At 56.4% G+C, this 115343-nt stretch carries 103 protein-coding genes, 1 tRNA gene, 1 other RNA gene, 2 pseudogenes and 2 riboswitches (1 of these 109 running past the window's edge); of the genes and pseudogenes, 70 read left to right on the forward strand and 37 right to left on the reverse strand.

Going from position 1 to position 115343, the window contains the following annotated elements:
- Positions 1–633: 633 nt before the first annotated feature.
- A complete protein-coding gene (locus G5229_RS00005; protein WP_421207938.1) occupies positions 634–2490 on the reverse strand; it encodes a metallophosphoesterase in 1857 nt (618 codons plus the stop codon).
- A gap of 358 nt (positions 2491–2848) precedes the next feature.
- Positions 2849–3394 (reverse strand): annotated as a pseudogene (locus G5229_RS00010) (transposase); the annotation flags it as partial.
- A 186-nt stretch (positions 3395–3580) separates the two neighbouring features.
- On the opposite strand from G5229_RS00010, the gene G5229_RS00015 reads away from it, so the two are divergent.
- Entirely contained in the window at positions 3581–4711 is a 1131-nt protein-coding gene (locus G5229_RS00015; RefSeq protein WP_421207940.1) for a hypothetical protein, read from the forward strand.
- 131 nt (positions 4712–4842) lie between these two features.
- On the opposite strand, the gene G5229_RS00020 is transcribed toward G5229_RS00015, so the two are convergent.
- Positions 4843–5295 carry an antitoxin Xre/MbcA/ParS toxin-binding domain-containing protein gene (locus tag G5229_RS00020; protein WP_082034781.1) on the reverse strand — a complete coding sequence of 151 codons (453 nt, stop codon included), beginning with the start codon at positions 5293–5295 and terminating at the stop codon, positions 4843–4845.
- A gap of 68 nt (positions 5296–5363) precedes the next feature.
- Positions 5364–6719, reverse strand: a complete 1356-nt coding sequence (locus tag G5229_RS00025) for a tyrosine-type recombinase/integrase (RefSeq protein ID WP_080768666.1) — start codon at positions 6717–6719, stop codon at positions 5364–5366.
- A 563-nt stretch (positions 6720–7282) separates the two neighbouring features.
- On the opposite strand from G5229_RS00025, the pseudogene G5229_RS00030 reads away from it, so the two are divergent.
- Positions 7283–8440: pseudogene (locus G5229_RS00030) on the forward strand (IS3 family transposase).
- Between the two features lie 260 nt (positions 8441–8700).
- On the opposite strand, the gene ssrA reads toward G5229_RS00030, so the two are convergent.
- Positions 8701–9060, reverse strand: a transfer-messenger RNA (tmRNA) gene (gene ssrA / locus G5229_RS00035).
- Between the two features lie 166 nt (positions 9061–9226).
- Positions 9227–9715, reverse strand: coding sequence for an SsrA-binding protein SmpB (gene smpB / locus G5229_RS00040; RefSeq protein ID WP_005334498.1), 489 nt, complete (start codon positions 9713–9715; stop codon positions 9227–9229).
- Between the two features lie 169 nt (positions 9716–9884).
- Here smpB and G5229_RS00045 point away from each other — a divergent pair, with 169 nt between their 5' ends.
- Positions 9885–10319, forward strand: a complete 435-nt coding sequence (locus G5229_RS00045; protein WP_005334496.1) for an SRPBCC family protein — start codon at positions 9885–9887, stop codon at positions 10317–10319.
- On the forward strand, positions 10312–10659 hold the full coding sequence (locus tag G5229_RS00050; protein WP_058059898.1) for an RnfH family protein: 348 nt from the start codon (positions 10312–10314) through the stop codon (positions 10657–10659). The genes G5229_RS00045 and G5229_RS00050 overlap by 8 nt, the downstream gene beginning before the upstream one ends.
- 81 nt (positions 10660–10740) lie before the next feature.
- On the opposite strand, the gene G5229_RS00055 is transcribed toward G5229_RS00050, so the two are convergent.
- On the reverse strand, positions 10741–12015 hold the full coding sequence (locus G5229_RS00055; RefSeq protein WP_266134521.1) for an amidohydrolase: 1275 nt from the start codon (positions 12013–12015) through the stop codon (positions 10741–10743).
- A gap of 179 nt (positions 12016–12194) precedes the next feature.
- On the reverse strand, positions 12195–14651 hold the full coding sequence (fadE, locus tag G5229_RS00060; RefSeq protein WP_421207942.1) for an acyl-CoA dehydrogenase FadE: 2457 nt from the start codon (positions 14649–14651) through the stop codon (positions 12195–12197).
- Positions 14652–14906: 255 nt separating this feature from the next.
- Between fadE and lpcA the strand changes: the two genes are divergently transcribed.
- From lpcA to G5229_RS00075, 3 genes are all read left to right on the forward strand, one after another.
- Positions 14907–15485 (forward strand): D-sedoheptulose 7-phosphate isomerase, encoded by a 579-nt coding sequence (gene lpcA, locus G5229_RS00065; RefSeq protein ID WP_005334485.1) that lies wholly within the window; start codon positions 14907–14909, stop codon positions 15483–15485.
- A 164-nt stretch (positions 15486–15649) separates the two neighbouring features.
- Positions 15650–16459, forward strand: coding sequence for a class II glutamine amidotransferase (locus G5229_RS00070; protein ID WP_421207944.1), 810 nt, complete (start codon positions 15650–15652; stop codon positions 16457–16459).
- Positions 16460–16750: 291 nt separating this feature from the next.
- Entirely contained in the window at positions 16751–17086 is a 336-nt protein-coding gene (locus tag G5229_RS00075) for an Hpt domain-containing protein (protein ID WP_204481248.1), read from the forward strand.
- 39 nt (positions 17087–17125) lie between these two features.
- Here G5229_RS00075 and G5229_RS00080 read toward each other — a convergent pair whose 3' ends face one another.
- Positions 17126–18040 carry a gluconeogenesis factor YvcK family protein gene (locus tag G5229_RS00080; RefSeq protein WP_005334480.1) on the reverse strand — a complete coding sequence of 305 codons (915 nt, stop codon included), beginning with the start codon at positions 18038–18040 and terminating at the stop codon, positions 17126–17128.
- A 113-nt stretch (positions 18041–18153) separates the two neighbouring features.
- Here G5229_RS00080 and G5229_RS00085 point away from each other — a divergent pair, with 113 nt between their 5' ends.
- Both G5229_RS00085 and G5229_RS00090 read left to right on the forward strand, forming a co-directional pair.
- Positions 18154–19338 (forward strand): FIST signal transduction protein, encoded by a 1185-nt coding sequence (locus G5229_RS00085; RefSeq protein ID WP_421207946.1) that lies wholly within the window; start codon positions 18154–18156, stop codon positions 19336–19338.
- A 17-nt stretch (positions 19339–19355) separates the two neighbouring features.
- Positions 19356–21452: an ATP-binding protein gene (locus G5229_RS00090; protein ID WP_421207948.1), complete on the forward strand. Its 2097-nt coding sequence runs from the start codon at positions 19356–19358 to the stop codon at positions 21450–21452.
- Positions 21453–21701: 249 nt separating this feature from the next.
- Here the strand turns inward: G5229_RS00090 and G5229_RS00095 are convergent, their stop codons facing one another.
- From G5229_RS00095 to narQ, 3 genes are all read right to left on the reverse strand, one after another.
- Positions 21702–22277, reverse strand: a complete 576-nt coding sequence (locus G5229_RS00095) for an LON peptidase substrate-binding domain-containing protein (RefSeq protein WP_201937094.1) — start codon at positions 22275–22277, stop codon at positions 21702–21704.
- A 103-nt stretch (positions 22278–22380) separates the two neighbouring features.
- Positions 22381–23019: a two-component system response regulator NarL gene (narL, locus tag G5229_RS00100; RefSeq protein ID WP_005334471.1), complete on the reverse strand. Its 639-nt coding sequence runs from the start codon at positions 23017–23019 to the stop codon at positions 22381–22383.
- Positions 23019–24731, reverse strand: coding sequence for a nitrate/nitrite two-component system sensor histidine kinase NarQ (gene narQ / locus G5229_RS00105; protein WP_201937096.1), 1713 nt, complete (start codon positions 24729–24731; stop codon positions 23019–23021). Before narQ ends, narL begins: the two co-directional genes overlap by 1 nt.
- Before the next feature lie 78 nt (positions 24732–24809).
- Positions 24810–24950, forward strand: a riboswitch (molybdenum cofactor riboswitch).
- Between narQ and moaA the strand changes: the two genes are divergently transcribed.
- From moaA to G5229_RS00185, 16 genes are all read left to right on the forward strand, one after another.
- Positions 24938–25933 carry a GTP 3',8-cyclase MoaA gene (moaA, locus tag G5229_RS00110; RefSeq protein ID WP_342401453.1) on the forward strand — a complete coding sequence of 332 codons (996 nt, stop codon included), beginning with the start codon at positions 24938–24940 and terminating at the stop codon, positions 25931–25933. (Overlaps the previous riboswitch by 13 nt.)
- Before the next feature lie 238 nt (positions 25934–26171).
- Complete coding sequence (gene napF / locus G5229_RS00115) at positions 26172–26714, forward strand: ferredoxin-type protein NapF (protein WP_421207950.1); 543 nt, start codon at positions 26172–26174, stop codon at positions 26712–26714.
- Positions 26715–26743: 29 nt separating this feature from the next.
- On the forward strand, positions 26744–26998 hold the full coding sequence (locus tag G5229_RS00120) for a chaperone NapD (RefSeq protein WP_031227438.1): 255 nt from the start codon (positions 26744–26746) through the stop codon (positions 26996–26998).
- A gap of 101 nt (positions 26999–27099) precedes the next feature.
- Positions 27100–29589, forward strand: coding sequence for a nitrate reductase catalytic subunit NapA (gene napA, locus G5229_RS00125; protein WP_421207952.1), 2490 nt, complete (start codon positions 27100–27102; stop codon positions 29587–29589).
- 16 nt (positions 29590–29605) lie between these two features.
- Entirely contained in the window at positions 29606–30343 is a 738-nt protein-coding gene (gene napG / locus G5229_RS00130; protein ID WP_139410605.1) for a ferredoxin-type protein NapG, read from the forward strand.
- Positions 30340–31215, forward strand: coding sequence for a quinol dehydrogenase ferredoxin subunit NapH (gene napH / locus G5229_RS00135; RefSeq protein ID WP_257687424.1), 876 nt, complete (start codon positions 30340–30342; stop codon positions 31213–31215). Before napG ends, napH begins: the two co-directional genes overlap by 4 nt.
- A complete protein-coding gene (locus tag G5229_RS00140) occupies positions 31215–31670 on the forward strand; it encodes a nitrate reductase cytochrome c-type subunit (protein WP_005334452.1) in 456 nt (151 codons plus the stop codon). Before napH ends, G5229_RS00140 begins: the two co-directional genes overlap by 1 nt.
- An 11-nt stretch (positions 31671–31681) precedes the next feature.
- Positions 31682–32272, forward strand: a complete 591-nt coding sequence (locus G5229_RS00145; RefSeq protein ID WP_005353459.1) for a cytochrome c3 family protein — start codon at positions 31682–31684, stop codon at positions 32270–32272.
- Between the two features lie 241 nt (positions 32273–32513).
- Positions 32514–33020: a molybdenum cofactor biosynthesis protein B gene (gene moaB / locus G5229_RS00150; protein WP_064340970.1), complete on the forward strand. Its 507-nt coding sequence runs from the start codon at positions 32514–32516 to the stop codon at positions 33018–33020.
- 9 nt (positions 33021–33029) lie between these two features.
- Positions 33030–33554, forward strand: coding sequence for a cyclic pyranopterin monophosphate synthase MoaC (gene moaC / locus G5229_RS00155; protein WP_421207955.1), 525 nt, complete (start codon positions 33030–33032; stop codon positions 33552–33554).
- On the forward strand, positions 33551–33796 hold the full coding sequence (gene moaD, locus G5229_RS00160) for a molybdopterin synthase sulfur carrier subunit (protein ID WP_323913156.1): 246 nt from the start codon (positions 33551–33553) through the stop codon (positions 33794–33796). Before moaC ends, moaD begins: the two co-directional genes overlap by 4 nt.
- Before the next feature lie 2 nt (positions 33797–33798).
- Complete coding sequence (gene moaE / locus G5229_RS00165) at positions 33799–34272, forward strand: molybdopterin synthase catalytic subunit MoaE (protein ID WP_076495514.1); 474 nt, start codon at positions 33799–33801, stop codon at positions 34270–34272.
- An 87-nt stretch (positions 34273–34359) separates the two neighbouring features.
- On the forward strand, positions 34360–35088 hold the full coding sequence (gene modA, locus G5229_RS00170; protein WP_421207956.1) for a molybdate ABC transporter substrate-binding protein: 729 nt from the start codon (positions 34360–34362) through the stop codon (positions 35086–35088).
- A 111-nt stretch (positions 35089–35199) separates the two neighbouring features.
- Positions 35200–35880, forward strand: coding sequence for a molybdate ABC transporter permease subunit (modB, locus tag G5229_RS00175; RefSeq protein ID WP_005334429.1), 681 nt, complete (start codon positions 35200–35202; stop codon positions 35878–35880).
- Positions 35877–36977: a molybdenum ABC transporter ATP-binding protein gene (gene modC / locus G5229_RS00180; protein WP_421207958.1), complete on the forward strand. Its 1101-nt coding sequence runs from the start codon at positions 35877–35879 to the stop codon at positions 36975–36977. The genes modB and modC overlap by 4 nt, the downstream gene beginning before the upstream one ends.
- A gap of 85 nt (positions 36978–37062) precedes the next feature.
- Positions 37063–37839 carry an alpha/beta fold hydrolase gene (locus G5229_RS00185; protein ID WP_421207960.1) on the forward strand — a complete coding sequence of 259 codons (777 nt, stop codon included), beginning with the start codon at positions 37063–37065 and terminating at the stop codon, positions 37837–37839.
- A gap of 70 nt (positions 37840–37909) precedes the next feature.
- On the opposite strand, the gene moeB is transcribed toward G5229_RS00185, so the two are convergent.
- A complete protein-coding gene (gene moeB, locus G5229_RS00190) occupies positions 37910–38665 on the reverse strand; it encodes a molybdopterin-synthase adenylyltransferase MoeB (protein WP_213386462.1) in 756 nt (251 codons plus the stop codon).
- Positions 38662–39888, reverse strand: coding sequence for a molybdopterin molybdotransferase MoeA (gene moeA, locus G5229_RS00195; protein WP_421207962.1), 1227 nt, complete (start codon positions 39886–39888; stop codon positions 38662–38664). The genes moeB and moeA overlap by 4 nt, the downstream gene beginning before the upstream one ends.
- Before the next feature lie 309 nt (positions 39889–40197).
- On the opposite strand from moeA, the gene folE reads away from it, so the two are divergent.
- A complete protein-coding gene (gene folE, locus G5229_RS00200; RefSeq protein ID WP_005344140.1) occupies positions 40198–40854 on the forward strand; it encodes a GTP cyclohydrolase I FolE in 657 nt (218 codons plus the stop codon).
- A 412-nt stretch (positions 40855–41266) separates the two neighbouring features.
- Complete coding sequence (locus G5229_RS00205; RefSeq protein ID WP_421207964.1) at positions 41267–42922, forward strand: methyl-accepting chemotaxis protein; 1656 nt, start codon at positions 41267–41269, stop codon at positions 42920–42922.
- A gap of 72 nt (positions 42923–42994) precedes the next feature.
- Here G5229_RS00205 and G5229_RS00210 read toward each other — a convergent pair whose 3' ends face one another.
- A complete protein-coding gene (locus tag G5229_RS00210; protein ID WP_421207965.1) occupies positions 42995–44725 on the reverse strand; it encodes a formate--tetrahydrofolate ligase in 1731 nt (576 codons plus the stop codon).
- A gap of 67 nt (positions 44726–44792) precedes the next feature.
- Between G5229_RS00210 and G5229_RS00215 the strand changes: the two genes are divergently transcribed.
- A complete protein-coding gene (locus G5229_RS00215) occupies positions 44793–45221 on the forward strand; it encodes a hypothetical protein (RefSeq protein WP_421207967.1) in 429 nt (142 codons plus the stop codon).
- Positions 45222–45263: 42 nt separating this feature from the next.
- Here G5229_RS00215 and G5229_RS00220 read toward each other — a convergent pair whose 3' ends face one another.
- Positions 45264–46166 (reverse strand): LysR family transcriptional regulator, encoded by a 903-nt coding sequence (locus G5229_RS00220; protein ID WP_058059914.1) that lies wholly within the window; start codon positions 46164–46166, stop codon positions 45264–45266.
- A gap of 109 nt (positions 46167–46275) precedes the next feature.
- Here G5229_RS00220 and G5229_RS00225 point away from each other — a divergent pair, with 109 nt between their 5' ends.
- From G5229_RS00225 to G5229_RS00240, 4 genes are all read left to right on the forward strand, one after another.
- Entirely contained in the window at positions 46276–46836 is a 561-nt protein-coding gene (locus G5229_RS00225; protein WP_005334411.1) for a YceI family protein, read from the forward strand.
- Positions 46836–47573 carry a hypothetical protein gene (locus tag G5229_RS00230; RefSeq protein WP_216979197.1) on the forward strand — a complete coding sequence of 246 codons (738 nt, stop codon included), beginning with the start codon at positions 46836–46838 and terminating at the stop codon, positions 47571–47573. Before G5229_RS00225 ends, G5229_RS00230 begins: the two co-directional genes overlap by 1 nt.
- 182 nt (positions 47574–47755) lie before the next feature.
- On the forward strand, positions 47756–48880 hold the full coding sequence (locus G5229_RS00235) for an adenosylhomocysteinase (RefSeq protein WP_216951723.1): 1125 nt from the start codon (positions 47756–47758) through the stop codon (positions 48878–48880).
- Between the two features lie 77 nt (positions 48881–48957).
- Positions 48958–49266: a SelT/SelW/SelH family protein gene (locus tag G5229_RS00240; protein ID WP_005344153.1), complete on the forward strand. Its 309-nt coding sequence runs from the start codon at positions 48958–48960 to the stop codon at positions 49264–49266.
- 114 nt (positions 49267–49380) lie between these two features.
- Here the strand turns inward: G5229_RS00240 and G5229_RS00245 are convergent, their stop codons facing one another.
- The gene (locus G5229_RS00245; RefSeq protein ID WP_421207969.1) at positions 49381–51090 is read right to left on the reverse strand and encodes a lysophospholipid acyltransferase family protein; all 1710 of its coding nucleotides are present in this window, start codon (positions 51088–51090) and stop codon (positions 49381–49383) included.
- A 212-nt stretch (positions 51091–51302) separates the two neighbouring features.
- Positions 51303–52526, reverse strand: coding sequence for a peptidase T (pepT, locus tag G5229_RS00250; RefSeq protein ID WP_421207970.1), 1224 nt, complete (start codon positions 52524–52526; stop codon positions 51303–51305).
- A 1014-nt stretch (positions 52527–53540) separates the two neighbouring features.
- Here pepT and speA point away from each other — a divergent pair.
- Together speA and G5229_RS00260 are read left to right on the forward strand one after the other, a co-directional pair.
- Positions 53541–55442, forward strand: coding sequence for a biosynthetic arginine decarboxylase (speA, locus tag G5229_RS00255; protein WP_421207972.1), 1902 nt, complete (start codon positions 53541–53543; stop codon positions 55440–55442).
- Positions 55443–55715: 273 nt separating this feature from the next.
- Positions 55716–55904, forward strand: a complete 189-nt coding sequence (locus G5229_RS00260; RefSeq protein ID WP_421207974.1) for a hypothetical protein — start codon at positions 55716–55718, stop codon at positions 55902–55904.
- Positions 55905–55984: 80 nt separating this feature from the next.
- On the opposite strand, the gene G5229_RS00265 is transcribed toward G5229_RS00260, so the two are convergent.
- From G5229_RS00265 to G5229_RS00275, 3 genes are all read right to left on the reverse strand, one after another.
- Positions 55985–56272, reverse strand: coding sequence for a hypothetical protein (locus G5229_RS00265; RefSeq protein ID WP_047438534.1), 288 nt, complete (start codon positions 56270–56272; stop codon positions 55985–55987).
- Positions 56273–56539: 267 nt separating this feature from the next.
- Positions 56540–58546: a methyl-accepting chemotaxis protein gene (locus G5229_RS00270; RefSeq protein ID WP_421207976.1), complete on the reverse strand. Its 2007-nt coding sequence runs from the start codon at positions 58544–58546 to the stop codon at positions 56540–56542.
- 192 nt (positions 58547–58738) lie between these two features.
- Positions 58739–60034: a hypothetical protein gene (locus G5229_RS00275; RefSeq protein ID WP_421207978.1), complete on the reverse strand. Its 1296-nt coding sequence runs from the start codon at positions 60032–60034 to the stop codon at positions 58739–58741.
- A 251-nt stretch (positions 60035–60285) separates the two neighbouring features.
- Between G5229_RS00275 and G5229_RS00280 the strand changes: the two genes are divergently transcribed.
- The 6 genes from G5229_RS00280 (at position 60286) to G5229_RS00305 (ending at position 66425) form a co-directional block, all read left to right on the forward strand.
- Complete coding sequence (locus tag G5229_RS00280) at positions 60286–60669, forward strand: Rid family detoxifying hydrolase (RefSeq protein WP_005344164.1); 384 nt, start codon at positions 60286–60288, stop codon at positions 60667–60669.
- Between the two features lie 22 nt (positions 60670–60691).
- The gene (locus tag G5229_RS00285; RefSeq protein WP_421207979.1) at positions 60692–61981 is read left to right on the forward strand and encodes a serine dehydratase subunit alpha family protein; all 1290 of its coding nucleotides are present in this window, start codon (positions 60692–60694) and stop codon (positions 61979–61981) included.
- A 64-nt stretch (positions 61982–62045) separates the two neighbouring features.
- Entirely contained in the window at positions 62046–62699 is a 654-nt protein-coding gene (locus tag G5229_RS00290) for a helix-turn-helix transcriptional regulator (protein WP_005334376.1), read from the forward strand.
- 156 nt (positions 62700–62855) lie between these two features.
- Complete coding sequence (locus tag G5229_RS00295) at positions 62856–63443, forward strand: histidine phosphatase family protein (RefSeq protein WP_421207981.1); 588 nt, start codon at positions 62856–62858, stop codon at positions 63441–63443.
- 150 nt (positions 63444–63593) lie between these two features.
- Entirely contained in the window at positions 63594–64787 is a 1194-nt protein-coding gene (gene fabV, locus G5229_RS00300; RefSeq protein ID WP_005353312.1) for an enoyl-ACP reductase FabV, read from the forward strand.
- Positions 64788–64949: 162 nt separating this feature from the next.
- The gene (locus G5229_RS00305) at positions 64950–66425 is read left to right on the forward strand and encodes a YfcC family protein (RefSeq protein WP_421207982.1); all 1476 of its coding nucleotides are present in this window, start codon (positions 64950–64952) and stop codon (positions 66423–66425) included.
- Between the two features lie 63 nt (positions 66426–66488).
- On the opposite strand, the gene G5229_RS00310 is transcribed toward G5229_RS00305, so the two are convergent.
- Entirely contained in the window at positions 66489–67703 is a 1215-nt protein-coding gene (locus G5229_RS00310; protein WP_005334367.1) for a pyridoxal phosphate-dependent aminotransferase, read from the reverse strand.
- 387 nt (positions 67704–68090) lie between these two features.
- Between G5229_RS00310 and G5229_RS00315 the strand changes: the two genes are divergently transcribed.
- Positions 68091–68300 (forward strand): DUF1653 domain-containing protein, encoded by a 210-nt coding sequence (locus G5229_RS00315; protein WP_043851261.1) that lies wholly within the window; start codon positions 68091–68093, stop codon positions 68298–68300.
- A gap of 274 nt (positions 68301–68574) precedes the next feature.
- On the forward strand, positions 68575–69264 hold the full coding sequence (gene aqpZ, locus G5229_RS00320) for an aquaporin Z (RefSeq protein ID WP_421207983.1): 690 nt from the start codon (positions 68575–68577) through the stop codon (positions 69262–69264).
- 92 nt (positions 69265–69356) lie between these two features.
- Here the strand turns inward: aqpZ and G5229_RS00325 are convergent, their stop codons facing one another.
- The gene (locus G5229_RS00325) at positions 69357–70106 is read right to left on the reverse strand and encodes a lytic transglycosylase domain-containing protein (RefSeq protein WP_410489651.1); all 750 of its coding nucleotides are present in this window, start codon (positions 70104–70106) and stop codon (positions 69357–69359) included.
- Between the two features lie 325 nt (positions 70107–70431).
- On the opposite strand from G5229_RS00325, the gene G5229_RS00330 reads away from it, so the two are divergent.
- Positions 70432–70872, forward strand: coding sequence for a GNAT family N-acetyltransferase (locus tag G5229_RS00330; protein WP_216954417.1), 441 nt, complete (start codon positions 70432–70434; stop codon positions 70870–70872).
- Between the two features lie 5 nt (positions 70873–70877).
- Here G5229_RS00330 and G5229_RS00335 read toward each other — a convergent pair whose 3' ends face one another.
- Positions 70878–71420 carry a DUF1439 domain-containing protein gene (locus tag G5229_RS00335; RefSeq protein ID WP_005344183.1) on the reverse strand — a complete coding sequence of 181 codons (543 nt, stop codon included), beginning with the start codon at positions 71418–71420 and terminating at the stop codon, positions 70878–70880.
- A 95-nt stretch (positions 71421–71515) separates the two neighbouring features.
- Here G5229_RS00335 and cls point away from each other — a divergent pair, with 95 nt between their 5' ends.
- On the forward strand, positions 71516–72997 hold the full coding sequence (gene cls / locus G5229_RS00340) for a cardiolipin synthase (RefSeq protein WP_421207985.1): 1482 nt from the start codon (positions 71516–71518) through the stop codon (positions 72995–72997).
- Positions 72998–73104: 107 nt separating this feature from the next.
- Positions 73105–74367 carry a DUF945 family protein gene (locus G5229_RS00345; RefSeq protein ID WP_421207986.1) on the forward strand — a complete coding sequence of 421 codons (1263 nt, stop codon included), beginning with the start codon at positions 73105–73107 and terminating at the stop codon, positions 74365–74367.
- A gap of 79 nt (positions 74368–74446) precedes the next feature.
- Here G5229_RS00345 and purU read toward each other — a convergent pair whose 3' ends face one another.
- Positions 74447–75283: a formyltetrahydrofolate deformylase gene (gene purU, locus G5229_RS00350; protein ID WP_005361738.1), complete on the reverse strand. Its 837-nt coding sequence runs from the start codon at positions 75281–75283 to the stop codon at positions 74447–74449.
- 258 nt (positions 75284–75541) lie between these two features.
- Positions 75542–75698: riboswitch (FMN riboswitch) on the forward strand.
- A 104-nt stretch (positions 75699–75802) separates the two neighbouring features.
- Between purU and ribB the strand changes: the two genes are divergently transcribed.
- Entirely contained in the window at positions 75803–76456 is a 654-nt protein-coding gene (gene ribB / locus G5229_RS00355) for a 3,4-dihydroxy-2-butanone-4-phosphate synthase (protein ID WP_421207989.1), read from the forward strand.
- A 225-nt stretch (positions 76457–76681) separates the two neighbouring features.
- Positions 76682–76924, forward strand: coding sequence for an Lpp/OprI family alanine-zipper lipoprotein (locus tag G5229_RS00360; protein ID WP_005334342.1), 243 nt, complete (start codon positions 76682–76684; stop codon positions 76922–76924).
- Positions 76925–77095: 171 nt separating this feature from the next.
- Here the strand turns inward: G5229_RS00360 and G5229_RS00365 are convergent, their stop codons facing one another.
- Both G5229_RS00365 and G5229_RS00370 read right to left on the reverse strand, forming a co-directional pair.
- Positions 77096–77944, reverse strand: coding sequence for a tetratricopeptide repeat protein (locus G5229_RS00365; RefSeq protein ID WP_421207990.1), 849 nt, complete (start codon positions 77942–77944; stop codon positions 77096–77098).
- Positions 77941–78663: a 4'-phosphopantetheinyl transferase family protein gene (locus G5229_RS00370; protein ID WP_421207992.1), complete on the reverse strand. Its 723-nt coding sequence runs from the start codon at positions 78661–78663 to the stop codon at positions 77941–77943. The genes G5229_RS00365 and G5229_RS00370 overlap by 4 nt, the downstream gene beginning before the upstream one ends.
- 275 nt (positions 78664–78938) lie before the next feature.
- Here G5229_RS00370 and G5229_RS00375 point away from each other — a divergent pair, with 275 nt between their 5' ends.
- From G5229_RS00375 to G5229_RS00390, 4 genes are all read left to right on the forward strand, one after another.
- Positions 78939–79427, forward strand: a complete 489-nt coding sequence (locus G5229_RS00375) for a C40 family peptidase (protein WP_421172010.1) — start codon at positions 78939–78941, stop codon at positions 79425–79427.
- A 148-nt stretch (positions 79428–79575) separates the two neighbouring features.
- Positions 79576–80547 carry a 23S rRNA (adenine(1618)-N(6))-methyltransferase RlmF gene (rlmF, locus tag G5229_RS00380; protein WP_266134491.1) on the forward strand — a complete coding sequence of 324 codons (972 nt, stop codon included), beginning with the start codon at positions 79576–79578 and terminating at the stop codon, positions 80545–80547.
- Positions 80548–80792: 245 nt separating this feature from the next.
- The gene (locus G5229_RS00385) at positions 80793–81518 is read left to right on the forward strand and encodes a MaoC family dehydratase (protein WP_204483864.1); all 726 of its coding nucleotides are present in this window, start codon (positions 80793–80795) and stop codon (positions 81516–81518) included.
- 244 nt (positions 81519–81762) lie between these two features.
- The gene (locus tag G5229_RS00390; protein WP_335865835.1) at positions 81763–83178 is read left to right on the forward strand and encodes a DASS family sodium-coupled anion symporter; all 1416 of its coding nucleotides are present in this window, start codon (positions 81763–81765) and stop codon (positions 83176–83178) included.
- 66 nt (positions 83179–83244) lie between these two features.
- Here G5229_RS00390 and G5229_RS00395 read toward each other — a convergent pair whose 3' ends face one another.
- Both G5229_RS00395 and G5229_RS00400 read right to left on the reverse strand, forming a co-directional pair.
- Positions 83245–84234 (reverse strand): DUF481 domain-containing protein, encoded by a 990-nt coding sequence (locus tag G5229_RS00395; RefSeq protein WP_323913161.1) that lies wholly within the window; start codon positions 84232–84234, stop codon positions 83245–83247.
- Between the two features lie 39 nt (positions 84235–84273).
- Entirely contained in the window at positions 84274–85230 is a 957-nt protein-coding gene (locus G5229_RS00400; RefSeq protein ID WP_216979181.1) for a L,D-transpeptidase family protein, read from the reverse strand.
- Between the two features lie 391 nt (positions 85231–85621).
- Between G5229_RS00400 and G5229_RS00405 the strand changes: the two genes are divergently transcribed.
- From G5229_RS00405 to tsgA, 4 genes are all read left to right on the forward strand, one after another.
- Positions 85622–85711 (forward strand) — tRNA-Ser (locus G5229_RS00405).
- Positions 85712–86076: 365 nt separating this feature from the next.
- A complete protein-coding gene (locus G5229_RS00410; RefSeq protein WP_421207995.1) occupies positions 86077–86658 on the forward strand; it encodes a DUF1349 domain-containing protein in 582 nt (193 codons plus the stop codon).
- Positions 86659–86985: 327 nt separating this feature from the next.
- Positions 86986–87687, forward strand: coding sequence for a purine-nucleoside phosphorylase (deoD, locus tag G5229_RS00415; protein WP_005303072.1), 702 nt, complete (start codon positions 86986–86988; stop codon positions 87685–87687).
- Positions 87688–87740: 53 nt separating this feature from the next.
- Positions 87741–88904 (forward strand): MFS transporter TsgA, encoded by a 1164-nt coding sequence (gene tsgA / locus G5229_RS00420; protein ID WP_227340955.1) that lies wholly within the window; start codon positions 87741–87743, stop codon positions 88902–88904.
- A gap of 97 nt (positions 88905–89001) precedes the next feature.
- Here the strand turns inward: tsgA and G5229_RS00425 are convergent, their stop codons facing one another.
- Together G5229_RS00425 and rimO are read right to left on the reverse strand one after the other, a co-directional pair.
- On the reverse strand, positions 89002–89679 hold the full coding sequence (locus G5229_RS00425) for a Crp/Fnr family transcriptional regulator (protein ID WP_216951704.1): 678 nt from the start codon (positions 89677–89679) through the stop codon (positions 89002–89004).
- Positions 89680–89842: 163 nt separating this feature from the next.
- A complete protein-coding gene (rimO, locus tag G5229_RS00430; protein ID WP_421207997.1) occupies positions 89843–91171 on the reverse strand; it encodes a 30S ribosomal protein S12 methylthiotransferase RimO in 1329 nt (442 codons plus the stop codon).
- Between the two features lie 293 nt (positions 91172–91464).
- On the opposite strand from rimO, the gene G5229_RS00435 reads away from it, so the two are divergent.
- Positions 91465–92589 (forward strand): HD domain-containing phosphohydrolase, encoded by a 1125-nt coding sequence (locus tag G5229_RS00435; RefSeq protein ID WP_216951702.1) that lies wholly within the window; start codon positions 91465–91467, stop codon positions 92587–92589.
- A 163-nt stretch (positions 92590–92752) separates the two neighbouring features.
- Here the strand turns inward: G5229_RS00435 and G5229_RS00440 are convergent, their stop codons facing one another.
- The 6 genes from G5229_RS00440 to G5229_RS00465 form a co-directional block, all read right to left on the reverse strand.
- A complete protein-coding gene (locus tag G5229_RS00440) occupies positions 92753–92938 on the reverse strand; it encodes a hypothetical protein (RefSeq protein WP_421207999.1) in 186 nt (61 codons plus the stop codon).
- A gap of 42 nt (positions 92939–92980) precedes the next feature.
- Entirely contained in the window at positions 92981–93367 is a 387-nt protein-coding gene (locus G5229_RS00445) for a hypothetical protein (RefSeq protein ID WP_421208000.1), read from the reverse strand.
- Positions 93364–93678 carry a DUF134 domain-containing protein gene (locus G5229_RS00450; protein WP_005344221.1) on the reverse strand — a complete coding sequence of 105 codons (315 nt, stop codon included), beginning with the start codon at positions 93676–93678 and terminating at the stop codon, positions 93364–93366. The genes G5229_RS00445 and G5229_RS00450 overlap by 4 nt, the downstream gene beginning before the upstream one ends.
- 223 nt (positions 93679–93901) lie before the next feature.
- A complete protein-coding gene (locus G5229_RS00455; protein WP_337072711.1) occupies positions 93902–95083 on the reverse strand; it encodes a dicarboxylate/amino acid:cation symporter in 1182 nt (393 codons plus the stop codon).
- Positions 95084–95275: 192 nt separating this feature from the next.
- Positions 95276–95827: a hypothetical protein gene (locus tag G5229_RS00460; RefSeq protein WP_421208002.1), complete on the reverse strand. Its 552-nt coding sequence runs from the start codon at positions 95825–95827 to the stop codon at positions 95276–95278.
- 105 nt (positions 95828–95932) lie between these two features.
- Complete coding sequence (locus G5229_RS00465) at positions 95933–96571, reverse strand: TetR family transcriptional regulator (RefSeq protein WP_421208003.1); 639 nt, start codon at positions 96569–96571, stop codon at positions 95933–95935.
- A 140-nt stretch (positions 96572–96711) separates the two neighbouring features.
- Here G5229_RS00465 and G5229_RS00470 point away from each other — a divergent pair, with 140 nt between their 5' ends.
- The 14 genes from G5229_RS00470 to G5229_RS00535 all read left to right on the forward strand — a co-directional run.
- Complete coding sequence (locus tag G5229_RS00470; protein ID WP_421208004.1) at positions 96712–97905, forward strand: efflux RND transporter periplasmic adaptor subunit; 1194 nt, start codon at positions 96712–96714, stop codon at positions 97903–97905.
- A 17-nt stretch (positions 97906–97922) separates the two neighbouring features.
- Positions 97923–101072 (forward strand): efflux RND transporter permease subunit, encoded by a 3150-nt coding sequence (locus G5229_RS00475; protein WP_181222115.1) that lies wholly within the window; start codon positions 97923–97925, stop codon positions 101070–101072.
- 589 nt (positions 101073–101661) lie between these two features.
- Entirely contained in the window at positions 101662–102768 is a 1107-nt protein-coding gene (rfbB, locus tag G5229_RS00480; RefSeq protein WP_421208005.1) for a dTDP-glucose 4,6-dehydratase, read from the forward strand.
- A complete protein-coding gene (rfbD, locus tag G5229_RS00485; RefSeq protein ID WP_421208006.1) occupies positions 102768–103655 on the forward strand; it encodes a dTDP-4-dehydrorhamnose reductase in 888 nt (295 codons plus the stop codon). The genes rfbB and rfbD overlap by 1 nt, the downstream gene beginning before the upstream one ends.
- 99 nt (positions 103656–103754) lie before the next feature.
- The gene (gene rfbA / locus G5229_RS00490) at positions 103755–104633 is read left to right on the forward strand and encodes a glucose-1-phosphate thymidylyltransferase RfbA (protein WP_216954298.1); all 879 of its coding nucleotides are present in this window, start codon (positions 103755–103757) and stop codon (positions 104631–104633) included.
- 62 nt (positions 104634–104695) lie between these two features.
- Positions 104696–105241, forward strand: coding sequence for a dTDP-4-dehydrorhamnose 3,5-epimerase (rfbC, locus tag G5229_RS00495; RefSeq protein ID WP_421208007.1), 546 nt, complete (start codon positions 104696–104698; stop codon positions 105239–105241).
- A gap of 38 nt (positions 105242–105279) precedes the next feature.
- Positions 105280–106677, forward strand: a complete 1398-nt coding sequence (locus tag G5229_RS00500; RefSeq protein ID WP_108540002.1) for a mannose-1-phosphate guanylyltransferase/mannose-6-phosphate isomerase — start codon at positions 105280–105282, stop codon at positions 106675–106677.
- The gene (locus G5229_RS00505) at positions 106658–108067 is read left to right on the forward strand and encodes a phosphomannomutase CpsG (protein WP_302055988.1); all 1410 of its coding nucleotides are present in this window, start codon (positions 106658–106660) and stop codon (positions 108065–108067) included. Before G5229_RS00500 ends, G5229_RS00505 begins: the two co-directional genes overlap by 20 nt.
- A gap of 14 nt (positions 108068–108081) precedes the next feature.
- Positions 108082–109203: a GDP-mannose 4,6-dehydratase gene (gmd, locus tag G5229_RS00510; RefSeq protein ID WP_108540000.1), complete on the forward strand. Its 1122-nt coding sequence runs from the start codon at positions 108082–108084 to the stop codon at positions 109201–109203.
- Positions 109204–109205: 2 nt separating this feature from the next.
- Positions 109206–110294: a DegT/DnrJ/EryC1/StrS family aminotransferase gene (locus G5229_RS00515; protein WP_421208008.1), complete on the forward strand. Its 1089-nt coding sequence runs from the start codon at positions 109206–109208 to the stop codon at positions 110292–110294.
- Positions 110295–110357: 63 nt separating this feature from the next.
- A complete protein-coding gene (locus G5229_RS00520) occupies positions 110358–111143 on the forward strand; it encodes an ABC transporter permease (protein WP_213386863.1) in 786 nt (261 codons plus the stop codon).
- Positions 111140–111898, forward strand: a complete 759-nt coding sequence (locus tag G5229_RS00525; protein ID WP_108539993.1) for an ABC transporter ATP-binding protein — start codon at positions 111140–111142, stop codon at positions 111896–111898. Before G5229_RS00520 ends, G5229_RS00525 begins: the two co-directional genes overlap by 4 nt.
- Positions 111895–114180: a glycosyltransferase gene (locus G5229_RS00530; RefSeq protein WP_421208009.1), complete on the forward strand. Its 2286-nt coding sequence runs from the start codon at positions 111895–111897 to the stop codon at positions 114178–114180. The genes G5229_RS00525 and G5229_RS00530 overlap by 4 nt, the downstream gene beginning before the upstream one ends.
- Positions 114171–115343, forward strand: the 5' portion of a protein-coding gene (locus G5229_RS00535; RefSeq protein ID WP_421208010.1) for a glycosyltransferase. Its footprint extends 468 nt past the window's final position; only the first 1173 of its 1641 coding nucleotides appear in the window; it begins with the start codon at positions 114171–114173; its stop codon lies beyond the right edge, outside the window. Before G5229_RS00530 ends, G5229_RS00535 begins: the two co-directional genes overlap by 10 nt.

Genomic DNA, 115343 nt, shown 5'->3' on the forward strand with positions numbered 1-115343 from the left:
AACCAACCAACCAACCAACCAACCAACCAACCAACCAACCAACCAACCAACCAACCAACCAACCAACCAACCAACCATTCATTGACTGAAATTATATATAGTAAGTTATTGTGTAACCTGTTTTTAGGTTGTTGGAATTTGTAAAGTAATCACCAATGTTTCAATGGAGTAACATTATCTAAATGTAATAATCAGTTCAACCAGAGGTCGACCCAATAATAATCATTGCAAAAATATATAATGCTGTATGATATATGGTTATAGCTTTAGCGAATTTATTTGATACATGCGGATTTTTGTTCAAGTCTGTAGTTCTCACTGAGCTAACTATGTGGTACATCTAGGGAAGGTGCTAACAAGTCACTTGGCACAACAAAAACACACCATTCTAAATTATTGATATTAAATGGCTAAACTTTTTAGTTTTGGCACATAGGGTACTTATTCGCACCTTCCCAAGACAAATAGTAGGAAGAGTAGTTCGGCATAAATAGGTAGTATGGACATCAGTGTTGTGTCCAAATAGCAGATTAATAATGAGTATTACACTTATGCATTGTGTTTGATGGCCACAGTTAATAAAAAAACCGCTCACCATAAGGGGGAGCGGTTCGGCTGGTACGATAGGCCTAATTATTTTAGGTTTTCAAATTGGCCGTTTGTCATGTCAATCTGGATATTCAGGTCTGGTACCGGATCATAGATAATCCCTTCACCGACGGTACCTAGTAGGCCATAAATTGGCGCCAGCATTTTATCGCCAAGGAGGTTGCTGAGATCCTTGCTAGGGTCCCACTCTTGGGAAAGCGTCAAAGTCTTAAGTTTGGTGACTTCGTCTGCCAATTCCTGTTTGCTAACATTATGTTTTTGGCCATATTCACGAGCCCAGTTTAAAACAAAGCGCATTTTATCATCGATTTGTTCTGAGTTCTCTTCATCACCATGGTAATGGGCTTTGAGCACCGCACCGATCAACTGGCTGAGGGTTGTCTTATACAGCTCATTCCAGGTAAGCCCTGAATCAGCTAACACATCTGCTTCAAACAGGGGTTGCCATTCCGAATCTTGACAGATAAATTTTTGGCAATTCTCACGCTTATAGACATCCAGCATGGTTTTGGCCACAGGTTTTTTTGTTAGTGAATTGTCAAGGATCTCCAGCAATGGTCCATCAATATCAACACCGAGTGCCGCGAAAATATTTTGGCTCAAACCATCGACCAAACCAACTAAATTTGCATCAGGAACTGATTCCATAACCGTTGTGTTGTCAACATCTGTGGTTATCAATTTGTTTTTAATATCGACCAATACCGAGCGATAAGGTGCGGGATAGCTCACTGAGGCACCTGTTTGAATATCATAGATCCAACTACCATCCTCATATTGACGTTTGGTAATATCATTAGCGTGGAAGTGACCAGTAAACACAATGTTCACACCTGCTTGCGCCAAGATTTTTGATATATACTCACTGGTGCTGATATAGAGGGTTTTGCTCTTCTTACCAGTGTATGTGTTGGTAAATTCTTCTATATAGGTGGGTACATCGATACTATCATGAAATGAGGTTTTTTCACCATCGATGACATAACCAGGGATTAAAGCACTCTTGCTAGGGAAATGTTCAATAACACCAGCATGGTTCATTGCCAGCAATATCTTTCCTTGATCTTTGGCTTCCTGTGCCTGCTGTTTAATCCACTCCAGAGTGCTCAAACGCTCAGGCGTCAGCAGAGATCCGCCAGTTTTACTATAATCCGGACTATTAGCTTGCCAGTGCTGTTGCACATCTTTGATGGAGGAGGTAATGGAGTCTATTGCGAGGATTCGCACGCCCTCTGTTGGTTCGGCAACAAAGGAGAAAGAGTTAGGGTCTCGGGCAATGGCTTCATTAAAACCAAAATCTTGGTAGAAATTATCCCAGTTCTCCATAAACATAGGTTCGCCAGTGGTGTTAGTCATATGCGGCGCCATGCTGCCAGGGACAACATTCTGCTCATTTCCTTCCAGATAGACAGCTCCTTTGGCGGTCAGGGTTTGGGTCAGGGATTCTTTATAACCATAGGGGTTATTCATATCGTGGTTACCCGGCACCACATAGACTTTGATTCCTTGTTCTCTAGCACGCTGCAAGCTTGTACGTACTTTTTTATGGTTAATTCGTTCCCCATCCTTGGTCAAATCACCTGGTACTAAAATAACGTTGGTACCGTTTTTAATCATTTCTTGAATTGCATGATCAAGTAATTCTTGACTTTGCAAAAACGCCTTGCGGTCGCTACTAATAGCGGCTTGAAACATCTCGCCATTAATATCATCCCCCATACTACCATCATATAGATGTGTATCGGTAACAATCGAAATCTTTAATGTTTGAACATTTTCGCTGTCAATATATTGGTCAGTTTGACTGTGATTGTCATTACAGCCTGCTAATAAAATGGAGCTAACTACAACACTCAATGCTAGTTTTTTAAAATGCAACATAATTACTCATTGATGATTAATTTTGGTTTGGTGAGTGCGAGAATAAGACTGCAATCTTAAGTTTTTATTACACAGTGGAGTAGCGTGTTTATAACTGCCGATAAATATGAGTTACATTCAGCTCACAGTCAGCTTTGTAATTAGCGACGATGGAAAAAGTAACAATATTGGGAAGGCGGCGTATTCTGCTTGCAGATGGTCCCTCCCGTATTGCTTTCTGGCATGACCATAAAGCATCCGACACAGGCAGTTAACTCTCTGGCCCTCGAGCAGACCGACGAGTTCATAAATAAGCTGCCAGGCCGTATTACTGAGTTGGAGGATCGCTTCAACCAGCACAGCGGCAATTCTTCCGAGCCCCCTCCAGTGTCAGGACTGAAACTGCTCCGCCTGTTCGTGGTTTCTTACTATCCGCCTGTTGATTGCCCCTGCTGGGGTTGCAAGGAGTTGTCTCATGGTAAGCTTTAGCGGAGTGCATTAGGTGTTTGATACGCCCCAGCTTGCGCCGCCGCAGAGGGTTGAGCAAGGTGGGCAACACCTCGGCATCATGGACATTTTCCAACGAGACTTCCGCCGTCACGATATCGTGGGTCACCGGCTCTACTGCCAGATGCAACTTGCGCCAGACTCGCCACCATGTTTTCTGATCTTCTACTCGCCTTCAGCAAACACCTTCAACCCGGTTGAGTCGATAACCAAGACGGTAATGCGGGTTGTCGATAAGTCACCGTCACCGTGCGTGCTAACCTGCTGACATAGCTATACCCGTTGTGAGCAGTGGCACATTCATCAGCTCTAACATGGAGTCGTATAGTCCCTGAGTAGCCCGCATAGTGAGGTTGAAAATCCCCTTAACAATCAGGAAAGTGACGATGATCTGATCGGTGTAGAACTGGCTACGCCCGTAGTCCATGATTCTCTTGGACTGTTCTGTCAATTCGGATATGATTTGTCTCGGCTGACCAGCCAGACTTTCGCACGAGTCAAAATGGTTACTACTCTCAAGCCACATGATCTCAACCTCAAATCCTCACCTTGGATGGATTAAACGTGCGATGTATACCCCGGGGTAGGACTAGGAGATTGGATCATGACCATCAAAGCGTTCGTCCACACAACCCAGCTTGAGCTCAAAGATGTACTAGGCATCTCCCTCAAACGTAGTCATATCTACGAGATGATTGCTGCGGCCTATGGCTACAGTACTTACGCGTCATTGCAAGCTGATGCGATTCTGCTCAGTAATACGAAATGGCAGGTTGCGTTGGATGTAAGTGCAATTGAGGCTAGAGCTATTATTCTGGGTATTAGTATTCCTGAGCTTGTTGCTCAGAAGTTGGCCACTTCGTTAGTGCAGGCGGGTATTATAAGCCTACGCGTAAAAGAGATTTTTAGGAATCGCCTAAACGACGATTACATTACTCAGCTTTATATTAAGAGTAATCAACTTCCTCCTAATTCGACTACTGCGAGCCGCTTTAGCTCCTCAGACCATTATGCTGGGGAATTAATGAATATGTTTAAACAGAATGAATTTAACTCGCCATTAGTACACCAGGGGTTGGTCCAGCTAAGTGCATTTGCAGACCGAAATGCCTCGTCATTTACCGATTTTGAACTTCATCAAAAATTGTACAGAATAGCCAGTGGCTTTAATAGTGCTGATATTAATGCATTAGTTGACACAGATAAAGAACGATACATTTATTGGTATCATCACTTGAAAAAAGCTGCAATGTCATTTGATATGGATGCTGTGTTCGAGTTGGCATCACATGGACTTGATTCCTCTTTATACATTGGCTATATGGGCGGCAGTAAACGTAGTGAATCTATTGCAATAGAATGTGAAACTCGTGGCATGGTGGTGAATGCTTATTATTGGTGGATTGTTAGTGCAATCAATGGTTCTGTTGACGCAATATATAAGCTGGTTAGTGATTATGATAAGGAAGACTCATTCCGGTGTTGGGTATGGATATTTCTTGCTAAAGAGTTAGGGTTTGATTTAATGACGTCGACAGATACAACTACAAGTTATGATATGCACAGTGGCGATGAAAGTTATACTTTCTCATTACCAGGTAAAATTCTTCCTGCATTGACTCCCCCCGACGTGGATACAAGTATATCCAATATGGCTCAACAGTTAGCATATAAGTTGTATGCTCAATATTTAGAAGATGACATTTTTTTTGAAGAGTATACTCATAATGAGTAACAATGATTTTTATAGATGTTTTTACGGAATGCAAGGGGGGACACCCCCCCCTTTAATTATAATAAATCTGGATCTTTTCTCGCTACGCGAGGAAAAACTAAAATTATGGCAGCCAGATGTGTTGTCTTATATTAGTAGACACCATGTTCAATTCGTCCTACTAAGTCTACCACTGCTTGAACTCCTACTGATGTACTCAACAGTTCAGCTGGCATTTTCCCGCCAAGTCCCTTAGCTGGTTGATGTAGCCATGCTATGGATTTGGTATTATCATTTTCATTTAGGGAGCGAGCCGCATCCAGAGCCAATATAACACCATAAACCCTAGAACCTTGTTGAATAGTCAGAGGTGTATTTGTTCTGAGTTTACGTGAAATAGTATTCTTGCTAATGCCGGTGAGGTGGCATATCGTGCCAACATCTGTCATAACCATTTTAGCGAGCTGAGGGATAGTTTCTGGTTTTACGCCAGAAACTATCCATAAATGAACCATCAATGGATGATGTGGAATATTAAGGTTCTCAATTAGTGAGTCAGTTATAGCTAATCTAGGCTTCAAGTCATGAGCTAAATCGACTCTCATGGTGCTCTCCGATTTGTTTGATGATAACTGATGGTAGGTCTACATGTTAGTGTAGTGTCTGAACCTCATCATTTACGGAAGTTAATTTTAATGACGTTATCATGTCTGATATCTTGGTCCATATGTTCAGGATTATTTGCAATGTACTGGCTAACGAAATTCCCCCAACCCAAGAATAACTTTTTAAGCTTGTCTTTGTCACGCATAGACTCACCTTGATAAATTCTAGATAATCTATCACTGATTGTGTGATTAAGTAGGTGTTCTACTTCAAAAGGCGTTGCATTAAGTTCACGCCCACAACCATTTGAAACGCTACGTCTGAGGTCATGTAATGTGAAGTGTTCAATATCTATCATCTTTGCTTCTTGTAGTCTGCTAAGTGCGCGAGTTATTGCATCACCAGTTATCGGGAATTCAGGTCTGACACATGATTCGAAAACAAATTTACATGTCTTTGATGTGATTTTTCTTTGCTCAGAAATGATTTGTTTTGCTAGCGGACATAGAGTTACTACGTGTGGAATTTTATTTTTAGTATCCGGAATGAGCCATTCCTCATCATTTAGGTGTGACCACTCCATAGAAGCAACCTCTCCTCTGCGAACAGCAGTGAGAATAATTATTTTAATAGCATTGGCTACACTCGTAGACATGGTCATTGAAGTGGTTTTATTTTTACCATTGGTACTGTGTTCTCTCCATTTTACCGAGTTTTCATCTATTGTTTTCCACAATCTAGCCAATTCAATAGTAGATAAAGATCGTTGCCTTGGGTCGTTAGGGGTAGCATTATAAATTTTTGGTTTTAGAGCTAATGTCGGATTTGAATCAATAAGTTGTTTTCTGACTGATTCATCCATCATTTGATTCATCAACCCCATTGATTTACGTAAGCCCTCCAAGCTCCCTTTTTGGAGCTTTTGATAATGTTGATGCAATACAGCCATTGATATGTCACATACTCGGAGTTTACCTAGAGCATTCGCTAGATGCGTTTTGTAGATGCTTCGATAGTCAGAGACAGTTCTTGCACCGATTTCCATATACTTCCGATTACTACGTTTGGCATTGGCTTTATGTTGAATCCATTGCTCGAAAAATTCGTTCAATGTAGGCATTTGTTCATTTTTTTGCTTGGAACTTAACACTGCCTCTCGGGGATCAATGCCTTGTTTAACGAATACAACCATTCGAGCATGGGTTTCTCGGGCCAGTGCCAGACTCATTGCAGGATAGTTCCCAAGAGTCATCTTCGTTTGCTTTTGAGCTATGTAATATCTATAGAGCCAGCTTTTGGTTTGTGCTCCAGCTCTAGCTTCAAGACATAAGCCCTTGTTTCCTCCACTATAGACTGCCTTGACAATCCGTTGTTTTCCTTCTTCAGGTACTAAGGCTCTACATTCTCGGTCAGTTTTTATCATGGCGTCTCGCGTACTTGTCGGCGTACTTTATTGTCATTGTATATGTGAGTATCTCTTTGGACAAACACGGACGATCATTATTTAAATTGTGTTATAAATCAGTGTGATATGGTTTATTGTTAAGACTTTCTTGGATGTGTTTAGACGATGGGTGTTATAATTCGTAATGCGAAGGTCAGGAGTTCGATCCCCCTTATCGGCACCATATAAAACAAAGGGTTAGCTTCTCATCGAAGCTAACCCTTTGTTTTATATGTTTAATTGGCCCAGCACTGGGCCCAACAGATTGCAACCTATAGCCTGTTAGGGCATATCTCCCAAGGCACAGGATTTGTCAGGATCGCCCCCGTAACCTACCCGTAATCTTGCCGTTCAGATGCCTCGATGTTTGGTGTTACGTTGAGATTGCGACCACTCTGCATTGAGAGACTGGTAGCTAATCGTTTAAACTTCGCACTTTGCAAGGTTCAATGAAATTTTAATGTAGGGTAATAATGTAGTGGTCTAATCATCCCGGACACCATTTTAGGTGGTACAGTCGCCACCATGACTTGAGGTGTTCAATGACAAGATTACGTCGCTCATTTACTGCCGAATTCAAACTCGAAGCCGCATCCCTGGTGCTCGACCAGGGATATTCAGTCCCCGAAGCCAGCCGTTCACTGGACGTCGGTGAAACCGTACTTCGTCGCTGGGTTCAGCAACTGCAATCCGAACGCAGTGGCACAACCCCAATCAGCAAAGCGCTAACTCCTGAGCAGCAGAAAATCCAGGAGCTGGAAGCCCGTATCAACCGACTCGAACGTGAAAAGGTCATTCTAAAAAAGGCTACTGCTCTCTTGATGTCGGACGACTTCACACGTACGCGCTGATAGACCGATTAAGGGAGCAAGCCCCCATCACCTTGGTCTGCTGCGCTTTCGATGTTCCAACATCCTGTTTTTACGACTATCTGGCTCGCAGGCGGACGATTAACCGTGAGCGCATGCAGCATCGCTGTGAGTTGCGCCGTTTGTTCAAAGTGAGCCGGAACTCGGCAGGCAGCCGTGCCTTGATGTCGATGATGCGGGAGTTGGGGTATCAGATTGGTCGATTCAAAGTACGTAACCTGATGAAGGAAGCCGGTCTGGTATCCAAGCAACCGGGCGCTCATCGCTATCAGGTCGCTCGGTCTGAACGACCGGGCACTCCCAATCTGCTGGCCCGCGAATTTGATGTCCAGCAACCCAATCAGGTGTGGTGATATCACCTACGTCTGGGCAGGTGGTCGTTGGTATTACCTGGCAGCGGTGCTTGACCTGTACACCCGGCGGGTCGTGGGCTGGGCGATGTCTGATAAACCTGATGCAGAATTGGCAATCAAAGCACTGGAGATGGCCTATCAGTAGCGGGGTTGCCCATCCGGTGTGCTATTTCACTCCGACCAGGGCAGCCAATATGGCAGCCGGGCATTTCGGCAACGACTGTGGCGTTATCGCATAACCCAGAGCATGAGTCGTCGTGGAAACTGCTGGGATAACGCCCCGATGGAGCGACTGTTCAGAAGCCTGAAGTCAGAGTGGCTCCCGGCTATGGGATATATGAGCTTGCGAGAGGCGAAACGAGATATCAGTTATTACCTGATGGATTACTACAACTGGCGGCGTCCACATCACCACAATAATGGGATACCGCCAGCAAAAGCCGAAGATCGGCCTAACCAAGTGTCCGGATTTAGTTGACCACTACAAGTAGGAGCCTGCCAATTTTGAAAGCATGGATCCACAATTCTCCCGTTTTAGCGCGATTTTTTGTGCCGAGTGAGAAACGGGTCTCACGAGGAGCTCCGTACTGGCGGAGGGCCGGGGGGAAGATCAGGCGGTAGCAGTAGACACCACAGTGGTTTTTGATGAGACCGGGATAGAGCATATGTGACACCTCAGTGTGTCACTCCCTGACCAGCCATAAAGAAAAAGCCCTGACGAATCAGGGCTTTAGCAGGTGGTGGAGCTGGGGGGATTTGAACCCCCGTCCAAAATTACTACATCCTTGGCACTACATGCTTAGTCACTCTTTACATTCGCCAACCCGCTGCGGAGAGACACGCCACGAATTGACTAGCTCGATTGGTTTTAATGCTTCCGCCCCGAGCAGGACTTCCACACGATCCTGTGAAGGATGACCTTCCGATTCCCTAGGACACAGGCAAGCTAGGGTAGAAGGGCTCTATGCAGGTTATTAAGCTGCTAGTGCGTAGTTTTCGTCGTTTGCGACTATTTTTTTGCGGTTTATTAACGAGGCCTACCGCACCTCGGCATGCACCTTGGGTTTCGTGAATCTTGTCGAATCCAGAATCAGCCCCAAGTTGTTAATTGCGATTGTACGCAAAAATGCTGTCATAGCAAGGCGTTGATACCCATTCCCTCTGGCAGCCAGTCTGTTTGCCGATTTATTGTACGCAGCTGAACCTGAAGAGCCAGCTGCGCTGGGGGAAGGTGAACTGACGTCCTGATCCTGCCAGTAGCAGGTTAGCCGCGATGCTTGTTCTTCATGATGCGGGCTTTTTCCCGATCCCACTCGCGGGCCTTGGTATCTTCGCGCTTGTCGTGCTCTTTCTTGCCCTTCACCAGGCCGATCTCGACCTTGACCCAGCACTGTTTCCAGTAGAGGGCGAGGGGAACTATGGTGTAGCCCTGACGGGCAATCAGGCTTTCGAGCTTGTCGAGTTCACGACGGCTCAGCAGCAGTTTGCGGGTGCGGGTCGGGTCACATACCACGTGGCTGGAGGCCGCTTGCAGTGGCAGGAAGCTGGAGCCGAACAGATAGGCCTCGCCATCGCGGAAGATGACATAGGCTTCGCTGATGTTGGCCTTGCCCGCCCGCAGGGATTTGACTTCCCACCCTTGCAGGGACAGACCCGCTTCGATCTTCTCTTCGATGAAGTATTCGTGGCGCGCGGTTCTGTTGAGTGCAATGGTGCTGGACCCGGCTTTGTTTTTACTGTTTTTTTTGCTCATGACGGGCGATTTCCGGCAATGACTAGGAGGCTCGTATTATACGTAGGCAGGGGCGGCTGTAAAACGCGCAGCAGGTCAAGTGGTGGCTTTCTGAGCGGTTTGGCTGAGGTTTTACCTCCACAACCCCAAACATGGTGATAAAATCGCGCCGATTGGATGAGGAAAAGCCATGCCCCGAATTACGCGCAGTGCCCTGGTGATGTTCAGTGCAGAACAGATGTTCAAGTTGGTTAACGATGTGGATGCCTATCCGCAGTTTTTGCCCGGCTGTGTTGGCAGCCGTGTCCACGAGGCTGGCGATGACTACATGATGGCGTCGGTCGATGTGGCCAAGGCGGGGATTGCCAAGACCTTTACCACCCGCAATCAGCTGGATGTGAACCGCCAGATCAGGATGGAGCTGGTGGATGGCCCGTTCCGCAAGCTGGCGGGCTGGTGGACCTTTACCCCGCTCGATGTCGACGCCTGCAAGGTGGAGTTTGATCTCGATTTCGAGTTTACCTCCAAGCTTATCGAGGTGGCATTTGGTCAAGTATTCCGCGATCTGGTGAGCTCCATGGTCTCCGCCTTCTCCAACCGGGCGAAGGAGGTCTACGGTGTCTGACCAGCTCAATATCGAGGTTGTCTATGCCTTGCCGCAGCAGCAGACGGTGATTGCCCTGCGGGTGGCGCCCGAGACTTGCGTGCTGGCGGCCATCGAGCAGTCCGGCATCGTGCAAAAGCACCCCGAGATTGACTTGTCGGTCAACAAGTTCGGTATCTACAGCCGCCCGGTGAAAGGGAGCGAGCCGCTGCACGACGGCGATCGCATCGAGATCTACCGTCCACTCATCGCCGATCCCCGCGAGATGCGCAAAAAGCGGGCCGAGAAGGCCAAAGAGGAGGGGCGAGCCGATAGCGTGACCGGCGGCCGCCCCGATGTGCATCGCAAGCTCCGTGAGTAGCGCTCAGGTTTTTCTTACAGAAAGAAGGCGCCGAGGCGCCTTTTTTTGATCCCGTTAGCCGGTGAGCTGGCCGAAGGGATATCAAGAGAGGGCTGCTTCTATCACACCCAGCCGGGCGCGGGCCCAGGCGGCCAGCAGCTCGACCCCGCTTTGCATCACCCGCTCATCGAAATCGAATTCGTTGTGATGGTGCGGCGCCGCCAGATCGGCCCCCAGGATGAGGTAAGCCGCTTCGCCCCCCTGCTTTTGCACCCGCTCCATCAGAAAACCGGCATCTTCGCTGGCGCCAAAGCGGCGAGTCTGGATGGTGGCGAGCCCCTGCTTGCGGGCCAGCGCCGCCAGCTCGGCCTGCAGTGCCGGGCTGTTGTCGAGGGCAATGGCCTCGCCCTGTTTGATGATGCGGTAGGTGACGCCGTGGGCGAGGGCAGTCCCTTCGACGATGCGCTGTACCTGACTGAACATGTAGTCGTTGAGCGTGCTATCGGCGCCGCGGGTTTCACCGCGCAGCTCGGCATGATCGGGGATGACGTTGCGGCCGCTGCCAGCGTGAAGCTGGCCGACGTTGATGCGGGTCATGCCGTCTCGGTGGCGGGGAATGCCGAGCATGGCGGAGGTGGCCATGCAGGCGGCTGCCAGCGCATTGCTGCCTGCGTTGGGCTCGAGCCCTGCATGGGCGGCAGTGCCCATAAAGTGGACGTCGAACTTGGTGGAGCAGAGAAACTCGGTGGGGTTGATCACCAGCTCGCCGCTGCCAGCGTGAATACCGATATGGAGCGAAAGTAGGGCATCCACGTCATCGAGTGCGCCACCGGCAGCCAGCGCCTTGCCACCGCGGCACCCCTCTTCGGCGGGTTGAAAGAAGAGCTTGATGCGACCGCATAGCTGCTCCTTCATCGCCATCAGCTGGCTGGCCAGCCCCATGCCTATGGCGGTGTGGCCATCGTGGGCGCAGGCATGCATCCACCCCTTGTTGTGGGAGGCAAAACCCTCCTGCTGCGGCTGGTGCTGTTCGGCGTCGGACTCTTCCACCTCCACCGCATCTATGTCGAAGCGAAAGGCCAGGGTCGGGCCGGGACGGCCGGTATCCAGCTCTCCCATCAGTCCGGTGACATCGCCGATCCGCTCCAGCCAGTCGGGATGGGCTCCCTGACGGCGGGCGCGAGCCTTCTCGGCCGCCACATCCACATCACGGCCCATCATCAGATTGCTTGCCAGCAGTTTGTCGCCGAGCACGATGCGATAACCAAGCTCGCTCAGGTGGTGGGCAATCAGGCTGGTGGTGCGAAACTCTTTCCAGGCGGCTTCCGGCAGGCGGTGCAGGTCGCGGCGCCACAGGATCAGGTGCTCAAGGGTCATCTTGGCTTCCTTGGTGATTCGATTTGTCGGCTATTGTGCCTTTTTTCCCGGCTGACCACACGGGGCCCGCAGCTGGTCGGGGGAGCTGTGAGTGCAAGTGGTGGCTGTTCGGGCCGTGAATAGTGGTGAGCGCCCATAAAAAACGCCTCCACAAGGGAGGCGTTGTCGAGGCGTGGTTATCAGGCCGCGTGATGGTAAGCGGAGGCTTCAAACAGCTTCTTGTTGGCCACCAGATCGATGGGGTCAAAATCATCGACGTTGATGGTGCGCAGGCGACTTACCTCGGCGCGGCGCAGCAGCTCGGCTTCGCTCTGGGTCAGTACGCCAGCGGCCAGACCCATGTCGGCCACCTTGTCCAGCGCCATGAAGGGACGCTTGATACCATCGCTCTTGCAGACTTTCTCGAACAGCGGCTCGGCGGCCAGCACGTCATCGAGCGCTTGCTCCAGCAGACCGAAGGGGTTGCCCTCTTCGCGAGTCAGGTATTGGCCCTTGGCCAGGCGGCTGCGGGTCTCGCTCGGGGTTTGCAGCAGACGGGCCACTTGCTGGTCCAGCTTGTCGCACGGACGGTTCAGGTCACGACCCAGCGGCAATACCACGGCGCGCAGGGCAAGGCCAATCCAGCGGTTCGGGAAGTTGCGCAGCAGCTCGTCGATCGCTTCTTGTGCCTTGAACATGGCATCTTGCAGTGCCCAGTGCAGCAGCGGCAGGTCGGCCTGCTGGCGTCCCTCGTCCTGATAGCGCTTGAGGGCGCTGGAGGCCAGATAAAGCTGGCTCAATACGTCGCCAAGGCGGGCGGAGACCCGCTCCTTGCGCTTGAGCTCGCCACCCAGGGTGCCCATCGCCATGTCTGACAGGAACGCCAGGTTGGCCGAGAGGCGGGAGATCTGCTGGTAGTAGCCCTTGGTCTGATCCTTGTAAGGGGCCGCGGCAAAGCGGGCGCCGGTGATACCGAGCCAGAAGCTGCGTACCAGGTTGCTGATGGCAAAGCCGACGTGGCTGAATACCGCCTTGTCGAAATCTTTCAGCGCCTGCTCCTTGTCGGGATGGCTGGCGGCCAGCATCTCCGGCAGTACATACGGGTGGCAGCGGATAGCGCCCTGACCGTAGATGATCATGCTGCGGGTCAGGATGTTGGCCCCTTCCACCGTCACGGCGATGGGGGCACCCTGATAGCCGCGGGCCAGATAGTTGTTGGGGCCCATGCAGATGGCCTTGCCGCCGTGGATGTCCATGGCATCGATGATGCACTTCTGGGCACGGTCGGTGAGGTGGTATTTGACGATGGCGGAGATGACCGAGGGCTTCTCGCCAAGGTCGATACCGGTCACGGTCAGGTTGGCTGCGGCGCCCATGATGTAGGCGTTGCCGCCGATGCGGGCCAGCGGCTCTTCAATCCCTTCCATCTTGCCGATGGGCAGCTTGAACTGGCGACGGATGCGGCTATATGCGCCGCTCGCCAGGGCCAGCATCTTGACGCCACCTGTGCTGTTGGAGGGCAAGGTGATGCCGCGACCGACCGACAGACACTCGACCAGCATGCGCCAGCCCTGACCGGCCATGGCCGGGCCACCGATGATGAAATCGAGCGGGACGAACACATCCTTGCCCCGGGTCGGGCCGTTCTGGAACGGCACGTTGAGCGGGAAGTGGCGACGGCCGATGCCGACACCCTTGATGTCAGTGGGAATGAGGGCGCAGGTGATACCGAGCTCTTCCTCTTCACCCAGCAGGTGCTCGGGGTCACGCAGTTTGAAGGCCAGACCCAGCACGGTAGCAATGGGGGCGAGCGTGATGTAGCGCTTGTTCCAGGTGAGGCGCATACCGAGCACCTCTTTGCCTTCCCACTCGCCCTTGCAGACGATACCGAAGTCGGGGATGGAACCGGCATCAGAACCCGCTTCCGGGCTGGTCAGGGCGAAGCAGGGGATCTCTTTGCCTACCGCCAGGCGGGGCAGGTAGTAATCCTTCTGCTCGTCAGTGCCATAGTGTTGCAGCAGTTCGCCCGGGCCCAGCGAGTTGGGTACGCCAACGGTGGAGGCGAGCACGGCGCTGGCACCGCACAGCTTTTGCAGGACACAGGACTGGGCGTAGGCCGAGAACTCCAGACCGCCATATTTCTTCTTGATGATCATGGCGAAGAACTTGTTGTCCTTCAGGTATTGCCACACCTCGGGGGAGAGATCCGCGCGCTCGTGGGTCACTTCCCAGTCGCTCACCATGCGGCACACTTCCTCGACCGGACCATCCATAAAGGCCTGCTCTTCGGCAGAGAGGGCGCTTACAGGGATGGCGTGCAGCTTTTTCCAGTCCGGGTTGCCCGCGAACAGATCGGCTTCCCACCAGGTGGTGCCCGCTTCAATCGCCTCTTTCTCGGTGCGGGACATCTCCGGCATGATCGATTTGTAGATCTTGAACAGCGGCTTGGTTATTTGATTGCGGCGAAATTCCACCAGATTGAGCGGGATGGCGATCACCGCAAACAGCGCCCATACCAGCAAGGGCACATGACCATAGATGGCGCCAAGCACCAGGGCGGCGCCGGTGACCAGGGTGGAGATGAACAGGGATGCCCGGCGATAGGCCAGGGCTCCGATAACCAGGATCACCCCGAGCAGAGTGAGGGTCGTCGTCATTGCTTGCTCCTTGCGTGGTTAGGTTGCCAACGTGGCGTAACTGATCCAGAGGTCTGACCTGTTGGATATGGCCCCTGTTGTAATTCATACGCACAAAGTTATCAAGCTGTTTACATCTTCATTACCTTCTCTCTGTGATCCCCATAACGCTCACGCGCCGCCAGCGCTGTGGCTCGCAGGGGGGCGACTGTGCGATTCGCTTGTGCGAGAATAGCCGGGATCTACACGCACACTAAAAACAGTGGAAGAGACATCATGTACCAAGAATTGATCCGCAATGAACTGACCGAAGCTGCCAGCGTGCTGCAGGCCTTCCTGGCTGATGAGCAGAACCTGAAAAACATCGAAGCGGCCGCCAAACTGCTGGCCGACTCTTTCAAGGAAGAGGGCAAGGTGCTCTCTTGTGGCAACGGTGGCTCCCACTGTGACGCCATGCACTTCGCCGAAGAGCTGACCGGTCGTTACCGCGAGAACCGCCCGGGTTATGCCGGTATCGCCATCTCCGATCCGAGCCACCTCTCCTGCGTCTCCAACGACTTTGGCTATGACTATGTATTCTCCCGCTACGTAGAAGCGGTCGGCCGCCGTGGCGACGTGCTGCTTGGCATCTCCACCAGCGGCAACTCCGGCAATATCCTGAAAGCCATCGAGGCTGCCCGCGCCAAAGGGATGAAAGTGATCGCCCTGACCGGCAAGGATGGCGGCAAGATGGCGGGTCTGGCGGATGTCGAGATCCGCGTGCCGCACTTTGGCTATGCCGACCGTATTCAGGAAGTGCACATCAAGGTGATCCACATCCTGATCCAGCTGGTCGAAAAAGAGATGGCCAAGTAATCAGGCCATAGCTACCAGACAAGGGCTGCGCCGGTAGCATGGTTCGCCATCTGTCGGTTGTTGCCAGTCACAGGGGAAGGGATTGCGCCTTCCCCTGCTGTCTGTCGAACCAGCGTGCTGGTCGAACATGACACAAGCCAAATCATGAAAGGAGTCTGCCGGATATGTGCGAACTGCTCGGCATGAGTGCCAATGTGCCGACCGATATCTGCTTCAGCTTTACCGGGTTGATGCTGCGCGGCGGCAAGACCGGGCCCCACAAGGATGGCTGGGGGATCACCTTCTACGAGGGGAAGGGCTTTCGCACCTTCAAGGATCCCGAGCCCAGTGCCCAATCTCCTATCGCCAGACTGGTACAGGCGCTGCCCATCAAAAGCTGCGCCGTGGTCAGCCACATTCGGCAGGCCAACCGTGGCTGCGTGTCACTGGAAAATACCCACCCCTTTACCCGTGAGCTGTGGGGTCGTTACTGGACCTTCGCCCACAACGGTCAGCTCACCGGCTACAAGAAGCTGCCCACCGGCCGCCACCGGCCGGTGGGGGATACCGACAGCGAGCACGCCTTCTGCTGGCTGCTCGATCGGCTGGAGCAAAAATATCCCAAGCGTCCAGCCAACTTTCCCGCCATGTTTCGCTATCTCGCCACCCTGTGTGACGAGCTCAGAGCATTCGGGGTGTTCAACATGCTGCTCTCGGACGGGGAGTATGTGATGAGCTACTGCAGCAACAACCTGCACTGGCTGACTCGCTGTGCGCCATTTGGCGAGGCGAGTTTGCTGGATGAGGAGGTGGTGATCGATTTCCAGAGCGAGACCACACCCAACGATGTGGTGACGCTGGTCACGACGCGGCCGCTGACCGGCAATGAGAACTGGATCAAGATGGCCCCCGGCGAATTCAATCTGTTCCGGCTTGGGGAGCGGGTGGCGACCAATCGGGTTGCGCTTGGGCAAGATAAAAAAATACCAGGGTAGATACCTACCCTGGTTCTTCGCAGCAGCCATAAAAGGCAAAAGGGATGAGAGGTGTTGCTGAGCATCATCACTCTGACGGCATTAAGTGTTGATCAATTGTTAATTTGTGGCAATCAAGTTGTTGTCTTGATGGGCGTTTCAGCATCGCTATTTCGATACTGATCACATTTTTTGCCACTTTATTCCCTGAGCCATCCAATCGGGTGCTTCATCACTGCCTGGTCGTGAGCCACGACATCGAAAACTATCTATAGTATGGTCTGTTTGAATACCGTTCTGGAGGAGCCTCGCATGGAGTGGGTGGATCGCAAGGTGTTGCAGCAGCTGGCAGAGGATATCGGTCCGGATATGCTGCCCGTGGTCATCGCAGTCTTTATTGAAGAGGTGGGCGAGCAGCTGAGTCAGCTCAGACCCCTCTACGAGCAGGGGGAGTGGGAGGCGTTGGCTCGGGTGGCGCACAGCATGAAATCATCCTGTGGCAGCTACGGCGCCATGCCGAGCTATCAGCAGGTGATGGCGCTGGAGATGGCCAGCAAGCAGGCCGATGTGGCCGAGGTAGAGCGCCAGTTGCAACTGCTGGAGGCATCCTTGCCGAAGGTGCTCGCGTTTCTTGCCGATTATCAGTAACGGCGCCATGCAGGGATGCCGGGGCGCCGTGACCGTTGCCTAACGCTGGTTGAGCAGTTGCTGGATGATCCGGTCCAGCGCCAGTTTCAGCTTCAACCGATCATGCCGATGGGGCAACTCAAGCTCGCCCAGCTCGGCTTCGATCACACGCCCTTGCCAATCCCCCGCATCACCCGCGCCTTGTGGGGCCAGGATGGCATCCAGCCGACCTTGGCCGACCCGGGACTCCAGCCAGCGACACTGACTCATCAGATCCAGCTGACTGGCAGGACCGTTTTCCGCCACCAGATTGCAGACGAAAACCAGCATGGCGCTGCTCTCGTTGATGGCCTGGGCGATCTCGGCCAGCAGCAGTGGCGGCATGATGGAGGTGAGAAAACTGCCCGGCCCAAGAATGATCATGTCCGCCTGCTGCAATGCCAGCACCGCTTCCCGGGTCGCTTGCACTTCCGGCATCAGGCCGAGGGAGAGGGGAGGGGTTGCCAGTTGATCGATGGATACCTCTCCCAGGATCTGGGTGCCACACTCCATATGGGCGCAGAGATCGGTGGGAAATTCAGACATGGGTAGCAATTGTGACTCGATTTTGAGCATGTCACTGATCAGCTTGATAGCATCAAGAGGACGGACACAGAGATTATCGAGCGCCAGCAGCATCAGGTTGCCAAGGTTGTGGCCCGCCAGCTCGCCTTTGCCGGCGAAGCGGTACTCGAACAACAGGCTGCCGATGCTGGGGTCGGTGACCAGCTGGTTCAGGCAGTTGCGCAGATCGCCCCAGGCGATGCACTCCTGACTCTTGCGCAGGCGTCCGGTCGAGCCACCATCATCGGTAGTGGTGACGATGCCGGTGAGCCGTTGACCGAGAAACGAGAGGGACGAAAGCACTCGTCCCATGCCGTGGCCACCACCGATGGCAACGACCCGATCGAAGTCATTGATGTTTTTTTGCCACATATGGGCGTCCTGTCATTGGTCTCAGTTGACCGCTATGTTAGCAAGCGAAGCGAGATAATTGTTTGATAAAGGTATGATTTTTGCTTGAGGCTGCCATTCGATAAAACAAGGAGATGGTGTTGAAATTTCTGACCGTTCACTCCCTCGCCCAGAATTCATCGCTGGCGGCCCAAGATATCTGCGCGCAGCTGCGCCACCATGCCGATCAGGCCCCCTCCCTGCTGTTGCTCTATTTTACCCAAGCCCATGAGGGGGCGATACTGCGCGACGCGCTCAAATGCCAGTTCCCGACGACCCGCCTGCTTGGGTGCAGCTCTTGCGGTGGTGTCATGACCGATATGGGACACCACGCCCGAGACGGATATGGGCTGGCGGTTGCTGCTCTGTACGATGAGAAAGGGGCATTCGGGGTAGCCGGTGCCAGCGGTGACGGGGTGGATGTGCGGCAGTTGCTGCGCCGAGCCATGAGCGACTGTGGTCGACCGGGCGAGCTGCCCCAGCTGATCCTGTTTCATGCCAGTCCCGGCAAGGAGGAGGGGCTGCTGGCCGGAATCGAGGCAGAACTCGGTGCCTCGGTGCCGGTGGTCGGTGGATCCGCGGCTGATAGCTGCGTCAGCGGTGACTGGCAGCTCTGCTGGGATGAGGCGGTGGCTCAGGATGGCATCGGTCTGGCGGTGCTCTATCCCGATTGCCAGCTGGCTTTTCAGTTTCACTCCGGTTATGTGCCTGCCGAATTCAGTGGTGAGATCACCGCCTGCAACGGGCGGGAGGTACTCACCATCGATCACCAGCCTGCTGCCGAGGTCTATGCCCGCTGGTGCGGTCGCGAGCAGCCCTGGCCGGTGGGGGCGATTTTGCGGGAGACCACGCTCACCCCGCTGGCCCGTCAGGTGGGAGCGCTGGATGGCATTCCTTACTACAAACTCTCCCACCCCGAAGCTGTGACCGAACAGGGCGGGCTGCGGCTCTTTACCGATGTGGTGCAAGGGGAGCGTCTGCTGTTGATGTACAGCAGTCAGGAAGGGTTGTTGCAGCGCAGCCTCAATGCCATGCGTATCGAGCCAGGGTATGGGGTCGACGTGGAATTGCAGCCTATCGGCGCTCTCATCATCTTTTGTGCTGGTTGTCGTTTGGCGCTAGGTGATATGTTGTGCCAATTTGTCGAGCAGAGCCAGGCTCGCCTCGGCAAGATCCCTTTTATCACCCCCTTTACCTTCGGCGAGCAGGGGCGGCTGCCCAATGGCGAGCTGGCCCACGGCAACCTGATGGTATCGAGTGTGATCTTTCTGACCGCTTGAGCAGAGCAGGATACAAGATGATTGGCAACAGTGAATTGGAAGCCCTTGGCGACAAACTGCAGGCGACCCTGGTCGATCTTATGCGCTGTCGTGAGCGCGAGGCCAAGTATCGTCATGAATCCCATACCCTGCTGAAAGGGGTGGCTACACTGGCTGATGCCAAAACGCTGGAGCAGGTGCTGGAGAGCCTAATTCAAGTGCTCAAGCCCTTTATTGGATTTGAACATGCGGATGTGGTGGCCTGGAGTGGGGAACAGGGCATCACCCACCTCAGTACCGAGCCGGAACAGTGCGGTCGCAGCTGGTTGATGACCCCGGCCTTTGCTCGTGCCATTGCCGGAGAGACGTTGGTGATCTATGACCCGTTCCAGTTGCCTGAGCTGGCACCGCTGGCGAGCGAGCCGGGCTGGGCCAGCCTGATGCTGACCGGGCTGCAGGCCCCCGGCTTTACCGCCGTTATCCTCTGTCGGCACTCGCTGGCCGGCTCCTTCGATCTGACCAGCAAGGCGGCCATGCAGCGCTGCCGTCCGTTGATTTCACAAGCGCTGGTCAACATTGCCTATCGGGCCCGCTTGCAGGAGCAGGTAGATTTAAAAACTCAGGCCCTGCAGGCCAGTGAACGCCGTTTTCGCAGTTTTGCCGCCATGGCCTCCGACTGGTTCTGGGAGACCGATGCCGAACACCGGCTCAGCTATGCTTCCGAGCCCGGTTACCTTGACGAGATGACCCCGCTGGCAACCCGGCCGACCCTCTATGACTATGTCTGCAACAAGCAGAGTACTGAGTCACAGGCATATCTCGACCTATTGGAGCAGCGTAAACCGGTTCGGGCTGTACGCATGCAGGTTGCGATGCTCGACGGCCCCCGCTGGATGGAGGTGAGTGCCGAACCCTGTTTTGATCATGGGGGGGCTTTTACGGGATATCGCGGTACCGCACGCGATATCAGCCACCAGATCCATCGTGAAGAGGAGCTGGCGCGGGCACGGGACGATGCGGAGGCGGCCAACCGTGCCAAATCCCAGTTTCTTGCCATGATGACCCACGAGATCCGCTCCCCCATGAATGCGGTGCTGGGGATGCTCGACCTGGTGCTACACGCCGAGCTGGCACCCGAGCAGAAGCAGTTGCTACGTCATGCCACCCACTCTGCCAGATTGCTGCAGACCATCATCGACGATGTGCTCGATTTCTCTAAAATCGAGTCCCAGACCCTGGTGTTCCATTGCGAGACCTTGCAACCGATCCAGTTGTGTCAATCCGTGATCGAACCGTTGCAGAACCGTGCCGACGGCAAGGGCATAACACTGAGCTATGGGGTAGATGAAGCTGTCCCTGCCGAGCTGCAGGGAGATCCGGTGCGTCTTACCCAGGTGATGGGCAATCTGCTGGACAACGCCCTCAAATTTACCGAACAGGGAGAGGTCACTCTCCATCTGGGTTGGCAGGATGAGAAGCTGCTGATCTCGGTCTCCGACACCGGGATCGGGATCGCTGATGCGGATCAGGCGCTGCTGTTTGAACCCTTCTCCCAGGTCGACAACTCGGCCACCCGGCGTTTTTCCGGTACCGGCCTCGGTCTTGCCATCAGCAAGCGTCTGGTGACGCTTATGGGGGGAGAGATCCACCTGAAGAGCGAGCCGGGCAAGGGAAGCTGTTTCTGGTTCGAACTGCCCGGCATGGCGCTACCCTGCCATAGCCAGCCGCAGCGGGAGGAGGGGGCTTCGGCACTGTTGCCACTGGATGTGCTGGTGGTGGAGGACAGCCCGGTGAATCAGCTGGTGGTGTCGCTGATGCTGCAAAAACTGGTGGGCAAGGTTCGGCTGGCTGCCAATGGTCTGGAAGCGCTGGCGCAGGTGGATGAGCAGCTCCCGGATCTGATCCTGATGGATATGCGGATGCCCCTGATGGACGGACTGGAAGCGACCCGACGCTTGCGTGAGTTGGGATGCACCATGCCTATCGTCGCCCTGACGGCCAATGCGATGGCGGAGGACAAGGCGTGCTGTCTGGCGCAGGGGATGGATGACTTTCTCGCCAAGCCTATCACCTTGTCACGGTTGAGAGAGTGTTTGCAGCGTCACTTTGGTCAGCGGTTGCCGACGCGCGGATAAAAAAAATGGTCAACTTTGTGGGTTGACCAGTTCTTCAGCAAATACTGAAGAGAGCACGGGATAAATCGGGTTGTATCAATCTATATGAAAAATCTGTGCCAACTTTTTTAGGACTCTTTTGTGTTCAATTTTGGCCGTTTAGCGCAGCGGCTCTCTCTTGTTATGGCGTTTTGCGTTCCTACTTACTCGCAAAATGCGAATTTCACATTTTCATTGTTGGAATAATTGCATTTTGCAACGCTGTTTTTGTCATTGTGAAATCAGGCGATGCAGAAATTTACGGGCCGCTTCGCTGTTTTGTTTGGCAATCAGCATCTGCTTTTCATAAATCGGCATCGGCAATATCTCGAGCCAGCGCTGGCAGAGCCAGGCGGCATCTTCAAAGCGCTTGTCCGGATAGAGCTCATCAAGCTCCGGATACTGCTCGAACACTTCCCGCAGGCGATTGACCAGCAGCTTGTCGTTGAAATCTGAGTGGGTGCTCGGCCAGTTGGGCAGCATCTCCACCTTGGCCCGGCGCAGGCCCATCTCGTCTGTTTCCATCTCGTGGATGCAGAAGCGCTCCAGTCCCAGCACCGTCACTCCCAGCAGGCCATCATTAAGGCTGTAGAAGTCAGTCACCTTGACCCGGGTGCCCACCGGCAGAATGCGGCCGGATTGTCCCGAGGTGGTCGACTCTTCCATCACGATGCCAAAGCCCTGATCGTTGATGAATGACTCCTTGAGCATCTGCAGGTGGCGTGGCTCGAACAGACGCAGAGGAAGCTTGCCGCCCGGCAGTATGTGGGAAGGCAAGGGGAACAGTGCCAAAGGTTGTAGTTTCATGTTCCATCCTCCATTGAGTAGTTGCTGAATATGACAATGCAGCGACTGTGCCAGAGAATGAAAAAAGCCACCGGAGGGTGGCTTTTCGGGCGGTTGAGGGCGCTTAGTTGCGCTGCTCCAGATACATGACAGCCGCTTCCACGCGGCTTTGCGCCTCGAGTTTCTTCAGCAGGCTCTTCACGTGAACCTTGACCGTTCCCTCGGAGATATGGAGTACCGAGGCGACCTGTTTGTTGGAGAGGCCTTTTGCAATTTCGCGCAGGATTTGCATTTCGCGACGCGTTAAGCTTTCCAGCTTCTGCTGCAGGTGATCCAGCTCGTAGATGTTTTCGAGATAGGGGCGCAGCGGTTCGCTCAGGATCTGCTTGCCGGTCATCACGTCGGCCAGCTGGGCCAGCAGCAGATCAGGCTCGGTATCCTTGAGCAGGTAGCCGTCGGCACCGGCCTTGAGCAAAGCCACCACATCCTGACGGGCATCGGAGACGGTGAGGATCACTACCCGGGAGGTGATCTCCTCGGCGCGCAGCGCCTTGAGGGTATCGAGGCCGGAGAGCCCCTTCATGTTGAGATCGAGCAGGATCAGATCCGGCTCTGACTCTTTGGCCAGCGCCACGGCATCTGTGCCGTTGGAGGCTTCACCGGTCACCTCCATGTTCTCTTCCAGAGCCAGCAGCTGCACAATCCCTTTGCGCATGAGGGGATGGTCATCTACGACCAGAACTGTGTATTTCATCTCGTCCATCAGGCGTCTCTCGTTAGACTGGTGGGAAAGGTCAGATGCACGCAGGTGCCTTGTGGTTGCTGCTCGTTGATGGTCAGCAGACCGTGCAGTTTGCTGGCGCGCTCGTTCATGATGCTCAACCCGTAATGGTTGATCGCCGAGCTGGCGAGTCCGATCCCGACACCGTCATCTGAAATCTGAACCTCAATGTTACCACTGGCGAGGGTCTCACAGCTAACATCAATCACTTGCGCGTTGGCATGTTTGATGGCATTGAGCACTGCCTCACGGATCAACTGCAAAATGTGGATATGCTGGCCCGCCTCCAGATCGTTGTCGGCCAGTCCGTAATGGAACCGGATCTCGGCCTGGGTCTGGGGTTGCAGCTGATCAAGCATGACGCGGATCGCTTCCCCCAGATTGGCATCGCCAATGGTGAGACGGAAGGTGCCGAGCAGTTCGCGCAACTGGGTATAGGCATTGCTAAGCCCCTCGTCGATCTGCTGCATCGCCTCCTGCGCCTTGTCATGTTGCCCCTTGGCGTAAGAGCGCTTGAGCAGGGTGGACTGGATCTTGAGATAGGAGAGGGCCTGCGCCAGCGAGTCGTGCAGCTCGCGGGCGATCACCGCCCGCTCCTCCATCAGCAGCAGTCGCTGCTGTTGCAGCAGGGTCTGGTCTTTGTGCAGCACCTGAGCCAGCAGCATGGTGAAGTTTTTAATCAACCGCTCATCGATGGGGTGTTGGCTGATGATGTCGAGGCGGCCGAACTCCTGCTCATCCATCTGCAGATAAAAGCTGGCCACCGCATCGAGATCGCCGGGCCAGCCGGTGCGCCCCGAGATGTAGACCGGCATGGCGTTGTGCTCGAAGCGGGTCAGCCGGATGTGGTCGATATGCTGGTGGGCGGCGGCGCGGTCCAGCAGTTTGATAAGGGTACGGGTGCTGAGCGGGGCAGCGTGCAGCTTTTGGGCGGTCGAGTAGAGAAACGAGAGGGTGTCGTTGGCCTGTTGCAGCTTGGCGGTTTTCTCTTCCACCTTGTTCTCCAGCTCCCGATAGAGCTTGCCCAGCTCGTCGGCCATGGTGACGAAGGCTCGCGACAGCTCCCCCAGCTCGTTTTCGCCGTGGGCGGGCAGCTTAAGATCGAAATCCTGCCGCTGGATCTGGCGGGCGCAGTAGACCAGCTGGTTGAGGGGGGCGACCACCTGCTGGCGGGTGAAGCGCACCGTGAACCAGGCGATGGTGATGATGGCCAGCAGGCCGAGCCCCTCCGCCAGTGCCAGCATCCGCACCTTGAATTCCACGTGGTACTGCATCTGATTGACGAAATTGTCGATGGCCGCCACAAACTGCTCGGTGTTATCGGTGTACCGTCTGGGGGTGCGATCCTCGATGTGCTGGCGCATCACCTGCCACTGGCCGAGCACCTCGCCATAGGTGCGACGCAGGGAGGCAGGAGTGATCCAGCGCTGGGTCTCTTGCAGCTCTTCGGCGTGCAGGGTCTCTTCAAACTGGGAGAGGCGCCCCAACACGCTGTCGCCCCGCTCGATTTCATAGGCCATCCGGTAGGCCTGCATCCGCAGCGAACCGGAGAGGTTGATCGCCTTGGCATCGGGTACCGAGTAGAAGAGGGTGACCATGGCGACCAGCGCGATCAGGCTGGCCATGAAGAGGATCAACACCATGGCACGGCCAATGGCACTGCTGACCGAATGGACCCTGAACCGTTTTCCCATACTGATGCGCACCTCTGAATAGTGATAAGGACCCCGCAAGATGCGTGGGAGTGTACTCCAACTTGTGTTAGCATCGAAAAACTAGATGAACTCCGAGCGGTTTTGCCTAAGTCCTAGCGATAGGGGGAAACCAGCCGTCAGCCGACGTTCGAGCTGTAAGGGTCAGGAAAGAAATGCCCTGGCCTCCCGTATTTGGAAAGGTGTTTATGTTGCCACTTGAAGATGGTTTTTCCCGTCGTTTTTACTATTTGCGTCTGTCGGTGACCGATGTGTGCAATTTCCGTTGCACCTATTGTTTGCCTGACGGTTATCGCCCCCCGGAAGGCCACAAAGCGGGGCGTCAACCCTTTCTCTCGATTGACGAGATCCGCCGCGTGGTCAGCGGTTTTGCCGCCATGGGCACCCGCAAGGTGCGCATCACGGGGGGCGAGCCCTCCCTGCGTCGCGATTTCACCGAGATCGTCAAGGTGATTGCCACCACCCCGGGTATCGAGAAGGTCGCCATGACCACCAACGGCTATCGCCTCAAGGAGCGGGCCCAGGAGTGGTTTGATGCCGGACTCAACGCGCTGAATGTCAGTGTCGACAGTCTCGACCCGCGCCAGTTTCACCAGATCACCGGTGAGAACAAGCTGGCCGAAGTGATGGAGGGGATCGAAGCAGCACTGGCCGCCGGTTTCAAATCGGTGAAGATCAATGCTGTGCTGCTCAAGGGGCTCAACGACTACCAGCTCGATGCCTTTCTGGGCTGGATCAGACACAAGCCCATCGAGCTGCGCTTTATCGAGCTGATGCAGACCGGCGAGATGGATACCCTGTTTCGTGACCACCATGTCAGCGGCGAACAGATCAAACAGCGCTTGCTGGCGAGCGGCTGGGTGCAGCAGTTGCGGGGCACGGATGACGGTCCGGCGCAGGTCTTTATGCACCCCGATTCGCAAGGTGGGGTGGGGCTTATCATGCCCTACAGCAAGGATTTCTGTGCCGGTTGCAACCGGCTGCGGGTCTCCTCGCTGGGGAAGCTGCATCTGTGCCTGTTTGGCGACAACGGCATCGACTTGCGGGATCTGCTCGGCGCAGATGGGCAATCTGATGAGCTGCAACAGCGCATTCGCGCGGCACTGGCGGGCAAGAGTGCCACCCATCGTCTCCATGAGGGCAATGCCGGAATCACCCCTCATCTCGCCTCGATCGGCGGATAACCGCAAAAATCGCCAACGATTAAATAGCAATCCTCACATGGAGGTATTTTAACCGATACCTCCTTTTTTATTGCGCTGCAACGCTTTGATCTGGCGCAAGAATCCCCCCTGTTTATCTCCCTGGTGGTATATCCCTTACCTTGTCAGGGCCGCAATATACACCCACTCTTATAATTGGTATCAAGAATGCCAATCATGGACTCGCACTGTCCCCTTTTTCACCAGAACAGGAGTCAACATGCCGGATGAGATCGATCTTGCCCGCCGCGGCCTGTTCCGGGGGCGGCTGAGAACCGCCGAACCGCCGGTGCAGTTGCCCTGGTCAGTCAACTGGTCGGCATTTGTCGCCGACTGTACCCGCTGCGGGGACTGTCTGGCCGCCTGTCCGGAGCAGATCCTGGTGAATGGCGAGGGCGGTTTTCCGGTGGTCGATTTCCAGCGTGGCGAATGCACCTTCTGCACCGAGTGCGTCACGGTCTGCAAGGTGCCGCTGTTTCGCCCGACCAGCGAGTCCCCCTGGCACTACAAGGCCCATATCGAGGCCAACTGTCTGGCCAATGGTCAGGTGTTTTGCCAGCGCTGTCAGGACAGCTGCGAGCCCAATGCCATTTGCTTTATTCCGGTGCTGGGGCGTGTGCCCACCCCGACGGTCGAGCCGGATCGCTGTAATGGCTGCGGCGCCTGCGTGCAGGATTGTCCGGTTGGCAGCATCAAGGTCGATGGGCGAGCCGCCCCATCCGGTGTTACGAGCCAGTCCACCCTCAAGCAGGAGTCAGAATGAGTCAGAAGCCGTGTGACACAGAAGCCACAATGGATCAGGAGTTCCATGTATCGAGTCTGGTGGTGCTGACCCAGCCCCCCTTGCGCCATCAGCTCGCCGAGCAGATTGGCGCCCTTGAAGGGGCCGAGATCCACGCCGTCAGTGACGAGGGCAAGCTGGTCGTGACCCTGGAAGGTCCGAGCCAGCGGCCGATCATGGCGGCCATTGATGCGATACAGGCGATGCCGGGTGTGCTCTCTGCCGCCCTGATTTACCACCAGTTCGATGAACTGGGCGGTCACTGAAAAGAGTGATGGGATGCCGGGCGTGCCCTCTGCCGCTGATGGCTGGCTCCCGTTCGACAGATTCGACAACTATTACGCGATAAGCAATGTGAGGATATGCCATGAAGCTGAGTCGACGCGACTTTATGAAGGCCAACGCGGTGGCAGCTGCCGCTGCCGTGGCCGGTGTCAGTGCCCCCACGCTGGCAGCCAATCTCATCACCAGTACCGACAAGACGGCCATCCATTGGGATAAGGCTCCCTGCCGCTTCTGCGGTACCGGCTGCTCCGTGCTGGTGGGCTCTCAGGATGGTCGGGTCGTGGCGACTCAGGGCGACCCCGATGCACCGGTCAACCGTGGCCTCAACTGCATCAAGGGCTACTTCCTCTCCAAGATCATGTACGGCCAGGATCGCCTGACCCAGCCGATGCTGCGGATGAAGAACGGCCAGTTCGATAAGGATGGCGACTTTGCCCCCATCAGCTGGGATCTGGCGTTCGACATCATGGCCGAGAAGTTCAAGGCAACCCTGAAAGAGAAGGGGCCGACCGCTGTCGGCATGTTCGGCTCCGGCCAGTGGACCGTCTGGGAAGGCTATGCCGCCGCCAAGCTGATGAAGGCCGGTTTCCGCTCCAACAACATTGACCCCAATGCCCGTCACTGCATGGCCTCTGCGGTCGTTGGCTTCATGCGTACCTTCGGCATGGACGAGCCGATGGGCTGCTACGACGATATCGAGCAGGCCGATGCGTTCGTGCTGTGGGGCTCCAACATGGCCGAGATGCACCCCATCCTCTGGTCGCGGATGTCTGATCGTCGCCTCTCCAACCCGGATGTGCAGGTGCACGTGCTCTCGACCTTCGAGCACCGCAGCTTCGAGCTGGCGGACAACGGCATGGTGTTCACTCCGCAGACCGACCTGGCGATCCTCAACTATGTCGCCAACTACATCATCCAGAACGACAAGGTGAACTGGGACTTCGTCAACAAGCACACCGTGTTCAAGAAGGGGGTCACCGACATCGGTTACGGCCTGCGCCCGACCGATCCGCTGCAGCAGAAAGCGAAGAACCCGGACAGCGGCGATGCCACTCCGATGACCTTTGAGGAGTTTGCCAAGTTCGTGGCGGATTACGATGTGGAGTCGGTCTCCAAGCTCTCCGGCGTCTCCAAAGAGAAGCTGGAAAAGCTGGCCAAGCTCTATGCCGACCCGGGCAAGAAGGTGGTCTCCTACTGGACCATGGGTTTCAACCAGCATACCCGTGGCGTCTGGGCCAACAACCTCTGCTACAACATCCACCTGCTGACCGGCAAGATCTCCGAGCCGGGTAATGGTCCTTTCTCACTGACCGGCCAGCCCTCTGCCTGTGGCACCGCCCGTGAAGTGGGTACCTTTGCCCACCGTCTGCCTGCCGACATGGTGGTGACCGAGCCCAAGCACCGCGCCATTGCCGAGCAGATCTGGAAACTGCCGGAGGGGACCATTCCCGACAAGGTGGGTTTCCACGCCGTGCTGCAGGATCGCATGCTCAAGGACGGCAAGCTCAATGCCTACTGGGTGATGTGCAACAACAACATGCAGGCCGGCCCCAACATGAATACCGATCGCCTGCCTGGCTATCGCGATCCGCGCAACTTCATCGTGGTCTCCGACCCGTACCCGACCGTCACTGCCCAGGCCGCTGACCTCATCCTGCCCACCGCCATGTGGGTGGAGAAAGAGGGGGCCTACGGCAATGCCGAGCGCCGCACCCAGTTCTGGCACCAGCAGGTGAAAGCGCCGGAAGGGGCCAAGTCCGACTTGTGGCAGCTGATGGAGTTCTCCAAGCGCTTCAAGGTTGAGGAAGTGTGGCCGGCTGAGCTGATTGCCAAGATGCCGGAAGTGAAGGGCAAAACCCTGTTCGATGTGCTCTATGCCAACGGTCAGGTCAACCAGTTCCCGAAAGAGCAGAGTAAGGGGATGCTGAACGACGAAGCCGAACACTTCGGGTTCTACGTTCAGAAGGGCTTGTTCGAGGAGTACGCCACCTTCGGTCGTGGCCACGGTCACGATCTGGCACCGTTCGATCAGTACCACGAAGCCCGTGGTCTGCGCTGGCCTGTGGTAGATGGCAAAGAGACCCTGTGGCGCTATCGCGAAGGGTTCGACCCCTATGTGAAAGCGGGCGAGGGGGTACGTTTTTATGGCAAGCCCGATGGCAAGGCGGTCATCTTCGCCCTGCCGTTCGAGCCCGCCGCCGAGTCGCCCGATAAAGAGTACGATCTGTGGCTCTCCACCGGCCGCGTGCTGGAACACTGGCACACCGGCACCATGACCCGTCGGGTGCCCGAGCTCTATCGCGCCTTCCCGGATGCGGTGCTCTTCATGCACCCGGACGATGCCAAGGCTCGCGGCGTGCGTCGTGGTGAAGAGGTGATCGTCTCCTCCCGCCGTGGCGAGGTGAAGACCCGGGTCGAGACCCGTGGTCGCAACCGTCCGCCGAAAGGACTGGTCTTCATGCCCTTCTTTGATGCGAGCCAGCTGGTCAACAAGCTGACCCTGGACGCCACCGATCCGCTCTCGAAAGAGACCGATTACAAGAAGTGCGCCGTCAAGGTGATGAAGGCTTAAGGCGGGGGAGTGCGAGATGAGTCGTAGTCGTCGCCAGTTTCTGGCCGACATGGCCAAGGGGGCCTGCGGTGTGGGCCTGCTTGGCGTGGGGCTCGGTGGCGTGGCCCGCCAGCAGGCACAAGCTGTGCCTGCCCAGGCGCTGCGTCCGCCCGCCGCCCTCGATGAAGCAGAGTTTCTCGGCGCCTGCGTGCGTTGCGGGCTCTGCGTCGAGGCGTGCCCCTACGACACTCTCAAGCTCGCCCGGCTGTTTGACCCTGTGACCACTGGCACCCCCTATTTCAAGGCGCGTGCCGTGCCCTGCGAGATGTGTGATGACATCCCTTGCGTGGTGGCCTGTCCGAGCGGGGCGCTGGATCAGCAGATGACCGACATCGATCAGGCCCGGATGGGGGTAGCAGTGCTCATCGATCACGAGACCTGCCTCAACTATCTGGGTTTGCGTTGCGATGTCTGTTATCGGGTCTGCCCGCTGATTGACAAGGCGATCACTCTTGAGCTGCAGCATAACCAGCGTACCGGCAAGCACGCCATGTTCCTGCCCACGGTACACAGCGATATCTGTACCGGCTGTGGCAAGTGTGAGCATGCCTGCGTGCTGGAGGAAGCGGCCATCAAGGTGGTGCCACGCCAGCTTGCCAAAGGTGAGCTGGGTCATCACTACCGGCTCGGCTGGGAAGAGAAGGCCAAGGCGGGGAACAAGTCGCTCATCGGCGACAGGCTCACCCTGCCCACCCGAAAACCGGAGGGGTTATGAGTCGTTATCCGGGGGAAGAGGCTCGCATCAAGCTGGGGTGGTGGCGTTCCCACCGCTTCCTGATGCTTCGTCGGCTGAGTCAGTTCAGCGTGCTCGGGCTGTTTTTGCTGGGGCCGCTGGCGGGCATCTGGATCCTCAAGGGCAACCTCTCCAGCTCGCTGTTGCTGGAAACAATGCCGCTGACCGATCCCCTTACGCTGTTGCAGTCGCTGGCGGCGGGCCACTGGCCCATCACCACCCTCTGGCTGGGGGCTGCCATTGTGCTGGCCGGTTACTGGCTGGTGGGGGGGCGGGTGTTCTGCTCCTGGGTCTGTCCGGTCAACCTTATCACGGATGCAGCAGCCTGGCTCAGGGGGCGCCTTGGCCTCAAGGGCAATGGCCAGTTCAGCCGTGCGACCCGCTACTGGCTGCTGGCCATGGTGCTGGTGGTGCCAGCGGTGGTCGGGGTGATGGCGTGGGAGTTGGTCAATCCGGTGTCGCTGGCCATGCGCGGTCTGCTGTTTGGCATGGGGGCTGGCTGGGCCCTGCTGGCGGCGCTGTTCCTGTTCGATCTTTTCGTGGTTGAGCGGGGCTGGTGCGGTCATCTCTGTCCGGTGGGGGCCTTCTATGCCCTGGTCAACCGGGTCGGATTTATCAAGATTTCTGCCAAGGGGCGCGAGCGGTGCAACAACTGCATGGATTGTTATGCGGTCTGCCCGGAACGTCCCATCCTGCGCGGACCTGTTCATGGTGCCAAGCGCGGTCACGGGCCCTTGATTGCGGCTCAGGAGTGTACCAACTGTGGCCGCTGCATCGATGTCTGCGCGGAACAAGTTTTTGAAATCACTGTAGGTTTTGCCGTCAAGGCAGAAAAAACGTCGGAGAACAAATAATGAAAAAGCTGATTGGAGCAATGCTGGCCTGCCTGATGGCGGGATCCTTGATGGCAGCGGCCCCCGAGATCACCAACAGTACCGGTGGCCTCAAGTCCGAGCGTGGCGCCACCGATCTGGTGACCGATGCCACTGCCGCTCCCCTGAAAAACTTCCGTAAGGATGGCGCGCCCTACGATCGCCAGTACATGCATCAGCCGCCGCTGATCCCCCACGACATTCGCAACTATGAGGTGGATACCAAGGTCAACAAGTGCCTGGCTTGCCACAGCTTCAAGAATGCCAGTGCCATGAAGGCCCCCAAGATCAGTCCGACTCACTTCGAGACCCGCGACGGCCTGACCCTGGGTGAAGTGTCGCCGCGTCGCTACTTCTGCCTGCAGTGCCATGTACCGCAAGCAGATGCCAAGCCGCTGGTGGAAAATACCTTTAAACCGGTTGAAGCGCTGAACTGAGGAATCCATAGATGAAATTACCCGGCTTTATCCAGCGTCTGTGGACCACCTTCAAGTCACCATCAAAGGCGGCTCTCTGGGTCATCCTGCTGATGGGCTTCTTCGGTGGCGTGATTTTCTGGGGTGGCTTCAACACTGCCATGGAAGCATCCAACACAGAGGCCTTCTGCACCAGCTGTCACGAGATGAAGGACAACGTGTTCGAGGAGTACCGCGACACCATCCACTACGCCAACCGCTCCGGCGTGCGGGCCAGCTGCCCGGATTGCCACGTGCCCCATGAGTGGACCTACAAGATCATCCGCAAAGTGCAGGCTTCCAAGGAGCTGTGGGGCATGATCACCGGCAAGGTGGATACCCGTGAGAAGTTCGAGTCGCACCGGCGCGAGATGGCGGAGCGGGAGTGGCAACGAATGAAAGAGACCGATTCGCGCGAGTGCCGCAACTGCCACAACTTCGAGTACATGGACTTCTCCCTGCAGGGGCAGCGTGCCGCCAAGATGCACTCTACCAATCTGGCCAGTGGTGAAAGTACCTGCATCGACTGTCACAAGGGGATTGCGCACCAGCTGCCCGACATGACCGGGGTGAAAGGGTTCTGATCCTGCGACGACAGGCCGGGTTTACCCGGCCTGCGTTTTGTTCATATATGGGACAAGCATCAGATTTGTGTGTCTTTTAAATCCCATATCTCGTGAAACCTTTGATAGAATCAGCCCGCCGTCACACGCTTGAGCAAGTTGGTCCCCCTGTCTGCGTCCGTTTTTGCGTCCTGACAGCCGGCCTCTCATACCCCTTCTCTTCCTGCCTCGTTGACGGCCCATAGCCACAAGGAGCTGCCCGATGGGACAGAAACACAACGCATTTATTCCCCTCAAGATCGCCGTGCTGACGGTTTCCGACAGCCGCACCGCCGCCGATGACAGCTCGGGCGACTATCTGGTCTCGGCCCTTACCGACGCGGGCCATCAGCTGGCCGATCGGGCACTCTGCCCCGACAACCTGTTTCGCATTCGAGCCCAGGTGAGCGAGTGGATCGCCGATGAAGGGGTGCAGGTGGTGCTGATTAACGGCGGTACCGGCTTCAATGAACAGAACCGGGTACCGGAAGCGGTCGGTGTGCTGTTCGAGCGCACCGTACAGGGTTTTGGCGAGATGTTCCGTCAACTCTCTTTTGCCGAGATTAAAGGCTCCGCCATGCAGAGCCGTGCGCTGGCGGGACTCGCCAATCGCACCCTGATCTGCTGTCTGCCGGGCTCCACCGGCGCCTGTCAGCTGGGTTGGGAGCAACTGATCCGCGATCAGCTCGATGCCCGCACCAAGCCGTGCAACTTTGTCTCCCACCTCTGAGAGCAAACGATGAACCAGACAGATACCAAGCAGACCCAGCCCAACCTGACGCATCTGAACCAGAGCGGTGAAGCCCATATGGTGGATGTGACCGACAAGCAGGTGACCGAGCGCGAAGCCCGTGCCGAGGCGTTTGTTGCCATGACCCCCGAGACGCTGGCGCTGATCCTGAGCGGCCAGCACCACAAGGGTGACGTGTTCGCTACCGCCCGCATCGCAGGCATCATGGCCGCCAAGAAGACCTCCGATCTTATCCCACTCTGCCATCCGCTGGCCTTGACCAAAGTCGAGGTGGAGATAGTGCCGCTGGCCGAGCAGAATCGGGTGCATATCCGCACCCTCTGCAAGCTCTCCGGCAAGACCGGGGTGGAAATGGAGGCGCTGACGGCGGCATCTGTTGCGGCGCTGACCATCTACGACATGTGCAAGGCGGTGCAAAAAGACATGGTGATCGAACAGGTGCGGCTGGTAGAGAAAAAGGGCGGCAAGTCCGGCCATTTTCAGCTGGGGTCAAATAGCGGGGAGCAAGCATGATCAAGGTACTATTTTTTGCGCAAGTAAGAGAGCTGGTGGCGTGTGACGAGCTGAACCTGCCGTGCGACTACGCCACCGCCGAACAACTGCGCGCAGCGCTCTGTGAGCGCGGCGACAAGTGGGCGCTGGCGCTGGAAGTAGGCAAGCTCTTGGTCGCGGTCAACCAGACCTTGGTGCCCCTCGATACCTCCATCAACGATGGCGATGAGGTGGCCTTCTTCCCACCGGTGACCGGAGGTTAAGGATGAGCGAGGCAACCATGACCGATCGCATTCTGGTGCAGCGGGAAGATTTCTCGCTGGCGGACGAATATGCCCGCCTCGCCACCCGCGCCGACAGTGGCGCCATCGTCACTTTTGTTGGCAAGGTGCGCGACTTCAATCAGGGGGAAGAGGTGAAGGGGCTGGCCCTCGAGCACTACCCTGGTATGACCGAGAAGGCGCTGGCCGATATCGTGCAGGAGGCCCGCCGCCGCTGGCCGCTGCAGGAGTGTACCCTCATTCATCGTATCGGCGAGCTGTGGCTTGGCGATCAAATCGTGCTGGTGGCGGTGAGCAGTGCCCACCGCGACGCAGCCTTTGATGCCTGCCATTTCATCATGGATTTCTTGAAAACCCGGGCGCCGTTCTGGAAAAAAGAGCTGACCGCCGAGGGTGTGCAACGCTGGGTCGAGGCCAAGGAGAGCGACAACGCCGCCGCTGCCCGCTGGCAAGCCTGACCTGTTCATCACGAGGGGCGCAGGTTCAACGGGAACCACGGCCCCACCAAGGGGCGCGGATGTGCGGGCCCCATCAGGAGAAAGGGAATGAAACCGTTGTTATCTGTTGTCATCGCCGGTGTCTGCGCCGCCACCTTGTATACCGGTGCCGTGCAGGCCGATGAAGTGAAAGTGGCCGTGGCGGCCAACTTCAAGGGCACCATAGAGCGTATCGGCAAGGAGTTCACCGCCAAGACAGGCCACTCCCTGGCCATCTCGTCTGCCGCCACCGGAGTGCTCTACACCCAGATCAGTCACGGCGCACCGTTCGATCTCTTCCTCTCCGCCGATGCGGCGACCCCCGAGAAGCTGGAAAAAGAGGGCAAGGGGATCGATCGCTTCACCTACGCCATCGGCCAGCTGGGGCTGTGGAAGAAGGGGGGGCCGGCCCCTGACGAGGCGACCCTGCGTAGCTGGAAAGGCAACCTCGCCATCGCCAATGCCCGCACAGCCCCCTATGGTGCTGCCGCCATGGCGACCCTCACCCATCTCAAGATCGATCCCAAGCAGTACCGGCTGCTGACCGGCGCCAACATCGGCCAGACCTGGCAATTTGTCGACACCGGCAATGCCGAGCTGGGCTTTGTCGCTTGGGCCAATCTGGTTGAGGCGGGCAAGACTGGTGAAGCCTGGGCAGTGCCTGCGAGCTTCTATCCCCCCATCGAGCAGCAGGGGCTGGTATTGAAGAAAGGCGCCGCGGTCGAGGCGCTGGTGGCCTGGCTCAAGGGGCCGGGTCAGGCGCAGATCAAGGCAGCTGGTTATGCCTTGCCCCAATAAGGGGATGGGCCTGATGCGATACCCTGAGTGGTCGGCCTTCGGGTCGGCCACTCTTTGCAATAAGGATGGATACCATGCTGTTGGGGGCATTTATCAACCGGGAGGTCGGCAATGAGTGAAGGGGATCTGCTGGCGGTCTGGCTCACCCTGAAGCTTGCGGCCTGCACCACAGCGATTTTGCTGTTGCTGGCACCGCCGCTGGCCTGGTGGCTGTCGCGCAGTCAGAACCGGCTGCGGCCGCTGGTTGAGGCGCTGGTGGCGCTGCCGCTGGTGCTGCCTCCCACGGTACTGGGTTTTTATCTGCTGCTCGCCTTCTCCCCCGAATATGGTTTCGGCGCCTGGTGGCGCGACACCTTTGGCGCCCCGCTCGCCTTCAGCTTTCTCGGCCTGCTGTTTGCCTCCATCCTCTATTCGCTGCCGTTTGTGGTGCAGCCGCTCACCTCCGCCTTCGTCAACATGGGCAACAAGGAGCTGGAAGCTGCTGCGACCCTGGGGCTTGGCCCACTGGAGCGCTTCTTCCACATCATCTTGCCGATGACCCTGCCCAGCTTTGTGATGGCGGCGGCCCTCGGCTTTGCCCACACCCTGGGGGAGTTTGGCGTAGTGCTGATGATTGGCGGCAATATCCCCGGCGAGACCCAGGTGCTCTCCATCGCCTTGTTTGATCATGTGGAGGCGATGGATTACCGACAAGCCCACTATCTGGCGGGCGGCTTGATGGCCTTCTCGCTGGTGATGCTGGTGCTGGTCTATGGTGTGCTGCAGCGTAGACAGCGGAGAGTGTTTGGATGAACCAGCCCGCCACTATGCCGCCAGTGAACGAGCCGCACCGCCATGCCCTGAACCTCTATGTTCGGCGCGAGTTTGACCCCTTTACCCTTGATTGCGCACTGACCCTCGAGCTGGGGGGGATCCTCGCCCTGTTCGGCCCCTCGGGCTGCGGCAAGAGCACACTGCTGCGCATCATCGCCGGACTCGATCGCCAAAGCGGGGATCGCTTGCGGTGGCGCGATCGGGAGTATGCTCAACTGCTGCCCGAAGCGCGCCGGATCGGACTGGTGTTTCAGGACGCGCGCCTCTTCCCCCATCTGACGGTAATCGGCAATCTGCAACTGGCGGCCCGCAAGGGGCGAGGGCGCTGGCAACCCGAAACGCTGGCGGCTCGGCTCGGTTTTGCCGATCTGCTGGGGCTGCCTGCCCATGCCCTCTCTGGCGGTCAACGCCAGCGGGTAGCGCTGGGGCGGGCGCTGCTGGCCGAGCCTGATTTGCTGTTGCTCGATGAGCCTTTTTCTGCGCTCGATCGGCGCAGCCGCATCCATCAGGCCCATGTGCTAAAGGGCTTGCAGCAGGAGAGCGGCATCCCGATGATCTTCGTCAGCCACGCCATGGAGGAGGTGAGCCTGCTCTGCGATCAGCTGGTGTTGCTGGAAAGTGGCAGGGTGGAGGCGCAAGGTCGGCCGAGCGAGATCTTCGCCCGAACCGATCTCTCGCTCGCCAGTCGCGACGATGCCGGGGTGATGCTGGATGCAACCCTCTCTCACTACGATGATGACGAGCAGATGGCGACCCTGCAACTCGGCGAGCAGCAGCTGCGGGTCACCATGACCCATGTGCCGGATGAGAGCGGCCCCTTGCAGATCAAGGTGGCGGGGCGCGATGTGGTGATCGCCACCGCCCCCATCGAGCACTCCAGCCTTTCCAACTGTCTCGTCACCCGTCTGCTGGCGGTGCGCGAGGTGCGCCCCGGCCAGACCCTGTTGCAGTTGGCGCTGGGTGAGCAGATACTGCTGGCCCGGATCACCAGCCGCTCCGCCAGGCGGCTGGCGCTGGCGCCGGAGCAGCAGATCTACGCTTATATCAAGGCGGTGAGTCTGGTCAGCGAAGGCTGATTGGGCGCCGTGCCGTGGCAGGATAACCACGGGCAACATAACAACAAGAGATGGTTCAGGTGATGAGTCGAGAGGCAATACACTGATGCGCCGCAATCAGGTGATGAAATTCAACGGTCTTGCCCTGCGCAGTGCGGGGGAGGGCCCCTTGCTGTTGCTGCTGCACGGGCTGGGCTCCTCCAGCCTCGACTGGCAGGCGCAGATCGAACGGTTTTCCGAACAGTACCGAGTGGTGGCGCTGGACTTGCGCGGCCACGGCCAGAGCATGCAGGAGGGGCCGTTCGATGTGGCGACCTTGGCAGCCGATGTGGTGAACTGGCTCGACGCACAGCCAGAACCCGCCTGGGTCGTGGGATTGTCGCTGGGGGCCATGGTCGCGCTGGAGCTGGCGCTGCAACTGCCCCACAAGGTGCAGGGGCTGGTGCTGGTCAACGGTTTTAGCGAGTTTCTGCTGGAGAGCCCCAAAGAGCAGGAGCGTTACGCCCAGCGCCTCAAGTGGCTGCGCTGGTTCGGCATGCGCCCCCTCGCCTGGTGGCTGGGACGCGAGCTCTTCCCGGGCCCGGATCTGGCGCAGGTGCGCCATACCTTCCGGCTGCGTTTCGTGCGCAATAAAAAGAAAACCTACAAGGCGCTGCTGGAGGCGTTACCCGGCTGGTCGGTACGGGCCCGGCTCGGCGCTATCTGGCAGCCGGTGGCCATCATTTCCACCAGTCATGACTACCTGCCGCTGGCCAAACGAGTAGAGCAGTTTGCCGCCTTGCCCAACGCCACCATCCACACCCCCAACGGCCACCACGCCTGGCCTGCGGAAGACCCCTCGGGCTTTAATCACCTGTTGCAACGGATCCTCACGACCCATTGAGGAAGGGGTTGTTAGGTGCAGGTACCAAAAAGCCGAACCACAGGGTTCGGCTTTTTTGATCCCGTTTGCGTCAAGGATGGGAGCAGACGGGGCAGTCGGGGCGCTTGGGCAGCTTCATCTCGCGGAAGGTGCCGCTCAGGCCGTCGATCATCAGCAGGCGGCCGCTGTAGCTTTTGCCCATGCCTGCCAAGAGCTTGATAGCTTCCAGTGCTTGCAGGCTGCCCACCAATCCCACTACGGGGGCGAGTACACCGGCTTCGACGCAGGTGAGGGCCTGCTCGCCAAACAGGGCGCTGAGGCAGGCGTAGCAGGGTTCATCTTCCTGCCAGGTGAAGCTGCATAGCTGTCCCTCCAGCCGGATTGCGGCGCCACTGACCAGCGGCACCTTGTGCTGGCGTGCCTTTTGATTCAGCAGGTTGCGAATGGCCAGGTTGTCGGTGCAATCGAGCACCAACTGATGTCGGGGCAGCTGGGTATCGAGCAGCGCCTCATCGGCCACGGCAGCGTGGGTCTCCACCTTGAGCCAGGGGTTGAGGGCACGAAGCGACTGCGCTGCTGAGTCCACCTTGTAGTGACCGATGCGCTCATCGTTGTGCAGCACCTGACGCTGCAGGTTGGAGAGCTCCACCTTGTCGAAATCGACCAGGGTGAGCTGGCCAACCCCGGCCACCGCCAGATACTGGCTGGCGGCGCAACCAAGGCCACCGGCGCCGATCACCAGCACACGGGCCTGCTTGAGCGCCTCCTGTCCCTCGAAGTCGAAGGATTTGAGGATGATCTGGCGGTTGTAGCGCAGCAGTTCGGCGTCGCTCAGGATCTCGCTCACAGCAGCAATCCCCCGAATGGCTCCACGGTCACCGTCTCGCCCGCGGCGACGCGGCCCCGTTCCCGTTCAAGAACGATGTAGCAGTTGGCTCGCGACAGGGAGCTGAACACGGCGGAGTCCTGCGAGCCGGTGCTGCGCACCTCGATGCCGTTCGGTCCCTGACTCAGGATGCCGCGCTGGAAGTCGAGTCGGCCCGGGCTCTTTTTGAGTGGCTCGGCCGCAATGGCTTGCAGCTGGAGCGGGCGCTCGAAGTGCTGGCCCGCCAGCTTGGCCAGCGCCGGTTGCACCAGCTGATCGAAGGTGACCATGGCGGAGACGGGGTTGCCCGGCAGGCCGAAGAACCAGGCGCGGGGCAGACGGCCGAAGGCAAACGGCTTGCCCGGCTTGATGGCCAGCTTCCAGAAGCCAATCTCGCCGAGCTCGTCCAGTAGTTGTTTGGTGAAGTCCGCTTCCCCCACCGAGACGCCGCCGGTGGTGATGAGTACATCGGCCTCTTCGTCGGCGCGGATAAAGGCGGCGCGCAGCTGGGCGGGATCGTCGGGGATGATGCCAAGGTCGAGGCAGTCGCAGCCCATGCGCGCCAGCATGGCCCGTACGCCATAGCGGTTGGAGTCATAGATATCGCCGTGGGCGAGCGGGGTACCAACCGGTTTGAGCTCATCACCGGTGCTGAAGATGGCCACTTTCAGCGGGCGACGCACCGTGACGGTAGCCACGCCGAGGGAGGCCAGCAGTGGCATTTCGCGCGGGGTGAGGCGAGTACCGGCTGGCAGCACGCAGGCGTCCTTGCCGATATCGCTGCCGGCGCGGCGGATATTCTGGCCCGGTTCGGGTTGTGCCAGAAAAGTGATCCGATCGCCGTCGGCCTGCGTTTCTTCCTGCATCACCACTGCATCCGTACCAGCCGGTACCGGAGCACCTGTCATGATACGCACGCAGTGGCCAGCGGGCCATTCACCCTGATAGGGCTGACCGGCAAACGCTTTGCCCGCCATGATGAGCGGGGTGCCGCTGGCGAGATCCGCAAGGCGTACGGCATAACCGTCCATGGCAGAGTTGTCGAAGGGGGGCACGGCGAGGGGAGAGGCGATGTCGCTGGCAAGAACCCGGCCAAGGGCCTCTGGCAGGGGCAGTTGCTCGCTGTCGCAGCAGCAGGCAAGTTGTTCCAGCATCCCTTGCAGGGCATCGCTTAAGGGGAGTAGTCCGCTGGTATCAAATCCCATCGTCATGACCTCTTTCTATGATTGAAGGCGGGATTATCACAAAATTCCCCGGGGATGGGCAGGTTATCTCGAGGGAATCTCGGGGTAATCGGCGCAAAAACGGGGGTAGATGGCCATAAAGTATGAGGTGACGCACAAGTTGACTTGAATCTTGGCGGCAATGGCCGTTTACTATGCCGCCATAACAGATGGCCGTCACATCCTGTGTGGCTACCATTACAGCGATATCGTCGGCCTTGTGCGCCGCCATTACATAATGGGTTGCTCCTTGAGCTGCCCTCACAGTCCCTGAGCGTGGGAGAAAAGACAATGACAACCTTAAGTCCGGAAGCCTTGCTGGTCAGGGCTGCCCTCGAAGCCCAGGGACTGGAAACCCCCCTGGTTGCCAACGAGCTGAACAGTCAGCAGAAGCGGGAGAAGATCGAAGGCCATATGCGCTCCATCATGGAGACACTGGGGCTGGATTTGGCCGATGACAGTCTGGCCGAGACACCGCACCGCATCGCCAAGATGTACGTCAACGAGATCTTCTCCGGCCTCGATTATTCCACCTTCCCCAAGGTGACGGTGATCGAGAACAAGATGCAGGTGGACGAGATGATCATGGTGCGGGACATCAGCCTCACCAGCACCTGCGAACACCACTTCGTCACCATCGACGGGATGGCACATGTGGCCTATATCCCTCGCGGCAAGGTGATTGGCCTGTCGAAAATCAACCGCATCGTGCAGTTCTTCGCCCGCCGTCCCCAGGTGCAGGAGCGGCTGACCCAGCAGATCCTGCTGGCGCTGCAGACCCTGCTCGGTACCAAGGATGTGGCCATCAGCATCAAGGCGACCCACTACTGCGTCAAGGCGCGCGGAGTGATGGATTCGACTTCTTACACCACCACCACCTCCCTCGGCGGGGTGTTCAAGACCCAGCCCGATACCCGGGCCGAATTTCTGGGCGGCCTGCGCGGATAAGATGGCGGTTGTTTTGTAACCGCCTTGCTGAATAAACGAGACGCCAGCAGCCATTGCTGGCGTTTTTCATTGGTCCCGGATGAGAGTGGCGGCCTGTAACGGCTTGACCCGCGCTGCTTGCCTTATGCAAACGTTATGCATTTTTCCGATTTATTCATCTGAGCGGTATATTTAATCGAAAACGAAAAAAAACCTCGTTTTCACCTTACAAAAAGTAACCGGTCAGACTCTTTCCGAACCGTCACAATCCGGTTACTCTAGCGCCCCCTCACGGCTCTCGCTGCCCCTCATGGAATTCAGAGATATTCATCAAGGTTGGATGGTGCACCACTGAACAGGTGGCCAGATAGTTCATGTCAGGAGGGCGTGAACCGGACGAGTGCTACGAATTTAACGACCACCAGGATATCCCATGAATACCAGTACCATGACCATAGGTAAAAAACTCACCGCCGGCTTTGCCGTGCTCGGTTTGATGGTCGCCTTTATCGGCGGTTTTGCCCTTGTCCAGTTTGGCAACATGAATGATGTTGCCATCCGGTTTACCGACAGCATCTTGCCAGCGGTCAATCGCACCAGCGCGATCGGGGATTCTCTCGGTGAGTTGCGTCGTTATGAGCTGGGTTATTTCGTGGTGGCCGCCGAGCCGCTGAAAAGGGCTGAATATCGGAATATTGCCAGTCAACAGCTTAACTCGATCGCGCAGCAGCTGATTGCCCATGACAAGACGATCTGGCCTGAGGATGTGGCGGAGCGCCGTACCTTCGATACGGTGAAATCTGATTGGGATCGTTACGTCGCCCTGCACCAGCGAGTCACACAGCTGCAAGACAGCGATCAGCTTGCCGAAGCCCAACGCATCTTCCTTGAGGAGGGGGTTCCCCTTTACACCGCGCTGAGCAAGTCAGTGGCCTCCCTGATCCAGATTAACCATGGTTATGCGTCTGAATCCCGCAGTGACATTGTCGACTCTTATCAATCCGCCAATCTGAGTGTCACAATCGCGCTGGTGATTGGTCTGATCCTTGTGGTGGTGCTCTCAGTGGTACTGACTCGCCAGATCCGCGACCCGCTGATCATGCTGGCCCGTCAGGCCCAGCGTATTGCCAATGGCGATCTGGGTCAGGGCGAACTGCAGCAGTGGATCCGCGACAGCCGCTTCAACCGCGACGAACTGGGCCAGCTGGGTTCCGACATCAACCGGATGCAGGGCTCCCTCTCCGATCTGGTGAGCGAGATCGCCGGCTCCGTGAGCCAACTCAGCAGTGCGGTGGAGGAGGTGAGCGCCATCTCCAGCCAGTCTGCCAGCGGCATGGCCATCCAGCAGAACGAAGTCTCCCAGGTGGCGACTGCCATGAATGAGATGCAGTCCACCGTCAACGAAGTAGCCCGCAACACCACGGATGCCATGAGCGCCGCCAAGGATGCCTCCCGCACCTCCGCTGCTGGCAGCGAAGTGGTGCGCAGCTCGATTACCAGCATCGAAGAGGTGTCGGTCAAGATTGAACAGGCGGGCATAGTGGTGCAGCAGCTGGAGGCCGACAGCGCCAACATCAGCGTGGTGCTGGATGTGATCCGCGATATCGCCGGTCAGACCAATCTGCTGGCCCTTAACGCCGCCATCGAAGCGGCCCGTGCCGGTGAGCAGGGTCGTGGTTTTGCGGTCGTTGCGGATGAAGTGCGTTCATTGGCCCAGCGTACCCAGGACTCCACCGCCGAGATCAGCAAGATGATCGAGCTCTTGCAGAGCCGCGCCGCCGAGGCGGGCAACGCCATGCAGCTGAGTCGTCACCAGATGCAGGAGAGTGTCGGTCTGGCACGGGATGCCGGTACCAGTATCGAGACCATCAACGGTGCCGTGGTGCGCATCACCGACATGAACACCCTGATCGCCACCGCCACCGAAGAGCAGAACGCGGTGACCGAAGAGCTCAACCGCAGCATCGTCAACATTCACAATGCCGCTGACGAGAATGCCCAGGGCGCTCATCAGATCGCCCAGGCTTGCGTCGAGCTGAGCAAGCTGGCCAACACCCTGCACCATATGACCCAGCGCTTCACCCTCTAAGGGTTGATGCATGGATAACAGAAGGCCCCGCCAATTGGCGGGGCCTTGTTGTTTCTGGCGTTGCGGAAGGGCTCAGCTCAGGCCGACTATCTCGCCGTTCTCATCGATATCGATATGGCGATAGGCAGGCAGACTGCCCAGCCCCGGCATGGTCATGATGGGGCCCGCCAGCGCATAGACGAACCCGGCACCGGCGCAGAGCTTCACCTCGTCGATGGGCACCTCGAAATCGGTCGGTACCCCTTTGAGGGCTGGGTCGTGGCTGATGGAGAGCGGCGTCTTGGCTACGCAGATGGGCAAGTGATCCCACCCTTCGGCGGAGAGTTGCGCCAGCTGCTGGCGCGCTCTGTCGGAGAGCTGCACTCCGCGGCCGCCGTAGCCGCACTCCACCAGGGTCGCAAGCTTGCCGTCGAGGCTCATCTCATCGGGGTAGAGCAGTTTCACCTTGCCGGGTTGCTCGCAGGCGGCCACCACGGCGCGGGCCAGCTCGCTGGCACCGGCACCACCCTGAGTGAAGGCGTTGGAGATGGCCGCGCCACAGGCACCGGCTTGCTGCGCTTCATGGGCCAGCAGCGCCAGTTCGGCCTCGCTGTCGGTGGGGAAGCGGTTGATGGCGACCACCACCGGCACCCCGTAGCGGCGGGCGTTCCGGATATGCCAGGCGAGGTTGGCGCAGCCCTGCTTGAGGGTCGGCAGATCTTCCCCTTGCAGGCTGGCTGGCAGCGGCTGGCCCGGGCGGATATCGAGCAGGCCGCTGTTGGCCTTGAGGCCGCGCACCGTGGCCACCAGCACCACGCAGGCGGGGGTAATACCGGATTGGCGGCTCTTGATGTTGAAGAACTTCTCCAGCCCCATGTCGGAGCCAAAACCTGCTTCGGTCACCACATAGTCGGTCAGGCCAAGGGCGATGCGATCGGCGATCACCGAGGAGTTGCCGTGGGCGATGTTGGCAAAGGGGCCGGCGTGCACCAGCACCGGCGTCTGCTCGGTGGTCTGCATCAGGGTCGGTTGCAGCGCATCTTTGAGCAGCACCGTCATGGCGCCCGCCACTTCCAACTGTTCGGCGGTGATGGGCTTGCCGTGGATATCGCGGGCCAGCTGGATGCGGCCGATACGAGCGCGCAGCTCCTTGAGATCGCTTGCCAGCGCCAGAATGGCCATCAGTTCGGAGGCGGCGGTGATGACGAAGCGATCGCTGCGCTCCACACCATCGGCAGCGCCCCCCTGTCCAATCGTGAGGTGGCGCAGGGCGCGGTCATTCATGTCGAGGGTGCGTGGCCAGAGAATGTTGTCAGCATCGATATCGAGCCGCGGCAGGCCGGTTTTGGCGGTGAACTGGTCGCCGAGTTTGCGCTCATGGAGCAGCCGGGCATCGAGGGCTGCTGCCGCCAGATTGTGAGCCGCAGTCAGAGCGTGAAAATCGCCGGTGAGGTGGAGGTTCATCTCCTCCATCGGCACCACCTGAGCGTGGCCGCCACCGGCAGCGCCCCCCTTGACCCCGAATACCGGCCCGAGGCTCGGCTGGCGGATAGTGGCGATGCTGGGCTGGCCGATATGGTTGAGCCCCATGGAGAGGCCAAGGGTGGTCACCGTTTTCCCTTCTCCGAGCGGGGTCGGGGTGATAGCGCTCACCAGTACCAGCTTGCCGCGCTGTGTGGGTTGAGACGTGAGCAGGTCGATGCTGAGTTTGCCTTTGTAGTGGCCATGAGGGCTGAGCAGGTGTTGGGGGATGGCGAGGCGTTCGGCCAGCGCGTGGATTGAGAGACGGGGGGACTGGCGGGAGATCTCGATATCGCTTAGCATCAGCACCTCGTTGGCATATCGGGGTAAAATATGCGGCGCAGTCTAGTGGAATATAACGGGTAATCCAATGACGAAAACGATTTTATTTGGTGGTGGTGAGGTTCGTCAGAATCCTGTTCTGCTGGATCTCAACGCACTCTATCATCCCCCCAGGCAGCCGATGACGGCGCTGGGGATTGTCAGCGCGCTGGTGCCGTTGTTCGGTTTCGGCTGGCAGGCGATGACCCAGGACCCCGAAACCCAGCTGCGCCACGAGATCCGCAAACGGGTCAACAAGCACAAGACCGACGAGGCAAACCTCATTTTGATCCTGCAGCTGGCCGCCATGTTTGACTGCCCCGAGATTGAAGTGGCGCTCCCCTATGCCCTCAGTGAGCAGCAGTTGTCGGTTGTCCGCACCCGTTTGCCACGCTGGCAGTTGCACCCCGAGCAGGAGCGTCTGCTAGCCAAGCTCACCCCTGTTGCCGCATCCACCACCGCATCCGGCCAGCGTTAGGTTTCAAGCCGGACTAGCAGGCCGTACCCTCTGCTCTGGCAATCAGGTCGGCGCATCCCACTGCTGCGGGGCGAGATAGCGCTCCTGCACGAACTCGATAAAGCAGCGCACCTTGGCCGAGACGAAGCGGCGGTGCGGATAGACCGCATAAAGTCCCACCTCTCCCTTGTCCCACTCCGGCAGCAGGCTGACCAGCTGCCCTGACCGTAGCGCCTCCCCCACGATAAAGGTGGGCTGCAATATGATGCCCTGATCATCACAAGCGGCGCGGGTCAGCGCCACCCCGTTGTTGGCCCGCAGTGGCCCCTGTGGCCGGATGCTCTGCTGCTCGCTTCCCCGTTTGAAGTGCCACTCCGGCTGGGTCAGGGTGTAGATCAGACAGTCGTGCTGCTTGAGATCCTCGGGCTTTTCCGGTCTGCCCTTGCGCGCCAGATAGGCGGGGCTGGCGCAAAGCTCGACCCGAATGGTGGCAAGCTGGCGTGCCACCAGCGAGGAGTCGCTGAGGTGGCCGATCCGCAGCGCCAGATCGAACCCCTCTTCCACCAGCGCTACCCGCCGGTCGCTGTACTCGATATCGAGTTTGAGATCGGGAAAGCGCTGGCGAAACAGCGGCAGGGCGGGGGAGAGGTGCAGATAGCCAAAATCCATCGGCACCGAGAGCTTGAGGGTGCCGTTCGGCTGCTGGTTGTGGTGGGTCAGCTGGCTGTGGGTCTCTTCCAGCTCCGCCAGCAGGGCGAGGGAGCGCTGGTAGTAGAACTGGCCCGCTTCGGTGGGATTGACCTGACGGGTGGTGCGCGACAGCAGCCGGGTGGCGAGGGACTCCTCCAGCTGCTGCATTAGCTTGGAGGCCATGGCGACCGAGATGCCGAGCTGGTTGGCAGCCCTGGTAAAGCTCTGGCACTCCACCACCTTGATAAAGGTACGCATGGCGGCGATCTGGTCCATTTTCCATCCTCAGTAAATAATGAATTTAATAAATCACTGATTATTCATCTTCAGAACGAGGTTAGCATTTTAACCACTGATGTGAACCCCAAGATGAAGGAACGAACGGATGAAAATGACCAAGGCTCTGCTGGCCTCCTGCCTGTTTATGGCTACCCCTCTGATGGCGGCGGATTACGATGTGGATGCGGCGCACACCACGGTGCAGTTCAAGGTGGGTCACCTGGGCTTCTCCGAGCTGGTGGGTCGCTTCAACACCTTCAGCGGCACCTTCAGCATGGATGACGCCAACCCGGCGGCCGCCAAGGCGAGCTTTGAAGTGGATGCCGCCAGCGTCGACTCCAATCACGAGGCCCGCGACAAGCACCTGCGCAGTCCGGACTTCCTCGACGTGAAGCAGTATCCCAAGATGACCTTCGTCAGCTCCGCTTACGAGGGCACCAAGGATAAAGGCGTGCTGAAAGGGACCCTGACTCTGCACGGTGTCTCCAAGGAAGTGGCCTTCGATCTGGTCAAGATCGGTGAGGGCAAGGATCCCTGGGGCGGCTACCGCAGCGGCTTCAACGCCTCCACCACCATCAAGCGCAGTGACTTTGGCGTGAGCTACATGCTGCCCGGCATTCCGGACGAGATGAACATCAACCTGTTTGTCGAAGGCGTGCGCAAGTAATGGGCGCGGAACTTCTGCTGCAAACCCTGGCGGCTCCTCTGGGAGCCGCTTTGCTATCGTGGCGCTGGCCGCGACTGGGTTATCTGTGGGGCGCGCTGGCGCTCTGGCTGGTGGGCTCATTGCTCGGCGGTCTCTATGGTATTCCGGCCAAGGCGTGGCAGTGGCTGCCGCTGACCCTGCTGGTGCCCGCCATTGCGGCTCAGGTGAACGATCTGCGCGGTTCACTGCTGCTCTTTGCCGTGTTCAGTGCGCTGGTGTGGTGGCAGGGATTGGCCTCGGTACTGGCGAGCGAACCCGGGATCTGGCTGGCGCTACTGCCCGCCATCCTCTGGTTTGGCTGGAGCACCTTGCGCTGTGACAGCCGCGAAGGGCTCGGGTTTGCCCTCGGCTTTATCTGGTTGGCACTGGTGATCGGCATCGATGGCAGTCTGCTGATTGCCCAGCTGGCCGGTGCGCTGGCCGCTTTCGCCGGTTTTCGCGCCCTGCTTGCCACCTTTGTTGACATCAAGGTAGCACCCGCCGGTCTGGCGCTGGCCCTCGCCTTCGTCCAGATGCTGGCCTGGCAATATGTGGAGGTGCCGCTGGTGGTGTTGCTGCCGGTCTGGTTGCTGCCGCTGCTGGAGTGGGCGTTACGTGACAAACCCTGGCCAGTGCGTTGGAGTGGGCTGATCCTGCTCGCTGCCGCGGGAACCGGGCTCAGCCTATGGTGGGTCTGGCCTGCTGCTTCTTTGTACTGATACTTGTGTGGAAAATGGTCAAATGGCGCCATTTTTGCATACCTGCTCATACTCTTGGCAGATAATGATTGAGCCCCCTATGTGTTTCAGATAAAAAGGATTTTCATTTTATTTGGACACACACAGAACCCGGCCTCGCCGGGTTCTGTTTGCCTGCTTTGCGGCACATAAGGAGGCCACAGTTGCGCAGTCAAGGATCTGAGCATCTGTTTTTTCGCCATTTCACCGGACAGGGACGTATCGATGGTCTCTGCATTCTGCTGGTCACTCACCTGCTTCCCGATCGCCCCCGTTTTATCGACGCTCTCGGTCAGATTGGACGGATTGGTGCCATTTTGCCCAAACCGAAATCGGTACACGGCCCGACCCTGGAGTGGGTATCCCAGCACTATCCGGTGCTGCCCCTCAACCGACGCTGGACCAATGAACCCGACAGCCTCATCCAGCAAATTGCGCCGCTGGTGGCCCCCCACGAGCGGTTGCTGATCCTCGATATTGGCGGTTACTTTGCCAAAACCCAGGTGATCTTGAGTGAATACTTCGGCCCCCGTTTCCTCGGGGTGGTGGAGATGACCGAGAACGGCCATCAACGCTATGAGCAGGAGGTGCTGGCGACCCCGGTGGTGTCGGTGGCACGCAGTCCCCTCAAGCAGGCCGAGGATATCCAGATTGGTTTGAGCGTGGTCTACTCCGCGGAGTCGCTGGCTCGTAATCTCAACCGTACTTTCAACGTCTGCGAAGCCGTGCTGTTTGGCTATGGCAAGGTGGGGCGCAGCATCGCCCGCGACCTGCGCTGTCGCAATCTTCATCTCGGGCTGGTGGAAACAGATGTGCTGCGACAGGTCGAAGCGCTCTCTCACGGTTTTCGCTTGATCACCAAGGCTGAAGCCTTGAGCCGCGCCGAGCTGGTGATCTGCTCTACCGGCAACGGCTCGCTGGATTTGGCGGATCTGCAGGCGCTGCGCCCCGGCACCATGGTCGCCTCGGTCACCTCGGCCGATGACGAGTTTGCCTTCTCGCTGGCCCAGTTGCCGTGGCCGAGCGAAGAGGTGTGCCCCCATGTGCTGGCCCTCAACCGGCCGGATGGTACCCAGATCTACCTGCTCAACCGGGGCGAGGCGGTCAACTTCGTCCATGGCGCCGTGATTGGCGAATATGTCTATCTGGTGCTGGCGGAGATCATGGAAGGGATCCGGATGCTGGCGGCAGGCCCTCTTGCTCCCGGCCTGTTCGAGCTGCCAGAATCGGCGATGCGTACCATTGCCCGCCATTGGCTGGCCGATTTTCATGGGGTTGATCAGCGCTGATTTGACCGAACCGGGATTGGCCATTGGGTGGCGGTACGCCATTTCCCGCCATTGGCCGCTTTTTTATGGAGTCACTCATGACCGAGTCTGAAACCCTGATCAGCAAACCCCGCATCGAAATCCGCTACTGCACCCTCTGTCGCTGGATGCTGCGCGCCGCCTGGCTGGCGCAGGAGCTGCTTTCCACCTTTGACAGCGATCTGGGGGAGGTGGCGCTGGTGCCGGCCAGCAAGGGGGAGTTCCGCATTCTGGTGAACGGGGTGCAGGTGTGGGATCGGGTGGTCGATGACGGCTTCCCCGAGGCCAAGGAGATCAAGCAGCGGGTGCGCGATGTTATCGCCCCTGAGCGGGATCTCGGCCACTCGGATCGCAAGGCTGCCGAGTAACGCCAGATGGGCCGAGCGCCTCGAAAAGGTGCTGAGCATGAGAGCGAAAGGAGAGGGAGGCGATGGCCTCTCTCTCCTTTTTTGCCTTTGGCTGTTTGCCTGGCGCCTGCAGGGCTATGAGCGCGGCTCGGCCAGATGACTGCCGATATAGCGGGCCCGCTTGTGGGGCTTGATGCGGCTCACATCGACCCACACCAGCCCGTCGATGCAGTGGTTGAAGTCGGGGTCGATACCAAAGTCCATAAATTGCACCCCGCCCGGCTCGCACAGCTCGGAGTACTGCTTGTAGAGGGTGGGGATGGCGCAGCCCAGATTGTCGAGACGGGCCTTGAGTGCTTTGAGATCGGCGCCGTAATCCACCCCTTCGAACAGAGGCTGCGTCTCGGGGTAGGGACGGCGGGAGGGGGCCAGCGCCAGCTCGGGGGCAAAGTGCTGGCGGTAGAAGCTCACCAGCAGATCCTTGGCCGCCGGCGGCAGGCTGCCGGAGAGCGACACCGGGCCAAACAGGTAGCGGTAGCGGGGATAGCGGGCCAGATAGGCACCGATGCCGAACCAGAGATAATCGAGCCCCCGCTTGCCCCAGTAGGCGGGCTGGATAAAGCTGCGGCCAAGCTCGATAGCCTGCTCCAGCCGGGGCAGCAACTTATCCTCAAAGCCGAACAGGGTGTGGCTGTAGAGGCCATCCTTCCCCTTGCTGGCCAGCAGCTCCGCCACCGGGGCAAAGCGGTAGGCGCCGATAATGTCGAGTCGGGCCGGATCCCAGAGGATCAGGTGGTGATAGTCGTTGTCAAAACCATCGAGATCCCGCCGCTTGCCAGACCCTTCCCCCACTGCGCGAAAGGCGATCTCCCGCAGTCGCCCCAGCTCGCGCAGGATCACCGAGTGGCTCAGTTCGTGGCGGCGGTAGAGGTAGATCCCCTGACCATCCGGGGTGGTGCCGAGCTGTTCGCAGCTTTCGATGGCCTGTTTGAGCTGGCGGCGATCCCCCGGCAGGGCGATGGGGGCCTCGGTCTGCAGCCGTCCCGCCTTGCCACGGCCAATCCGGTAGAGGTGGTTGCGCACCAGCCGCGCCGCCGTCTTGGCGGGCAGCTCCTGAAAACTGCCGAGCGGAATGCGCGCTCCTATGGTCACCGGCAGGGTCTGCCCCTGCTGGCGAAACAGCTGGCGCACCAGCAATAGGGCGGAGGCGGGCTTGTTGAGCCAGGAGGCGAGATAGAACCAGAGGCTGTTGCGCCCTCCCAGATGGATGGGCACCAGCGGGGTGCGGGTGCGCTGGGCCAGCTTGATAAAGCCTGCCTGCCAGGGGCCATCTTTCACCCCCTTGAGGCCAAGCCGCGAGACTTCGCCTGCGGGGAAGATCACCAGTGCCCCTTCATGGGCGAGGTGTTCGTTCATGGCGAGGATGGCCTGTCGATCGGTCTTGCCCTCCATATTGTCCACCGGCAATAGCAAAGGGCGCAGCGGCGCGAGCTGGGCCAGCAGCTGGTTGGCGACGATCTTCACATCGGGGCGGATGCGGCCGAGCAGTTGCAGCAGCGCTAGTCCGTCCAGCGAGCCGATGGGGTGGTTGGCGACTAGAATGACCCGGCCGCTGGCGGGAATATGCTCCAGCTGCGCCTCGCTGACCCGATAGTCGAAATCGAGCTGGATCAGCGCCTGCTCGACAAAGTCGAGGCCGCGCAGGTGCGGATAGCGGGTGGCAAAGTCGGCAAAGGCCTGCTCGTTGAGCAGCCAGCCCAGCAGCCGCTTTAACAGCGGGGTGAGCAGGGGGTAGCCAAGCAGGCGGGGGAAGTGCTGGGTCAGCAGGGTATCGATAGTGAACATCTGGGGGGCTCCGGCGATCCGTTGCTCCCAGCATGATGTGACACTGTTCCCGCGACATGTCAGCGGGATGACAGTTTGATGGCAGTGGCAGCCAGTTGCTCCTGAGCGACCCTCCCCGGTTTCCCTTTCTTGATGGGTGATGGCCAGATAGCAAGGGGGGAGCCGGTTAACCGGCTCCCCCCTTGGAGGTCGTGGTAATGATAGCGACCCTATTAACCGCGCCAGGCTGCGGTGAGGCGCACCAGCTCCACCAGGGTGGCGACCGATTTCTCCATGGATTGCAGCGGGATGAACTCGTGCTTGCCGTGGAAGTTGTGACCACCGGTGAAGAGGTTGGGGCAGGGCAGACCCATAAAGGAGAGGCGGGCGCCATCGGTACCGCCGCGAATGGGCTTGATTTTCGGCACCACGTCGGCGGCCTCCATGGCGGCCTTGGCCAGCTCGACGATATGCATGTGCGGCTCGATCTGGCTGCGCATATTGCGATAGCTGTCGGTCAGGGTCAGCTCGATGCGGGCCTTGGGATACTCGGCCTGCAGGGCGGTCACCCGGCTTTGCATCTCGGCCTTGCGTGCGGCGAAGTGCTCGTCGTCGAAGTCACGGATGATGTAGTGCAGGGTGCTCTCCTCCACGGTGCCGCTCATCTGGGCCAGATGGAAGAAGCCCTCATACCCGTCGGTGCACTCCGGGGTCTCGTCGGCTGGCATGGCGGCGTGGAAGCGGGCGGCCAGGGTTTGGCTGTTGATCATGCTCCCCTTGGCGGTGCCGGGGTGGACGTTATTGCCGATAAAACGAACCGTGGCGCTGGCGGCGTTGAAATTTTCATACTCCAGCTCGCCCAGTTCGCCGCCATCCACGGTATAGGCCCACTTGACCGGGAATCTCTCCAGCGGGAACAGGTTGGCGCCACGGCCAATCTCCTCATCCGGAGTAAAGCCGACCCAAATATCGCCGCGGGGGATCTCGGGGTGGGCCTGCAGGTGGTCGATGGTAGTGAGGATCTCGGCGATGCCCGCCTTGTCGTCGGCACCAAGCAGGGTGGTGCCGTCGGTGGTGATGAGATCCTGACCCAGGTAGTTTTTCAGGAAGCGGTAGTCACGAATGGCGAGCACCTCGTCACCCTTGCCAAGGCAGATGTCGCCGCCCTGATAGTTTTCGATGATTTGCGGTACTACGTGCTCCGCCTCGTAGTCGGCGGTGTCCATGTGGGCAATCAGGCCGATAGCGGGGGCGTCCGGCTGGTTGCCCGGCAGGCAGCCGGTGAGGTAGCCGTGCTCATCCAGGGTGACCCGGGTTAGCCCCAGCGCCTTCATCTCTTCTTGCAGGGCACGGGCAAAGATCAGTTGGCCTTCGCTGCTGGGGCAGGCTGGATTGGTCTCATCGGAGCGGGTATGAAAAGTTACGTAACGCAGAAAACGCTCAAGCAGGGTATCCATTAGTCAGCCTCTAACCGATTGTGAGCGGTCATTGTGGCCAATCCGTGCGGGGCACTCATTGCGTCAGCGCAGGTTTTTCCCATTTTTTGACGCAAGGGAAGAGCGGCGAATGTGCGGCGCGCGGGGCAACGTCCGGGAGGGAGATCGCATAAATGTGGCATTTATTGCGATATTTAGGCGCTGGCGGTGGCGACCAAACTCCCCTCAGCGACCGCACAGCAAGGCGTCAGCCCAATCATGGCGTTTTCACACACTTTTCAAGGGGAAACCGGGCTGTCGCATAACCTGCGCCATCCCAGAGCCCGCCTGCCCGCCAGCAAGATTTGATCGACTTATTAAAAGGGGATTTTGAACACTATTTTTTATTGTCACTGCCCGCGGTAAGTGTGTACACTCCGCGCCGATCCAAGGGCAACCCTGAAGCAGGCAGAGCCGCCAGAAACCCGACCGATCATACGCCTATAGGGCGAGGCACGCAGAAACGACAGACACTGCTGGGGAATGGTTTCTTTAATACCGGTTAGGCTCCGGTATCAGGGAGAACAACAGACTCTCATCCTTCATTTGACCGAGTGGGCCACCGGCTCATCATCTTCCCTTGTCATGGGCGGTCACTGACGGTGAGGTGGGCTGTGGTTGTTGTCGTCTATCAACACGCATGCGTGCTGGCGCCTTCGCTTCTCTTCCTTGGAACCCTCTCCTTCTGTCGGGATCGCTGCCGAATGATGAACTGACGGCGTGGCTGATGTCGTCTGTCATCAAAGTACCGCGGCGCTACGGCATAGTGGCACCGCATACCGTTGAGCTTGATGTAAAGCCACCAGCCCCACATCAAGACTCGTTACTTCCCCAAGATCCACCAGGCAGCCTCTGGCTTGCCGCGATGTGCAAAGGGTTGGTTTGGGTGGCTGCGTCTCGTGATGGCAGCGCTCGCCGTACTCTGCACTAGATGGTCTGGATGTGATTGAGGGTAACGAAGGCGACTTTGGGTCGCTCATTTGCGAGGCATAGCCCATGACTAACTGGTCCAGCAAGGACTCCTTGAAGGTCTACAACGTTCCCTACTGGGGTGCGGGTTTTTTCAATATCAATGACGCCGGTCATGTGACCGTCGCCCCCGACAAATCACGCCCTGACGCGCATATCGTGCTCTCTGACGCCATCGAACAGTTGCGTCAGTCCGGGCTGACCACCCCCGTGTTGCTGCGCTTCCCTGACATCCTCAAGAGTCGGGTCGATGCGCTGTTCAACGCCTTTGGTCAGGCCATCGAGAAGTCTGGCTATGAAGGGGACTACCTCTGCGTTTACCCGATCAAGGTAAACCAGCAGCGTCGTGTCATCGAGACCATCAGCCAGTCCTACAGCGACAAGCCCCGGCTTGGCCTGGAAGCTGGTTCCAAACCGGAACTGCTGGCCGTGCTGTCCCATCACCATGAGCAAGGCTCGGTGATCGTCTGCAACGGTTACAAAGACCGCGAATATATCCGCCACGCCCTCTTGGGCAACCTGATGGGCCACAAGGTCTACATCGTGGTGGAGAAGCCCTCCGAGCTGGAAATGGTGCTGGACGAGTCAGCTCGTCTCAACATCAAGCCCAACATCGGGGTGCGTGCCAAGCTCGCCTCCACCGGCTCCGGCATGTGGGAATCGAGCGGTGGCTCCATGTCCAAATTTGGTCTCTCCGCCTCCCAGATCCTGGCGCTGATCGAGCGTCTGCGCGGGCTGGGCAAGCTGGATTGCCTGCAACTGCTGCACTTCCATCTGGGTTCCCAGATCGCCAATATCCGCGACATTCAGGGCGGCATCCGCGAGTGCGGCCGTTTCTACGCTGAACTGCGTCGCCTCGGTGCCAACATCGAAGTCGTGGACGTCGGTGGTGGCCTGGGGGTGGACTACGAGGGAACCCGTTCCCAGAGCCACTGCTCCGCCAACTACAGCCTCTCCGAGTACGCCAATAACGTGGTATGGGGCATCGGCGATGTCTGCCGCGAGTTCGATCTGCCGCACCCGACCATCATCAGCGAGTCCGGCCGTGCCCTGACTGCCCACCACGCCGTGCTGGTCACCAATATCATTGGTGCCGAAGGTGTGGAGATGAACGACATCAGCGCGCCGGACGAAGATGCGCCGACCATTCTGCAGAACATGTGGAAAGGCTGGCTGGATCTGCGCAGCGAAGATCCCTCCCTGCTGGAGATCTTCCACGACTCGGTAGCCGATCTGGCTGACGTCAACACCCAGTACACCATGGGTCTGCTCAACCTCGAGCAGCGTGCCTGGGCCGAGATGCTGCATCAGAACACCTGTCTGGCGCTCAAAGAGCTGCTCAATCCGGTCAACCGCAACCACCGTGCGCTGGCTGACGAACTGAGTGAAAAGCTGGCTGACAAGTGCTTTGCCAACTTCTCCCTGTTCCAGTCCCTGCCGGATGCCTGGGGTATCGGTCAGGTATTCCCGGTGATGCCGCTCTCCGGCCTCGAGCGTCCGCTCAGCCGTCGCGGCATCCTGATGGATATCACCTGTGACTCCGACGGTCAGGTCGAGCACTACGTCGACGGTCTGGGGGTCGAGAGCACCCTGCCGATGCCGGTTTACGGCGAGAACGAAGAGTGCCACGTCGGCTTCTTCCTGGTGGGTGCCTATCAGGAGATCCTGGGCGACCTGCACAACCTGTTCGGTGATACCCACTGCGCGGAAGTGTGGCTGGACGAAGAGGGCAAGATGGACATTCGCAACGTGGTGCGCGGCGATACCGTCGATCAGCTGCTGCGTTACGTCAACATCGACCCGTCCGTCATTCGCGAGAACTATCAGCGGATCGCCTCCCACCCGGCGCTGGATGACGCAACCCGCAAAGCGCTGCTCGACGAGCTGGAGCTGGGTCTGCAAGGCTACGCCTATCTGGAAGACGAATAAGCCTTTTGGCTTGCCCCTCGCTTTGGCGGGGAGATGAAAAAACGGCGCCTGCGGGCGCCGTTTTTGTTACCGGGGAACATCCGGCGATTTGACGGTGTGCTTGGTCCATCTTCATTCGGATAATCTATGGTGGCTCGGGGCATCCTCAGACCACAGATCTGGCTGATATCTGTCCCTTTCAGCCGCTTCCCTTGATCTGCATCAAGCGTGAACCTCGGTGGTTATTTTACGGTCAGGAGTGATGTTGATGGAATGTAACAAAAGGATATGCATATGGAACTGAAAAGGGACCCGAGATGCTATACCGACCTCTGTATCGACGGTAAGTGGTATCACTACGACCACTGCAGCACCAACGTCTACATGCTGATGGGGGGCGCTGCGCCGAGCCTTCAGCTGGCCTATGAGCCGAGCAGCGAAGAGGAGCTGATCGAGATGCTCCAGCAGCTGGGGCGCTTCTGACTTACCGAATTGATGTCTTGCCATATGGCCATCGGGCACGTTGCCACGATGGCCACCACTCTTCATCGCTGCAGCTTATCTCAGCGAGTTTTTTTGCCAAATAGCCCCTTGCCTAGCTCCAGCATGGCGACGGCCGCGGCATAGCTGCTATCAGACTTGCCTATCTCGTCCGCTACATAGAGAAAATTGGATTGGTACTTCTCGACGGCCTCCCGTGGACTGGTCGCGTCAATAAAGTCCTCCTCCACCTCGAATCCTTGGGTCAGCAGTGCCGCCTTTTCACTCAGAAAAGTCGGAGATGCCATGTCGATAAAGGTGTATTGCTGCCGATTGGACGCCGGAATGGTAAAAAACTGGTATCTGGCCATGGGTAAATCCTCGCTTGAAGCGGGTGATAGATGACGTGACGCTGGTTTTAATCTGTGGCTCGCAGGCGGCTTGCTTGCCTCGACGTCGCAGACCGTGCGTGTCGGGAATGCCACATTTTGTTTTCGTTCGAGACTACTTTGTTGGCGTTTGCCCGGCAAGTGGGGCGCAGAGATTTTCTGGATGATCCGCTCAACCTAGATGTTGTGGGGAGATGCGAGACCGGGATAATGCCGGGCTCACGTTGAGCCCGGCTTGTCAGCGCTCTGTTACAGCACGAAGCTCTGTACCATGGCACGCAGCTGTTCGGTGAGCTGGTGGATCTGGCGGGCGGCATCGCGGGCGGCGTTGGCCACTTGCAGCGCCTCGTCGCTGCCATCCGAGATGCGCACCACGTTGCGTTCGATCTCGTTGACCACGGCGCCCTGCTGCTCGATGGCGCTGGCGATGATGGCGTTGGTATCGACCATTCGATCCACCTTCTCGGTGATGGCGCCGAAAGCCTGTTTCGCCTCCTGCGCCAGCCCGACCCCCTCCTGCGCTTCATGGCTGGCCGCCGACATGGCGGTGACCGAGGCGCGGGCGCCGGATTGCAGCTGTTCAATCATCTGCTGGATCTCGACGGTGGCCCCCTGGGTGCGGTTGGCAAGAGACCGCACCTCGTCGGCCACCACCGCAAAGCCGCGACCCTGCTCACCGGCCCGGGCCGCTTCGATGGCAGCGTTGAGGGCCAGCAGGTTGGTCTGTTCGGCGATACCGCGGATCACGCTGATGACGCCACCAATCTGACTGCATTGCTGCTCCAGTTGGCCTATGGTGTCGGCGGTGCGCAGCACTTCGCGGTTGATATGGTCGATGGCCTTGATGGTGCGCTCCACCACATCCTCGCCCTGGCCGACCACGTTCTGCGCCTCCTGGGTCATGCGGGCGGCTTGCAGGGCGTTGCCCGCCATGTCTTGTGAAGTGGCGGCCAGCTCCTTGATGGCGGTAGCGACCTGATGGGTCTCCCCTTGCTGATCGGCAATGACCTCCTGCGAGCGGCAGGTGCGCGCTTCGATCTCGGTAGCGCTCTCCACCACGGTGACGCCATTTTCCCGCACCCGCAGCATCAGGGTGCGCAGGGTCTCCAGCGTCACGTTGTAATCCCGGCTGATGGCGGCCAGCTCGTCCTGACCGACGATCTCGATATGCTGGCTGAGATCCTGGGCGTTGACCCGAGCAGCGATATCACGCACCCGCCCTACGGTGTCGCGCAGGGAGAGATAGGCACCGATCATCAGGTAGAGGTAGAGCAGCAAGCTGGCGGTCAGCGGCGCGGTGACCCACCAGAAGTGGCGCTGGTTGGCGGCCAGCCGCTGATGCAGGTCGGCCTCCAGCCGCTGGCGTACCTGGCCTGCCAGCGCGGTGATAGCCTCGTCCATCTTATCCCCCAGTGCCTGCACCTCCTTGGTGGAGAGCTGCACCAGCTGATCTTTCATCATCTTGTTTTCCATGGTCTCGACCCCCTGACGCACCAGCTGTATCAGAGCATCGGTCTGCTGACCCAGCTCGGCGCGGTAGGCCGGTTCAATCTGGTAAAGCAGGGTCAGGTCTGCTTCCAGCTCCTGCAGGGTGGCGCTGATAAGATCAAGACGAAAACGCAGGCCGCTGTAGCCCTCTGCCTGAAACAGGCCGAAATCGGCGATGGTGGCGGCGCGATCCCGCACTTGGGCCAGCAAGTCGCGCAGCTGCGGCAACCGCTCGCTGGCGAGGATCACCATGTAGTAGGTACCGAGCGCCGGATCCTGGATCAGGCTGCTACTGGCGGTAATGTGCTTGTAGAGATGGCGCACCTCGGTCAGCAGCTTGTCGTGGCGCAGGTTGCTCTGCTCCACTTCCAGCTTGCCCGCTTCACTCAGCAGGGCGGCCCAGCCCTGCTGGATCACCTCAAAGGAGGGGTTGTTCTGGCGGGTGTCGGCAAAGGCTTGCAGGCTCTGAGCAACTATTTGTGCGGCTGCCTTGACCTGATCATCACCGACCGGATCCACTTCATAGGCGTGACGGGTTACCAGATTGCGATGGGTGAGCAGGGCTTGCTCGATAGCAGGCACGGGGGTGAGATTGACCACTCCCGCCAGCTCGCGGTTGGCCTGGACGTTGTCATCCTGCAGCCGCCCCAGCAGATTGGTCATGCTGTACGCCAGTGGCAGCAGCATCAGACAGGACCAGAGCAGGAATTTGTATTTGAAGGAGAGCTGATTGCCCAGCTGGATGGCGGGGTTGAAAATCCATTTCATGTTAAGCCTCGATACCTGAGTGCGGGCGTGATTCGTGTTGCCTGAATAGTACTCCGAGCGGCCTCCCTTGGGTGATGGCCGGTTGCAAGTTGTGATCCCCTTGGCTTTTTACTTCCGGGCGGGGTGCCGTCAGCCGAGCCAATAGAAAACGGGCCACCCGAAGGTGACCCGCGGTCGATAAGGGGAAACCGATCAGTTGAACGCCAGGAAGGGCGAGACACAGAGCAGTAGGCCGGTGACGATGATGATGTAGAGGGAGGTGCCCTTGTACTTGTGCAGCGCCGGTACCTGATAGACCAGATAGGCCGGGATGAGGCAACCCACCATGCCGAAGATGGGGCTGCAGATGGAGGTGAAGCTCAGCACCGGGGCGTTGAGCACGATGGCACCCCAGGAGAGCATGACGGTGAACACCATGATCCCTTTGCCCACCAATCCTTTATTGATGCGGTTTTCCGGCATGACGCGGCGCAGCAGGTTCATTGCCAGCCCCTGACAGGCTTCACGAAAGCCCAGATAGACGCCGAAGTAGGCGGTCATTACCGCAAAGATGTTGAGGGTGAGGCTCAGGAGCTTGAGGGTCTGGCCGGGCATCCCCTGGGCCACCATGGCCAGCGCGGAGATGTTTTCCTCGGAGGCTTTAACCGCCTGATCGTGGCCCATGGCCAGAGTGAAGGAGACCGCGTAGAAGAACACCACCACGAACAGGATGCCGAAGGCGATATTCATGGCGCGCATCGCCTTGAAGCGGGCCACTTCCAGCGACTTTTCCCGCGAGCGGTAGGAGATCACCATGGGGCTCAGGCTCTGGATAAAGAGGATAGAGGTGAGGGTAAAGGGCAGCATGATGATGGCATCCTTCATCCAGTCACCGGCGGCGGGCATGGCGGTGATGTTGGCCGTATCCCACTTGTCCACCATCATCAGGCCGAGCACGGCCACCACGCTGATCTTGGTCAGCACCATAAAGGTGGAGATCTTGAACAGCAGGTTTTCGCCGCGCGAGGCCAGTGCCACCAGACCGCAGATCAGCACCAGACCGTAGAGCGGGTTTTCGGAGAGCAGGCCATCGGTGACACCGAAGCTCTGCAGGAAGGAGGCGCTGTCATTGGTGATGGCTGTGGAGTAGACGAAGACCCAGATCACCAGCATCACGAAGTAGAGGGCGCCGAGCAGCACACCCCAGTTCTTGCCAAGGTAGCCGGTGATGACGCTGGGGTAATCCTTGCACTCCGGCGAGGTGGCCAGGGTGTTGATAAAGAGGCGCTGGAACATGTACATGGCGGGGTAGCCGATCACTGCCGAGAGCAGAAAGACCCACAAACCCATCAGACCCACCTGTACCGGCAGGAAGACGATCCCCGCGCCGATGGCCATGCCGATGCTCATGATGATCCAGCCCCAGTCGGTGCTGTCGAAGCGAACCGCTTCTTTCCATTCCAGCGTGCCCATCACGGGGCTGGCGAGTGTAGTGCTATGCGCGTCCATTAAAACCTTCTTTTTTGTAGGGATGTGGGAAAGCGGCGCAAATATAGTTGAATGAAACTGTCATAAACAATGCCCATAAGAGCACTTTTGTTCAAATCAGGATGGTGATCACGGTTTATATTGAGGCCGAAAGGTGCCTTTAAACGCCATTTTTGTATCTTTTTGTTGAATGGATGAAATAAAAAGCAAATAATGTTGAACGAAATGAGATTCATGATTGCAAAAAAAATTGCACAAACAGGAGTGGCTATATGAAACGCATCATCACAGCAGCAGCGGCACCTGACGCTATCGGTCCCTACAGCCACGGCACTGCCTATGGCGACCTCATCTTTACTTCCGGTCAGTTGCCGGTTTGCAAGCAACAGGGTGGTGTGGTGGAAGGGGGAATTGCCGCCCAGACCCGCCAGTCACTGGAAAACCTGAAATCCGTGCTGGAAGCTGCTGGCGGCTCGCTGGATACCGTGCTCAAAACCACCTGCTACCTCGCCGAGATCAGCGATTTTGCCGCGTTCAACGAGGTCTATAAAGCCTATTTCCAGAAAGATTGTCCGGCACGCAGCTGCTTCGCAGTGAAGGATCTGCCGATGGGCGTCAAGGTTGAAGTGGAAGCGATCGCCCATATCGCTCGTTAATGCTGATAAAAAGGTTCAAGTGATGAAACAAGCGTGGCAGCAGTATCTGCAGATTATTCAACAGGTTGTCAAACCAGCGCTGGGTTGTACCGAGCCAATCGCCGCCGCCTATGCCGCAGCGGTCGCCACCCGGCAACTGGGCTGTGAGCCCGGTCGCCTCGAGGTTGCGGTGTCGGACAATCTCTATAAAAACTCGATGGGTGTCTATGTGCCGGGCACCGGCAAGATCGGTCTGGCTATTGCGGCTGCGGCCGGAGCCATCGGTGGCAACGCCGATGCCGGGCTGGAGGTGCTGGCCGCGATCCAGCCAGAACAGGTGGATCGTGCCCAGCAGCTGATCGATGCTGGCAAGGTGCAGGTGAGCCGCACCGCCGCCCCCGAGTTTATCTTCTGCCGCGTGACCGTTTATGGCACGGATGAACATGGTGAAGAGCACAGCGCCGAAGTGACCCTGTGTGGCGGTCATACCCGCATCGTCGAGCAGCGCCGCGATGGCGAGGTGACCTTCACCGCCGATCAGAGCCAGAGCGGTGCCACCGGTTCCATCTGCGACGGGGTCGATATCAGCATCGCTGCCATCTACGAGTTCGCCACCCGGGTGGAGTTCGAGCAGATCAAGTTCATCCTCAAAGCTTCCGAGCTTAACGGCAAGCTCTCCGCCGAGGGGATGAACAACCCCTATGGCCTGGAGATTGGCCGCACCATGCAGCAGAACATCAATGCCGGTCTTATCGGCGAGGATGTGATGAACCGCATCGTGATGATGACGGCGGCGGCCTCCGATGCCCGCATGGGGGGGGCGACCCTGCCAGCCATGAGCAACTTCGGCAGCGGCAACCAGGGCATTGCCGCCACCATTCCGGTGATGGTAATTGCCGAGCGCTTTGCGGCCAGCGAAGAGCAGCTGGCTCGCGCCCTCATCATGAGCCATCTGGGCGCCATCTATATCAAGTCCCACTATCCGCCGCTGTCGGCCTTCTGTGGCAATACCGTGACCAGCGCGGCCGCCTCCATGGCCATGGTCTATCTGGCGGGCGGCAGCTTCGAGCAATCCTGCTTCGCCATCCAGAACGTGCTGAGCGACAGTGCCGGTATGGTATGTGACGGGGCGAAAGCCTCCTGCGCCATGAAGGTGAGTACCTCCTCCGGCGCGGCGGTGCGCGGCTTCCTGATGGCCCTCAACAGTCACTCGGTGTCGGGGCAGGGGATCGTCGCAGGCGACGTGGATCAGACCATCCGCAACGTCGGCCAGATGGTGAAGGAGGGCATGTCTGCCACAGACAGCACCATTATTGATATCATGTCCGCCTGATGTCCCTGTCGGTTGCTGCCCGGCGCCTATTGTCCGGCAGCAACCCTTGCAAGAAGGTCCCATTGTGAAGCTGCAAGAGTTGAGTCCGAGCGATTTTGAGATCCTCAAGTCGATGGAGAACATTGTGGACGGCATCGCCGCCATGTATGGCCAGCACACCGAGGTGCTGCTCCACAGTCTGGATGCGCGCAATCCCTCGATCGTCAAGATTGCCAACGGCCATATCACCGGCCGCAGTGTCGGCGCCCCCATCACCAACCTGGCGATGATGAAGCTCAAGAGCGGGCAGGATATCTCCAGCCCCTACATGACCAAGTGCGCCACCGGCAAGACCCTGCGCTCCATCACCACCGTGATCCGCAACGGGGAGCACAGGGCCATCGGGTTGCTCTGCATCAACAGCGACATGGATGCCCCGTTGCAATCCGTGCTACGGACCATGATGCCGGAGTGCATGCACCCCCATGAGAGCCATGCCACCCCGGAGGTGTTCGCCCGCAACATCGACGAAGCGCTCAACAGCACTATCGACACCGTCAGTGCCGAGGTGCGTGGCAACGAGGCGGTGCCTCCGTCCCAGAAGACTCGGGTTATAGTCAACCAGCTGCACGACATGGGGATCTTCGAGTTAAAAGACAGTGCCCAGATTGCGGCGCGCCAGCTCGGGATCTCGGTCCACTCCATCTACCGCTATCTGCGGGAGATCAAGAAGGGCTGAGCCGATACACTCTGGCCAAATTGGCAGCAAACGGGTCAGCCTTGACCCGTTTTTTACGCCCGCTTTAGCCTCTCTATTTGGACCATCCTTCGGGCTCATCTGCTATCATCATCCCCCCTTGTATTTTTCTATCTCTCTGAACGTGCTGGAGAAATCATGTCTCGACTCATCTATCTGCTGCGCCACGGCCAGACCCGCTTCAATGCCGAGCAGCGTCTGCAGGGGCGTTGCAACTCCGATCTGACCGACAAGGGTGAGGCGCAAGCCATCGCCATGGGGCGGCGGCTTGCCGCCGAACTGGCGGATCCCGCCCGCTGGATCGTCTATGCCAGCCCGCTCGGGCGTGCCCGTCAGACTGCGCTGCTGGTGTGCGAGCAGTTGGGACTGACGGCAGATCGCATCGTCTGGGACGATCGCTTGATGGAGCTGGGGATGGGGGAGTGGGAGAGTTGCCAGATCCCGGCGCTGCGGCTCGCTCATCCCGAGCTCGATACCGGCAAAGGGGACTGGTATCTGCAGGCACCGGGGGCCGAGAGCTTCGAGAGCATTCAGCGCCGGGCACACCAATGGTTGCAGGATCCCGCGCTCGTCGAGCGGGCCATTGTTATCTCCCACGGTCTGCTCGGTGCCATGCTGCGCGGCGTCTATGCCGATCTCGACTATGAGGCGACCTGGTCACAGGAGTTGCCGCAAGATGCCTTCTATAAGCTGGAGGATGGCCACATCACCCGCATTGCCTGCTAATTGCCGTGAGGTGGCACCATGGCATGGACCATGATTGCCACCTTCGGATGCCCATTTTTGCCGCAGTTCAACACATCAGAGCACCTTATCGCGGCAAGATGAGGTATCTTATGCCCCGATTTCATCCATTAAACGGATCCGAGACCCCATATGATCATCAAACCCAAGGTTCGCGGCTTTATCTGCACCACCACTCATCCGGTCGGTTGTGAAGCCAATGTTCGTCGCCAGATCGCTTATACCAAGGCCAAGGGCACCATCGAGAATGGTCCCAAGAAGGTGCTGGTGATCGGCGCTTCCACCGGTTATGGCCTGGCCTCCCGGATTGCGGCTGCCTTCGGTAGCGGCGCCGCCACCCTCGGCGTCTTCTTTGAAAAAGCGGGCACCGAGTCCAAGACCGGTACCGCTGGCTGGTACAACTCTGCCGCCTTCGACAAGGCAGCCAAAGAGGCGGGCCTCTACGCCAAGAGCGTCAACGGCGATGCCTTCTCCAACGAGTGCCGCGCCAAGGTGATCGAGCTTATCAAGCAGGATCTGGGTCAAATCGATCTGGTTGTCTACTCCCTGGCCTCTCCGGTGCGCAAGATGCCGGAAACCGGCGAAGTGGTGCGCTCTGCCCTCAAACCGATCGGCGAGGTCTACACCACCACCGCCATTGATACCAACAAGGATCAGATCATCACCGCTACCGTCGAGCCGGCGAACGAGGAAGAGATCCAGAACACCATCACCGTCATGGGCGGTCAGGATTGGGAGCTGTGGATGGCTGCCCTGCGTGATGCCGGTGTGCTGGCTGACGGCGCCAAGTCCGTGGCCTACTCCTACATCGGTACCGATCTGACCTGGCCAATCTACTGGCATGGCACTCTGGGCCGCGCCAAGGAAGATCTGGACCGCGCCGCTGCCGCCATCCGTGGCGATCTGGCTGCCAAGGGCGGTACCGCTCACGTAGCCGTGCTCAAATCCGTGGTGACCCAGGCCTCTTCCGCCATTCCGGTGATGCCGCTCTATATCTCCATGGCTTTCAAGATCATGAAGGAGAAGGGCATTCACGAGGGCTGCATGGAGCAGGTAGATCGCATGATGCGCACCCGTCTCTACGCGTCTGACATGGCGCTGGACGAGCAGGCTCGCATCCGCATGGATGACTGGGAACTGCGTGAAGATGTGCAGCAGACCTGCCGCGACCTGTGGCCATCCATCACCAGCGAAAACCTCTCCGAATTGACTGATTACACCGGTTACAAGCAGGAGTTCCTGCGCCTGTTCGGTTTTGGTCTGGACGAGGTCGATTACGATGCGGATGTGAATCCGGATGTGAAATTCGACGTGGTCGAGCTCTGAGTCTGACTCAAGTGAAAACAGGGCCCCGCGGGGCCCTGTTTTTTTGGCAAAAATTCCGCCAAATTGCGGAATTTTATTATCAGCGATCACCTTTTTCCCATATCAAACCCGCTAGTCTTGCGCTGATCGGATCACAGACGGCATTGCCGAGGTACGGAAGCTATGACCACTCCAAACGAGGCGCCCAAGAAGCGCCAACTCCCCACTGTCTATACCCTGCTTTTTATCATCATCGCCTTGATGGCTGGCCTCACCTGGGTGCTGCCAGCGGGCAAATATGACTATGTCACCGCCAAGACCCAGCAGCCGGTGGCGGCAGCGGCCGTGGCCGATTACAGCGGCGACGAGCGGTTGTTGCCGGTGCCCGGTAGCTACACCGAGCTGCCCTCTCATCCGCAGGGGATATTCGATGTGCTCAAGGCCCCCATTCAGGGCTTTCACAAGGCCGCTGATGTGGCGCTGTTCGTGCTCATCATCGGCGGTTTTCTTGCGGTGACCATGCAGAGCGGGGCGCTTGATGCCGGGGTGGGGGCCATCGTGCGCGGTTTTGCCGGTCGCGAGCGGCTGCTGATCCCGGTGCTGATCGCCCTGTTTGCCCTCGGCGGCTCCACCTTCGGCATGGCAGAGGAGACGGTGGCCTTCTGGGCGCTGATCGTGCCGGTGATGATGGCGGCGGGCTTCGATCGCATGGTGGCGGCAGGGATCATCCTGCTTGGCTCCGGGGTCGGGGTGCTCGCCTCCACCGTCAACCCGTTTGCCACCGGCATTGCTTCCGGTTTTGCCGGTATCCCCATCGGCGAGGGGATCGGTTTGCGGGTCATCCAGTGGCTGCTGCTGGTGATCTTCGCCTCCTGGTACGTGATGCGTTATGCCAAGCAGGTGCAGCAGGACAAGTCCCGCTCCGTGCTGGCCGACATCGCCTATGACGACGAGTTCTCCCAGATGAAGAGCGGCAACCTCGCCTTCACCGGCAAGCAGAAGCTCACCATGCTGGTCTTCTTCGGCACCTTCCTGCTGATGATCTATGCGGTGGTGCCCTGGTCGGACTTGGGGATCGACGTGCTGCCCACCTTTGGCTGGTGGTTTGACGAGCTATCCACCCTGTTCTTCAGCGCCTCCATCCTGATCGCGCTGATCAACCGGATGCCGGAGTCCAACTATGTGGCGACTTTCCTGAGCGGCGCTCGGGATCTCATCGGGGTGGCACTGGTGGTGGCGGTGGCGCGTGGCATCTATGTGGTGATGGAGCAGGGCGTCATCATCGACACCATTTTGCACTGGGCCGAGGGGCTGGTAAGTGGACTGTCGTCGTCGGTATTCATCCTGATGGCCTATCTGGTGCACATCATTCTGAGCTTCTTTATCCCCTCCACCTCGGGGCTGGCGACTGTCTCCATGCCGCTGATGGGGCCGCTGGCTGACTTCTCAGGCATCTCGCGGGATCTGGTGATCACGGCCTATCAGTCTGCCTCCGGCTGGATCAATCTGTTTGCCCCCACCGCCGCCCATCTGGTGGCGGGGCTGGCGCTCGCCAAGATCCCCTATGATCGCTTCGTACGCTGGGTGCTGCCCTTTATCATCGGCGTGGCCCTCATCACCATGGCGGTGCTGGTGGCCGGTGCTCTGTTGCACGGCTGATGGCACGGATAAAACCACGGATAACAAAAAGGCTCCGTAAGGAGCCTTTTTCATTGGCTTTGTTTACTGCTTGTAGCCCTTGAGGAAGCGGGCTAGGCGGCCGATGGCATCTTCCAGCTCCTCTTCGCGGGGCAGGAACACCAGCCGGAAGTGATCCGGTGCCGGCCAGTTGAAGCCGGTGCCTTGCACCAGCAGCAGCTTCTCCTGTTGCAGCAGGTCGAACACCATCTTCTGATCGTCGCGGATGTCATACACCTTGGGATCAAGGCGCGGGAACATGTAGAGCGCCCCCTTGGGTTTGACGCAGGAGACCCCGGGGATCTCGTTCAAGAGCTCCCACGCCTTGTCCCGCTGCTTGCGCAGGCGGCCGCCCGGCAGGATCAGCTCGTTGATGCTCTGATAGCCGCCGAGTGCAGTCTGGATGGCGTGCTGCATCGGCACGTTGGCACACAGCCGCATGGAGGCCAGCATCTCCAGCCCTTCGATATAACCGCGGGCACGGCCCTTGGGACCGGTGATGACCATCCAGCCCTGACGGAAGCCGCAGGCACGGTAGGCCTTGGAGAGGCCGTTGAAGGTCACCACCATCACATCGTCGCACAGGGTGCAGACGCTGGTGTGGGAGATATCGTCGTAGAGGATCTTGTCGTAGATCTCGTCGGCGAAGATGATGAGGTTGTGCTGGCGGGCGATCTCGATCACCTCCAGCAGGAACTCGCTGCCGTAGACAGCACCGGTCGGGTTGTTGGGGTTGATCAGCACTAGGCCGCGGGTGCGCGGGGTGATGCGGGCGCGGATGTCGTCGAGGTCCGGATACCAGTCAGCCCCTTCGTCGCAGCGATAGTGCACCGCATGGCCACCGGAGAGAGTGACGGCAGCAGTCCAGAGCGGGTAGTCGGGGGAGGGTACCAGCATCTCGTCGCCATTGTTGAGCAGCGCCTGCATCGCCATCACGATCAGCTCGCTGGCGCCGTTGCCGATATAGATGTCATCGATATCGACCTTGCGCATCCCTTTTTGCTGGTAGTACTGCATCACCGCCTTGCGGGCAGAGAAGAGCCCCTTGGAGTCGCAGTAGCCCTGGCTCAGCGGCATGTTGAGGATCACATCCTTGATGATCTCTTCCGGCGCATCAAAGCCGAACGGGGCCGGGTTGCCGATGTTGAGCTTGAGAATGCGGTGGCCTTCGTCTTCGAGACGGCGAGCCTCTTTATGCACCGGGCCGCGGATGTCATAGCAGACATCATCGAGCTTGTGCGACTTGTCGATTGTGAACATGGTGACAGTGATTCCTTCCCCACAGGGACGTGTTGGCGAAAAAGGCGGTTTTTAGTATCAAATATCTTTTCCCCTATTCTTCACAGAATTGAATGCTAGAACAATCTTCTTTTTAGTAGATATTCCTGATTTTTAGCCCCAAAACAGAGTTATTAAAAGGTTAAATTCAGCACGATCGTTTGTACTTGGCAAGGTTCACCAGTGAAAGATGGGGGAGTGATTAACAAAGCTACTCTACTGTGTTGAAATCTTCACGCTCTCTGGCACGATTGGCTTGTGTAAAAAAGCCTCTTCATCGTCATTTCCGACGAGAAAAAGCTGATACAACTGGCACTGGCCAGCGCATATTTCCCCTTTCCCGTCCTGTTCTATCTGCAGAGGTATCCCATGCATGCACCCACACCCGGTCGCTATCGTCACTTCAAGGGGGGCTACTATCAGGTGCTGACCCTGGCCAGCCATACCGAGACAGGCGAGCAGCTGGTGATCTATCAGTCGGAACAGGATGGCGCCGTCTATGCCCGTCCAGTCGCCATGTTCATGGAGTGGATTGAGCATCAGGGTCAGGTGGTCAGCCGTTTTTCGCCGATCAAGTGATCCGCTGGTGTGGCCCTGAATTGTTGATCAACAAATAGACAGAACAGGCCTTTGGAGTCATAAGTTGTCGCATGAGGCTCCTTGTTGGCAACAGCCTCTGTGTGGCTTGCTACTGATAAATATCTCTATTAATCAACCAATTGTGACTTGAGTCACGTTTTCTGGCGACTGGTAACCGGGTTCGCATCGGCTATTGCTGCTCCCATAATGCTGCGCGTGTTAACGCATGGCCCCTTTGCGGGCCTTTTTATCTCATCTTATCGGGAGACATACAGTGAAACCTGTTGCAGCAGAGTTTTTGGGAACCTTCTGGCTGGTATTGGGAGGTTGTGGCAGTGCCGTGCTGGCTGCAGCCTTCCCTCACGTCGGGATTGGTCTGCTGGGGGTCTCGCTGGCTTTCGGTCTGACCGTGCTGACCATGGCGTTTGCCATCGGCCATATCTCCGGTTGCCACCTCAATCCGGCCGTCACCGTCGGTCTGTGGGCGGGTGGTCGTTTTCCTGCATCCGGTGTACTGCCTTATATCGTGGCGCAAGTGCTGGGTGGCATTGCCGCCGCTGCCGTGCTTTACGTGATTGCCAGCGGTCAGGCCGGGTTTGATCTCTCTGCCGGTTTTGCTTCCAACGGCTACGGTGAGCACTCTCCGGGTGGTTACAGTCTGACTGCCGCACTCGTATGCGAAATGGTGATGACCGGTTTCTTCCTGTTCGTCATCATGGGCGCCACCGATAGCCGTGCGCCTGCCGGTTTCGCACCGATCGCCATCGGTCTGTGCCTGACCCTGATCCACCTCGTCAGCATTCCGGTGACCAATACCTCGGTCAACCCGGCTCGCAGTACCGGTGTTGCGCTGTTTGTCGGTGACTGGGCTATCAGCCAGCTGTGGCTGTTCTGGGTTGCCCCGATTGTCGGTGCCATTCTGGGTGCGTTGGCTTATCGCCTGGTGGCGACTGAGCAGAAGTAATCATTTGCGAAACAAAGTGTGGTATCGACACGCCTGCGGGCGTGTTTTTTGTTTCTGGAGGGGCGAGAAAAGAGCATTAGCCGAGGCTAACCTCAGAGCCCTTTAGCCTGTAGCATCTCTTTGTAGCGCAGGTGGAGCAACTGGACGCGCTCCACATAAGCGCGCGTTTCCGCATAGGGTGGGATGCCGCCATGTTTTTGTACGGCGCCCGCCCCGGCGTTGTAGGCCGCGGTCGCCAGCGCAATGTTGCCGTCATACTGCTTGAGCAGTCCCGCTAGGTATTTCACCCCGCCGAAAATATTCTGTTCCGCCAGCAGGGCATTGCCGACCCCCAGCTCCCGCGCTGTGGCGGGCATCAGCTGGGTCAGCCCCATCGCCCCCTTGCGGGAGACCGCCAGCGGATTGAAAGCGGATTCCGCATGGATCAGCGCCCGGATCAGCGCAGGCTCAACCTGATAGGTTTTGGCGGCCGCCTTGATGGTGCTGGCATAGTCATAGAGAAACAGCCCTGTGGTCTGCCAGTTGACGCTGGATTTGGGGTCGCAGGCGAAGCAGTCGTTGAACAGCAGCAGCTCGTAATGGCCCTGTTCGGGCGCCATGTCGGAGTAGCGTACCACCCCGTTTTGCTGCACCGATTTATAGACCTGGATCTGCTTCTTGCCGCCAGCGGCGGTTGCCGCCGTTTGAGCGGTTTCGGGTTGTGGGGCGGGCGCAGCATGATTGACCGGGCGCAAGGGAGAGGGGGCTGCGGTCAGGAAGACCACCTCCGCGGGAGGGGGCGTCTGGCTCCATCCACTCAAGGGGATCAACACCATCTGGCCTGCCAGCATCCATGCTTTCAACCGTCACACTCCTTCCCTGGATCATCATGTTGAGTAAAGCACCATGGCGAGTGCAGAACAAGCGTACAAACAGGGAGTTGTGAAGTGGAGGGGGGATTTGACCGAGGGACGGGGGGATGCCGGAGTATGGCCAGGAGAGGCGCCAAAAGGTGGAATTTTCCGGTAGCTAATGGTCATAAGCGTCTTAGGGAAGTGCTCCAGCATGCTCGCTTTTTTGTTAATAAAAGGCATGCTATCTTGCTGGTGTAAGCTGGTCTGGCTAGTTAGTTTCAATCTATCTTATCTACTGATTATAAAGGAATTTTTTGTGTCAGGAATGCTGGCGATGGAACTCATCTTCGAGGAGTACTGTGACGCCGATCTCTCTCTCATCAAGGATTATTACGAGACGACTTTTTCCCACTATGTGCCGGATCTGGCAGAGCGGGTCTTTGTCGTACGTGATGCTCACTGGCTGGTGGGGGCGGTTCGGTTGCGGGACGAGGAGGAGTTTTATCATCTGTGCGGCTTTCGTCTGTTGCCTCACTACCAGTCGCTGGGATTGGGTTCACGGCTGTTGCAGCACGCCTGTCACGGTCTGGAGGACAAACCGGTAGTCTGTCAGGTACTGCCTTTCGAGAAACCCTTCTATCTCAAGGCCGGTTTTGCCGATATCTCCCTCAACCAATTGAGCGGGTCACTCTTCTCCCTTTATGAGCAACAGCAGCAGCAGGGTTATCAGGTGGAGCTGCTGGTACGGGATACCACCCAGCCCCTCCTGAATTGAGCGGGCTAGCGGGGTCTGGTCAGCAGGTGGATTTTGCCTGGTGACAGCTCCAGCCCCAGCAGGTTTTCTTTCAGCCAGGCTTGTTGCGGATCCTTGTCATCCAGTCGGTAAACCGGTTTGCTCTCAAGACGCTTCTCCATGCTCTGCAGCAGCATACCGAGCATCATGCCGAACTTTCTCTCTGCCGCCTCCGGTTCCAGCTTGTACTCCACCAGTTTCATGTTGTCGAGAAACAGCGCGCTCTGGCTCTTGTCATAGCGGGGTCTTGCCTCATAGGTCATCTGCAGGCGGGCGTCATATTCGGTATTGTCGGGCAGGGCGATCTTGAGCTTGCCCTTGCCATAGACTCGGGCGGTGTCTGGCTGTTGACGGCCAATCTGGACATCGCTCTGCTCCAGCTTCACATGGGCCTTTATGATGCCGGGCAGCTCCAGCTGTTTGTCGACTTGCACCTGGGATTGCAGGTACTGATTGATCTGCTGCTCATTGATGTCATATGAGCCTTGACCTAGCATGGCCAGGCTGAGCAGCATGGATTGCAGAATCATGGGGGCAACCTGATAGAATGGATTTGCCTTACAGCATACCATTCCTGACTGGCAGGATCTGCCGACCATTGTTTGTTGATGAAAAGGAGTTACCGTTGCTAAACGGTCTGGAACATGATCTCCACCTGCTGTTCTCCCGCTTTCTGGGCTGGCTGCTACTGCTTTTTCATACCGTTATCGTCGCGGGTGTGTCGTTTCGGGTAGTGATGAAACGCCGCCCCATCGGGGTGTCGCTGGCCTGGCTGGCGCTGATCTACGCCATTCCGTTTGCCGGCGTCGGCTTTTACTTGCTGTTTGGTGAAATCAAGTTGGGGCGCCGCCGCGCCGAGCGGGCACAGGCCATGTATCGCCCTTACGCTATCTGGATTCGTCAGTTGGCCCGCCTTTTCCCACAGCATTGCTGCGAGGTGGGGGAAAAGGCCCAACCATTGCACGATCTGATCCAGGGGCGGTTGGCCATGCCCATGCTCTCCGGTAACCGGATGACTCTGCTCAGCCAACCCGACCAGATCCTGCATGAGATTGCTCAGGATATTCGCCGCTCGACGCTCTCATGCTATCTGGAGTTCTATATCTGGCACCCCGGCGGTGATGCCGACGAGGTGTGTGAAGCACTGATGGAAGTCGCGCTGCGCGGCGTGGATTGTCGTTTGTTGCTCGATTCGGTGGGCAGCAAGCACTTCTTCCGCTCCGGGTGGCCGAAAAAGCTGCGCAAGGCGGGGGTCAAGCTGGTGGAGGTGCTGCCGGTCGGCGCCTGGCGCATTCCGTTCCAGCGGCAGGATTTGCGAATGCACCGCAAGTTGGTGGTGATCGATGACAAGGTCGGCTATACCGGCTCCATGAACATGGTGGATCCCCGTTTTTTCAAGCAGGATGCCGGGGTTGGCCAGTGGGTCGACATCATGATCCGGGTGCAGGGACCCATGGTGCCGCTGATGTGGTCGATCTTCGTCTGGGACTGGGAGGTGGAGACCGGCGAGCGGCTGCTCGACAGTCTGCAGCATGAGCCGGAAGCCTGGCCCCAGACCAACTACCGCGCCCAGTTGATCCCGTCAGGCCCTTTCGTCGGCGGTGACTGTATTCAGCAGAGCCTGCTGCTGGCCATCTACCAGGCGCGCAGCCATCTGGTGCTGACGACCCCCTATTTTGTCCCGGACGATCCGTTGGCAGCCGCACTCAGTTCGGCAGCGGCCCGTGGGGTGCAGGTGCAGCTGGTATTGCCGGCCCGTAACGACTCCATTATGGCCAACTATGCCTGCAATGCTTTTATGGAGGAGCTGCTGGAAGCGGGAGTGGAGATCTATCGCTATGATGCCGGCCTGCTCCATACCAAGAGCGTGCTGGTGGATGACGACTTTGCCCTGGTGGGGACGGTTAATCTCGACCGGCGCAGCCTCTGGCTCAACTTCGAGGTGACCTTGCTGGTGGACAACCCCTCGTTCGTGGCCCACATGACCCGGCTAGTACAGGGGTACATGGCGGAAGCCACCCCCATGACCCTGGCCAGGTGGCAAGCGCGCCCCTGGTACAAGAAGGCGATGGAGAACATCTTCTATCTCTTCAGCCCCTTGCTGTGATGTTGTGGCGAGCCGCAAGAAAGTGGACTCGCCATCTGATTGGACTTGCCTAGCCCCGAGTCCGCCCCGTAGAGTGCAGTGACAACTCCCTGGAGACACATGGATATATGAAAAAGATAGTGGCCCTCGCCGTGGGTGCGGCACTGGTAGGTGGTGGTCTGGCTGCGTGCTGGTACACGGGCAACAGCTTCGACAACATCATGGCGGAGCAGATCGCCAAGGTGGAGAAAGAGAGCGGGCTCGACATGCAGTGGCAGCCGGGCAGCAGCAACCTCTTCACCCGTGACGGGATCCTGAAGGTCGTGGTGACGCCGGAGGAGCTGGCTGCCATTGACAGCGAGCTGGAGGGTAGTCAGCCCATCGAGCTGCAACTGGTGGTCAAGAGCCAGATCCTGCCGCTCTACATCAAGAGCCACTTCCTGCTCGATACCCATAATGGCACGCTAGCACCGGTCTTTACCGCACTGGGTATGGAGCAGTGGGAACTCGGTCTGGAGTCGGTCACCAGTCTCTGGACCCAGGGTAACAGCAGCCGTTTCTGGGCCAATGAATTCAAGATCAAACAGGGGCTGGACGAGTTCAGTTTCCTGCCCCTGAGCGGTGAGTTCCACGGCAATCTGGAGGGGAATGGTCACCTCACTATGACCTGGCAGGGGATGACGGTCCATGAAGAGCAGAGCAAGATGGACTTGGTGCTGGCCGACCTGAAAGGGAGTGCCGACATTGCCGAGATCAGCGGTGTGATCCTCTCGCCCCAGAGCGAGATGACCCTCTCGGCCCTCACGATACAACTGCCTGACAGCGTCAAGGTCGCCCTGCAGGGGATGACAACCGAGACTCAGCTGACTGGTGATGATGCCCAGACCCTCTCCAGCAGCTATCAGATGAAAATTGCCAAGCTGGATCTGGAGAACGAGACCGACACCCTGGCGGTGACCGACAGCAAGTTGGCGCTCAACCTCAACGGTCTGGATCTGGAAGGGTATCAGGGGCTGCAGGCCGCCGGTGGCAAGGGGGTTGAAGATGCCGCCATCCAGCAGGCGCTGGATAAGATGCTCAAACGTGGCGCGACTCTTGAACTGGCCGATCTCAGCGCCAAGCTCAACGGTGAGGCGGTGACCATGAAGGGGGACGTGAAGCTGGCCTCCACCTCGCTGGAGCAGCTGTTTAACAGCGACGCGGGGATGCAGGCCCTCTCCGGCGTGCTGCATGCCAGCCTCAGCGACAAGCTGGGCAAGGCGGTGCCGCAACTGGCCCCCATGCTCGATCAGCTGACCCTGATGGGTTATCTGAAGGCCGACAAGCAAGCGCTGACCTCCGAGCTGAAGCTGGAGAAGGGCGCGTTGACGGTAAACGATCTGCCGCTCTGACACTCGGCGCAGAAACAACAACGGCTCCCATGGGAGCCGTTGTTGTTTCTGGCGTTTGCATATGGGCCGTGTGGGCGGATTACTTGAAGACTACGGTCTTGTTGCCGTAGACGAACACCCGCTCGTTCAGTACCAGCTCCAGCGCGCGGCTCAGCACCGATTTCTCCACATCCCGACCCGCCTTGGCCATGTCGTCCGCACTGAAGGCGTGACCGACGTGGATCACGTCCTGTTCGACGATGGGGCCTTCATCCAGATCGTCGGTCACGAAGTGGGCGGTGGCGCCGATCAGCTTGACGCCACGGTCGAACGCCTGCCGGTAGGGGCGGGCACCGATGAAGGCGGGCAGGAAGGAGTGGTGGATGTTGAGGATCTTGCGCGGATAGGCCTCGACGAAGCTCGGGGTCAGCACCCGCATGTACTTTGCCAGGATCACATAGTCAGGCTCATAGCTGTCGATGATGGCGCGTACCTGCTCTTCATGTTCGGTCCGGCTCAGATCCTCGTGACTGACGGTGTGGAACGGGATATCGAACTTGCCGGTGAGCTCGGCCAGGGTGTCGTAGTTGCCGATCACCGCGACGATATCCATATCCAGCGCGCCCGCGTAGTTCTTCATCAGAATATCGCCGAGGCAGTGGGTCTCTTTGGTCACCAGAATGACGATGCGCTTCTTGCCCGCCTTGACCAGACGGCGCTGGGCGCCGGTGGGCAGGGCATCATCCAGATCCGCCAGCAGGGTCTCGTCGTTGAAGCGCCCCTCCAGCTCGGTACGCATGAAGAAGCGGCCATTCTCGTGATCCACAAACTCATCGTTCTTGATGATGTTGAGCTGGTGCTTGTAGCAGATGTTGGTGATCTTGGCGATGAGCCCTTTGGCATCCGGGCAATCCGTGAGCAGTATTTTCTTTTCCATCTCTGTCATTTTCCGTTTGTGGTGTTGGCGCTGCTGTCTGCGCCGGCAGCGTTGTTCAGGCTCTCTTTTCGGGCCCTGTTTTTTTGTTTCGGGAACTATGCCATAAACCGATCCGCGCCATAAAGAAATTCGCCAGTCATGGTCTTTCGTGCTGGCGAGCGGGCCGCAGAGCGGGTCCCGGGCGCAATGTTGAAACGCTTTTCAGCCTGCGGGGGATTTTGGCTGGTATCTGCAACCGTTTTTCTTTAGGCTGTCTGCGCTTATTCTCAGGGCGGGGTGCAATTCCCCACCGGCGGTATCCCGATTGACTCGGGGAGCCCGCGAGCGCCCGACTTGGCTGATTGCCGGGTCGGGGTCAGCAGATCCGGTGAGATGCCGGAGCCGACGGTAATAGTCCGGATGAAAGAGGATAAGACAGACCTTGCCGTGTTGGCCCTTGTGGGCTGGCCGCTGCATGCCCGTCTCTGTCTGCCTTTCCATGCCCTGATTCTGGTCCTTGTCTTGTTTAGGAGTTTTACCATGAATCAGTCTCTACTCAGTGAATTCGGTGATCCCGTTGCCCGTGTCGAAGCGGCTCTGTCTGCCTTGCGTGCTGGAGGCGGCGTGCTGGTGGCCGACGATGAAGATCGGGAGAACGAGGGCGACCTCATTTTCTCCGCCGAATCTATGACCAATGAACAGATGGCGATGATGATCCGCGAGTGCTCCGGCATCGTCTGCCTCTGCCTGCCCGACGAGCGGGTTCGCCAGCTCGAACTGCCGATGATGGTGGAGGCCAACTCCAGCCACTACCAGACCGCCTTTACCGTGACCATCGAAGCGGCGCAGGGGGTCACGACCGGTGTCTCGGCGGCTGATCGCATCACCACCATCCGCGCTGCTATCGCTGACGGCGCCAAACCGGGTGATCTGCATCGCCCGGGTCATGTTTTCCCGCTGCGGGCGCGAACCGGTGGGGTGCTTACCCGCCGTGGTCATACCGAAGCGACGGTCGATCTGATGCAGCTGGCTGGCCTCAAACCGTTTGGTGTGTTGTGTGAATTGACCAAAGAAGATGGCTCGATGGCGCGTCTGCCAGACCTGGTTGCGTTCGGTCGCAAGCACCAGATGCCGGTGCTGACCATCGAGGATCTGGTGCAATATCGTCAATTGTTGTCAGAACGTACAGCCTGAGCCTCATACGAAATTGTAATAAGGCAAAAATTTGGTTAACCTTTGTCCGTGCCCTCACCACACGGCACTCATTTTTTAGACGAATCTGGACAAAAACTGTTCATTCAAAAAAAAATGAGGGTTTTAATGCATTTATCTGTGGTGGGGACTATGCAAAGTAGGATTTTTTTGTGCCATAATCACGCCGCTTGCTAAACGTCTGGCGAGTTCAAGGGAGCTTTAAAAATGAAAAAATTGTTGTTGGTAGGTGTTGTTGGTCTGTCCGCTCTGCTGGGCGGTTGTGCAAACACCAGCGAACTGGAAACTTCCGTTCAGAATCTGTCTAACAAAGTTGACCAACTGGCTCAAGATGTTAGCGCAGTTCGTGCTGATCAGTCCAAAATCGCTGCTGATGTTGCTGAAGCCAAGCAAGAAGCTATGCGTGCTAACCAGCGCATCGACAACATGGCTACTTCCTACAAGAAGTAATCCATGCGAAAAAAATGGCGCAGTTTTGCGCCATTTTTTTTTGCCTGAAATTCACCGTATTTCCACTATTCCCAGAGCACCTTATTCCCACAATACCTTCTTCGTACTTGACCCATGAGGTCATGCCGGTCTCCCGGCACTCCCCATCATTACCAGCCAGTTCGATTCCGATCAGTAGAGCAGACTATAGAGTTTGCGACGGTAGCTCTGCGCCGCCGGTGTGCTGCCCATGGTCGCCAGAATATCGAGATAGGTCTTTCTGGCATCGCCGAATGCCAAATCCCGCTTGAGGATCTCCAGCAGCAGTCCCAACGCCTCTTCCTGACGACCAGCCTGGTTGTATTGCACCGCCAGCTCCTGAGTCAGGGAAAAATCATCAGGCTGTTCTGCATGACGGGCTTCCAGCGCGCGCAGCTCCGGGCTGTCTGCCGCTTGCAGGGCCAGCGCCAGCCGTGAGCTCAGGGTATGGAAGTGGCCATCCTGCGCCGCCATCGGGATGGTGCCGAGGCGCTCCTGCGCTTCCTCCAGCAGATTGAGGTCGAGCGCAGCTTGAATGAGCCACAGGCTGATGTCGTGACGTTCAGGAGCCAGCTGGTGTGCCTTGGTCAGATGGGCATAGGCGGTGCTGGGCTGCTCGTCAGCCAGTGCCTGTTGCCCCTTGGCCAGCAACTCTTCCTCTTCTTTGGGGGCGAAGGCGGCGAAATACTGGCGCAGGGTGGCTTCATCTTGCGGCCCTTCGATGATCCCCTGTTCGTCAGGGCGACCCTGATGGAACAGCACCAGCGCCGGCAGGGCGCGCAGGCCGAGCTGACTGGCCAGCGGCTGCAGCTGGGGATCGTTCATATCCACCTTGGCTAGGGTGATCTGCTCATTGGCGGGCCCAACCAGTGATTCGATCAGCGGTGTCATCCCCTGGCACTCCGGCATCTGCGGAGCATGGAAATAGATGACGACCGGCTTCTTCATGGACGCATCGATAAGTTCAGCGTGAAAATTCTGGGGAGTAATGTCGACGATCATGCGTTGGACTCTTCAGAAAGGGTGTTGAGTAACATGGGGTTAAGCGAGTGGCAATTCAAGCGCTCATCCAGCCGGTAAAAGGTCACAGGGGCTGCCGCCGCTGCGAGGCTGAGCCAGCCGCTGGCAAAGGGCCAATCCTGTACCTGATAAGAGGTGTCATCGAGCCGGTTGTCGAGTCGCCATCCTTCCTCTGGGAGAAACCGCACCTTCTCCAGTCCCGCCGCTATGCCGCCACCGTGGGCTTTCAGTACCGCCTCCTTGCGCGACCAGAGCCGGTAGAAGGCACTCTCCTGCTCTTGGGCAGGCAGTGCGCAGAGCCACTCATATTCACTCTGTGCATAAAACCGGCGGGCCAGGGGGAGGGGATGATGCCGCCGTTTGCCCAGTTCGATATCCACCCCAAGCGGCCCATGTGGGCAGAGCGCCAACACCAGCCAGCTGCCACAGTGGCTCAGATTGAACTGCCAAGCATCATCATGCAGTCGGGGCTTGCCGTGGGGGCCGTTGCAAAATTGCAGGCTGGCGGCAGGGCGTTGCAGCCTCTCGGACAACAGCTGGCGCAGCAGGGCGCGGCTCACCAGATATTCCTGACGCCGTTCAGGATGGGTCATGGTTTGCCAGATATGCAGCTCATCGGTTGACAGCCATTCAGGCAATTGAGCAAGCAGTGCCTGGCATACCCTGGCTGGTTTTAACAAAAAAAGATCGGTTTCGATCATGATTTTTCACTTTAAAAAGGTGCTGAAGCAGGGATAAAAGCCAGTTATCTATGAGGCCAAAGGTCCTTTTTGCGATTGTATATTGTTTGGGCATGATCACATTAATTATGAAAAATCGTGCATTTCCTTGCAAAAATGTGAGCTTGATAGGGATTTTCACTTGCCTCGATAGAATTCTTGGATATAGTCGGGTGCTGTTGCCTTATAAATTGCCCTTTGGGGCCGTATTTTAACAAGATTTACTATTTTGCGGGGATAAAGGATTGCGCTACCTGATGCTACTGCTGGTCGCGCTCGGAATGGCGGGTTGTGCTTCGGCACCCCAACCCGAGGTCGCGAGCAAGATCGAAGTTTCCATGATGGAACCCGTTATTGAACCGGAAGCTTCGCAGACACCCGATGTGAATGAAATCCTGACAGTATACAAAGAGTGGCGCGGTACCCCTTACCGCTACGGTGGTACAACCGAACGTGGTATCGATTGTTCCGCCTTCGCCCGTGAAGTGTTTCGCAATGCGGTCGGTATTGAACTTCCCCGCGATACCCGCTCTCAAGTTCACGAAGGGACGCGCGTTTCCAAGCAGGATCTGGTCGAAGGTGATCTGGTCTTCTTCAAAATCAATCGTCGTCTCAACCACGTTGGTATCTATGTCGGGAATGGCGAATTCATTCACGCCTCGACTCGAGCCGGTGTGACCCGCTCCAAGCTGGACAGCCAATACTGGCGCAGCAAGTTCTGGCAAGCTCGCCGGATCGATATCTGAGTCAGGCTGGACAAACGGCTCGCAGTACGGACTGTTTTTCCAACCTCACTTGAACCGGGCTCGATAGCTCGGTTTTTTATTGCCGTCGTTTAGACTTTCCCGAGTCAAATCACTATAGTGTGGGCCCGTTTTCTTCGGCAGGCTCAGCATGAAACCCCGCATCCCATCAGCCGGTGGCCCCAAGTCGGGCGACCGTAAATCCGGACTTCACTCCCGTAATCGCCATCAGGCGGGTTACGACTTTGAGGCGCTTTGCCTGCGAACTCCCGAGTTGGCCGCTCATGTCTTTATCAATGACTACGGCACCCGCACCATCGATTTTGCCGATCCCGATGCAGTGAAGACTCTCAATCGTGCCCTGCTGGCCCATCACTACGGGATTGCCCATTGGGACTTGCCTGCCGGTTACCTCTGCCCGCCTATCCCGGGACGGGTGGACTACCTGCACTGGGCGGCCGACCTGTTGGCCGAGAGCTCAGGCCAGCTCCCTACCGGCAAGGGGGTGAGGGTGCTGGATATCGGGGTGGGGGCAAACTGCATCTATCCGTTGCTGGGGGCCCGCGAATATGGCTGGCGTTTTGTGGGATCGGATATCGATCCGGTCTCGGTCAAGGCGGCCACCCTGCTGGCCAAGAGCAACGGACTCGGCAACCAGATTGAGTGTCGCCTGCAGGGCAACCCCAACCATGTGTTTCGCGGCATCATAGGGCCAAAGGAGCGCTTTGCCCTGACGCTGTGCAATCCGCCGTTCCACGCGTCGCTGGAAGAGGCGAGCAAGGGGACGGAGCGCAAGCTGCGCAATCTGGGCAAGGAGGTGACAGGCGCTCCTGTGCTTAATTTTGGCGGCCAGAAGGCCGAGCTCTGGTGCGAAGGGGGCGAGGCGGCGTTTCTGGCCAACATGATTGCCCAGAGCAAGGAGTTTGCCACTCAGTGCCTCTGGTTCAGCTCGCTGGTGTCGAAAAAAGAGAACCTGCCGGGGGCGAAAAAGGCGTTGAGCCGGGTGGGGGCGCGTCAGGTACGGGTGATCGACATGGCGCAGGGCAACAAGGTGAGCCGGATCCTCGCCTGGTCCTTTCTGGATGAAGAGGGATTGCGTCGCGGCTGGTCGAGCGCGCGCTGAGTCCCCACCACAAGGCCCGATGAGGGCCTTTTTTCATGATGAGCCCCGCGAATTTCCCCTGCTGGCGGCATCTTTGGCAATCGATTTCCTCATTGGCAGATCGTGCTGGTTTACATGGTGTAAGTAGTTACTTCCGCCTTGGTACAGGTGTACGCCGAGATTTTTTTGCACTTACAGCTGAAACTTTAATAAAATAGGACTGGTTAGACCTCTTTACAGGCAATGAATCACATAGGGATCGGAACATGAAAGTTGTCGATTTTCTGAAGCGCAAGCGCGAAATTTTGGCGCAGCACCCCTTTGAGCTCAAGGATTGGCTCTCACCGGCGATCCGCGACTACTGGCGTGAGTTTCAGCAAAAGGCACATCTTCACCCTTTGCTGGGTCGTGTACTGGACTTGCAAACCGAGACCCAGAGCGAGCAGCAACAGGATGCAGCAACCGTGGCACGGGTGGCCAACGGTCAGCCTGCCGTGGCTCAGGAACCCGCTGTGGAGCTGGGAGCCGAGGCTGCCGAGCTCTATGCCGCCCTGCAGGCTCGCATTGGTGAAGAGACCCATGTGGGCGAGTGGCTGCACGTCAGCCAGCAGATGATCGATCAGTTTGCTGCCGTGACCGGGGATCATCAGTGGATCCACACCGATCCGGAGCGCGCGGCCGCCGAGTCGCCTTTCAAGACCACCATCGCCCACGGCTTCCTGACCCTGGCGCTGCTGCCGCAGTTGACCGGCTCGGTCGATGAGGCCACCCCCGAGTTCCCGACCGCCCGCATGGTGGTGAACTTCGGGCTGGATCAGGTACGTTTCCCGTACCCCATCAAGGTGGACAGCAACATCCGCGCCCGCACCAAGCTGGCCCGGGTCACCCCCATCAAGGGTGGGCTGGAGCTGCTCAAAGAGATCAAGGTGGAGATCGAAGGGATCCGTCGCCCGGGTTGCGTCATCGAGTCGGTGACCCGCATCTACTTCTGAGCCCCTCATCGGTATGAATGGTGAAACGGGCCCGCTGTCGTGTGCAACGAACAGCGGGCCCGTTTTTTTGCCTGTTTGTTGCAAGGTCTGAGGCGTCAGCCATCGCGCGCCGACCCCAGCTTGATATGACTCACAAAACGGTGCGCCGTGCAGTTAGCCAGCTCTCATTTTGGCGAGTTGGCCGCGTGAGGCGATAGCATGTTATGCCACTATTGGCTTCTTACTCCCGATCCTGGAGACAATAGTGCCCATCAATAACAAGATTATTCTGCCACTGCTGCTGAGCCTCGCCATCCTGCTGATCCCGACCCACTGGATCCCGCTGGAGGGGATCACCGTCATCGAGCAGCGGGTCGTGGCTATTTTCGTGCTGGCCGCCCTCTGCTGGATCCTGGAGCCCATCCCTATCTTCGCCACCTCGGTGCTGATCATCGTGCTGGAGCTGCTGTTGCTCTCCGACAAGGGGCTCTGGTTCATGACTGCCGACAAGGCCGAACCGGGGTTTGGTGAGCTGCTCAAGTCCACCGAGGTGATGGCGACCTTTGCCTCGCCGGTCATCATGCTGTTTCTCGGCGGTTTTTTCCTCGCCATTGCGGCGACCAAATACCATCTGGACGTCAATCTGGCGCGGGTGTTGCTGCGCCCGTTTGGTCAGGATCCCCGGATCGTCATGCTGGGGCTGATGTTGATCACCGCCACCTTCTCCATGTTTATGAGCAATACCGCCACCACCGCCATGATGCTGGCCATCCTTACCCCTGTGCTGGCGGCATTTCCCGACAAGGACCCGGCCAAAATCGGCTTTGTGCTGGCCATTCCGCTGGCGGCCAACCTCGGCGGGATCGGCACTCCCATCGGTACTCCGCCCAACGCAGTGGCCCTCAAATACCTGACCGGCGAGCATGCCATCTCGTTCGGTCAGTGGATGGGATTTGCGGTGCCCTTTGTGGTGTTGCTGTTGCTGCTTGGCTGGTTCCTGCTGGGGCGCTTCTTCCCGAGTTCCCTCAAGCGGATGGATCTCAAGATTGAGGGGCGCTTTATGCAGACCCCCCGCGCCTGGGTGGTCTACCTCACCTTTATCACCACCATAGTACTCTGGCTGCTGGGGGATCTGCACGGCATGAGCTCCTACGTGGTCGCCATGATCCCGGTGGCAGTGTTCCTGACCACCGGCATCATCACCAAGGACGATCTGCACAAGATCTCCCTCGATGTGCTCTGGCTGGTCTCGGGTGGTATCGCGCTGGGGCTGGCGCTGGAGGACTCCGGGTTGGCCGAGCGGCTCATCACCCACATTCCGTTCCACGAATACTCCACGCTGGCGGTGCTGATTGGTGCCTGTCTGCTGGCAGTGGTGATGGCCAACTTCATGTCCAACACCGCAACCGCCAATCTGTTGCTGCCACTGGTGGCGGCACTGGCGGTCAGCATGCCGGAGCTGGCCGAGTGGGGCGGCAGCCACACCTTGATCCTGGCGGTCACCATTTCGGTTTCGCTCGGGATGTCGCTGCCCATCAGTACCCCGCCCAATGCGCTGGCCCACGCCACCGGTCTGGTGGAGAGTCACCAGATGGTGCGCATCGGCGTCATCATGGGGTTGGTCGGCACCCTGCTGGCGATGGTATGGATCTACCAGATTGCCGCCTGGGGGCTGATCTAGCGAGCCTGTCTGCCTAAAGCAAAGAGGAGCCGAATTGGCTCCTCTTTGCGTGTTGGGGATCCGGGGCTAGAAACTGACGCCAAGGCTGAGCAGGTGTCTTAATTCGCTCTCGCGGGGTTCCGGGCTGCCTGTGTCGACAAGGATGTCAGCATCTTCCCAATTCAGCTCACTCGACCAGGAGAGGCGCAGATGGTCATTGAAGTAGTAGCGCAACCCTATGCTGCCTTTCAGGTCCTGATTACGGGTGACATAGGGGGAGGGTTGTGCCAGATATTTCAGATAGCGCCCCTGGCTGAACAGTTCCATTTTCTCCTGCCAGAGGGAGAAAGGTTGGCGATAATCCCAGTTCAGGCCAGCGAAGGGGTAGTCTATGACCCGTTCACCCAGAAAAACGCCGGTGATCTTGCTATCTTCACGGAAGTAGAGCCGACTTAGCCCCCCTTGGGCCATCAGCTCCAGTCGGCGGCGCTTGTCGTTCCAAAAGCGATAGCCAGGCCCCGAGCCATAGTCCATGTAGAGATAGCGATCTTTATCCAGCATGTCATATTCGGCATCGAGTGAGGTACGCAAGAACCACTGCTGGTTGAAGAAGTAGTCCAGCGTAGGGTTGAGCTGATAATCATGGCTGTCGGTGACGTTGTCAGCGGTCTCATAGGTGTATTCACCGGAGAAGCTGTAACGCCAGTCCAGATTGGCCAGCTCGCTTTTCCACTTGAGGTTGACGTTGTTGGTCTGCTTGTCATTCTGTTTGAGTTTGACATTGAGATCGCCGCTGCCGGTCCAGAGCCAGGCGTTGCGTTCATCCTGGTCATCCTCGAACAGCTTGAGCCCACCCTTTGCCGTCGCCTTGGGTTTGTCCTCTTTATCGATACGCCAGCGTTTGATGGCCTCTCGCTGGACGGTGACTGCGCCGCTGTAGGGAAGGGCGATGCGCACCGACTGTTCGGTCACCTCCTCGATGTTGCCGGTCAGACGATCGCCATTGTTCATCCAGAGAATGTCCTTGGCCCACAAGGAGTGACAGACCAACAGGAGCAGGAGGGGCAGGAATTTCATGAGGTAAGGTGACTCCGGTGCGACTCGGGCGCTGGTGACTTAACCACTGACAAGTTGGCTGCTGATGGGGCGGGGCAGGCCATTTTTGCTCTCCAGCGCCGCCGTCACCTCATCCTGCATCACGTCAGGTGCACTGATAAAGCTCTCTATGGCCGGAGATAGCACCAGCGGGGCGCCATTTTCAAGCTCCTCTTCGGTGCGGGAGAGCGGGGAGTGCACCTCCAGCCAGCGCCTACCATCCGGTTCGATGGCGACCTTGACCGGTTGATTGATGACCCGCACCGGCGTGCCGATCGGCACAATCTTGAACAGGGCCTCAATATCGTCAGGTCGCAGCCGGATGCAGCCTGCACTTACCCGCAGGCCAACGCCAAAATCCTTGTTGGTGCCGTGGATCAGGTAGTCGCGCTTGCCATAGCCAAGGCGCATGGCGAACTTGCCGAGGGGATTCTCCGGGCCGGGGGGCACCACGGCGGGCAGGGTGATCCCTTTTTGCTCCAGCCAGGATTTGCGCACCATGGGGCCGGGAACCCAGGTCGGGTTGGGATTCTTCTCGATGACGGTGGTGGTCATCTCGGGTGTTTCGCGGCCGATATCGCCAATCCCGATGGGCAGCACGATGACCTCGTTCTTCCCTTTGGGGAAGTAGTAGAGGCGCAGTTCGGGCAGATTGATGACGATCCCCTCGCGAGGCACATCAGGCAGCAGCATCTGGGTGGGCAGCGTCAAGCGGGTGCCCGGCTTGGGTAAATAGGGGTCTACACCCGGATTTGCTTCAAGCAGCGCCAAAAATCCAATTTGTGTATTTTTGCCAACCAGCTCCAGATGTTCATTCTGCTGGATGATGTAATCCTCCAGCTCACCGATTAGGCGACTCCCGGCAGGTGGCAGCGGGTAGCGTTTGGCCTCTGCCGGCGTGGCGCAGAGCAGGATCGCTGCCAGCAGCAGGGAAAGGGCGGGCGTTATGGAGAGGGGTATGAGTTTCGGCAATCGCATAAGGAGATCCATCAGTTCAATCGGGGCGGAACATCATCAACACAGCCGCCAGGATGGCGCGATTGTTCCTCAATCAGCCCATGATTACCAGCTTGCCGCGCACCCGCAATGATTTGGGGATACATAGGAAACCAGCCAAAATCGGCATCACCCATAAATTTGAGTGCCAAGCAGGAAAAAGAGGCGCCTCATGGCAATGGGGGAATATCACGACGTGGATAATGGCCGGGTGTGCGAGCGGGTGGATACAGAGCCATACAAGAGTGGCCTCGCAACGCAGGCCGTGCGTGAAGCATTGTGAGCCTGCTCCCAGATAGCTGATTCAGCCATTTGATATATAAGAAATTTTTGTTGCATCCTCGGCCCAGCTTGGGTAAAACTCTCTCCCCACGGAGAGATGCCGGAGTGGCCGAACGGGATTGACTCGAAATCAATTGTGGCAGCAATGCCACCCAGGGTTCGAATCCCTGTCTCTCCGCCACATACCAAGCCCAAGCAATTAGATTGCTTGGGCTTTTTCGTTTCGTGTGATGCCTGATATGCCATCTGATGTTGGCTGGCTTGAAGCGTCCCCTCTATCGACCACCTGTTAGTCGACTCGAGCCCATATCGAGATGTCTTATCGTCGTGCAATAGGGGCCCCCTTTTACTTGCCCGATCGCCTATCGGTTGCAAGGTTGGCCCCAACGGCTTGCTCGCCAGTCATGATGGCGACACAATGGAGTCCCTTTGGTTGGCCGCTCGCAGCTGGGGCTCGTGGCCGAATGGCCAGCGATAGTATGAGCGCGCCCGAGTGTTATGGGCCGGTGACAACGGGAAACATGGCGAGAACAGGAGCAAAAGAGGATGAGGGAAGGGCTTGAATGGTGCTGGCTCAATGAACCGGCCGAATGGCACAAAACAAGCGACGGCTTGCTGGTGGTAACGGACAAACAGACCGATTTTTGGCGCAGCACCTGGTATGGTTTCGAGCGCCACAGTGGGCATCTCTATGGCTGTGAGGTCGAGGGTGAATTTACCTTTCAGGTCTGTGTCGAAGGGGAGTTCACCACCCTCTACGATCAGGCAGGGCTGATGTTGCTGCAAGACGAGGCGCACTGGCTCAAAGCGGGGATAGAGTACAACGATGCCCAGCCGATGATCGGCAGCGTGCTCACCAATCTGCGATCTGACTGGGCCACCGGTATTTTCAGCGGCAATCCGCGCCGTTTCTGGCTGCGCCTGACCCGGCTGGCCGATTGTCTGCGTCTGCAATACTCCACCGATGGCGAGGTGTGGCCACTGCTGCGGCTCGCTCCGTTCCCGCCAGGCGAGCGCTGCTTTATCGGAGTGATGTGCTGCACCCCCGAGCGACAGGGGTTGGCGGTGCGTTTTTCGGATCTGCGCCTCACGCCGCCCCTTGGCGAGGCACTGCATGATTTGAGCTAGCCAGCCCATGGCTGGCATTGCGTGTCAACCGGCAGAGTGAACAATGCCGTCGGCCTGTAGCGTCATTCGCAGGGTCTATCGAGCGGGAGGGGCGTTGCCCTCCCGCTTTTTTACACCGGTAGGTCGGGAATGGCGGGTGGCTGTGATGGGCAAGCCTTGGCAAGCAACGTCGAAAAGCATGCGGTATGCGATGTAGCAGACAACAAGTTACCGGAACTGGGATCTCGATCGGGACAACAGGACTTTTGTCCTGCAAGGGGAGTTGGGGTGGCGGCTAGGATGGCCACATCAAAACAATAAAACGAGTCAAACTGGAGCACAACAATAATGACCGCTCATATCAATGCCAACCCGGGCGATTTCGCCGAGACCGTCATCATGCCGGGGGACCCGCTGCGGGCCCGCTATATCGCCGAGACTTTTCTGACCGATGCGCGCGAGGTGACCAATGTGCGCAATATGCTGGGCTACACCGGCTATTACAACGGCCAGCGCATCTCGGTGATGGGCCACGGTATGGGGATCCCCTCCATGGTGCTCTACGCCCACGAGCTGGTGAACGACTTCGGGGTCAAGCGGATCATCCGCATCGGCAGCCTGGGGGCGACCCAGCGCCACGTGCAGATGCGTGACGTCATTCTGGCGCAGGCGGCGGGCACCGACTCCCCGACTAATGCCAAGCGCAGCGCCGGTTACCAGATGGCCACCTCGGCCGACTTCGCCCTGCTGCACAAGGCGTTTACCAAGGCGCAGGAGAAGGCGATTCCGGTCAAGGTGGGCAATATCTTCACCGGCGACCTCTATTACGATCCGGACGAAAACCTCATTCCGGCGCTGGAGAAGTTTGGAGTGCTTGGCATCGACATGGAGGTGGCCGGTCTCTACGGGCTGGCCCATCAGCAGGGGATAGAGGCGCTCGCCATCCTGACTGTCTCCGACCACTGCCTGACCGGTGAAGAGACCACTGCCGAAGAGCGGCAACTCTCCTTCAACCAGATGATCGAGCTGGCGCTGCACACCGCGCTGTAAGCGCCGCAGTCCGCCCACCCCTGCACGCCCCCTGACCCCAAGAGAGATCCAATATGAACAATAAGCTCTCCCTCACTGCCATCAGCTTCCTGGCCAACTTTGTGATGGCCGGTTTTGCGACCCAGTTCGGCATGCTGATCGACCCCATCGCCGCCAAGTTCGGCGCCGACGTCAATCATGTGGCCTCCATCTTCTCCCTGCTCAACGGCGGGGCGCTGGCGGGCACCATTGCCGCCTTCTTCCTTATCGAGAAGGTGGGGCTCAAGCGGATGACCCTGCTCTGCTACGGCCTGATCGCGCTGGCGGCGGCTTCGCTCCATCTGACCGGCTCGCTCTATGTGGTGATGGCTGCCATGACGGTGATCGGCCTGTGTGGCGGGGTGGGACTCTGCATTGCAGGGACGCTGGTGGTGAGCGTCTGGCAGGCGCGGATGCAGAGCACCATGCTGGTGGTGCAGGATGCCACCTTCAACGTGGCCGGGGTGGTCTTCCCGCTTATCACCACCTACACCCTGACTCACGCCATGGCGTGGAGCTGGAGCTATCTGGCGGTGGGCGTGGTGGCGCTGGCGACCATGCTGGTGGCGGTGCTGACCAACTTCCGCAGCTGCGAGGCGGGTGGCGAAAGCGCAGGCAACGAGCACTCGGAGTGGAACCTCGGCATCATCAGCGGCGGGTTGGGGCTCTTTCTCGGCATGCTGGCGCTCTACACCTTCCTCACCTGGGCGCCCATGTTCGTGAAGAATAAGTTCGGCATCCCCTTCGAGGAGGCGGGCAATATCATCACCCAATACTGGACGGCTGCCCTGCTCGGCGCACTGGTCTCCACCGCCATCGTGACCCGCATTGCGATCCGAACCTTCCTGCTGGTGATCATCACCCTGGCGATGGGGATGACGGCGCTCATCGTCACCACCGATAACCTGAGCCAGTTGCCATACCTCACCTATGGTTACGGCTTTGTCTGCGCGGCGCTCTACAACGCCTTTATCGCCTACGGGGTGTCGTTTGTGCGCCAGGCGTCGAGCAAGAACGTCTCCTACATCCTCATCAGCGGCAGCGCGGGGGCCATGTTCAGCCCGGCCATCAGCGCCATGTTCGAGCAGGTGATCGGCTTGCAGGCGGTGATGTACGCCATCCCGCTTATCTACGCCGTGATCCTCGCCATGCTGGTAGCCTCGCTGCGCATGGCCCGGCCTCAGCCCTGTCTCGCCTGAGCGGGGGAGTAAACAGCAAGAGGGGCGGTATAAACCGCCCCTCTTTTTTGTTGCTGTTCCGCTTGTTGCTGCTCAGTCGGCAACTGAGGCCTGCGACTTATGGCTGCTCCAGAAAGGCCTTGAGCCCCGCCAGATCGCGGATCTGCAATCCCTCTTCGCCGCGCTCCACCAGTCCCTTCTCCATCAGCTCTTTCACCGCCCGCCGGTAGACCCGGTCGGTCGTGCCGAAGCGTTCCGCCTCCTGATACCCCTTGCGAAAGCCGCTCACCGGGTTGTGGTGGCAGTGGCTGTGATAGAGGTCGAGGGCGATGTTGTAGCTGATGGGGTAGAGCATGCGGCAGGTGAAAATATCCACCGTGTCCTGATAGTCGATGGCAATGGCGGTGGCAAAGAAGAGCGCCACCTTGGGGTGGGCGACCAGCGCCTGCTCCAGCTGCTCGCCGTCGATGCGGGCCACTTCCAGCGGCTCCTCGGCGATGATGTCGAGCTGGCAGCGGTAGCCGGTGAAGAACTCCATCTCGCCAAACAGCTGGTTGTCGCACTCCAGGGTGCCGAGCTGAAAGCGGCGGCCATTCATGGCGGTGTGGCCCATGGCGATGCGGCCGCCCGGTACCAGCACCAGATCCCGCAATAGCTCCCCCTGACGCATCAGGGGCTCCCCCTCGGGGATCAGATGCTGCTCCGTGATGCAGGATTGCACTACCTGCACGATAAGATCATGACTGGCCTGCCAGTGGGGCTGAAAGCGTCCCTTGAGAAGGGGTTTGAGTTGCATGGGATTTCGAGTCGTCGCCAAACAGAAACGACTATTACACACCCTTGCATACGGATATGCCAGTTTTGTACCGCAAAGTGGGGCTTACTGGTGTAGAAGTGCAATCTGGAAGCATAAAAAAGCGCCCGAAGGCGCTTTTTCATTGAGCGGTGGTCAGCAAGGGTTAGCTAATCAGGCTGGCCCACAGGTCATATTCGTCGGATTCGTCGATCCGCACCTTGACCATGTCGCCCGGCTTGAGGCCGGTTTCGCCGTTGAGGTAGACCAGACCGTCGATCTCCGGCGCATCGGCGAAGGAGCGGCCAGTGGCACCCTCTTCGTCCACTTCGTCGATGATAACGGTCATCTCCTGGCCCACTTTGCGGGCCAGCTTGCGGATGGAGACCTGCTGTTGCAGCTCCATAAAGCGCTGGAAGCGCTCTTCCTGAATCTCTTCCGGCACCGGGTCCGGCAGCTCGTTGGCCAGCGCCCCTTCGACCGGGCTGTATTTGAAGCAGCCGACCCGATCCAGCTCCGCCTTGTCGATAAAGTCCAGCAGCATCTGGAAATCTTCCTCGGTCTCGCCCGGGAAGCCAACGATAAAGGTGGAGCGCAGGGTGATCTGCGGGCAGATTTCGCGCCACTTCTGGATCCGCTCCAGAGTGCGCTCGACAGTACCCGGGCGTTTCATCAGTTTCAGGATGCGCGGGCTGGCGTGCTGCAACGGAATATCGAGGTAGGGCAGTACCTTGCCATCGCGCATCAGCGGGATGACGTCATCTACGTGTGGGTAGGGGTAGACGTAGTGCATACGTACCCAGATATCGAGCTTGGCCAGCTCTTCGCACAGGGCGACCATGCTGGTCTTGACCGGCATACCGTCGTAGAAACCGGTGCGGTGTTTCACATCGACGCCGTAGGCGGAGGTGTCCTGGGAGATCACCAGCAGCTCCTTCACGCCCGCCTCTTTCAGGCGCTTGGCTTCTGCCAGCACGTCGCCGATGGGGCGGCTCACCAGATCCCCGCGCATGGAGGGGATGATGCAGAAGGTGCAGCGGTGGTTGCACCCCTCGGAAATCTTCAGATAGGCGTAGTGGCGCGGGGTCAGCTTGACGCCGTGGGCCGGTACCAGACTGGTGAAGGGGTTGTGCTGCGGCTTCTCCACATATTTGTGGACGTGACCCAGCACCTCTTCATAGGCGTGGGGGCCGGTGATCTCGAGCACCTTGGGGTGGATCTCGCGGATCTGGTTCTCTTTGGCGCCAAGGCAGCCGGTGACGATCACCTTGCCGTTCTCGGCCAGCGCTTCGCCGATCGCTTCCAGCGACTCTTGCACCGCGCTGTCGATAAAGCCGCAGGTGTTGACGACGACCAGCTCGGCATCGTCATAGCTGGGCACCACATCGTACCCTTCGGTACGCAGCTGGGTCAGGATGCGTTCTGAATCGACCAGGTTTTTGGGGCAACCCAAGGAGACGAATCCTACTTTGGGGGCCTGTTTTGTGTTGGACATCGCTCAATCACTCTTAGGTGGCTCTTCTTTAAGGGCGCGGATTTTACCGGAATGGTTAACCAAAAACTATACAGCCAGCATGGCAGAACCTAACAATATCTCCGAGTGGGCAGGATTGGGCCGTGCGAATAGCGGCTGATGGTGGAGCCCTGACTGGCGCGCAGTCCCTGCTGCACAGGTTTGTGGCTGGCAATATGCATTGCTGACTTATTAGTCAATTTCGCGGTCTGTGGCTGGGAACCCTGTCACGGGTGCCCCTATACTCCCATCATGGTGATCCGGTGGAGAAGGCAATGGAAAGTTCATTTGGCGAAAGAATGCAGAATCTGCACGCTACGCTACGCGAGCGTTTTGACAAGCTGAGTCGGGTGGCCATTGCGATTTACGATCCCCATACCGATCAGCTCAAGACCTTCGCCCACAGCACCGAGGGGCCCTCGCCGCTGGTGCAGTATGAGGTGAAGCTGAGCGATGTTCCCTCCTTGCGCTATCTGGCGGAGCACAAGCACCCCCGGGTACTTGGCAATCTCGATGCCCTGCGTGGTTCCGCGTCGGAACACAGCCGCAAGCTGCTGGAGGCGGGCTATGCCTCCAGCTATACCGAGCCGCTGTTGTTCAACAGCAAGCTGTTTGGTTTTCTGTTTTGCGATGCCATGGAGCCGGGCTATTTCGATGAGTCGATCCAAAGCGAGCTGTCGGCCTATGCCCAGATGTTGTCCGCCATCATTGCGGTGGAGTTCTTCTCTATTCAGACCCTCGGCGGCGCGCTGACCACGGCACGGGAGTTCAGTCGCTATCGGGATGAGGAGACCGCCAACCATCTGCATCGGATGTCGGCCTACTCCCGACTGATCGCCAAGACGCTGGCCCCGACTTGCGGGCTGAGCGACGAGGAGGTGGAGTTTGTCTACCTCTTCTCCGAGCTGCACGACATCGGCAAGATCGCGGTGCCGGATGCCATTTTACTCAAGCCGGGCAAGCTGACCCCGGAAGAGTTCGAGATCATGAAGGTTCACACCAGCAAGGGGCGAGAGATGATCAGCCTGATGATCAATGAGTTTGGCCTCGATGGCATTCACCACACCGATATGCTGACCAACATCATCGCAGGCCATCATGAGCGTTTTGATGGCACCGGTTATCCGCTGGGCCTGGCGGGGGAGGCGATCCCGCTGGCGGCGCGTATCGTGACGGTGGCTGATGTTTTTGATGCCCTGACCAGCGAGCGCCCCTACAAGCAGGCCTGGCCGTTCGAGACGGCGTTTGCCTATCTGGAGGAGCATGCCGGCAGCCAGTTTGATCCCACCTGTGTCGCTGCGGCCCTGCACAACAAGGCCGAGTTTTATGCCATCTATCAGCAGTATCAGGATCCCGCCAGTTCATCAGGTGTGGCGGCCAGTGGCGCAGAGCCGGGTTGAGCGCGTGTGATGAGCGTAAGGGGGAAAGAGGCGGTTCAAGCATGACGAGGAATAAATAGAGAGGGGGCACCAGCAGGTGCCCCCTCTCTTTTATGCTCTTCTCGATTTCACGCGCCCTTATTTTGCCGACCTTGTATCTGCGGCTATGGCGTTTGCGCTCAGGTTACTTTTTGGGAGTCGGTTCGCTGATTTGATAGAGGTGATCCGTGCAAGCGCTGGAGCAGCCACAGGGGCGCACCTCTTTATCTTCCCGTTTCTGGGCAAGCTGGTATTGGCGCCACCAGATGATGGAGCCCATAGCCAGGATCAGCACGAATGAGGCGAGCAGGCTCAATAACCAGATGGACATGACCTCTTCTCCCTGATGGTGATGACATGCACGGCGATGGCATCAGTGATGATAGCAGCAACCGCCCTGCTGGTTGGCGCCCTCACTGCCGTGGCAACAAGTATGGCCTTGTCGTGAGCTCTCTGCCTGATTGCCACCACTGGCGCAGCAGTGATCGGAACCACTGTTGCACCCACCGTGACAATGGGCATGACTCTGGCCTGCGACGAGGGGCTGGATGACACGGATCGCGGCCTTGCTCTGATGACGGCGAGATGGACGGCCCTGACTTGCCTCGGTGAGAGGTTGTAGATTTGCAGGGGCTAGCAGCGCGGGCAGCGGCAAGCGGGCAGAGCGGCACTGCAGCACCCGGATATTGGCCGCCAGCAGGCGACTCAGCATCAGGGCACTGTTGCAGGGGGGGGGGGTCATGGTTGTGACAGCATTCATGTCGGCTCTTCTCCACTGGTTTGGTGGTCGGGCTCGGCGGGTTGCATCATCAATGCCTTGCCCAGACTCAGACACTCCACCACCTTGTAGCGCCCTTTTTTCAGGATATTGGCCAGGGTCTGGCGGGAAACCCCCATCACCAGGGCGGCCTCCTGCTGCTGCATTCCTTGAAGGTCGACGAGGCGCAGTGCCTCGAACTCGTCAGGGGCCAGCGTGACCTGTTCCAGCTGATGCATGGGGCGGCCGTTGGGTTTGAAGCAGCTGTTGGCGGGGCGGCCACAGATCTGGCGGGCAATCTTGGGTCTTGGCATGGTGGCTCCTAATTGGCATAAGCCATTTATACGCTCATATGTAGCATATGCCAATAATTTTGTCTGATGCAGAGGGTAGCGCCAGTGCTGTTCACGGCAGAGAGGGGTAAAGAGGGGGAGGAGGAATACTAACAAAAGCAGTGAAGGGGACAGAAACGACGCAGGCCCGAACATGGTTCGGGCCTGCGGTTTTGCAGAGGATGGTCGAGCTATCCCGGCGAGCTTACGCCTGTTCGGCCTCGGCCACTGGAGCTGCGCTCTCGCTACCGTTGGCGAAGCGATCCGCCCACAGGGCGATCACGCCGTCACCAGTGACGTTGCAGGCGGTGCCGAAGCTGTCTTGCGCCAGATAGAGGGCGATCATCAGGGCGATGGAGGCTTCACCAAACCCCAGCATGGAGGTGAGCAGGCCCAGCGCCGACATCACGCCACCACCCGGCGCGCCCGGTGCGGCGATCATGATCACCCCCAGCATCATGATGAAGGGGAGCATGGTCTCGATGCCCGGAATGGCCAGATGCTCGGAGAGGAACATCACCGCGGTGGCACAGGTGACCAGGGTAATGGTGGAGCCACAGAGGTGAATGGTGGCGCACAGGGGTACGGTAAAGTTGGCGATACCGTCTCTCACCCCGTTGTTCTTGCTCGATTGCAAGGCGACCGGAATGGTGGCGGCGCTCGACATGGTCCCCAGCGCGGTGAAGTAGGCGGGCAGCATGTTCTTGATAAGCTGTGCCGGTGAGCGGCCAAGGGCCAGACCGGTGCCGATAAACAGCACGGAGAGCCAGATCCAGTGCATCAGGATCGCCATCACCAGCACCACGCCGAAGGTCTTCAGAGTGGCGAATACTGTGCCTTCCACCGTCATCTCGACAAAGACGCCGGCGATGTAGAACGGCAGCAGCGGAATGATCACTTTGGCCAGCAGGCGGTCGATGATATCACGGCCCTGATCGGCGACCCGGCGCAGATCGGTGGCCTGGGTGGCGCTGATGCCGATGCCGAACACGAAGGCGGCGGCCAGTGCCGACATCACGCCAAACAGCTGCGGGATCTCCAGATTGACGTAGGAGGCAAGCTTGATAGCCGTGGCCGTGGTGGGCTCGGCGGCGGTGGTGAACTGCGGGATCAGGTGGCTCGCCACGGTAAAGGCGAACAGCCCCGCCAGAATGGTGGAGCAGTAGGAGAGGGCCACGGTTTTGCCCAGCAGCTTGCCGGAGTTTTTCGGCAGGCTGGCGATGCCGCTCATGATAAAGAACAGAATGATGAGCGGAATGGTGAAGGTGATCAGCTGACCTATCACTGTCTTGGCCGTAAACAGCACGCGCGCCACCCACTCAGGGGCGTAGAGACCGAGCAAGAGACCGGCAAGGATGCCAGCAATGAGTTTCAGGACAAGTTTCATAAGGAAATCCGGAGTTGGTTGTATTGTCTGTTTTGTTATTAAATTTTGATATTAATCGAACTTTTTAACACGTAAGCCGTGTTATGTCTGCCTTTTATGCGTTAATGCCGAGTTAAATATTGTCGATAGCCAAGATCGCCGACTAGCAGCCGGCTTAGCATTGAATGGGAAAATCCGTGATGAATTAGCCCGTTAGGTGGCCTGATGATCGCCGCGCAGCAACATGACGTACTGGTTGGCATATTGACTTGCGGAGTCTGAGGTGCTGGCTGATACGGTTTCCATCGGCGCCAGTTGCAGCGCTATCCCGGATGTGGTGACCAGTTGCTGTAGCTCATCGTGACTTATCTTGCCGCTTGGCTGTAGGGGGAAACAGAGCGGTGCGCCCGTTTTGAGCAGGGTCGCCAGCTGTTGCAACAGGGGGACAAGAGTGGCTTCGTCGCTATCAAGTGGGCGACTCAGCCAGATGCCATCGTAAGGGAGCACCGAGTGCATCTTCGCCAGCGAGCAGACCCGCACTGCTTGCCCGGATTGCTGTGAGGCAACTCTGGCGTCGGCCAGTATCGCTTCGCAGGCGGTGACCACATACCCTTCTGCACGCAGCCAGCACAGATCCTCCCCCGTACCGCACTGACCATTGAGCAGGTGAGCGCCGGGTTTGAGGCGCGCCACAAAGGCAGCTCGAGCGTGGGCATGCTGGTCGTTCAATGGCCGGGAAGCGGGGATGGCGTCAGAGTGTGGCACAGGGGTTACCTCAAGCAGGGGGCGCACAGGGTAACAAATCGGGGCCTGACTGCCAAAGCGCGCGGTCAGGCCCCGATTTGGATGGGTGGGAGTTACCGGAGCCGGTTAGCGGCCGCAGGCAGGCCCGTGGGGGTGGGCCAGCATGGTAAACATGCTCTCTATCAGGAAGGCTGATTCGCCCTGCAGGTCGATCCGCTCCGGAAAGTGGAGCCAGTTGATGATGTAACCATCCAGGGTGCAGTGGAGCAGGGTGGCGGCGCGCTGCAGGTTGAGGTTGGCGGGCAGTTGGCCCCGCCGTACCGCATTGGCCAGGGTGGTCTCCAGGTCCCGGAAAAAGTTGGCTGACTCGCTGCGGATATGTTCGCGCAGTGAGATTGCCTCCCCCTCCAGCGATTCGAGATTGAACAGTATGGTGAACATCTGCCGCTGGGCCGGATTGTGAATGAAGCTGTGGAGTACCCCTTCGAAGAAGAGGCGCAGTTGCCCCAGCGGATCCGGCTCATCTGGATTGAGGCAGGCATCGAGCTGGTGGGCGAGGGGGCTGCAGAGCTCCTGCCAGAGCGAAATGAAGAGTTCATCCTTGTTCTTGAAGTGCCAATAGATGGCCCCGCGGGTCAGGTCTGCCGCCCTGGCGATGTCAGTCAGGCTGGTCTTGGCCAAGCCCTGGGAGCAGAACAGATCCAGCGCCGTGCTCATGATGTGGCAGCGGGTTTGCTGCGCCTCTTCTTTGGTTCGTCTGGCCATCGAAATTTGTGCCTCATGCAAGTAAAAAGTCACTTACATACATTTATGAATGTATGTATATTGCCTCATCTTTCGACTATTTACCAACAGGGCCCATGCGGCCCTGATTGTTCATTGACTGGCAAAGGCTCAGGTGTTTCATGCATAAACATATTCTTGCTCGTTCAGTTGGTCTTGCCTTGCTGGCTACAGGCTTGCTGGCAGGTTGTGGTGACAAGGGGGGCGCACCTCAGGGACAGGGCGACATGCCCCCCGCGGCGGTCAACGTGGTGACCCTGCAGAGCGGTCCGCTGATGTTGACCACCGAGTTGACCGGCCGCAGCGCCCCGTTGCGGGTGGCCGAAGTGCGTCCGCAAGTGAGCGGCATCATCCTCAAGCGCCTCTTTACCGAGGGAAGTGATGTGAAGGCGGGCGATCTGCTCTATCAGATCGATCCAGCTGTTTATCAGGCGGCAGTCGCCAGCGCCAAAGCCAATCTGGCCAAGGCCGAGGCTAACGAGCAGAGTGCCCGCCTCAAGGCGCAGCGCTATCAGGAGCTGCTCAAAGTCAAATCCATCAGCCGTCAGGACTATGACGACGCCGATGCCAGCTGGAAGCAGGCCAAAGCGGAGATCATGGCGAGCAAGGCGGCCCTGCGCACTGCCGAGATCAATCTCGGTTACACCCGCATCACCGCCCCCATCAGTGGCCGCATCGGTAAATCCGCGGTGACAGAGGGGGCGCTGGTGACTGCCCAGCAGGCTGATAGCTTGACTGCCATTCAGCAGCTCGATCCCATGTATGTGGATGTGCGTCAGTCCACCGCCGATCTGCTGCGCCTCAAGCGACTGGTCGCCGAGGGCAAGTTGACCCAGGACGAGCAGAAAGGGGCCAGGGTGACCTTCCAGCTGGAAGATGGCTCCACTTATGGCGAAGAGGGCTCGCTGCAGTTCTCCGATGTGACAGTGGATGAGACCTCCGGCATGGTGACCCTGCGGGTGATTGTGCCCAACCCTCATCAGCTGCTGCTGCCCGGCATGTTTATGCGCGCCACCCTGCAGGAGGGTGAGCGGGCACAAGGGCTGCTGGTGCCGCAAACTGCCGTGACTCGCACCCCCAATGGCGGCGCCACCGTGATGGTGGTGACGGCTGACAACAAGGTGGAGCTGCGCAACGTGCAGCTGAGCCGTGTCGTTGGCAGCAACTGGGTGGTGGAGTCAGGGCTGACCTCCGGCGAGCGGGTGATCGTGGCTGGCTTGCAGAAAGTACGACCGGGTGCCGTGGTCAATCCCGCCGAGCAGGATGCTGATGCAGCGTCTGCTCAAGCTGCGTCCAACACCCCGGCCAACAAGTAGGATGGAGTAGTCGCTTCATGGCTCGATTTTTTATAGACAGACCCATTTTTGCCTGGGTGATCGCGCTGGTGATCATGCTGGCGGGCAGCCTGGCCATCATCAAATTGCCGGTCGCCCAGTATCCGAGCATTGCGCCGCCCGCTGTCGGTATTTCTGCCAGCTATCCGGGCGCATCCGCCAAAACGGTGGAAGACTCGGTAACCCAGATCATCGAACAGAACATGACCGGGCTGGATCACCTGCTCTACATGTCCTCCCAGTCTGACTCCGCGGGGCGGGTGTCGGTGACCCTCACCTTCCAGCCGGGGACCGATCCCGATATTGCCCAGGTGCAGGTGCAGAACAAGCTGCAACAAGCGATGTCGCTGCTGCCGCAAGAGGTGCAGCAGCAGGGGATCCGGGTCCAGAAGACCTCCAGCAGCTTCCTGATGGTCGCGGCCTTCATCTCCAGCGATGGCAGCATGAACAACGACGACCTAGCGGACTATGTGGTCTCCAACATCAAGGAGCCCCTGAGTCGTCTGGACGGGGTAGGGGACATCACCTTGTTCGGCAGCCAGTACTCCATGCGGGTCTGGCTCGATCCCAACAAGCTCAACCGAGTGCAGATGACCCCGGGAGATGTGCAGGCGGCCATCAAGGCGCAGAACGCCCAGGTGGCGTTTGGCAAGCTGGGTGGCACACCATCGGTGGAAGATCAGCAGTTCACCGCCACCATCATGGGGCAGACCCGTCTCTCTACCGTCGAGCAGTTCAACGATATCCTGCTGCGGGTGAATCAGGATGGCTCCAAGGTACGGCTGAAAGATGTGGCCCGGGTCGAGCTGGCGGGCGAAAGCTATGACGCCGATGCGCTCTACAACGGCCAGTCTACCGCCGCGGTCGCCATCAAGCTGGCTACCGGCGCCAACGCGCTGGATACCGCCGAGAAGGTGCGTGCCAAGCTCAACGAGCTGTCGGATTACTTCCCGGCCAACATGGAGATCGTCTACCCCTACGACACCACGCCGTTTGTGAAGATCTCCATCGAGGAGGTTGTGCAGACCCTGATCGAGGCGATCTTCCTGGTGTTCTGCGTCATGTATCTGTTCCTGCAGAACTTCCGCGCCACCCTGATCCCGACCATCGCGGTGCCTGTGGTGCTGCTCGGTACCTTCGGGGTGATGGCGGCGTTCGGCTTCTCCATCAACACCCTCACCATGTTCGGTATGGTGCTGGCCATCGGCCTGCTGGTGGATGACGCCATCGTGGTAGTGGAGAACGTGGAGCGGCTGATGAGCGAGGAGGATCTCTCCCCGCTGGAAGCGACCCGCAAGTCGATGACCCAGATCACCGGCGCACTGGTGGGGATCGCGTTGGTGCTCTCCGCCGTGTTCGTGCCGATGGCTTTCTTCGGCGGCTCGACCGGTGCCATCTATCGCCAGTTCTCGCTGACCATCGTCTCGGCCATGGTGCTGTCGGTGCTGGTGGCGTTGATCCTGACCCCGGCGCTCTGTGCCACCCTGCTCAAGCCGATGAAACATGGCGAATTTGGAGCCAAGCGCGGCTTCTTTGGCTGGTTCAACCGCGCCTTTGATGCCGGTACCAACCGCTATCAGAGCGGTGTGCGCAAGGTGATCAAGCAGGGCGTGCGCTACAGCCTGATCTACGGTGCCATGCTGGCGGTACTGGCAGTGCTCTTTATGCGGATGCCCACCTCCTTCCTGCCGGAAGAGGATCAGGGGGTCATCATGTCCATGGTGCAACTGCCGGTGGGGGCGACCAAGCAGCGCACCGAGGTGGTGCTGGCGGACATGCGCGACTACTTCCTGAAAAACGAGAAGGATAACGTTGACTCCGTACTGACCGTATCCGGCTTCAGCTTCGCCGGTAGTGGCCAGAACGCGGGGATGGCCTTTATCAAGCTCAAGGACTGGAGCGAGCGCAAGAGCCCGGATCGCAGCGCCAATGCCATTATCGGTCGTGCCATGGGCTATCTGTTCAGCATCAAGGAGGCGCAAGTGTTCGCCTTTAACCTGCCTCCGATCCCGGAGTTGGGTACGGCGACCGGTTTTGACTTCTTCCTGCAGGATCGCGGCGGTATCGGTCACGACAAGCTGATGGCGGCGCGTAACCAGCTGCTCGGTATGGCGGCGCAGGATCCCACTTTGGTGCGGGTACGCCCGAACGGGATGGAAGACACCCCCCAGCTCGATATCAAGATCGACTACGAGAAGGCGCTGGCGCAGGGGCTATCCATCGCGGATATCAACAACACCCTGGCTACCGCTTGGGGTTCTTCCTACGTCAATGACTTCGTCGATCGTGGCCGGATCAAGAAGGTCTACATGCAGGCAGATGCCCCCTTCCGGATGAACCCGGAAGATCTGAAACTCTGGTATGTGCGCAACAGTGCCGGTCAGATGGTGCCCTTCTCCGCCTTTGCCAGTACCGAGTGGAGCTTCGGCTCGCCGCGTCTGGAGCGTTACAACGGCGTGCCGGCGATGGAGATCGTCGGTGAGGCGGCGCCCGGCAAGAGTACCGGTGATGCTATGGCCGCCATCGAGCAGATGGTGAAACAGTTGCCGGAAGGGGTGGGCATCGAGTGGACCGGGCTCTCCTTCCAGGAGCGCCAGGCCGGTTCACAGGCGCCCGCGCTCTACGCCATCTCCTTGCTGGTGGTGTTCCTCTGTCTGGCGGCCCTCTACGAGAGCTGGAGCATTCCGTTCTCGGTGATGCTGGTGGTGCCGCTCGGGGTACTGGGGGCCATTGTGGCTGCTACCCTGCGCGGGCTGGAGAACGACGTCTACTTCCAGGTCGGCCTGCTCACCACCATAGGCCTGTCGGCTAAGAACGCGATCTTGATCGTGGAATTTGCCAAAGAGCTCTACGACAAAGGGATGGGCTTGGGTGAAGCCGTGGTGGAGGCGGCGCGCCTGCGTCTGCGTCCGATCCTGATGACCTCGCTCGCCTTTATCCTCGGGGTGCTGCCGCTGGTGATCAGCTCCGGCGCCGGTGCCAGCAGCCGTAATGCAATCGGTACCGGCGTAATGGGGGGGATGATCAGCGCCACCGTGCTGGCCATCTTCTTCGTCCCGCTCTTCTTCGTGCTGGTGATGCGTTACTTCACTAGCCACAAGAGTAAAGAGGCGCGCATGGTTGCAGCAGTTGAGTCAAAAGGTGACTGAGCAAAGTAACCCCTGAAGTTCTGGGTGGCAGATCACAATAAGACAAATACATCAGGTATGACTGAGTAATAAATAGAGCGACTTGGAAAGTCGCTCTATTTTTTTTCCGTAAAAACGGTAACTTAAGCGTAATTATTAAGTTAATACTGCTTCTTTTCGAGAAATTATGTCGCCGTGAGGTGGTTTTCTATCGACTCCTTTTCAGAGGTGAGGGGCAAGTCAGTTTCTGCTGTGCAGCTCGGCTGGAAACAAGATAGAATCTGCGTCTTATAGGGTTGGATAGGTAGTGTCCGCTCTTTCTTGGTCTTGGGCCATAAAGCTGTGCTACACACCATCAAGACAGCAAAATGCTGGAGGACATGATGACCAACAGCAGACCTAATTTGGTTAAAAGCAGCAAACTGGGGGCTGTAACCCAAGGGCGGTAGCCTTGAGATTATTCAGCGATTTGCACAAATAATGTTCATTTATTGTTTTGCTGCTGTTGGCGCTGGTTAAATTGCAGTCTATTGGGTGTTTCAATAACGCATCAGTGGATAGCCAGCCTCTCTCTGATGTCATATCAACGCCTCGCAAGAGATACATATTTATGAAAATCCTCGTGACCGGTGGTGCCGGCTTTATCGGCTCTGCCGTGGTGCGCCATATTATCCGTGATACCCAAGATTCCGTTATCAATCTCGATAAACTCACCTATGCCGGCAATCTGGAATCCTTGGCCGATGTATCGTCAAGCGAGCGTTATGTGTTTGAGCAGGTGGATATTTGCAATCGCGCCGAGCTGGATCGGGTGTTTGCCTTGCACCAGCCGGATGCCGTGATGCATCTGGCCGCCGAGAGCCATGTTGACCGCTCCATTACAGGGCCGGCTGACTTTATCGAGACCAATATCGTCGGCACCTATATGTTGCTGGAAGCGGCTCGCGCTTACTGGAACGGTCTGGACGAGGTACGCAAGGCGGTCTTCCGCTTCCACCATATCTCCACCGACGAGGTGTATGGTGATCTGCCTCATCCGGATGAAGTGGCTGCCGGTGAACCATTGCCGCTCTTTACCGAGACCACCCCCTACGCCCCCAGCAGCCCCTATTCTGCCTCCAAGGCTTCCAGCGACCATCTGGTGCGCGCTTGGCGCCGTACTTACGGCCTGCCGACCATGGTCACCAACTGCTCCAACAACTACGGCCCGTACCACTTCCCCGAGAAGCTGATCCCGCTGGTCATTCTTAACGCGCTGGATGGCAAGCCGTTACCTGTCTATGGCAAGGGCGACCAGGTCCGTGACTGGCTCTACGTGGAAGATCACGCGCGTGCGCTCTACAAGGTAGCGACCACAGGCGTGGTCGGTGAGACCTACAACATCGGCGGTCATAACGAGAAGCAGAATCTGGAGGTGGTCCACACCATCTGCGATCTGCTGGACGAGATGGTGCCAAAATCGGGCTCTTATCGTGAGCAAATCACCTATGTGGCGGATCGCCCCGGCCACGATCGCCGTTATGCCATCGATGCGACCAAGATGAGCGCCGAGCTGGATTGGCACCCGCAAGAGACCTTTGAATCCGGTATTCGCAAAACTGTACAGTGGTATCTGGATAACCAGCAGTGGGTCAGCAACGTCAAGAGCGGTGCCTACCAGTCCTGGATTGAGCAACACTATTCCTCGATTGAACAGAATGATGGGGAGCGTGCCTGATGCATATTCTGCTGTTTGGCAAAAACGGCCAGGTAGGCTGGGAGCTGCAACGCGCACTGGCGCCGCTGGGGCGCATCACTGCCGTTGATTTTGACTCCACCGATTATTGCGGCGATTTCAGAAACCCGGCAGGGGTGGCCGACACTGTACGTCTGGTCAAGCCGGATGTTATTGTCAACGCTGCGGCCCACACCGCAGTCGACAAGGCGGAGAGCGAGCGTGAATTTGCCGAGCTGCTCAACGCGACCAGCGTGGCAGCGATAGCCAAAGAAGCGGAAGCATTGGGTGCCTGGTTGGTGCATTACTCCACCGACTATGTATTTGATGGCAGCGGTGAGCGCCCCTGGGTGGAAACCGATGCAACCGCCCCGCTCAACGTCTATGGCGAAACCAAGCTTGCGGGTGAGCAAGGGGCCGCACTTTGTTCCCGTCACCTGATCTTCCGCACCAGCTGGGTTTACGCCGCCCGCGGAGCCAATTTTGCCAAGACCATGCTGCGCTTTGGCAAAGAGCGTAGCGAGATGTCAGTGATCAATGACCAGTTTGGCGCTCCGACCGGCGCCGAGTTGCTGGCCGATTGCACCGCCCATGCTCTCCGCGTGGCGCAGCGCAAACCCGAGGTCGCCGGGCTGTACCATCTGATTGCCTCCGGTACCACCACCTGGTTTGACTACGCCCAGCTGGTGTTTGCCAAAGCCAGAGAGGCTGGCGTTGAACTGGCGGTGACACAACTCAATGCGGTGCCGACCAGCGCCTTCCCTACCCCGGCCAAACGCCCCCATAACTCCCGCATGGATACCGGCAAATTCCAGCGCACCTTCGATCTGGTGCTGCCGGAGTGGACAGTCGGTGTGGAGCGGATGTTGACCGAGATCCTTGGCAAGTAAATTACTGGCCAGGGATGTAGTGACTGCCTCCCTGGCTGGCAGGGATAAAACGGAAAGGTGGCCTAAAGCCATGCTTCCTCTATATAAGAAACAAGCATCATGACCAAACGTAAAGGCATTATTCTGGCCGGCGGCTCAGGCACCCGTCTCTATCCGGTAACCATGGCAGTGAGCAAGCAGCTGTTGCCTATCTATGACAAGCCGATGATCTACTATCCTCTCAGCACCCTGATGCTGGCGGGAATTCGCGATATTTTGATCATCAGCACGCCGCAAGATACCCCCCGTTTTGAGCAATTGCTAGGTGATGGCAGTCAGTGGGGCCTGAGTTTGCAATACAAGGTTCAACCAAGCCCGGACGGGTTGGCACAAGCCTTTATTCTGGGTGCAGAGTTTATCGGTTCAGACCCCTGTGCACTGGTGTTGGGGGACAACATCTTCTACGGCCACGACTTGCAGAAACAGTTGGAGGCGGCAGTGGCCAAAGAGAGCGGTGCTACCGTCTTTGCCTACCATGTGCATGATCCCGAGCGTTATGGGGTGGTTGAATTTGATAAAGAGGGCACCGCGATCTCTCTGGAGGAGAAGCCACTGGAGCCCAAGAGCAACTATGCGGTAACCGGCCTCTATTTCTACGACAACAGCGTGGTCAAGATCGCCAAGAGTCTGACGCCGTCGCCCCGTGGCGAGCTGGAGATAACCGATGTAAACCGTATCTACCTGGAACAAGGTAATCTGTCGGTGGCCATGATGGGCCGTGGTTATGCTTGGCTTGATACCGGTACCCACGAGAGCATGATTGAAGCGAGCAACTTTATTCAGACCATCGAGACCCGTCAGGGGTTGAAAGTCGCTTGTCCTGAAGAGATCGCCTATCGCAAGAAATTCATTGATGCAGAGCAAGTAAAAACGTTGGCGACACCACTTGCGAAAAATGCTTATGGACAATACCTGTTAAAGATGGTTTCGAAAGTATGAGTTGGAGTTAAGGGTATGCACCCGTTCCTGCAAAATAAACTAAATAAAATATGGATATGAAGATGAATGTAATCGAGACCACGATACCTGATGTACTTATTTTTGAGCCAAAAATATTTGGTGATGAGCGTGGCTTTTTCTTTGAGAGTTTCAACCATAAACTGTTCGAAGAAGCAGTAGGATACCCTGTTACTTTTGTTCAAGATAATCATTCTAAATCCTCGAAAAACGTGTTGCGTGGACTGCATTATCAATCATCACCACACGCCCAGGGAAAGCTGGTGCGATGTGTTGTGGGAGAAGTATTTGATGTAGCAGTGGATATTCGTGAAAATTCGCCGACCTTTGGAAAATGGGTCGGTGTTCATCTATCAGCTGAGAATAAGCGGCAATTGTGGATTCCGAAAGGGTTCGCCCATGGTTTTATAACTAGAACAGAAACAGCAGAAGTTTTATATAAAGCAACCAATTATTATAGACCTGATTTTGAACATACAATATGTTGGAATGACCAGCAACTAGGAATAGAGTGGGAGAGTGATATGCTCCCTATATTATCTCTTAAAGATAAAAATGCAAAGCCATTTATGGCAGCTAAATATTTCTGAAAATCATATCAACACATTAAATACATTATGGTGTATCTATGACTGTCTTAATTCCTGCTATTATGTGTGGTGGAAGCGGTTCAAGATTATGGCCTGTTTCACGTGAACAACATCCCAAGCCATTCATTAAACTATCGGATAATCAAAGTTTTTTACAAAAAGCATTTTTACGTGGAGCAAAATTATCAGATGTCAGTGAAGTATTAACTATTACTAATCGAGACCTTTATTTCAAAACACTAGATTCATTTAAAGAAGTTAATAGTAATGAAATTCAGACTTCATTTATTCTTGAACCTTATGGCCGTAACACTGCAGCAGCAGTAGCATCTGCAGCAATTTATGCTCGCGATACATATGGCGATGATGCGGTCTTGTTGGTCTTGGCTGCTGATCACTTGATCACAGAGCAAGTTGCATTCGATGATGCTGTTTCCTGCGCTATTGAATTAGCAAAAGCAGGACGGTTAGTCACATTTGGTATTAAACCCACAATACCTGAAACAGGTTATGGTTACATTGAAGCTCTTGGTACAGAGGTTTTGCGCTTTGTTGAAAAGCCAACATTGGATAAGGCAATTGAGTACGTTGAAAGCGGTCGCTTCTTCTGGAATTCAGGTATGTTTTGCTTTAAAGCAAGTACAATGATTGCAGAGATGGACTTGCATTGTCCGGAAGTATTGATAGCAACAAAAGCTTGCCTTGACAAGTCCGATTCGGTTCAAAGTAAAAAGGTCAAGCATATTGATCTGGACCCTGACACATTTATCCATGTTCCAGACATCTCGATAGATTATGCCGTGATGGAAAAATCAGGAAATGTTTCAGTAGTTCCATGTGACATAGGCTGGAGTGATATTGGGTCTTGGGCTGCAATAAGTGAACTACATCAAGCTGATGACGATGGAAACACCGTTCAGGGGCATGCAATTTTACATGCTACCTCAAATTGTTATATTTCGAGCGAGGATCGGGTTATTGGTGCTGTAGGTGTAGAAAACCTAGTAATTGTTGATACTGCTGATGCTCTATTGGTCGCTCACAAAGAAAGTAGTCAGGATGTAAAATTAATTTATAATCACCTTAAGACGATAAATAATGATGCATATAAAATACATCGTACAGTCTATTGTCCATGGGGACGTTATACGTTACTTGAGGTGGGAGAGCGTTTTAAAATAAAAAGACTTGAAGTTAAACCTGGGGCTAGCTTAACGATGCAAATGCATCATCATAGAAATGAACACTGGGTGGTATTATCTGGTGTTGCAGAGGTTTTCTATGAAGATCAAATTGCCTTGCTAACTGCTAACCAATCTACATATATTCCTGCTGGGCATCGTCACCAATTAAAAAATCCAGGTCTCATCGATTTAGTTATGCTAGAGGTGCAAACGGGTGAATATTTAGGTGAAGATGACATCATTGATTATTGAAAAGGAATTTAATTTAGGGGGCATCATGAATCTTACCTGTTTTAAAGCTTACGATATTCGCGGCAAACTGGGTGATGAGCTGAACACTGAGATTGCATACCGTATTGGCCGTGCAACTGCACAGTATCTAAATGCAACGACAATTGCTGTTGGAGGCGATGTTAGGCTCACGAGCGAAAGCCTAAAGCAAGCACTTGCAAGAGGGATTCTTGATGCCGGTTGTGATGTCATCGACTTAGGGACTACGGGGACTGAAGAAACCTATTTTGCAGCATTTACGTTAGACATTGATGGTGCTATAGAAGTGACGGCCAGTCATAATCCTATGGATTACAATGGCATGAAACTGGTTGGTCGTGATGCTTGTCCAATTAGTGGTGATAGTGGTTTGAATGATATTCGAGCATTGGCTGAAAAGGGTGACTTCATTGCATCCTCCCGGCAAGGAACATTGATTAAAAAATCGATACTAGATGCTTATGTCGATCATTTGCTGACGTATATAAAGCCGCATCAATTACGTCCACTCAAGCTAGTTGTGAATGCCGGTAACGGGGCGGCAGGGCATGTGCTTGATGTTATCGAGCGACGTTTCAATACCCTCAATGTTCCTGTTGAGTTTATAAAAATTCATCATGAGGAAGATGGTAACTTTCCCAATGGTATTCCTAACCCATTGCTTCCTGAAAATAGAAGTGCTACATCGGAAGCGGTAAAGTTCTATCATGCTGATATGGGTATTGCTTGGGATGGTGATTTTGATCGCTGCTTTCTGTTTGATGAAAATGGTGATTTCATCGAAGGATACTATATTGTTGGATTATTAGCAGAGGCATTTTTAGTAGATAATCCTCATGAGAAAATCATTCATGATCCGCGCTTGACATGGAATACTATTGATATCGTTGAAAAGTCTGGTGGTACACCAGTACAAAGCAAAACTGGTCACGCATTTATTAAAGAACGGATGCGCAGTGAGAATGCAATATATGGTGGTGAAATGAGTGCCCATCACTATTTCCGTGACTTTGGCTACTGTGATAGCGGTATGATTCCTTGGTTACTAGTAATTAACTTGCTATCACTAAAAAAATCCACATTGTCTAGTTTAGTTGCTGAACGTGTTAAAGCCTATCCATGCAGTGGTGAGATAAATTATAGAGTTGATAATGCTCTTGAGATAATAAAGAAGCTGGAAGAGGTCTATGCGCCACTTGCTGTCAAGGTAGAATATGTAGATGGTCTTAGTATTGAAATGAATGATTGGCGATTTAATGTTCGCATTTCAAACACAGAACCATTACTAAGGCTTAATGTTGAAAGCAAAAACGATATAAGCAAGTTAACGTCTGGTTTGAATTCATTACATAAAATGATCAACAACTTATAAGGAGAGTACTGAAAATGTCCAAGAAAGTAGCGTTAATTACTGGGGTGACTGGTCAGGATGGTTCATATCTGGCTGAGTTTCTATTAGAGAAGGGGTATGAAGTCCATGGTATTAAGCGCCGTGCATCTCAGTTTAATACACAACGTGTAGACCACATTTATAAAGACCCTCATGAAGAGAACGTTGATTTTAAACTACATTATGGTGACTTAACGGATTCATCAAATCTAACGAGAATTATAGCCGAAGTTCAACCAGATGAAGTTTATAATCTTGGTGCTCAATCTCATGTCGCTGTTAGTTTTGATTCCCCAGAATATACTGCGGATGTTGATGCGATAGGTACTTTACGCTTATTGGAAGCTATTCGTTTCTTGGGACTGACAAAAAAAACTCGTTTTTATCAGGCATCGACATCCGAACTATACGGCCTCGTGCAAGAAATTCCGCAGCGAGAGACAACACCTTTTTATCCGCGCAGCCCTTATGCTGTTGCAAAAATGTATGCGTACTGGATTACGGTGAATTATCGTGAGGCATATGGTATGTATGCTTGTAATGGTATTTTGTTTAATCATGAGTCACCCCGTCGTGGAGAAACATTTGTCACTAGAAAAATTACTCGAGGTTTGTCAAATATTGCTCAAGGCCTCGAAAAGTGCCTGTATATGGGAAACATGGACTCATTGCGTGATTGGGGACATGCAAGAGACTATGTCAAGATGCAATGGATGATGTTGCAACAAGAGCAGCCAGAGGACTTTGTCATTGCAACTGGAGTGCAATATAGTGTCCGTGAATTTATAAAAATGGCCGCTGCTGAGTTAGGTATTGAATTGAACTTTGTTGGAAGCGGCGTCGAGGAAAAAGCTGTCGTTTCGGCGATTTATGGAGATAAGGCGCCGGCATTGAAGGTCGGTGATATTATCGTATGTGTTGATCCACGTTATTTCAGACCGGCCGAGGTAGAGACTCTTCTTGGTGACCCATCTAATGCAAAAAATAAGCTGGGTTGGGAGCCGGAAACGACACTCGCAGAAATGGTAAGTGAGATGGTTGCATATGATTTGCAGCAAGCTCGCCAGCATGCCTTGCTGAAATCTCATGGCTTTGATGTTAATGTCAGTGTGGAGTGACTATGATTCCAGTATATCAACCAAGATTATCTGGTAATGAAAAAAAATATGTTAATGAATGCCTTGATTCAACATGGATCTCTTCAAAAGGTGAGTTTATTAACAGATTTGAATCTGCATTTTCAAAGTATATTGGTGCAGAAAATTGTACAACAGTGAGTAATGGTACTGTAGCACTTCATTTGGCGTTGGCTGCTTTAGGTATTGGTCCTGGTGATGAGGTTATTGTTCCTTCATTCACATATATTGCCTCAGTGAATACAATCATTCAGACCGGTGCAAAAGCAGTCTATGTTGACTCGCTACCAGATACATGGAACATCGATGTCAATGATGTAATAGCAAAAATCACAACAAAGACCAAGGCTGTCATGGCTGTGCATCTTTATGGTTTACCATGTGATATGGATGCGTTAGTCGATGTTTGTAAGAAACATAACTTGTTTTTGATAGAAGACTGTGCGGAGGCGTTCGGTACTCTTTATAAGAATAAGCATGTTGGTACATTTGGTGATGTGGCAACATTCAGTTTCTTTGGAAATAAGACAATAACTACCGGCGAAGGTGGCATGGTTGTTTCAAAGGATAAAAATGTCCATGACTTGGCATGCCACTTGAAGAGCCAAGGTGTTTCGAAGGTTAAAGAGTATTGGCATGATGCGTTGGCATTTAATTATCGCATGACAAATATATGTGCTGCGATTGGCCTGGCACAATTAGAGCAAGCAGACGAGATAATTGCAAAAAAAAGAGAGATTGCCAGTTGGTATCAGCGTCGATTAAACCATTTGCCGATAACATTCCACAAAGAGATTGAGAATACCAGGCATTCATTTTGGATGTGCTCGATCCTAGTCGAGAATGCACAAGATAGAGACTTGCTCAGAACAGTTCTAAAGAGTCATGATGTTGAGACAAGGCCATTGTTTCCTTTAGCTAATACGATGCCACATGTATTTACGGAACATAAATTTCCTGTTGCTGAAGATATCAGCTCAAGAGGAATGAATTTACCAAGCTACCCTGAATTATTGGAAAAAGATGTTGATTATATCTGCAACGTAATTTCTGATTTTTATTTAAATAAGTAATGTTAAATAAATAACCCTTCATCTTTCGTTGGTGAAGGGTTATTTTAAGTTGGTGGGAGTTTTATGAGTCTTTCTTATGTTAGGGGTATTTGGGATGCTAGATATTTTTGGCAGCATCTCGCTTTATCGGATCTACGCTCTCGTTGGCGGCGGTCTTTTTTCGGTGTATTATGGTCATTTATTCAACCTTTAGGTATGACATTATTAATATCTATAGTTTTTAGTAAAATGTTTAATACGGACATAGTGACGTATGCACCCTATATTTTGTCAGGAATTATAGTCTGGGATTTTGTAGTAGCCAATACCATTGGTGGTTCACTTGCGTTTGTGCAAGCAGATGCCTACATTAAACAATGCAAGCATCCATTAGCAATATATACATTACGAACTGTCTTGAGCAGCATTATAGTACTTGCACTTGCCAGTTTGGCTCTATTTGCTTGGTCAATAGTTGTATTGCCACAAAATATAAATATAACCTGGCTAGCCACCTTAACTGTTTTCCCAATATTGGCACTTATAGCATGGCCATTATCAACATTGCTAGCCTATATCGGGGTTAGATTTAGAGATGTACCACATGCGATGGGATTAGTCATGCAAGCGATATGGTTTATCTCTCCGGTATATTTCGAAGAACGTATGTTCCGTTCTGGCGGATTGGATTGGTTAGTCGATTACAATCCTGTGTATCATGTATTGCAAATTATAAGAGCACCACTACTAAAAGGTGAGTGGCCGAGTCTGGAGAACTATACATTTAGTCTGATAACTGCTGCTTTCCTATTTTTGCTTGCGTGGCTGATTGGCCGAAATGCAGAGAAAAAAGTGATCTTCTACCTATGAAAAAGAATAAAATTAAACTTGAGAATGTTAACCTTCATTATGCATCAGTAGCTTACAAAGAGCGGTCACTAAAGTCTCTTTTCTCTGCTGCTTTTAAAAAAGGAAAAGCAGAGCGTTCTGTCTCTGATATTCATGCATTAAAAAATATTACGCTAGAAATAAATAATGGAGAGAGGGTCGGGCTCTTAGGGCATAATGGTGCAGGAAAAAGTACATTTCTTAAAACGGTGGCAGGTCTCTATCCTATATCTAGTGGTAAATTAATTGTTGAAGGGCAAGTTCGTTCTCTTTTTGATTTGAGTCTAGGTTTTGAACCTGATGCAACAGGCCGAGAGAATATTCTCTATCGTGGTCTTCTGCTTGGCCTCTCTCCGACTTTTATGAAAGAGAAAGAAAATGAGATCGTTGAGTTTGCTGGTTTGGGTGAGTTTATTGATTATCCAATTAAAACTTACTCTGCAGGCATGCAGGTAAGACTAGCATTTGCTATATCCACAGCAGTTGGTGGCGATATTTTGCTCCTAGATGAAGTGATTGGTGCTGGTGATGCTCAGTTTATGGCAAAGGCTAAAAGCAGAATAATGAGTTTGATTGAGAATGCTGAAATACTAGTTTTAGCATCACATGATTTCAGCGCATTGAAAAATATTTGTTCAAGAGGGATTGTATTTCATCATGGTGAATACATTTTTGATGGCCCCATTGATGATGCGATCATTGCCTATAAACGAGTCAATAATCTGGATTTAGCATGAAAAATCGAGTGTTGTGGCTGCTTAACCATTCAACATTAAGAAACTTTGAAATACCTCAGCTAATAGAGTTTGGTATTGAAGAAATATATCTTCCAAAAAAGTTTCCATATGATGAGGGAAATTTATCGGCAAGTATTACATTCGATTTTGACGATAAATTGACTATCCCTAGGCATGAACTTGATATTTTAAATGAACAAAATTGGTATGAGTCGCCCAGTAAAAACGCTTGGGATATTGTCAATAAATATTTTGATTATGCGATAATTGGCTTCTTCCCAAAGCAAATTAAGTCAACCATTAAAAATTTTAATGGTGCCGTCATTCTTCGTGTATTTGGATTATCTAAGGGATACAACTATTCTTCTTTACTAAGAAGTGAGTGTGGAGATAATGTAGTATCAACGATTAAATCGATGGGGAAAAGATTCTGGTTTGGTTGTGGCTATGAGCATATTTCCGATGTAGAAATGCCATATTTAGCAAAGCGCTCATGCTATTTGCCTGTTGGTTTAAAAGGTAAATATCAACCTGATAATTGGACTGGAAAAAGAAAGACGATACTATTTGTCTGTCCTAGAATAGGAACATCTCCATACTTTAAAAGTATTTATGAATCCTTTGTTCGTGATTTTAAAGAGTTTGATTATATCATTGGTGGTGCGCAGCCAATAGCTGTTAATGATAAGAAAGTACTCGGCTTTGTATCTAAAGAAGAGCACTCTGATAACATGCAACAATGCAGCGTTATGTTTTATCATTCCACTGAACTAAATCATATACATTATCATCCCTTTGAAGCTATACAAGCTGGTATGCCATTAATATATATGGCTGGGGGAATGCTGGATTTGATGGGTGGCGGGGATTTACCTGGCAGATGTGAAACAATTGCAGAGGCTAAGGCTAAGATTAGAAAAATTTTAAATGGCGATGAACAGTTAATCAATGATATTAGAAAAACACAGCATGTGCTTCTTGAGCAAATGATGCCAGAGTATTGTGCTTCAATATGGAAAAGAAACTTTAGCCTTGTCGTTGATGGATTAAAAGAGCATCGCCTCCAGCAGAAAGCTCGCCCTACATATATCACTAGAAAAAAGCGAATTGCTGTAATTGTTCCGATTGAGTATCGAGGGGGGAGTCTGCGAGGCGCTAAGCTTTTAGCTGATGCCATATTACTTGGTAGTCAACAGGCTAATGAAGAATGTGAGGTCGTTTTTGCGCATCCAACAATTGATGAATTAGAGCATGCTAATGAATTGCGGGATTTAAATCCAAAAATTCAAAGGAGAAGCTTCTATTGGCAACATCTTTCTAAAGATGATGCTACACGTGCTATGCAGTATGCTGGTCATGATGGCTGGTGTGCCGTAGATGAATCATATATGGTGCCCAATGACAGCATCAGTAATTTCTATGATTGTGATATTTGGGTTTTCGTTTCCGACAGGCTGGACAAAACGCTGCTTCCAGTAAGACCGATAGTATTGATGGTATACGATTATTTGCAGCGATATGTTTCAATTTTGCAAGGAGGTGCTGATCATCCCTACTTGAAAGCAGCAACACAAGCTGAGCGAGTCTTGGTTACTACTGAGTTTACTTGCCGAGATGCGCAACAATATGCTGGTATTGAGTCTGACAGAATTGCTAGGTTACCTATGTTGGCACCTGACTTTTCGTTTTCAGATGAGCAGCAAAAAGATGTTGGCGATTATTTCATTTGGACAACTAATCTCAGTCCACATAAGAATCATCTCAATGCTGTCAAAGCATTAGAAATTTATTATAATCAGCTAGCCGGTTCTCTTACATGCTTTATTACTGGAGTTAATACTCAGAGTATAATGGAAAGTAAACTTTCATATTTGAGCGAGTTTGTGAGAACTGTTGATAATAGTGAGTCATTGAAACGTAAGATAAAATTATGTGGTGAGTTATCCGATTTAGAATATAAAAAAGCACTAAAAAAAGCAGCATTTATATGGCATCCTGCGCGCATTGATAATGGTACCTTTTCGGTTATTGAGGCTGCCTATCTGAATATACCTGCACTCTCCTCTGATTATCCGGCAATGCGTGAAATAGATAGACAGTTTTCACTTAATTTAACATGGTCTGATGCAAACTCGCCGGAGCAAATGGCTTGGCAGCTAAAATATATAGAAGAGCAAGCTTTGCATCTTCGAAAAAATTTGCCTAGTAAAGATATACTGAAAGAACAACGAGCGAAAAATCTGGCTAAGCATTATTGGGGGGTAATACGCGAATGTCTGTGAGAAAATTTGGAATTTATCTTTGCTATGCCCCATCTGTTGATTTACGAAAGGAGGGACTTGGTCGTTACTTGGCTGCCTTTCTTAAAGGTGCTGCAGCACGTGATGATGTAAAGTTTACCTTGGTTTGTCCTAGTTGGTCTACGAAAGATCTATATGACCTTTTTGATAGTGAGAATGTACCACATGACAGTTTTTCGATTCGCTCGCCAGATAAAAGACCACTTTTACTGGATCTTTACCATTGGTACATTAACCGTAAAACGAAAAGACAAAAAAGAAAAACACTCAAATCGTTTTTACTGGAGTTGGTTGCTAGCTTGAAGGAAAATATTTTCCATTATGTGGAAAAGCGTTTGTTAAATGCATACACAAAATTGGATCTGATCCTTTTAGGCATTGAAGGGAGTTTGTTATTTCTGCTGGCTTTAATCATTTCCCCATTATTTTTTATTTTTTCGTTTCCTTTTTTATTGGCGTTCTTTTTTATTCGTAGATTGAAACTAATTGTGCTGGGCAGGTTTTCCAAGTACATAGGCCGTTTCATGAAAATGATTTACTCGCCTAAAGATGATGGATTTGTATTGCGTCTCTACCGTAACATGGAGTTGGTGGAAGGGAAGCGTATAAGCGCATTAATCGATAGTATGCATGATATATCTGCATGGTATTGTCCAACAGCCTATTGGCCTGAGTTTAACAAGATCGATTCCCCTCGATTAATGTGTGTACCTGATGTTGTTTTACGAGAGTTTCCCGTGGCTTTTTCTCAAATTGGTGGTGATAGAACTCTATCGACGTTTAAATTGTTAGAAGAGGCTATCAGAACAGGGGATCACTTTGTAACTTATAGTGAAGTGGTAAAATGGAATACACTTATTGATGGCTATCAAGTATCAATGGACAAGGTGTCTGTAGTACATCACGCCGCTAATAAAGTTGATAGCTTCATTAATATTACTGGTCTACCAGATAATGAAGAGGCAACTACCCATTATGCCAAGTCGTTACTCATGTCCGCTATTCGCAAATCGAATGAGCAGAATTATGTTTCAATATTTAAAAATAAAGATGTAGAGTTTGTTTTTTATGCTAGCCAGATCAGGCCAAATAAAAACATAATAAGTTTATTCAAAGCATATGAGTATCTTTTACGAAAAAAATTC

The sequence above is a fragment of the Aeromonas sp. 602396 genome (assembly GCF_049173735.1).
GTDB classification, from domain to species: Bacteria; Pseudomonadota; Gammaproteobacteria; order Enterobacterales; family Aeromonadaceae; genus Aeromonas; species Aeromonas veronii_A.

Coding starts and splice junctions, on each gene's coding strand:
- G5229_RS00020 (WP_082034781.1), bottom strand. CDS start 5,295: ATGAGAGTCGATTTAGCTCATGACTTGAAGCCTAGATTAGCTATAACT.
- G5229_RS00230 (WP_216979197.1), top strand. CDS start 46,836: ATGGGCGCGGAACTTCTGCTGCAAACCCTGGCGGCTCCTCTGGGAGCC.
- G5229_RS00455 (WP_337072711.1), bottom strand. CDS start 95,083: ATGAAACTTGTCCTGAAACTCATTGCTGGCATCCTTGCCGGTCTCTTG.
- G5229_RS00070 (WP_421207944.1), top strand. CDS start 15,650: ATGTGCGAACTGCTCGGCATGAGTGCCAATGTGCCGACCGATATCTGC.
- narL (WP_005334471.1), bottom strand. CDS start 23,019: ATGGACGAGATGAAATACACAGTTCTGGTCGTAGATGACCATCCCCTC.
- G5229_RS00315 (WP_043851261.1), top strand. CDS start 68,091: ATGCATGCACCCACACCCGGTCGCTATCGTCACTTCAAGGGGGGCTAC.
- G5229_RS00140 (WP_005334452.1), top strand. CDS start 31,215: ATGAAAAAGCTGATTGGAGCAATGCTGGCCTGCCTGATGGCGGGATCC.
- gmd (WP_108540000.1), top strand. CDS start 108,082: ATGTCCAAGAAAGTAGCGTTAATTACTGGGGTGACTGGTCAGGATGGT.
- G5229_RS00450 (WP_005344221.1), bottom strand. CDS start 93,678: ATGCCAAGACCCAAGATTGCCCGCCAGATCTGTGGCCGCCCCGCCAAC.
- napH (WP_257687424.1), top strand. CDS start 30,340: ATGAGTCGTTATCCGGGGGAAGAGGCTCGCATCAAGCTGGGGTGGTGG.
- G5229_RS00440 (WP_421207999.1), bottom strand. CDS start 92,938: ATGTCCATCTGGTTATTGAGCCTGCTCGCCTCATTCGTGCTGATCCTG.
- G5229_RS00240 (WP_005344153.1), top strand. CDS start 48,958: ATGACCGAGTCTGAAACCCTGATCAGCAAACCCCGCATCGAAATCCGC.
- G5229_RS00310 (WP_005334367.1), bottom strand. CDS start 67,703: ATGTTCACAATCGACAAGTCGCACAAGCTCGATGATGTCTGCTATGAC.
- rimO (WP_421207997.1), bottom strand. CDS start 91,171: ATGTCCAACACAAAACAGGCCCCCAAAGTAGGATTCGTCTCCTTGGGT.
- G5229_RS00265 (WP_047438534.1), bottom strand. CDS start 56,272: ATGGCCAGATACCAGTTTTTTACCATTCCGGCGTCCAATCGGCAGCAA.
- fabV (WP_005353312.1), top strand. CDS start 63,594: ATGATCATCAAACCCAAGGTTCGCGGCTTTATCTGCACCACCACTCAT.
- deoD (WP_005303072.1), top strand. CDS start 86,986: ATGACCGCTCATATCAATGCCAACCCGGGCGATTTCGCCGAGACCGTC.
- rfbA (WP_216954298.1), top strand. CDS start 103,755: ATGACCAAACGTAAAGGCATTATTCTGGCCGGCGGCTCAGGCACCCGT.
- G5229_RS00095 (WP_201937094.1), bottom strand. CDS start 22,277: ATGAAACTACAACCTTTGGCACTGTTCCCCTTGCCTTCCCACATACTG.
- G5229_RS00370 (WP_421207992.1), bottom strand. CDS start 78,663: ATGATCGAAACCGATCTTTTTTTGTTAAAACCAGCCAGGGTATGCCAG.
- G5229_RS00090 (WP_421207948.1), top strand. CDS start 19,356: ATGATTGGCAACAGTGAATTGGAAGCCCTTGGCGACAAACTGCAGGCG.
- G5229_RS00330 (WP_216954417.1), top strand. CDS start 70,432: ATGGAACTCATCTTCGAGGAGTACTGTGACGCCGATCTCTCTCTCATC.
- ribB (WP_421207989.1), top strand. CDS start 75,803: ATGAATCAGTCTCTACTCAGTGAATTCGGTGATCCCGTTGCCCGTGTC.
- folE (WP_005344140.1), top strand. CDS start 40,198: ATGACAACCTTAAGTCCGGAAGCCTTGCTGGTCAGGGCTGCCCTCGAA.
- G5229_RS00525 (WP_108539993.1), top strand. CDS start 111,140: ATGAAAAAGAATAAAATTAAACTTGAGAATGTTAACCTTCATTATGCA.
- pepT (WP_421207970.1), bottom strand. CDS start 52,526: ATGGATACCCTGCTTGAGCGTTTTCTGCGTTACGTAACTTTTCATACC.
- G5229_RS00275 (WP_421207978.1), bottom strand. CDS start 60,034: ATGGACGCGCATAGCACTACACTCGCCAGCCCCGTGATGGGCACGCTG.
- modA (WP_421207956.1), top strand. CDS start 34,360: ATGAAACCGTTGTTATCTGTTGTCATCGCCGGTGTCTGCGCCGCCACC.
- G5229_RS00410 (WP_421207995.1), top strand. CDS start 86,077: ATGAGGGAAGGGCTTGAATGGTGCTGGCTCAATGAACCGGCCGAATGG.
- moaB (WP_064340970.1), top strand. CDS start 32,514: ATGGGACAGAAACACAACGCATTTATTCCCCTCAAGATCGCCGTGCTG.
- G5229_RS00515 (WP_421208008.1), top strand. CDS start 109,206: ATGATTCCAGTATATCAACCAAGATTATCTGGTAATGAAAAAAAATAT.
- G5229_RS00260 (WP_421207974.1), top strand. CDS start 55,716: ATGGAACTGAAAAGGGACCCGAGATGCTATACCGACCTCTGTATCGAC.
- napG (WP_139410605.1), top strand. CDS start 29,606: ATGAGTCGTAGTCGTCGCCAGTTTCTGGCCGACATGGCCAAGGGGGCC.
- G5229_RS00055 (WP_266134521.1), bottom strand. CDS start 12,015: ATGACCCTTGAGCACCTGATCCTGTGGCGCCGCGACCTGCACCGCCTG.
- G5229_RS00335 (WP_005344183.1), bottom strand. CDS start 71,420: ATGATTCTGCAATCCATGCTGCTCAGCCTGGCCATGCTAGGTCAAGGC.
- G5229_RS00280 (WP_005344164.1), top strand. CDS start 60,286: ATGAAACGCATCATCACAGCAGCAGCGGCACCTGACGCTATCGGTCCC.
- G5229_RS00080 (WP_005334480.1), bottom strand. CDS start 18,040: ATGTGGCAAAAAAACATCAATGACTTCGATCGGGTCGTTGCCATCGGT.
- G5229_RS00225 (WP_005334411.1), top strand. CDS start 46,276: ATGAAAATGACCAAGGCTCTGCTGGCCTCCTGCCTGTTTATGGCTACC.
- G5229_RS00270 (WP_421207976.1), bottom strand. CDS start 58,546: ATGAAATGGATTTTCAACCCCGCCATCCAGCTGGGCAATCAGCTCTCC.
- moaC (WP_421207955.1), top strand. CDS start 33,030: ATGAACCAGACAGATACCAAGCAGACCCAGCCCAACCTGACGCATCTG.
- narQ (WP_201937096.1), bottom strand. CDS start 24,731: ATGGGAAAACGGTTCAGGGTCCATTCGGTCAGCAGTGCCATTGGCCGT.
- G5229_RS00395 (WP_323913161.1), bottom strand. CDS start 84,234: ATGAAATTCCTGCCCCTCCTGCTCCTGTTGGTCTGTCACTCCTTGTGG.
- moaE (WP_076495514.1), top strand. CDS start 33,799: ATGAGCGAGGCAACCATGACCGATCGCATTCTGGTGCAGCGGGAAGAT.
- G5229_RS00465 (WP_421208003.1), bottom strand. CDS start 96,571: ATGGCCAGACGAACCAAAGAAGAGGCGCAGCAAACCCGCTGCCACATC.
- G5229_RS00425 (WP_216951704.1), bottom strand. CDS start 89,679: ATGCAACTCAAACCCCTTCTCAAGGGACGCTTTCAGCCCCACTGGCAG.
- modB (WP_005334429.1), top strand. CDS start 35,200: ATGAGTGAAGGGGATCTGCTGGCGGTCTGGCTCACCCTGAAGCTTGCG.
- G5229_RS00185 (WP_421207960.1), top strand. CDS start 37,063: ATGCGCCGCAATCAGGTGATGAAATTCAACGGTCTTGCCCTGCGCAGT.
- G5229_RS00365 (WP_421207990.1), bottom strand. CDS start 77,944: ATGATCGTCGACATTACTCCCCAGAATTTTCACGCTGAACTTATCGAT.
- G5229_RS00085 (WP_421207946.1), top strand. CDS start 18,154: ATGGTGTTGAAATTTCTGACCGTTCACTCCCTCGCCCAGAATTCATCG.
- G5229_RS00385 (WP_204483864.1), top strand. CDS start 80,793: ATGAAAGTTGTCGATTTTCTGAAGCGCAAGCGCGAAATTTTGGCGCAG.
- G5229_RS00025 (WP_080768666.1), bottom strand. CDS start 6,719: ATGATAAAAACTGACCGAGAATGTAGAGCCTTAGTACCTGAAGAAGGA.
- G5229_RS00360 (WP_005334342.1), top strand. CDS start 76,682: ATGAAAAAATTGTTGTTGGTAGGTGTTGTTGGTCTGTCCGCTCTGCTG.
- G5229_RS00295 (WP_421207981.1), top strand. CDS start 62,856: ATGTCTCGACTCATCTATCTGCTGCGCCACGGCCAGACCCGCTTCAAT.
- smpB (WP_005334498.1), bottom strand. CDS start 9,715: ATGAGCAAAAAAAACAGTAAAAACAAAGCCGGGTCCAGCACCATTGCA.
- G5229_RS00285 (WP_421207979.1), top strand. CDS start 60,692: ATGAAACAAGCGTGGCAGCAGTATCTGCAGATTATTCAACAGGTTGTC.
- fadE (WP_421207942.1), bottom strand. CDS start 14,651: ATGACGACGACCCTCACTCTGCTCGGGGTGATCCTGGTTATCGGAGCC.
- G5229_RS00505 (WP_302055988.1), top strand. CDS start 106,658: ATGACATCATTGATTATTGAAAAGGAATTTAATTTAGGGGGCATCATG.
- G5229_RS00205 (WP_421207964.1), top strand. CDS start 41,267: ATGAATACCAGTACCATGACCATAGGTAAAAAACTCACCGCCGGCTTT.
- tsgA (WP_227340955.1), top strand. CDS start 87,741: ATGAACAATAAGCTCTCCCTCACTGCCATCAGCTTCCTGGCCAACTTT.
- speA (WP_421207972.1), top strand. CDS start 53,541: ATGACTAACTGGTCCAGCAAGGACTCCTTGAAGGTCTACAACGTTCCC.
- G5229_RS00210 (WP_421207965.1), bottom strand. CDS start 44,725: ATGCTAAGCGATATCGAGATCTCCCGCCAGTCCCCCCGTCTCTCAATC.
- G5229_RS00345 (WP_421207986.1), top strand. CDS start 73,105: ATGAAAAAGATAGTGGCCCTCGCCGTGGGTGCGGCACTGGTAGGTGGT.
- moeA (WP_421207962.1), bottom strand. CDS start 39,888: ATGGGATTTGATACCAGCGGACTACTCCCCTTAAGCGATGCCCTGCAA.
- G5229_RS00215 (WP_421207967.1), top strand. CDS start 44,793: ATGACGAAAACGATTTTATTTGGTGGTGGTGAGGTTCGTCAGAATCCT.
- G5229_RS00470 (WP_421208004.1), top strand. CDS start 96,712: ATGCATAAACATATTCTTGCTCGTTCAGTTGGTCTTGCCTTGCTGGCT.
- moaD (WP_323913156.1), top strand. CDS start 33,551: ATGATCAAGGTACTATTTTTTGCGCAAGTAAGAGAGCTGGTGGCGTGT.
- G5229_RS00015 (WP_421207940.1), top strand. CDS start 3,581: ATGACCATCAAAGCGTTCGTCCACACAACCCAGCTTGAGCTCAAAGAT.
- napA (WP_421207952.1), top strand. CDS start 27,100: ATGAAGCTGAGTCGACGCGACTTTATGAAGGCCAACGCGGTGGCAGCT.
- rlmF (WP_266134491.1), top strand. CDS start 79,576: ATGAAACCCCGCATCCCATCAGCCGGTGGCCCCAAGTCGGGCGACCGT.
- rfbD (WP_421208006.1), top strand. CDS start 102,768: ATGCATATTCTGCTGTTTGGCAAAAACGGCCAGGTAGGCTGGGAGCTG.
- G5229_RS00475 (WP_181222115.1), top strand. CDS start 97,923: ATGGCTCGATTTTTTATAGACAGACCCATTTTTGCCTGGGTGATCGCG.
- G5229_RS00400 (WP_216979181.1), bottom strand. CDS start 85,230: ATGCGATTGCCGAAACTCATACCCCTCTCCATAACGCCCGCCCTTTCC.
- G5229_RS00445 (WP_421208000.1), bottom strand. CDS start 93,367: ATGAATGCTGTCACAACCATGACCCCCCCCCCCTGCAACAGTGCCCTG.
- G5229_RS00120 (WP_031227438.1), top strand. CDS start 26,744: ATGGATCAGGAGTTCCATGTATCGAGTCTGGTGGTGCTGACCCAGCCC.
- G5229_RS00145 (WP_005353459.1), top strand. CDS start 31,682: ATGAAATTACCCGGCTTTATCCAGCGTCTGTGGACCACCTTCAAGTCA.
- G5229_RS00005 (WP_421207938.1), bottom strand. CDS start 2,490: ATGTTGCATTTTAAAAAACTAGCATTGAGTGTTGTAGTTAGCTCCATT.
- G5229_RS00530 (WP_421208009.1), top strand. CDS start 111,895: ATGAAAAATCGAGTGTTGTGGCTGCTTAACCATTCAACATTAAGAAAC.
- rfbB (WP_421208005.1), top strand. CDS start 101,662: ATGAAAATCCTCGTGACCGGTGGTGCCGGCTTTATCGGCTCTGCCGTG.
- G5229_RS00520 (WP_213386863.1), top strand. CDS start 110,358: ATGAGTCTTTCTTATGTTAGGGGTATTTGGGATGCTAGATATTTTTGG.
- G5229_RS00245 (WP_421207969.1), bottom strand. CDS start 51,090: ATGTTCACTATCGATACCCTGCTGACCCAGCACTTCCCCCGCCTGCTT.
- G5229_RS00500 (WP_108540002.1), top strand. CDS start 105,280: ATGACTGTCTTAATTCCTGCTATTATGTGTGGTGGAAGCGGTTCAAGA.
- rfbC (WP_421208007.1), top strand. CDS start 104,696: ATGAATGTAATCGAGACCACGATACCTGATGTACTTATTTTTGAGCCA.
- G5229_RS00305 (WP_421207982.1), top strand. CDS start 64,950: ATGACCACTCCAAACGAGGCGCCCAAGAAGCGCCAACTCCCCACTGTC.
- lpcA (WP_005334485.1), top strand. CDS start 14,907: ATGTACCAAGAATTGATCCGCAATGAACTGACCGAAGCTGCCAGCGTG.
- G5229_RS00075 (WP_204481248.1), top strand. CDS start 16,751: ATGGAGTGGGTGGATCGCAAGGTGTTGCAGCAGCTGGCAGAGGATATC.
- moaA (WP_342401453.1), top strand. CDS start 24,938: ATGTTGCCACTTGAAGATGGTTTTTCCCGTCGTTTTTACTATTTGCGT.
- purU (WP_005361738.1), bottom strand. CDS start 75,283: ATGGAAAAGAAAATACTGCTCACGGATTGCCCGGATGCCAAAGGGCTC.
- modC (WP_421207958.1), top strand. CDS start 35,877: ATGAACCAGCCCGCCACTATGCCGCCAGTGAACGAGCCGCACCGCCAT.
- G5229_RS00045 (WP_005334496.1), top strand. CDS start 9,885: ATGCCCCGAATTACGCGCAGTGCCCTGGTGATGTTCAGTGCAGAACAG.
- G5229_RS00375 (WP_421172010.1), top strand. CDS start 78,939: ATGCTACTGCTGGTCGCGCTCGGAATGGCGGGTTGTGCTTCGGCACCC.
- G5229_RS00220 (WP_058059914.1), bottom strand. CDS start 46,166: ATGGACCAGATCGCCGCCATGCGTACCTTTATCAAGGTGGTGGAGTGC.
- G5229_RS00435 (WP_216951702.1), top strand. CDS start 91,465: ATGGAAAGTTCATTTGGCGAAAGAATGCAGAATCTGCACGCTACGCTA.
- napF (WP_421207950.1), top strand. CDS start 26,172: ATGCCGGATGAGATCGATCTTGCCCGCCGCGGCCTGTTCCGGGGGCGG.